Genomic DNA, 115,343 nt, shown 5'->3' on the forward strand with positions numbered 1-115,343 from the left:
TCTACTGGAGACTTATTTCGTTTCAACCTTAAAAATGAAACAGAATTAGGATCTCTTGTAAAATCTTACATGGATAATGGACAATTAGTTCCAGATGAGGTAACAACAAATATGTTGATTGATCATTTAGATAAAAATCCAAATTCAAACGGATATATTTTTGATGGATATCCTCGTACAACTTCTCAAGCAGAAGCTTTAGATAAGATCTTAGCAGATAAATACAAAGACGAAGTAACGATTACATTAGCATTAGTTGTTGATGATGAAATTTTAGTTCAACGTTTATTAGAACGCGGAAAAACTTCTGGTCGTGCTGATGATGTGGACGAAAAAATTATTCGTGATCGTATTACAGAATATTATCAAAAAACTGCAATTGTAGCAGAGCACTACAAAGCGCAAGGAAAATGGGTTGAGATTGATGGAGTAGGTTCTATTGAAGATATTACCGAAAAATTGAACGCAGCAATTGAAGAAGTTTTATAAGAACAAACTTTTATATTATAAAAAAAATCTCCTTTTTAAAATAAAAGGAGATTTTTTTTGTTTATTTTCCTTCAACCAAGCCTTTACAAATGTTTTTTACAACTGCAGGACCTTCATAAATAAAGCCTGTATAAACTTGTAACAAACTTGCACCAGCTTCCAGTTTTTCTTTCGCATCTTCGGCTGTATGAATTCCACCAACTCCAATGATAGGAAATGCTTTGTTCGATTTTTCAGAAAGATAACGAATCACTTCTGTCGAACGATCTTTCAATGGTTTTCCCGAAACTCCTCCATTTTCTTTTACAATAGTAGGATCAGATTTTAAACCTTCTCTCGAAATAGTTGTGTTTGTCGCAATCACTCCTGCAATTTTAGATTCTAATACAATATCTATAATATCGTCTAATTGCGAATCTGTTAAATCTGGTGCTATTTTTAGTAAAATTGGTTTCGATTTTTCGTTCTGATTATTGTATTGTTGCAAATAATTTAGAATGTACAATAATGGTTCTTTTTCTTGCAAATCTCGCAATCCAGGCGTGTTTGGAGAACTAACATTGACTACAAAATAATCTACATAATCAAACAATGCATTAAAACACTTGATATAATCATCAACAGCATCTTCATTTGGTGTTAGTTTATTTTTTCCAATATTTCCGCCAATAATATAATTTTCTCGATTTTTTAATTCTCTAATTTTTGAAACAGCAAAATCAACACCTTTGTTATTAAATCCCATTCGGTTGATAATCGCTTGATCTTCTACCAAACGAAACATACGTGGTGCATCATTTCCTGGTTGAGGTTTTGGTGTAACGGTTCCAATTTCTATAAAACCAAATCCGAAGTGGTTCAATTCTTCGATATATTCAGCATTTTTGTCAAAACCAGCAGCTAAACCAATAGGATTTTTGAATTTAATTCCAAAAACTTCTCGTTCTAAACTAGGATGATTATATTGATAGAATTTATCTAATAATTTTCCAACTCCAGGAAAAGAAACGTAGTTTTTTAGATTCCTAGTTACAAAATGATGAGCTTCCTCAGGTTGTAATTGAAATAAAATGTTTTTGAATTGTTTGTACATGTTGCAAAATTAGTGAATCCTATTAAGACAGAAAAGCAAGAATTGGAGTTAGAGAAATAATTTTTTAAGTCAAGAAAATTACGTCTTTTATTAATTATTTATTCAAAATAGATCATACAAGATTTTAATAAACAAATTAGAAATCGTACTTTTACTGACTAACTTAAAAGAAAAGAATTATGCAATCAAATTTCGTTGACTACGTAAAAATAAATTGTAGAGCCGGTCACGGCGGCGCGGGTTCAGCAAGTTTGCATCGCGAAAAATATATTGACAAAGGAGGACCAGATGGTGGTGATGGTGGACGTGGAGGAAATATTACACTTCGCGGAAACTCAAATCTTTGGACATTATTAGAATTTAGATTCAAAAAACATTTCCGTGCGCAAAATGGTGGGCGTGGAGGTAAATCTCGTTCTACAGGTGCAGATGGTGATGATATTATTTTGGAAGTTCCAATTGGAACAATTGCCAAAGATGAAGAAGGAAATACAATAGGTGAAATAACAGAATCTGGGCAAGAATTGATTATTGCAAAAGGAGGAAAAGGAGGTTTAGGAAACTGGCATTTTCGTTCTGCAACACGTCAAACGCCTCGTTATGCTCAACCTGGTTTAGATGGTGATGAACGTCAAGTTACATTAGAGCTTAAAATTCTAGCTGATGTTGGTTTAGTTGGTTTTCCAAATGCAGGAAAATCTACTTTATTAGCTGCTGTTTCTGCTGCTAAACCAAAAATTGCTGATTATGCGTTTACAACTTTAACGCCTAATTTAGGAATTGTAGAATATCGTAATCAGAAATCATTCATTATGGCAGATATTCCTGGAATTATAGAAGGAGCTGCTGAAGGAAAAGGACTTGGACATCGTTTCTTGCGTCATATTGAACGTAATTCAAACTTATTATTTTTAATTCCTGCCGATTCAGAAGATTATAAAAAAGAATATGAAATTCTGTTGAACGAATTGAAGAAATTTAATCCTGAATTATTAGATAAAGGAAGAGTTTTAGCTATTTCTAAATCGGATATGTTGGATGATGAATTGGAAGCTGAAATTAAAACTCAATTGCCAACTGATATCGATACAATATTTATTTCGTCTGTTTCTGGAAAAGGAATCAAAGAATTGAAAGATTTATTGTGGAAAAAATTACACGAATAACTAATTATTAAAGATAAAGACAAATGTTTGGAAATTTTGGAGACATTATGGGAATGATGGGAAAAATCAATTCTTTTAAAGATAAATTCTCTGATTTGAAAAATGAATTAGACAGCGAAGTTTTTACAACAACTTCTAACGATGGTAAAGTGAAAATTACAATGTCTAAATTAGCTACAGTAAAAGATATTGAACTTGCTGAAGGAATGGAGAAAGAAGAGATTGAAGATTTATTGGTGATGACGTTAAACAAAGCGTTGGAACAAGTAAAAAATGAAGCAATCGATAAAGCTAAGAAAACAGCTCAGGATAATTTACCAAATATCCCTGGAATGCCTTTCTAAAAGTGAATAACTAAAAAATATAAAACCCCTGAAAATTAATTTTTCAGGGGTTTATTTTTGATATAAATTATGGTTATTTGATGATTAATTTTGACGTATTTTCTCCTTCATTAGAAGAAACTTGTACAAAATAAACACCGCTAGTTAAGTTTGTGTTAATCTCTTTTTTGAAATTTCCTGTAGCATTTGTATTAGTTGAATATACGATTCGTCCGTTTATATCAATGACATTAATTTTAACTTGTCCTGTAATTTTCTGTTCGATTGTAAAAGTTCCATTTGATGGATTTGGATAAATTTTAGACTCGTTTTTTACTAAATCATTTGTTGCTAATAGTTCAGTTTCGAATTTCTTTACTGCTAAGAAAATATTGTCAATTGCTTCTATCATTATATAACCTTTTGTGACAGAAACTGCATCTTCAGGCATTTTGAAAGTAGCAGAACCATTATTATCCACGATTCCTAATTCTTTAAAAGATTTTCCTCCGTCCCATGAAATTGAAACTTTAACTTTTGTTGTATTTACTGGAGCAATATCTGTGTTGGCAACATCCCATGTTACTGTAAATTCATTTGTATTAATAACAAGTTTTTCTGGGGATGTAATAACAAAAGGTCCTACACTCGGAGTGGCAGTTACTTTTACTTGTGCATAATTATTTTGTGGTCCTTCTGGATTATAATCTCTTGCTGTAACTGTAAAATCATACTTTCTTGGAACAGACGTTAAAGATTCACCAACAATAGTACTATATATTTCATTTAATTTTGGTGGTTGTTCATCAAAAACATCTCGTGTTAATTTATTTTCAAGAATACTTTCAAATTTAGGAAAATAGCGATAAGTTTCTTTTACTGGTTGATAAGATCTAAAATTAGGACCAATTGTTTTATTCGTTCTCACTCTACTGTAAGAATTAGTTGTTGTATATGTTCCTGAATTGTTTTGTTCCCAATTTACTAGAATAGCATCATTTTCATCATCTGTTACCTTTGCATCTAGCTTGAATGCTGTTTCAACTGGAATGTAATATGTAGTTTCTTTTAATTCAATTTTAGGGGCTGTATTCAAAATTGGACGAGAAATTCCACAAGTTTTAGTACTTAAATTATCTTTAACTTGTCGAATGCTCGAATGCGCAAAGTAATCATCAGAATGCGCTTGTATATTATAATATGTAATACCAGCATATCCCATAATAGTCGATCCTCCTCCAGGCTCAACAAGAACACCTGAACTTTCGTATCTGTGAGAGAATGTATGATTTGCTCCTAGTTGATGTCCAATTTCGTGTGCAACATAATCTACATCAAAACTATCTCCTTTTGGTAAACCGTTTCCAGGAGAAGTAAAACCACTTCCTTTACCTAGAGGAAAATCAGTTTCACATATACAACCTATACAACCGGCATTTCCTCCACCGCCTTCGTGTCCAAATAAATGGCCTATATCATATTTATCTTCTCCAAAATTATCGCGTAAATTACGTTGTAATTCTACATTCCAAACAGAAGCATAATTAGGTGAAGTTCCATATATACTATCATTAGAAAGACCTTCTCTTGCAGGAGAATAAGGATCTGTTTTTGGATCTAAATAAACAAGTTTTTCAATATCATCAGCAAAAATGAAATTAACAGCCATATCTTTTTCGAAAATACCATTTACACGAGTCATCGTATTGTTCATGGCTTCAAGTGATTTTTCTAATGTGCCACCAAAAGTTTGACTATATTCTCCTGTAACAGATAAAGCTAAACGATATGTTCTGAATTTTTGATCATTATTCTTTGTTTCAATTCTTTCAGCAAGTTGATGATTTGCATGTTCTTCTGGAGTAGAGCAATTAAAATCATTTTTTGCATTTTTAGAATGTACTTCGAAAAATTTTCCATCGCTTGAATAAGTTTCTAAAAATTCAGATTTGTCATGTGCTCGAAAAATTGTCGAACTAATTCCCGAAGGTCCTGTACTAAAACGTAAATAAGCCGAAGGATCTTCTATACTTTTTCCTACATAAGAGCGCAAATTCGGATATTTTGCTTGGTCTTTTGCCGAAAAATTAGAAGCTTCCCAAACTTCAAAACGTTCAACAACTCCTTTATCATTAGGCATACTAATGATTGTACCAACTTGATTTGTATTACGAGAAGTTACATTTACTAATTTTTGATCTAATGTTTTGCGATCTAATTTGAAAATTTTTTGGTTTCTTTTATTCTGATATTCTGTTCTTGCAGTTGGATAAGCTTCAGATTCAGTAACTAGTGTCCAGTTTTGCGCAAATGAATAATTTGAAGAAAGTAAAAGAAATAAATAATATATATTTTTTTTCATCAATACGTTAATTTTGGGGCAAAACTATCCTAAAAATATTAACCATCAAAGGAAAATCGATAAATATTTTTAATTAATCTAAATAAAATAATAAATTTATTTCGATTTAATGAGAGTTGATTCTTTCTATTTTATCATATGAATTTTTAATAATAAATAAGCTAATAAAACACAAAACATGTTAAAAATAAATACAATAGCAGCAATTTTATTAACAATGATAAGTTGTGCTGTAAATCATAATAAACCGATAGAAAATGATTTGAAAACGGTTGAAATAACACGAATACAATCAACTAGAAAATATACAGAAAGTCAAATTATTGACTCAAAGAAAACATACATTATTCATAATTTTGATACAATAGTTAGAGAAACGAGAAAGGAAGATTGGAAGAAAATAAAAGAATTATTACATCCTATCAATTTATCGAAATTAGAAAATATTGTGGTTGATAAAAGTGCACAAACTCATCAATTTGATGGAGCTCCACTTGTTAATATTGTTGTAAAAGAAAACGAAATTAATTACTATTCTCCTAGTTATGATGCAGGAAGTGCACCAAAAGAAATTTATGAATTGGATGTATTTTTGAAATCGTTGTCAGAATGATTTTCTTCATTCAACGATTCAAAATATTCTGCTTTCAAACGTTCTTGTTCTTGATAAACTTCCCATAAACGTTCCTCTTGTGGATCATAATAATTTTCTTGATCCCATTTCGGAACTTCTTTTTGTGGTCCAATTTTTCTAAATAGATAAGCGAAAAAAGCGCCTGAAATAAATCCACTCAAATGCCCTTCCCAAGAAATAGAATTGCTACTTGTATCAGTTTTCAATTGTGGCAAAATTTCTTGTGGAACCATTCCCCAAATCATCCCACCATACAATAAAATAATGATTAATGAAATCGCCATTAACCCACGTTCTTTTCTAATAATTCCACTAAAAAATATAAATGAAGCTAATAAGTAAACGATTGAACTTGCTCCAATATGACAACTTACATAATCATCCAAAAAAGGTGGATTTCCAATCAACCAAAGAATTATTCCAGACAAAATCCAGCCAAAGAAAATAACATAATAAGCCAATCTATCGTACATTAATAAAGCGATAAAACTAAGAAATGCTAATGGAAATGTATTGCTAATAATATGTTTCCAACCCGAATGGAAAAGTGGTGAGAATAAAATTCCTTTTAATCCTACAAAAGTTCTTGGAATAACTCCGTAACAACTATCCAAACTATAACCATTTTGTTGGAATAAGAAGATAATCCACATTGGGATAAGTAATAATAAAGGAATTATAATGGTTTTCTTTGGGAAAGGATAACTCATAAAATTGGTTTCAGGATATCTTTCAATCTTTATTCCTTTCCAGAAATTCTGCCAATTTTGGTTAAATTAAGATCGATATCGTTTTATCAATTCCTTTGCAAGCAATTTCCAATCAGTCCATTTTATACCTAATTGATGATTCTGAACTGAAATTTTATGTTGATAATCTAAATGCTTAATGACTTCTTTATAAGCTTTTATCAAATTAAAATTCGGATCATAAATATGTGTTGCTTCAGAATTTGCTCCATTTATTTCGAGTATGACAAAATTTCCGTTCTGAAAATCTTCCAAACTTTTTGCTTTCAAATCAATTCGTCCATAAAAGAAACCATCTATTTTCTTAGCAATTTCATCAATCGTTTCTTCTAATTTTTTTGTTTTTAGCGAAGAACCATCCAAGAAAATTGTTCCACGACTATGATTGCCAATTGGTTCAACTAACAATTTTTCATTTTCCGATAGAATAGAATGCAATTGATTTTCATAACGTTTAAACAAATAATCTTTTCGATAAAAAGCTCTTAAATTTTGTTCGATTAATTCTTTCAAAGTTGATTTTCCATCTCCTGTAAAAGTCAAAAAATCTTTTGCTGTTATCGAAAGTATTTTGCCTTTGTTTTCTTTAGGTAAACGAACATAAAAAACACCAAATTCAAAATTGGATTGAATATATTCTTGTAAAATTAAATCTCGATTATTTTGCTCTAAATAAGTTTTCCAATCATTTTCATTGCGAATTAATTCTACTCCAAATCCTCGTTCACCAAAATTTGGTTTTGCTATAAAAGGAAACTCGAATGGAATTTTTTGAGAAGTAAATTCTTCAAAAAAAACAGTTTTTGGTTTATAATTTTCATCAATCTGATTGAGTAAATCGATCTTAGAATAATCAATAAAACCACCCCATTTCATTGTGGGATTTACAGAACAAAAATAAGCTGGAGCACCTGCTTGGAAGATTTTATAAATGTACCAAGGTGTTAATGGCGCATAAAATAACCAGAATGGCCAAAATTCGTATTGTGTCCATTTTGTTATTTTTGGATTCATTTCTCTTGATTTTGAAAAGCAATGGTTGAAGATGAAATTCCAAAATTTTGAGGAATTTTAATCGTAGGAAAATGAGTTTCTATTGCAATTTTAATCAATGCAAAATGATGGACGCTGTGATCAAAACAATACATTAATTCGCGATGATTTGTTGTGTTAATCGTAAAATTTTCGCCGTAATAATTTTGTTCAAGTTGAATAATTTTATCTAAATCTAAACGTTCAATTCGTGATTTTAGAAAATTCAAAGTATTCAAATTCTCAACAACAGAGTTTTCTAACAATTTATTTCGCTTTCTGCGATCATAACAAATAGAATGATTGTTCTGAGCTTCTAAAAAGCAAGTATAGAATTCAATAATATGTCGAAAATGTTGACCAATAGAAGCATCAGAAATAATTTCTAATTCTTTTTGAAAAGACGAATCGTCAAATTGCAAAAGAATTAATTTCATTTCATCAAAAGAATGCGCTATAGTTTTCTGAATACTCATATTTCTTTGCAAAGATAAATTTTTACATTTGAACTAAATCGAAAAATGAGATGTGTATAATCAGTTTTTACAAAAATGGAGATGAATTTGTGTTGACACACAACCGAGATGAAGAAATAAATCGTTCTTCTTCCAAAGAAATTGTGGAACAAAAACGTTTTAATAAAACTTATTTTTCTCCTGTAGATGAACGTGCAAATGGAACTTGGATTTTCTATTCGGAACAATATATAGCTTGTATTTTGAATGGAGGAATTGAAAAACCATTGCATTTGAAAGATAAATACAGAGAAAGCAGAGGAATTATTTTGTTAAATTTATTGAAGTATAACTCTGTAAATGAATTTGTTGATTCGGAAAATTTGTCAGAAATAGCTCCTTTTACAATTTTTGTATTTGAAAGACCAACTAAAAATGCTTACCTTTTGTTTTGGAACGAAAATGAACTGATTGTAAAAGATGTTTCGCAAGAAAAAATTGTAACGTGGTGTTCGTCTACTTTATACAATCCTGAAAGAAGAAATGAAATTAATGAAATTTTTAATGAAAATAATGATTTAAATCTCAGAAAAATTTTAGAACTTCACAATGATTTGAAAATGAAAAAAGGCGATTTATACGATTTTTTAGCAACAACATCAATCTCTCAAATTGTTATGAATTCTTTAAGAATTGATATGAAATATTGTCAGTTATTTTAAAATTAGTAGACAATAATTCGCTATTTTAGGGAATCATCAAATCATTTCAGACATAGGCATAATTTATGCTATAATCAATTGAATATTATTAAAGACAGCTTAAATAAAATGAACGATAATTTCTCACAACAAGTAAAAGACGTTATTTCTTACAGTAAGGAAGAAGCGTTGAGATTAGGGCACGACCAGATAGGAACGGAACACCTTCTGTTGGGGATTATTCGCGACGGTGAAGGGAAAGCCATTTCTGTCTTAGAAGCATTAAACGTCGATTTAGATGAAATGCGACAAAAAATAGAAAACCTAAACCCAGCAAAGGAAACTCCAGAAAATAATATAAAAAAATTGAGTTTGACAAAACAAGCTGAAAGAGCGTTGAAAACAACTTTCTTAGAAGCTAAATTGTTCAAAAGTCCTACTGTAAATACAATCCATTTATTATTATGTATTCTTCGTAATGAAAACGATCCAATTACAAAATTGATGAATAAATTGGATATTGATTATAATACAGTAAAAGAAGAATTCAAATTTCAATTTCAAGATGAAGAAATTCAATCTCCTCGTGCAGAAAATCCATCATTTGATGGAGGTGATTCTGACAATGATTTTGAACGAGCATCTACAAGTAAATCGACTTCAAAAAGTAAAACTCCTGTTTTAGATAATTTTGGACGCGATTTAACTGCTATTGCGCAAGAAGGAAAATTGGATCCTGTTGTTGGTCGAGAAAAAGAAATAGAACGTGTTTCTCAAATTCTTTCTCGACGTAAAAAGAACAATCCATTATTGATTGGAGAACCAGGAGTTGGTAAGTCTGCAATTGCAGAAGGTTTAGCATTACGAATTGTACAACGTAAAGTTTCTCGTGTATTATTCAACAAGCGTGTAGTTACTTTAGATTTAGCTTCATTAGTTGCTGGTACAAAATACCGTGGACAGTTTGAAGAACGTATGAAAGCAATCATGAATGAATTAGAGAAAAATGATGACATTATTCTTTTCATTGATGAATTACATACAATTGTTGGAGCAGGAGGAGCTACAGGTTCTTTAGATGCTTCGAACATGTTTAAACCTGCCTTGGCAAGAGGAGAACTGCAATGTATTGGTGCAACAACTTTGGATGAATACCGTCAATATATTGAGAAAGATGGAGCTTTGGTTCGTCGTTTTCAAAATGTAATGGTAGAACCAACTACACCAGAAGAAACATTACAGATTTTACATAATATAAAAGATAAATACGAAGCTCATCATAATGTAAATTATACAGATGAAGCATTGCAAGCTTGTGTTAATTTAACAACACGCTATATTACAGATCGTTTTTTACCAGATAAAGCAATTGACGCTTTAGATGAAGCAGGTTCTCGTGTGCATATCAAGAATATAAAAGTTCCGCAAGAAATTTTAGATCTTGAAGCAAAATTAGAAGAAGTTCGCGAAGAGAAAACGAAAGTTGTAAAATCTCAAAAATACGAAGAAGCTGCTCGTTTACGTGATTCAGAAAAGCAAATTGAAAGTGATTTGATTCGTGAACAAGCAAAATGGGTACAAGAATCGAAAGAAAATCGTGAAACCGTTACAGAAGAAAATGTAGCAGAAGTTGTTTCATTAATGTCTGGAGTTCCCGTACATCGTGTAGCAGAAAAAGAATTAAAAAAATTAGCTCAAATGAATGAGTTAATGAAAGGAAAAGTAATTGGTCAAGACGAAGCAGTTGCAAAAGTTGTGAAAGCAATTCAACGTAATCGTGCAGGATTAAAAGATCCTAACAAACCAATTGGTTCATTTATTTTCTTAGGAACAACAGGAGTTGGTAAAACACAATTAGCAAAAGTACTAGCCAAAGAAATTTTCGATTCTAACGATGCTTTAATCAGAATTGATATGTCTGAATATATGGAGAAATTTGCTGTTTCTCGATTAGTAGGAGCACCTCCGGGTTATGTTGGTTATGAAGAAGGTGGTCAATTGACAGAAGCCGTTCGTCGCAAACCATATGCAGTAATTTTGTTAGATGAGATTGAAAAAGCACATCCAGATGTATTCAATATCTTATTGCAAATTTTAGATGATGGACATGTAACAGATAGTTTAGGACGTAAAGTAGATTTCCGTAATACGATTATCATCTTGACATCTAATATTGGTACAAGACAATTGAAAGAATTTGGAGATGGTGTTGGATTTGGAACTTCAACAAAGAAAAATTCTGCTGATGAACGAGCAAAATCAACGATTGAAACTGCTCTGAAACGTGCTTTTGCACCAGAATTTTTAAATCGTATTGATGATATTATTTTCTTTAATTCTTTAACAAAAGAAGATATTATGAAAATTATCGATATTGAATTAGAAAGTTTAATTGAGCGTTTAACAGCTTTAAATTATCATATCGAATTAACTGAAGAAGCGAAGAATTTTATTGCGGATAAAGGATTTGATAAAGATTATGGAGCGCGCCCATTGAAAAGAGCAATTCAAAAATATATTGAAGATCCAATGGCAGAAGAAATCATTAATGCTGTAATTAGTGAAGGAGATCAATTGATTCTTGACTTAAATGACGCAAAAGATGGAGTTCAAATTTCTGTAAAAGGAAAAATTGAAGAAGAAAAATCAGAGTAATATCTAAGTTTCTATAATAGAAAGGCTTGAACATTTTTGTTTGAGCCTTTTTTATTTTGATAACTTTTACCGTACATTTGCGCTCAGCAAGCCACTTTGTCGCTTCAAATTTATTTGAAGAGGAAAGTCCGGGCTCCAAAGAGTAAGCATAGCGGGTAACGCCCGTCCGTCGAGAGGCGAGGACAAGTGCAACAGAAAGTATGTACAGTTCGGCTGTAGTGAAACCAGGTAAACTCTATGCGGAGCAATGCCATGTATACCAGCAGTTAAGAGCTACTCGTTCGTTGCTGGGGGGTAGGCAGATTGATATTTTAGGTAACTAAAATACTAGATAAATGACAAAGCATTTTAAATCTAAAATGACAGAACCCGGCTTATCGGCTTGCTTTTTTTATTTTTTAAAATAAAGACTAAATAATTCTGAAGTATTAGAACAATCGTTTTTCTTCAACATATTTCTTCGATGCGTATCAACTGTATGTTTACTCAGCTTCATGGCATCTGCTATATCTTGACTGGTATAACCTTTAATTAAAAATTCAATAATTTCTTTTTCTTTTTTTGTTAATTGAAGTGAAGAATTTAAATCTGGATTTAAAAGATTATTTAAACCATTTTTAATGTTATAAATGTGCATTTTAGGAACGCCACCAACTTTTAGTAAAGTAATATCAGTAGCGATACAAATAACACGGTTAGGAAGAAATTTTTTCCCTAATTCATAAAAGAAATGCTGAAGATGTATTTGATGAATACCACCATCGACATCAAGAACACGAAAATCATAAGTAAATTTATAGTTGGTTCTTTCTTCTGGAATAATTTCCATGCTGAAATTTGAAATCTTATTCTGAATATCAATTACATATTCCAAATCTTCTGGATGAACCATTTGAACACACAATTCAGCACTATATTCTTCTAATTTATAACCTAATATAGATTCTGCTTGTGAAGAAACATATTCAAAAGTACCTTTATTTGGATCAATAATATACATGAAATATTCTCCAATAGAAAGACTTCCGTAAACTTGTAAAAATTCATCAATTGTATTAAAATCATTATTATCTTCAGAATTAATTCTTTTTTCAGTATTTATACTCCAAAATTTTTTGACAGTACTCACATACTCTTCGAATGATTTCTGATCTTTTTCCTTCATGAATAGCGTTCTTTAATGGTGATAAATAATACTAGTTAATGAGTATTTTTTATTCGTGTAAGATACTGTAATTTTGCAAAATACCTATGAATTATTTAGCAATTTTGCTTCTCAACCAACCTAAATGATTTGAAATATCATTTCTATTTACTAAAAAGGAGCTTTAAAATAAGCTCCTTTTATTATTTTTTTTGATATTTTTTTAAAGTAAAGATTTCACTTTTTCAATAACAGCAGTTGAATCGATACCATATTTTTTCATTAAATCTGATGGTGTTCCAGATTCTCCGAATTGATCATTAACTGCAACAAAAGCTTGTCTTGTTGGTAATTTTTGTGCTAAAACTCTAGCAACAGATTCACCTAAACCACCTAAAATATTATGCTCTTCAGCGGTAACAATTTTACCTGTTTTCTTTACAGAGTTTAAAATGATCTCTTCGTCTAATGGTTTGATCGTATGAATGTTGATAACTTCACAAGAAATTCCTTCTTTTTCTAATTCTGCAGCAGCAACCAATGATTCCCAAACTAAGTGTCCTGTAGCAACAATTGTTACGTCAGAACCTTCGTGCATTAAAATTCCTTTTCCAATTTCGAATTTTTGATCAGCTGGTGTGAAAACAGGAACAGCAGGACGTCCGAAACGTAAGTAAACTGGTCCTTCGTATTCAGCAACAGCAATTGTAGCTGCTTTAGTTTGATTGTAATCACATGGATTTATAACAACCATTCCTGGCAACATTTTCATCAAACCAATATCTTCTAATGTTTGGTGAGTTGCACCATCTTCTCCTAATGTTAAACCAGCGTGCGAAGCAGCTATTTTTACATTTTTATTAGAATAAGCAATAGATTGACGAATTTGATCGTAAACACGTGCTGTAGAAAATTCTGCAAATGTACCTGTAAAAGGAATTTTGCCTCCGATTGTTAAACCAGCAGCAATTCCCATCATGTTTGCTTCTGCAATTCCTATTTGGAAAAAGCGTTCTGGATTTTCTTTAATAAATTGATCCATTTTTAATGAACCAATCAAGTCAGCACATAAAGCAACAACATTAGGATTTGTTCTTCCTAACTCTGTTAATCCGTCTCCGAATCCACTACGTGTATCTTTTTTTTCTGTGTATGTTAAGTCTATCATTATTTTTGTTTTTTGTATTCTTTTTTATATTTCTCTAACTCTGCTTTTTCATCAAATTGATAAATAAAATCATTTGGTGAAATATTAATTTCTTCGTTCTCGTCTTTGCTTTCGTTATTTTTTATCCAGTTTTCTAAAGTTTCGACATTTTCTAGAACAATATTTTGTCCAACTCGATATACTAAGCCTTTCAAATTTAGTTCAGAATTGATAAATGGAACAGTGTTGATTTTAGAATTTGTATCAATACAAATTTCTGTACCTTCATCTTTGTTGTTATCTTTTCTAAAAATAGTATATACTTCGCATTTCTGATTTAGAATCGTTTCTTTTTTAGCTGTTCTGTTCGCAAGATAATTATTCCCGATAATTGAATTCGTTAAACTTGGATTGTCGGTTATTAAGAACGCATTTCCTAATAAATCTTTTGTTCCGTCAAAATCAATTTTGAAAACCTTCGGATTTGCTTCTTCACTGTAAACCGAATACATATTATCGTTTAATTTTAATGAAGCAAAATTTCCCATTGGTGTTCGTGTAATCATCAAGTGAGCTTTGTGATCTTTTGTTGATAAAATATCCAGAAAATCTGAATAGAAATCGCTCTTGATACGATATTGTATCACGTTTTCAAATTTATACGATTGCATTTGAGCAAAAGAAAAACTTGTTAACATGATTAATATGAAACGGATAGATTTTTTCATAATCGATGTGTTTGACGATGATTAATCTAAAGAATTTAAGAAAGTTGTTAATTTATCTTTGTCTTCTTTTTTCAGTTTATCATATTTGTTGTTAATTTCTAAAACGCTTTTTCTCATCGCATTAATTGTTTCAGGCAAACCAACACTTCCGCTTTGATAGATGTATAAATCGCACACTTGACCTGTATAATTGTGAACTAAGTTTCCTAATTCTTTGTCTATAAAAGCTGGAATTTTAGTTTTTAAATCTTTACAATGTTCTGGAGCTATTTTCATGAAATCTTGCACTTCAGGATTATCGATTGCTAAATCAATTACATTAATGTCTGTTGTTTTATAAGTTGATGTATACGGATCATAAAAATCAGCCATTGAATAATCTGCTGCAACGGCAGAATCTACTGCGACAGCTGCTTCATCAATATCTGTTGATCCTTTTGTTAACTTAAACTTTTTTGCATCATCAAAATATGTTTTGAAAAGGTTATTTAATTCTTTTACTTCACTTTTGTCCGCTATTTTATTTTTTTTGAACTGTTTTATCAATTGGTTTGTAGAACCTTCTGCTGCTGATAAAGCTTTGTTACGATCAATATCAGGATTTCCATCATAATCGTTATCTGTGTAAACTAAGCCATAGTTTAGAGAAGCAATCGTTCCAAAAAGACTATTGACATTATCATTATCAGATGTTTGATAGGTATAATAATTGATAATAGGATCTTCGTAGCGATTGTCTGGTGTGTAAGCTTCAGTAGCATAAGTACTATCTACACCTGTCATTAGGTTTTCATATTCTTGCTTCTTTTTTGCTATTACATTTGTAAAGTTTTCGATTTCTTTCTTTTCATCAAACTTTACTTTTACGTTAGCATTGGATACTTTATCGATTGTAAAACCAATAAAATCTCCTGCATCAATACGCACCAAAAGACCTTTCAATTTACTTTTTGGAAACAAATGAGTCATGTTATCCAATTGATTTTTTTCATCAATACAAATTGTAGACTTTTTTATTTCCTCAAAAGCTTTCGATTCTATTTCATAATCATTACACTTATATCCATTAATTGTTTGTGTAGAGTTCATGTTTTTTATTGAAATAATCTCAGTAAAAAAATCATCATCATAAGGTAATAAGCTCTTTTCGTCAATACCTTCATAATAATATGGAATTTTAATCTTTAAATCATTTTCTAAAGAGTTTGCAAAGACATTGTAAAGTCTATTATTCAATGTTAAAAAAGATTCGTGATTGAAACTCTTTGTTACATCAGTTTGATAGAGATAACTATTTCCTTCAAAGGTTCCTAATATTGCTTCTTTTGAGAGATAATTAATAAAAAACATTTCTTCTTCTCCTGTTAAATAACCTTGAATTTCATCAGGCATACTAACTTTATAAGAGATTTTTTTATCAAAAGAATATGTTTTTTCTTGTCCAAAAGCTGTCAAAGAACAAAGCGTAAGTATAGAATAAAATAACGTTTTCATAGTATTTTGTGGTTAATGTTAATTTTTAGTAATCTGTTAACTCAGTTTCTGGGTTTTGCTCTAATGCTGCTGCTAATTGCTCATCGTTAGGTGCTTTTCCGTGCCAAGAGTGGCTTCCCATCATGTAATCTACTCCATTACCCATTTCTGTATGCAATAAGATAGAAACTGGTTTTCCGTTGCCTGTCAATGTTTTAGCTTTTTCTAAAATAGCAATAACTTTCTCTAAGTCGTTCCCGTTTTCTTCTTCTAAAACAATCCATCCGAAGGCTTCTAGCTTAGCTTTCAAATTTCCTAAAGGCATTACAACATCTGTATCACCATCTATTTGTCTACCGTTGTAATCAATAGTAGCAATTACATTGTCTACTTTTTTTCCTGCAGCATACATAAATGCTTCCCAAACTTGTCCTTCTTGTAATTCACCATCACCGTGTAATGTGTAAACTAGTTTGTCGTCATTGTTTAATTTTTTTGCTTGTGCAGCACCTAATGCAACAGATAATCCTTGACCTAATGAACCAGAAGCGATACGAATACCAGGTAAACCTTCGTGTGTTGTTGGGTGTCCTTGTAGACGAGAGTCTAACTTTCTGAATGTTGCCAACTCGCTTATAGGGAAAAATCCTGAGCGTGCCAATGTACTATAATAAACTGGAGAAATATGACCATTTGATAAGAAGAATAAGTCTTCTCCCTTTCCGTCCATAGAGAAATCCGTAGAGTATGTCATCACTTTACCGAATAATGCGGCAAAGAATTCTGCACATCCTAATGAACCACCAGGGTGACCACTATTTACGGCATGTACCATTCTCAAAATATCTCTCCTTGTTTGTTGTACTTGTGTGTGAAGTTCTTGAAGTGTCATTGTTTGTCTATAAAAATTTAAACAAAAATAATTCTTTTTTAATGGGCAAAAAAATGATAGATAAGAAATCACTACAAATAGGGAAGATAATCTATGGTTATTAAAATCCTCTGCGAGCTTTAATCAATAGGTTGTTTTATTTTTAGAGAAAGCTGCTTAGGTTTCATTAATCGAGAAGCTTCTCGTTGGTCGATAGCTGCGCAGGTTTCACCTAACGAGAAGCTAGGTTTTAGTCAACGAGAAGCTTCTCGTTTGTAATCTCTTCACTAGAAGTTTTTGTAAAGGTTGTTTGTAAAGAAAAAGGACGTGGTTATTACCACGTCCGTTAGTTGTTATTCTTCTACATGCCATTCGCCACGATGAGGTATTAAGGCGTCTCGTACTTGTATCATTTCAGACTCTGTTACAACCAAATATGCCACAGCATATTCTGGTTCTACCTCTACAAATTCGGAAATTGTAGATTGCAATTTCTCTTTTTCTGCGTATTGTTTCAGATGAATAGCATGGTGCTTTGCTGTTGGTATAGCGTCGGGACCATAGAAATCCCATATAAGTTTTAACTTCTTTTCCATTCTAAATTTTTTCAAATGAGGTCTTTATTCCTTTTATTAATGCTGAACTAAATCCTTGATGTTCCATTTCATTTAGTCCTGCTATTGTGCAACCTTTTGGTGTTGTTACTTTGTCTATTTCTTGTTCTGGGTGCAATCCATTTACAATCAAAAGTTCTGCTGCTCCTTTTACTGTTTGGGTTACAATTTTAGATGCCGTTTGTGCATCGAAACCTATCTCTATTCCGCCTTGTATCATGGCTCTTATAAAGCGTAAAACATAGGCTATTCCGCATGCACCAACAACGGTTGCAGCGTTCATTAATTCTTCGTTAATGACAACTGTTTCACCTATTGGGTTGAAAATTGTTTTTACTTCGTTAACCAATGTTTGGCTGCTTGTGTTTCCACAAATACATGTTATCGACTCTTCTACAGATGCTGCTGTGTTTGGCATTGCGCGGAAGATAGACATGTTTTCTGGTAATAATTTTTGGTATGTTTCTAATGAGATACCTGTTGCTACTGATATTACTAGTTTATCTGTATTGAAATCGTTTTTTAACTGCGTTAAAACTTCTTCTACTTTATATGGTTTTACACAAAGCAAGACGTAATCAGCTTCTGATACAGCAGCATGATTGTCGTTTGTTAACGTTACACCTTGTTTGCCAAGATGCTCTAGTTGTGCTAAATTATTGCGTGTTGCAATGATTTGTTTTGCTTCGAATGCGTTGTTTTTTAGAAGACCTTCTATAATAGAGATTCCTAGATTTCCTGCTCCAATAACTGCAATTTTCTTCATAAGTAGTATAGTGTTAGACTTTTTGATTTGTAATTTAATGAGAAATTTCTTTTTGTTTGTTCGAACTGACAAGCCATAATCCGATAAAGGTTAGTAAACCATTTAGAATAATAAGCTCTACACCAATTCTATAGTTGCTAAAGTTAATCACTATTTCGTTGATGATATAAGTAAGCACTGGCGCTAGTAAAGCGACTATAATAATTGAATATTTGATGTAAATGTTGCGTTTAGTTAAAATACCGAAAGCGAATAATCCTAATAATGGACCGTATGTATAGCCTGCAACCTCCATTACCAAATAGACGATAGATTTGTTATTGATTAGTTTGAAAACCATTATCAAGACAAAGAAAACGATTGTGAATATTAAGTGTACACGAATACGAATCTTTTTCTTCTCGTTTTCTGATTTCTCTTTGCGCTCGTTGAGGTTTAATAAATCGACGCAATAAGAACTTGTAATTGCTGTTAATGCTCCGTCGGCAGAAGGGAATAATGCAGAGATTAAACCAATGATAAAGATAATCGCGATAATCATCGGGAAATGATGTCCTAATAATGAAAGTGCTGGGAACATATCATCGCCCATAATATTTTGGCCTCCTTGTTCCATAAAGAAACCGTCGGCTGTATAAAAACCACCTTCGCTCATTGCATATAAGTAAAGTAATCCGCCTAAGAATAGGAAGGCTAAATTGACAATTAATAATGTTCCTGCAAAGGTTAACATGTTCTTTTTCGAATTTTTCAGGTTGTCAACAGAGATGTTTTTTTGCATCATTTCTTGGTCAAGCCCAGTCATTGCGATCGTGATAAACATTCCTCCTAAGATTGTTTTCAAGAAGTATGTTTTAGAATTTGGGTCGAGATTTATGAAATGTGTGTAGTTCTTGGCTTGCATTATATCATAAGCTTCACCAATAGACAAGTTAAGATGCGATAAGATAAACCATATACAAGCAATCAAACTAATAATCATAAATGATGTTTGCAAAGTATCTGTTACTACAATTGTTTTTACGCCACCCTCGAAAGTATATAATAATATCATCAATAATAAGACAAATGTTGTAACCCAAAACGGTACGCCCAAATTGTCTAATAGAAATATTTGTAACACATTTACTACTAAATATAAACGAGCTGTAGCTCCAATTCCTCTTGATATAATAAAGAAAACCGAACCTATTTTGTGAGCTTCGACATTGAAACGTTTTCCTAAATAAGTATAGATTGAAGTTAAGTTCATTCGGTAATAGAGTGGAAGCAACACGCCTGCAACAATGAAATAACCAAGGAAAAACCCTAGTACCATCATGTAATACTCGAATCCTCCATAAATATATTCGGAACCAGTTAATTTTCCTACTGTTCCAGGAACCGAAATAAAGGTAACCCCACTAAGGCTTGTACCAATCATTCCGAAAGCAACTAGCCACCATTTACTTTTTTTGTTTCCATTAAAGAAAGATTGGTTGTCCGAATTTCGACTGGTAAAGTAAGAGATGACTAAAAGTCCTACAAAGTATACGATAACACAAAGTAGTAAAATTGTTGAGTTCATAATTTATTAGTAAATAAGCCCAAATTTAATATTTTTGGTTTAATGATGATAGATTAATTTAAAGAAGATAAAATTGTAAATTTGTCGTCTCTAATTTTTTATAAGGAATGAATTATCCAAGCAAGGTTTTAGAACGAGCTGTAGAAGAAATGTCAAATCTACCAGGAATAGGAAAGAGAACAGCTTTACGACTTGTTTTACATATGTTGAATCGTCCAAAATCACAAACAACAGCATTGTCCGAAGCGCTTTCTCATTTAGTAGATGATGTAAAGTATTGCAAGCATTGTCATACCATTTCTGATGAAGAAATTTGTGACATATGCAATAATCCTTTGAGGGACGAAACTACAATTTGTGTTGTAGAAGATGTACGCGATGTAATGGCAATTGAGAATACAGGACAATTTAAAGGACAATATCACGTTTTAGGAGGAAAGATCTCTCCAATGGAAGGAATTGGGCCAGGGCAATTGAATATTCAAACTTTGGTAGATCGTGTTCAGAATGAGAATGTAAAAGAAATAATATTTGCTTTAAGTTCTACAATGGAAGGAGATACAACTGTTTTCTATTTGTATCGACAATTAAAGAATGTTGCGATTATCTTTTCTACCATTGCAAGAGGACTTGGAGTAGGAGATGAGTTGGAATATGCGGACGAAGCTACGCTTGTTCGTTCCATTCAGCATCGAATACCATATTCGGAAAATAAATTTTAAATGAAGTTATCTATAGTTATTGTCAATTATAATGCACCAAAACATTTAGAGCTTTGCCTTGATTCTTGTCAAGAAGCTTTAAAACATATTCATGGCGAAATAATTGTAATTGATAATAATTCATTAGAAGTTGATTTCACATTTCTAAAAGAAACTTTTCCGTCGGTAAAGTTTTTACTTCAAAAAGAAAACTTAGGTTTTTCAAAGGCGAATAATATTGGAGTAGAAGCTGCTTCGGGAGAATATGTTTTGATCCTTAATCCCGATACAATTATTCCAGAAAACATATTCGAATCTTTGATTGAATTTCATCAGTCCAAAGAAAAAATAGGTTTTGTAGGTGTTAGGATGATTAATGCAAATGGTCATTTTCATCCAGAATCGAAACGTAATATTCCAACAGCCAAGAATTCATTCTCTAAATTATATACGCGATTTAATCATTCGAGAAAAAATAATTATTACAAGTTAGAAGTTGGAGAATTTGAAACTGCACCTTGCGAAATCCTAGTTGGAGCTTTTATGTTTACAACAAAGAAAATCTATCAAGAGATTGGTGGTTTCGATCCACGATATTTTATGTACGGAGAAGATATCGATTTATCTTTTAGTGCAGAATTGGCTGGTTATACAAATTATTATAAAGGCGATGTAACAATATTACATTACAAAGGAGAAAGTACAAAGAAGGATATAAAATATTGTAAACATTTCTTCGAAGCAATGATGATTTTTTTAGAGAAATATTATCAAAAGAATTGGTTGTATTATCAACTTTTACGTTCAGGTATTTTGATCAAATATCTAATTCAATTATTTAAGTTTACAGTTTATCCTCGTAATAATAGCGTTAAAAAAGATGTAAACGTGGAAGATTTACTTTGGATAAATAAAGATTTTATGCTTGAATCCTTAACAAATAGGGAAATTGCAATAGATGCAAGTTTGTTTACTTATCAAGAAATATTATCTATTATTTCTGATCATAATTCGTTTTCACATTCATTTTATATTCGTCCTAAAAATAAAACATATCTAATAGGCGATAATAAGAATATTATAAACGTATAAGAATAAAAAAAAGCTGAATCTTAATGACCAGCTTTTACAGTATCTTTTTTCTCTACTTTCGTAGTTTCTGCTGTTTTAACAGAATCTTTTATTTCTTCGTGTTTCTCTTCAACAGCTTCTTCGTGCTTTTCGTGTGCTTCGTGAGCAGCTTCAGTTTTGTGGTGCATTTCTTCTGCAGTTGCAGGTTCATGAACTACAGGAAGAACTCCGTGATTCACACCTGGCTTAGAGTTACAAGAAGTAGCAAATGCCGCAATAGCTACTAAAAGAATTAATTTTTTCATGTCTTACAAATTTATTGTATGGTATATTATTATAATTGTTTTGACAAAATTAGTTAAAAACATTGAGTTCAACTAACTGATTTATTTCAATTGTGCAATTTTCTGAATTCCACCTTTTGTTTTATCTCCAACTTTTACATTGATTTCAGTATCAAGTGGTAAAAAGATATCTACACGAGATCCAAATTTGATAAATCCATATTCTTTTCCAGCAACAGCAGTATCGTTTTCTTTACTGTAACAAACAATTCTTCTTGCAACAGCGCCTGCTATTTGTCTAAAAAGAATTTTTGTATGCTCAGCATTTTCTACAACAACTGTTGTTCTTTCATTTAATTCTGACGATTTTGGATGAAATGCAACTAAAAATTTTCCTGGATGATATTTAGAATAAATAACTTTTCCATTTACAGGATAGCGTGTAACGTGTACATTTAGAGGAGTCATGAAAATAGATAATTGAATACATTTCTGATTCAAGAATTCGCTTTCATATACTTCTTCCAATACAACAACTTTTCCGTCTACAGGTGCAATAACACAGTTTTCAGACGAATCTGATTCTCTGATAGGATTTCTAAAAAACCAAACAATAAATCCGTAAAGAATCCATAATGGTAAGGCAAAGTAAAAACCATATACAGGAAAAAAATAATGTAATATTCCTGTAGCGATTGCAAATAAAATTAAGCAACCTATTAAAATTGCTGTTCCTTCTCTGTGAAGCTTCATAAAGTATATACTAGTAAATAATATAAATAAACAAATGGAACGACAAATATAAAACTATCTAGTCGATCTAAAAAACCACCATGACCAGGAATTAAATTACTACTGTCTTTTACATTAAAAAAACGTTTTAATTTAGATTCTGTTAAATCTCCTAAAGGTCCTAATGCAGCTACGATTAATCCAATAATCATCCAATTACCATGTAAGTTTTCTCCGAAATATTTTTGAATTAAAAAACCTGCTAATAAAGTAAAAATAATTCCTCCAAAAAATCCTTCCCACGTTTTTGCGCCCGAAATTTTAGGTGCTAATTTGTGTTTTCCGATTAAGTTTCCTGTTAAATAAGCAAAAGTATCGCTGCACCAAAGTAATAAGAAAACAAAGAATAATTCGTAATGCATTACTTTTTCACCTAAATGATAACCAAAACTTGGTAATGTTAGAGCAATTGCAAAAGGGGCGATAACATATGTTAAGCCTAAAGTTGCTTTACCAAAATCGTTCAACAATTCGTTGGTAGATTTGAAAATGGTATAAATGCTAAAAACAAATAAAACTGGAATGATGAAATATAAGCTTCTTAAATGAAAATAATAACGAGTATTGGTTTCGAAAGCTTCTAGGAATTCTTTTCCATAATATCCGAATACAACTAATGCAGCTAGAAGTGCACCTAGTTTATAAAGTTTATTTGTAAGATTTGTAATTTTAAAAAATTCGTACAAACAAAAAAGTCCAAAAACCATCATTAAAACAATTAACCCTTTTGGGTTTATCGTTGTTCCGAAAAATATAATAAGTGCATATATAAGTCCAGAGGAAGCTCTAATTGCTAAATTTTTCATAGCTAATCTTAATCTTCAACCAATAACAAATAAATATTCTTCGCGTTATCTACATTTGGAAATTTGTGCATATTTTTTCCTCGAATCGAAGTTATTTTAGATGGAAGGTTGTCTTTTTTTAATGTTCGTAATTTCTGTAAAGCCACGCTCACATTTTCTACTAATTGTGATGGGCGTGCATAGATAATAAAATTTGATGGAAAATCAGCAATATTTCTACCATAAGTTTGATGCGCAGACAACATAATACTTCCATCAAAAGCAATTAGAAATTCGCAACTAAGAAAACTAAGGGTATAACGAGATTCGCTAGGGTTTTCTACATAAGGAATATTGACAGAATTAAGAACTTGTTGTAAATGTGGATCAGGACAAATTAACTCAGTTACATTTTCGTAATTGATAATCTCTTTAAGGTTTTGAGAAGCTTCGTTTATATTATCACAAAACAAGAAATGCCCACCACCTACATTGAAGTTTGTAGCAAAAACTTCATCCATAGAGATTTTTTGGTCAGCGTAATTCGGATGAAACAAATCGATTTGATTGTCATCAGAATTATCTTCTGCCTTTTCAGTAGCTTTTTTAAGTAGGTTTTTAATTGCTTTCCACATGAAAACTCATAATTTTATATGAAATTATTCAATTACAGCCAAAGGTAATAATTTTTAACAATATAATGATAAGTTAAAAAAAAATCGTCCGAAATGGACGATTTTTATATTATTTTGAATGAATTTAATTAAATTAAATATCATTCCCAGATTCTGGTTGAATAACTTGTTCTGGGCCAGCATCTATTGCTTCTTCTTCTTTTTCTTCGATTTGATCTAGTTCGCTAATAAACTTTCTTGGTCCGAAAATTTCTTCTAAATCTTCTCTGAAAATCACTTCTTTCTCAATTAATTTTTGAGCTAAAATATCTAATTGTTCACGGTGTTCACGTAAAATATCTTTTGCTCTTTCATATTGAGCTTCGATCATTGTTTTTACCTCTTGATCAATTACCTGAGCAGTTTGTTCAGAATAAGGTTTACTGAAACCATATTCGTTTTGCCCAGATGAATCGTAATAAGAAATATTACCAACTTCTTTGTTTAATCCGTAAATACTTACCATCGCAGAAGCTTGTTTTGTTACTTTTTCCAAATCACTTAATGCACCTGTAGAAATATTATTGAATACAACTTCTTCAGCAGCACGACCTCCCATTGTCATACACATTTCGTCTAACAATTGTTCTGTCGTTGTAATTTGTCTTTCTTCTGGTAAATACCAAGCAGCGCCTAAAGAACGTCCACGAGGAACAATTGTTACTTTAACTAATGGTGCAGCGTGTTCTGTTAACCAACCGATTGTTGCGTGACCAGCTTCGTGGTAAGCAATACGTTTTTTCTCAGAAGGTTTTATAACTTTACTTTTCTTTTCTAATCCACCAATAATACGGTCAACAGCATCTAAAAAGTCTTGTTTTTCTACAACTTCTTTATTTTTACGAGCGGCAACCAAAGCTGCTTCGTTACAAACATTGAAAATATCTGCACCAGAAAAACCTGGCGTTTGTTTTGCTAAAAATTCGATTTCAACATCTTCACCTAATTTTAAAGGACGTAAGTGAACAGCAAAGATTTCTTTACGTTCGTTTAACTCAGGTAAATCAACGTTAATAATACGGTCAAAACGTCCTGGACGCATTAATGCTTTGTCTAAAACATCGGCACGGTTTGTTGCAGCAATTACAATTACATTGGATTCTGTACCGAAACCGTCCATTTCTGTTAATAATTGGTTTAACGTGTTTTCACGTTCGTCATTAGAACCTGTAAAGTTAGATTTTCCACGTGCACGACCAATTGCATCAATCTCATCAATAAAGATAATTGAAGGGGATTTTTCTTTTGCATTCTTGAATAAGTCACGTACACGAGATGCACCAACTCCTACAAACATTTCAACAAAATCAGAACCAGATAAAGAAAAGAAAGGAACTTTTGCTTCTCCTGCAACAGCTTTTGCTAATAATGTTTTACCTGTACCTGGAGGTCCTACTAATAAGGCACCTTTTGGTATACGTCCACCTAATTTTGTGAATTTTTCAGGTTGTTTTAAGAATTCAACAATTTCTTCAATTTCTTCTTTTGCACCTTCCAATCCAGCAACATCTTTGAAAGTTGTTTTGATGTGATCATCACCTTCAAATAATTTTGCTTTAGATTTTCCGACAGAGAATATTCCGCCTCCGCCTCCAGCAGATCCTCCAGCTCCCATTCTTCTGAATAATAAGAAGTAGATTAATCCGAAGAAAATAAGAGAAATGAAAAGATTCATAAATAATCCTCCAAAACCATTTGATACTAAAGTGTTAAGTTTTGCAGTTTTATTTGGACTTTTTTCCACATTTGCATAGAAATCTTTTTCAAAATTTCCAGCATCGGCTACATTAAATGTAAAATTAGGTGCTCTTTTACTAGAAAGAAAATTTAAAGATTCGTTTGTGTTTTTGAATTTTTTAAATTCTTCTGTATTTAAAGCATCATCAGTTAAATAAGCGCTAACTCTTCCATTTTCTTTTTCTAAATCAGCTTCTTTAACATATCCTTTTTCTACATAAGTAAGGAATGTTGTACGGTCGATATTTTTAGTCGTACCGCCTACGCCGCCAATATTATCAGAAAATAAAAGAAAGGCAATCAGTAATAATCCTATGATAGCATATATCCATGTAGGATTAAACCTCGAAGGTTTAAAATTATTTTTTTTCAATTTTTTTTGGTTTCAGTTATGATTAATATTCCATTTCGATACGCGTCTCTACAGCATCACCCCAAAGACTTTCTATATCGTAATATTCTCTGTATTCTTTTTGAAAAACATGAACAATAACATTTGTGTAGTCCAACAAAACCCATTGATTATTTTGTGTTCCTTCTACATGAAAAGGTCTTTCTGACATTTCTGTTTTTACAGTTCTTTCAATCGAACCAGCTAAAGCGCTAACTTGTGTATTTGAATTTCCTGTACAAATAACGAAGTATTGGCAAAATGCATTTTCAATTTCTCGTAAGTCTAAAATTGTAATTTCTTCTCCTTTAACATTTGTAATTCCATCAACAATGCTATCTAGCAAATCTTTTGTATATTGAGTATCTATCATCTTTTATTTTGTAATTCGCAAATTTAGTGAATCCTTATTAAAGTTTAAACTTTTTAAAATAACTTTAACCACTCTATAAAAGTAATAAAAAAAATGTATTTAATTAGTTTTGATTCTTTGCCTAGTACGAATGAGTTCTTGATGAATTTGTCCAAAAAAGATGCCAATAGTTGGACTGTCATACATGCTAAAAATCAAACAAAAGGAAAAGGTTATGCTGGAAATGAATGGAAAGTAGTTTCAGGAGAAAATTTAACCTTTAGTTTTTTGTTGAAAACAGATTATAGTTTTCAGGAATTAATTTATTTAAACGAATGGATTTCGAATGTTATTTGTCTATTTTTAAAACAATTTCATTCAAAATCTAACGTAAAATGGCCAAATGATATTATTTTAAATGATAAAAAGGTTTGCGGAATTTTAATTGAAAATTATCGTTCCAATGGAATAATGAATTCTGTAATTGGAATTGGAATTAACGTCAATCAAACTGATTTTAATCACTTGCCAAAAGCAACATCTATTCGAAAAGTAACTGACAAAGAATATGACATCGAGGAAATTTTGGCAGATTTAATGCATTTGTTTGAGGCAGAATTTTCAACTTTAGAACAAAAAAAGTTTAAAGAAATTCATCAAACTTATTTAGATAATCTGTTCAGAAAAGATAAAATATCTAACTTTAAACTTGATGGAATAGAAGTTGAAGGAATTATAAAAGATGTGAACGAAGCAGGAAATCTTTTGATTGAAATTAATCAAGAATTGAGAGAATTCAAACACAAAGAAATTGAACTTCTTTTTTAATCCTCAAGAAAAAGCTATTTTTGTTTTATGGAAGAATTTGTAGTTTTAGTTGATCAGGACGATCAAAAATTAGGATTGATGGAGAAACAACAAGCGCATGTAGCTGGATTGTTGCATCGCGCATTTTCCGTTTTTGTATTCAATTCGAAAGGTGAATTGTTGATTCAGCAAAGAGCTGCAAATAAATATCATTCTCCTACGTTGTGGACCAATACATGTTGTAGTCATCCGCGAGAAAACGAAACTTACGAAGAAGCTGCGCACAGACGTTTGCAAGAAGAAATGGGTTTTGATTGCGAGTTAGAATATAAATTCAATTTTATCTACAAAGCACATTTAGAAAATGATTTGATTGAACATGAATTAGATTATGTTTTTATCGGAACATTTAACGAAGATCCGAACTTGAATCCAGATGAAGTAATGGCTTCTCGTTGGGTAGATTTGGATGATTTGAAAAAAGATTTAGAAAAAAATCCTCAGGATTATACAGCTTGGTTCAAAATAATTTTTGAACATTATGTTTCGTATATCGAAGAATAAAAAATACAGAAAATGAAAGTTACGGTTAACAGAAAAGCACATTTTAACGCTGCGCACCGATTATATAACAAGAATTGGAGCGATGAACAAAATTTTGAAATTTTCGGAAAATGTTCTTACCCAAATTATCACGGACATAATTATGAAATTATCGTAGCTGTGAAAGGTGAAGTTGATCCAGCAACTGGTTTTGTGATGAATTTAGATGAATTACGAAAAATTATCGAGGTAGAAGTTGAAGATTATTTGGATCATAAAAATCTAAATATTGATATTGAAGAATTTAAAAATGTCAATCCAACTGCTGAGAATATTGTGATTTTGATTTGGAAAAAAATTAGAGCAAAATTAGCTGCTGAATTAGAATTGAAGGTAACTTTATACGAAACTCCACGCAATTTTGTAGAATATACAGGCGAATGAAATTAGGTGATCACATACCAACTTTTTCGTTAGAAGACAACAAAGGAAACTGGTTTAATTCGGACGAATTTTTGCACAAAAAATATTTTGTATTATTCTTCTATCCGATGGATTTTACACCAATGTGTACAAAAGAAGTTTGTCAATTTCGAGATGTAAATGCAGAATTTAATGCTTTAGATGCTGTAATTGTCGGAATTAATGGACAATCAACTTCTTCGCACGAAAGATTTTATACGAAACATCAACTCAATTTTCCGTTGCTTTCCGATAAAGGAGCGAAGTTGTCGAAATTATTAGGAATCAAAAAGAAATTTGGTTTAATCACACCGCGCGAAACATTTGTATTCAATAAACAAGGAAAATTAATCAAACACATTGTTTCTAATGTTGCCGAAACACACATAGAAGAAGCAGTGCAAGCAATAAAAAAAGACCAAGAAAATTAGTTTTCTTGGTCTTTTTGTTTGTATAATTTTTGTCGAATAAGAACTCGGTAAGTAAAAAAGATAACCGTTCCAATTGCCGAATAAACCAACATTGTTTGTACATCGCTTTTATCGAATAAATATTTAAGTCCAAACAACACGAAAAAGAAAATGATACTATAAATGATATTTTGTTTCATATGGTAAAAGTAGGGATAATTCCTATTTTGTTTTCGCTTTATTAATAGGATTCTCTGAAATAAATTAAAGTTTCAACTCTCCAATTCTAATTAATTTCTTAGAAGTTGCCAGTTGATTTGGATTTGTTCCAGGTTCATCTTGTGGAACTTCTTTTCCTTTTTTACGATAAAAATCAATCCAAAAATCATCAATCATTCCGGTTTCTTTGTTTTTGAAATTCATCGGAATTAGTTCGAAAATTTTGTCATCACGAAAAGCTCTTTCTACAAAATCGGAACAATATAATTCATCATCATTCAAAATATATAACCAATTATAAGGCTTTCCTAACATGGTTTTTGCTTTTGCAATTGCTTTCGGAATGGTTGATTGATATTCATTTTTAAGACGATAAATAACAATTTTATTATTATTTTCGGTTTGAGAAGTATAAAAATGATGAATTTCTTCTCGTTTCGATCCGCCTTTTGTAGAAGCATGTAAAACAAAAATAGAATCTGTAGTTTTTTCTATAAAACCAACATGATCAAAATTTGTTTGCTCTGATATTTTTGTAACTCGACTTATTGCGCCAGAAAGTTCTTCGGTTTCTGCGCCAACAAAAATTAAATCTCCATTTTGGATATTTTTCAATGAAATCTCTTGTTTTTCTTTTATTACTTTAGATTTTGTACAACTATTCATTGTCAAAGTAAATAGAAGTAAAAGGATAGGAAATAAAATGAATATTTTTTTCATTCGGAATGAATTATTACTTTTAATCTACGAATTAACCAAAAAGATGGATTTTAAAAAAATTTTAACCATATCAATTGTCATTTTATTGATTTTAGTTGGTGTTGCAATCATAATAGGTAGCAACAAAGATCGACGCGTTTTCTTTATTCAAAGCGTCGATAAACCAATTGAAAATGTTATTCATTCTCGTTTAGATACTGATTATTCATACGAAATTGTAAAAGTAAAAGGTAAAACAAATGATACAATTTTGGTTGTTCCTTGTGAAGGTTGTCAACCAGTAAAGCTGTCTGGTAAAATAAATGAAAAGTTTATGAACACCTTTGGTAAAGGAAAATCTGTTATGCGTTTCGAGCCATATAAGGCAACTACAGTTGATTTAAAAATTATTCATAAAATTAGATAATCTTCATCATTAAGAAATTTTTCTAAGAATTATTTCCTTATTTTTGGGAGAATTATAAACTTATCAAAGCAAACAAACATGAAAGTAACTGCATTAAACCAAAAGCACAAAGATTTAGGTGCGAAAATGGTTCCTTTTGCTGGATATGAAATGCCAGTACAATACGCAGGTGTTAACCAAGAACACTTTGCTGTACGCGAAAAAGTTGGTGTTTTTGACGTTTCTCACATGGGACAATTTTTTGTAAAAGGAGAAAAAGCAACAGACTTATTACAACACTTATTGACTAACGATGTAACGAAAGTTGCAATTGGTCAAGCTCAATATAACGCAATGCCAAACGAAAAAGGAGGAATTGTAGATGATTTAATCATTTATAAAATCTCTGATGATGAATGGATGGCAGTTGTTAATGCTTCTAACATTGAAAAAGATTGGGAATGGATGAACAAACACAATACGTTTGGAGCAGAATTAACAAACAAATCTGATGAAATGTCTTTATTGGCAATTCAAGGTCCAAAAGCAATCGAAGCAATGCAAGCATTGACAGATGTTAATTTAGCAGAAATTCCATTTTATCATTTTGTGATAGGGAAATTTGCAGGAATCGATAATGTAATCATTTCGGCAACAGGTTACACAGGTTCTGGAGGTTTTGAGATTTATTTCGCAAACGAACAAGCAGATGAAATGTGGGACAAAGTAATGGAAGCAGGAAAATCTTTTGATATAGAACCTTGTGGTTTGGCTGCTCGCGATACTTTGCGTTTAGAAAAAGGATATTGTTTGTATGGAAATGATATTAATGACGAAACAACTCCACTAGAAGCAGGATTAGGTTGGGTAACAAAATTAGATACAAACTTTATTTCTTCTGATATTTTGAAAGCTCAAAAAGAAGCTGGAGTAGAGAAGAAGCTAGTTGGTTTCAAAATGATTGAAAGAGGAATTCCTCGTCACGATTATAAAGTTGTAGACGATAACGAAAATACAATTGGTATTGTAACTTCAGGAACACAATCTCCAATTTTGAAACAAGGAATTGGTTTAGCTTATGTAAATACAGAATTTGCGAAAGTAGGAACGAAAATTAGAATTCAGATTCGTGATAAAAATATCTTAGCAGAAGTAGTAAAAACTCCTTTTGTTTAAATAATTATTTCTAGTATATGAAAAAGCTTCTGATAAATTCGGAAGCTTTTTTGATGAATTCATATTATTTGATATTTTTTTGACTAAAATATTTATATAAAGTTAAAAATGTTTTGAAATAAGTAAGGATTTAATAAAAATATTAATAATTGTTAAAAAAATACTAAATTAGGTTTGTTTTAATATGATAAATGTTATAGTTTTGAGTAAACAGTATTACTAATCAAGTATTATTAATTAACACTAATTATGATTTTAAGGCTTCTTTCCAGAAGCCTTTTTTGATTTTTTTACTTTTGAAATTTTCATTATTTCGTAATAATTGGATTTCATTCAAAGAGATTTAAATTTTAAAATAACATAAAAAAACTGCTTTATGAAAAATCATAAAGCAGTTTGTGTTTTTAAATATCGTCTGTGTACAAATCTATCATTGGACGAGGCGATTTTCGTTTAATTTGTGATAACCAATAAACAAAAATTCCGATTCCGTTTCCAAAAATAATGATTGTAATCCAAACTAAACGTTCATCACTTTTTATCAAATTTGGGTTCTTAAGCGCATGTACAATGAAATAGACAAAAGAGATAACTCCTGTGAAAAAACTCATCAATACCAAAAAGATAAAAATAATGAGGTTCCCTAATAACGCACTTAAAAGTGATTTAGAACTTCCTATATGGCCAAGTTGAGCATCGATTGTGCTAAACATTGAATAAAAAATTCCAAAATAACTCAATAAGCCAAGTATAAATAAAGTGAGTGGAACAATAGCCAAAATAGCTTGTAATTTTGGATTGTTCAAAAGAGATGTTAAATCTCTGTCAATTAATAGATTTTTCATCATTCGAAAAATAATCTTTTATTTTTTTTGCTTTAGATTTTCCTATACAATCGGTTAATTCTAACAAAGATGCATTTTTTATTCGTTCAACCGATTTAAATTTTGTTAATAATTCTTTAATTGTTTGCGGGCCGATTCCTTCAATTTCTTCTAAAGCTGATTTATATGCATTTTTACTTCGACGATTTCGATGACGCGTAATTCCAAATCGGTGAGATTCATCACGAACATGTTGAAGAACTTTTAAGGTTTCAGAATTTTTATCCAAGTATAAAGGATAAGGATCATCAGGATAATAAATTTCTTCTAACCGTTTTGCAATCCCAATCACAGAAACTTTTCCGCGTAAGCCTAAACGATCAATTGATTTTAAAGCTGAGCTTAATTGTCCTTTTCCACCATCAATCAATATCAATTGAGGCAAAGGTTCACCTTCTGCTAAAACTCTCGAATAACGTCTTTCTATCACTTCTTCCATTGTTGCAAAATCGTTTGGACCTTCAACAGTTTTGACATTGAATATACGATAATCTTTTTTGCTTGGTTTTCCATTTTTGAACACAACACAAGCCGAAACTGGATTTGTTCCTTGAATATTCGAGTTGTCAAAACCTTCTATATGTCGTGGTTCTTTGGGCAAACGCAAATCAACTTTCATCTGATTCATAATTCGATTTGTATGACGATCAGGATCAACAATTTTTGTTTGCTTGAGTTGTTCTAAACGATAAATTCGAGTGTTTTTTAGAGATAAATCGACAATATGTTTTTTATCTCCAATTTTAGGAACTGTAATTTTTCGATTCGGAATTTCTAGACTTAATTCAAACGGAACATAAATTTCTCTCGAATTTAGATTAAATCTTTCCGAGAAAACAATAATTGCGCGTTCTAATAAATCGGCATCCGTTTCGTCCAATTTCTTTTTCCATTCTTCTGTATGTGATTGTATGATTGCTCCGTGATATATTTTCATGAAATTAACGTAGGCATATTCTTCATCCGAAGTAATCGAAAAAACATCAACATTGGTAATTGTTGGCGAAACAATTGTTGATCTGGCTTGATAATTCTGTAGGGCTTCAATTTTTTCTTTAATTATTTGCGCTTTTTCAAATTTTAAATCAGATGCATATTTCGACATTTTATCGACTAAATATTGTTTCGCTTCGTTAAATTCTCCTTTGATAATATTGCGAATCGCCGAAATCTGCTCGTTATATTCTTCTTCTGTTTGATAGCCTTCGCAAGGACCAAGACAATTGCCGATATGATATTCTAAACAAACTTTGAATTTATGATTTTCAATATTTTTTTCGCTTAAATCATACGAACAATTTCTAAGTTGATATAATTCTTTTATCAAACCTAATAAAACTTTCATCGATTTTCCGTTAGAATATGGTCCAAAATATTCAGAACCATCTTTTACTACATTTCGAGTCGAAAAAATACGAGGAAATCGTTCATTTTTAATGCAAATCCAAGGATAAGTTTTGTCGTCTCTTAAAAGAATATTGTATCTCGGTTGATGTTCTTTAATTAAATTATTTTCTAATAACAGCGCATCGTATTCAGAGTTTACGTTTATCGTTTCGATATTGTTAATATTACTTACCAAAACACGCAAACGTTTAGAATCGTGTTGTTTATTGAAATAAGAAGTTACACGACGTTTCAGGTTTTTTGCTTTACCAATATATAGCAAATCTCCTTTTTTGTTATAATACTGATAAACACCAGGCGTTTCGGGTAAACTCGCTAATTTTAATTTTACATTTTCATTCATCAAAATACCTCTACAACATTTACTTTTTGCTGTTCATCATCAATATAAATCAAAATTTTTGATTGAATATGATAACCTAAATTTTTAAAAAATTCGGCATATCTATTTACTTGAAAATGATGATCTAAATCTGGTTGACCAGTTTTGTAATCTATAATCGAACAATTATTTTTTGTATCAATTACAACACGATCGGCTCTGAAAATTTGCCCATTTTCATCAATAAAATCGCGTTCATTCAAAATAGTTAAACCTTCAGCAAAATATGGAACTAATTTAGCATCTTGTAATAAATTTTGCAAGGTTTTTTGTAGATGTTCTACATTTTCGGTAGAAATTGTTCCTCGCTGTTTTTCACTTTCAATGATTTTTGGTAAATCTTTTTGCGTTATAATTTGAGATAAAATGTTGTGAACTGTATTTCCGAATTCAGTGAATTTTAATTTTTCTTGTGCTTTTTCCGAATTTGTATTTATCACTAAACGCGTATTCCAATCGGAAGAATAAATTTTTAATTCAGCTGAAGAATTCTCTAGTATTTTAGGTTTTGAAATTCTTTTTGGTGTTCCTTTCAAGACAATTTCATCCTCAGAAAAACCTTTACTGAAAACAAATTCATGCAAATAATTTGCAATATTTTTTGATTGAGAAGATTCTTTTGGTTTTTGGGAAATCATATACAATTGTTCTTTAGCACGCGTTGTTGCAACATAAAGTGTATTAATTTCATCCAATTGAACAAGATTTTCTTCTTCGTTAATTTTCGATTTTATTGCTTCATTTTTGATGGATTTTAATTCATTGTTAATTCCAACATAAAATGTATCGAATGGATTTTCTTCATCTTTTTGTAAAGGAATCCAAATTTTAGAATTCTTACTTTGCCAATCTAAAAAAGGTAAAATAACAACAGGAAATTCCAATCCTTTCGATTTATGAATCGTCATAATCTGAATTGCATCAACACCTTTTGGCGTTTTGATACTTGCTTTATCTTTGATAGTTGACCAAAATTCAAGAAAAGAATTTAGATCTGATTCATTTTTTGATGAATATTCTAAAATAACATCAAAAAAACTTAAAATATAAGCTGGCGAACGTTCTTGTAAATCTAAAGTTCGGATTGCTTTTTCTGTAAAATCGTATAAAGAAAGATTTTGATCTTGAATAAATTCTAAATCAATTCCAAGTGATTTGGTTAATTTTATGAACTTTGGTAAATCTCCTTTTAGAGCTTTTTCAACAGTGATGGTTAAATCATCTGTTTTGAATAATTCTAATTCGTAAGCAACCATTAAAAAACGAATTTTAGATTGTTCGTCTTGCGGATTTGATGTGATTTTGAATAAATATTCGATTAATTGAATTTCGAATGAATTTTTTAATAATAAAGCTTCGTTCGAAATAACAACTAGATTATTTTCGGTCAAATATTTTGCTAATAAAATCCCTTGTGCATTACTACGAACCAAAATAGCAATATCGTTTAAAGAGAAACCATTTTCTCGGCAATCTTCAATTGTTTTCAGCACGAGTTCCAAATTTTGTTCTTTAAATAAATCTTTTGATCGTCCTTCTTGTTCGATAAAATTTATTTTGACAAAACCATCTTTTTGATGATTGGTTAATTGTTTATTTCCAATTTCATATAAATACTGAAAACTAGGTAAATTAAGTTTTGGAGCAATAAATGAATACAATTCATTGTTAAATTGAATGATATTTTCGTGGCTTCGCCAATTTTTTTCTAATTCTTCAACTTTAATATTTTCTTCTTCCTTTCGGTCGATCAAATCTATCATTTGAGCAGGATTTCCTCCACGCCAACGATAAATAGATTGTTTTGCATCGCCAACCAACATAATTGTATCAGATTGTGCGCGCGCATTTTCAACTAATGGATTTAGATTATTCCATTGTAAAGTAGAAGTATCTTGAAATTCATCAATAAAATAATGGTTGTAACGTGAACCAATTCGCTCGTAAATAAAGTTGGCTGGTTGTTGTTGCAGATTTTTACTGATAATGGTATTAAATTCATTTATCAATAAAACATTTGAATCTTTTTTAATCGAATCTAATGATTTTTCAACTTCATTAATCAACGAAATTGATGAAATATTTTTTTGAATTGATGTTAATAAAAGCAAGTGATCATTGATATTTGCTGCTTTTTCGAACAAATCTTTTATCGCAGGAAAAAGAGATTCGGCAGTTGCGTCTTTCACTTTCGAAAGATAACCACCTTCTAAAATATCTTTTGTATTAGCATCTGTAGGTAAAATCAATCCAAAACCATCAAAGTTTTTCAATTTTGTGAAAAAAGCTCCAATTCCTCTACTTTTCCCAGGTAATTCATTGATTGAAATTCCATTATTTGCAAGCAATTCGAAAAATTCATTTCCAATTGTAATCAATCCATCTTTCAATGTTTTTATATCATTGAAAATAACTTTTCGATAACGAATAAATTCGTCTAACGAAATATTTTTCAATTTTTCTAAATCTTGTAAATGACGATCATTAGAAATGTCAGAAGTGTCAGAAGAAAGTGTTTTGCGAATATCCCACGATTTATTTTCGTCCATATTATCCAACGCAATTTTAATCATTGTTTGCGTTAGCTTTTCGTCTTCTCCAATTTTAGAATACAATAAATCAACCGATTCATTAATGATTTCGTTGGTATTCATTTCGACATCAAAATTCATGGATAAGCCCAAATCTTGCGCAAAAGATTTCATTAATCGAAGATTGAATTTATCAATTGTAGAAATTGAGAATTTTGAATAATTATGAAGAATAGCAATCAAAATATTGTATGCTTTCGTCTTGATTATTTCTGGTTTCAAATTCAATTCCGAAGCTAATTCGAGAATGTAAGGATCTTCTTTTGGTTTCGGATTTTTAGCAATTTCTTCTAAGGTTTCGATGATACGCTCTTTCATTTCACCGGCAGCTTTGTTGGTAAATGTAATGGCTAAAATATGCTCGAAATGATAATCACTTTCATTCGTTAATAATAACGAAAGAAATTCTTTTACCAAAGTGTAGGTTTTACCTGCTCCAGCTGAAGCATTGTAAATTTTGAAATCGCCTGCTTGTAACAAATTCTGAATTTTTAGGAAAGTTAAACAATCTTCTCAAAAATAGAAAATCAGAATGCCAAAACATGACGTATAAAAAAGGAAGCCCAATCGAGCTTCCTTTGAAATGTATAGAAAAAGTATAATCTTTTTAATTAGAAAATATATTTTACTCCAATTTTTACACCTCCTAATACTCCTGAATTCAATCCAAAATTAAAATCATTTGTTGCATCGCCGTCCTTAGGCTTTATAGCATTCCAAGAAGCAAGTCCGAAAGAAGTTTCTATTGACCAGTTAGATGATAAAAAGTAATCTAAACCTGGAGCGATTTCGATTCCATATCCTGTATATTTAATATCTGTTTCATAACCTACAGTTTCATAAGTATTTTTACCAAATAAAAGAGGAACTGAAGCTTGTCCGAAAATGAATAATTTATCGTTTACTCCCCAATATTTTCTAACTAAAGGTTGAACAATAAATTTATTTCCTTTTGTTGTAACTGTTGAACTTGTGTCATCTTTGCTTCCTACATATCCAATAGCTCCTCCTACAGCAACACTTGGAGAAATGAAATGACCTACTGCTGGTAAAATACTGTAATTTTGTGTGTCTCCATCATTAGAAGTTCCGTATCCTGCTTGTCCCATTAAGAACCATTTACCTTTTAGACCTTCATTTTCTTGAGCATTTGCATTTGTGAAAGCAAATACTGTAGCAACTAGTAAAACTATTTTTTTCATATCTATTATAATTAAATTATTTTGTAAATATAAAGGAGTATTGTGTATTTTATAAAATGATTAAAATCAGATAATTGAGTGTTTTTTTTATTTAAAAATGTATAAATTATGGGGTATCAATGAATTATTGAATAAGTCTTATTGAAAGTATGAACCTAATTTTGATTCAATTAAAATTATAGATTAATATATGTTTTAAATTATGGATTATGATTTCTTTAATTCTTTTTTTTATTGTATAGAATTATAAAAAAAAGGAAGCCCGAACGAGTTTCCTTTTTTGAAAATGCTATAACTACTATAAAATTTTTATTATTTCTTAATTTCTTTTTTTAGTTCCTTTTGCCTTTTTTCAATTTTTTTTAGCATTTGTTTAGTATTTTTTTCTTGTAATTCAAGTTCTTTCTTTTTCTCTTCAAGATATTTACTCATTTCTTTAGGATCTTCAGAATAAAATGTTTTTACAGTAAAAGTACCTAATTTTTGTATTTCTGGATTTTTAGGATCAACTTTAAATTTCATTACTTCTCTTACTGAATGTGGTTCTACTGTAATTGCCCACGGATTTTTAGTTTGTTTTTCTATTTCTGTATTATCAATTCCTTTATTTTTTGAATAACTTAGACTATAACCATTATCCATTCTTTTTGATTTTAATTGATTTTCTAAATAAACTCTATCAATTTCAGAAGTCGAAATTTTATGCTTAACTCCATTTTGGTCTGTATAAAGTGAAACATTATTTTTGAATTCAATATTGTTTTTTAATGTTGGCATTTCAGCTTGCGTTATTTTCTTATCAATTTTCGGAATATCATTCTCCGAGTTAAAAATTTTGATAACACTTGAATCTTTTTTGATAACTTCTATAAAACCTTCTTTTTTTCTCACAAAAACTTTGTCAATTTCTTTTGGATCAATTTTTTGTAAAATTTTTCCATCCGTTCCATACAAAATGGTTGGAACCATACTTTTTTTCATGACAATATCTTTGATTTTGATCGAATCATTCAAAATAATATCTCCAGCATCGTTCAAAGTGATTTTATTTTGTGGATTATTTTTCAAAATATTTTTTAATTCCTCTTTTGTAACAACTTTTTCTATTGGTGAAGTTGTTTTGGTTTGCTTTGTTTTAAGAAGAGAATCTTGTATATTATCTGCTTGACTAAATATTTCTTCAGCTTGCGATTGAACAGGTTTTTCTAATGCTTGTTCTATTTTTTGAGCTTTTTTCTCAACTTCTTGTGCAAAAGATTTTTGGCTAAATAATACAAAAGCACTCAACATAAAAGGTAACGATGCAAAAGATAAGATTTTTGCTTTTCGTTTCGAAGTATTTTTTGTCATCATAATTAAGCGTTTTTTGGTTAAAATAAAATTGAAATTACTTGCTACCATTGATGGATTTTGTGTAGCGATACAATCTAAAATTTGATGTTGATATGTTTTTAAATCAGAATTTCTTTTCAAAACGTATTCATCAGCTAAAAATTCATGATTTAATTTGATTGATTTTTTATAGAAATAAATGAAAGGATTGAACCAAAATAGAATTTGAAAAACTTCTATTAAAAGAATGTCAATGCTATGTTTTTGAATGCAATGTGCTTTTTCGTGATTAATTAAGTTCTGATGTAAGTTTTGTAATTGTTTTTTGGGAATAAAAATATATTTCCAAAAACTATAAGGTTGGTTTGCTTCTAAATCGAGAATGTATGTGATTCTATGATCACTAATTTTTTCTTCAGTTTTTATTTTAAACATCAGTTCGTATAGATTATACACAAATCTTATAAGAAGCAGAAGTGAAATTATGATATAACTGAACATTAAAATATCTCCGAAATTAATTCTTTTTTGGGTTTGAAATAATTCGGGATTTTGCATCAAGAAAGCTAAGAGTTCTGGCGAAATATTAGTTTCATTGGCTGTAATTGGCAAATCGATTTTGTACAATGGTGCAATCAAAGAAAATATCAATGAAAAAAGTAGATAAAATCGGTTGATTTTATACATGCTTTCGCGTTCTAGAAAAAGTTTATAAAAAGAATATAAAAATCCAGAACAAAGTATAAATTTTATAAAAAAAGCAATCATAGGCTATTTCTTTTTACGATCTATTTCATTATCGATTATATCGCGTAATTTTTCCAATTCTTCGACAGACATATTGTTAGATTTCGCAAAAAATGATGCAAATTGAGAAGTTGAATTATTAAAGAAATTTGAAATCATTCCTTTTACTTCTTTCGAAAAATAATCATCTTTTTTTACCAAAGCGAAATATCTGCGCGAATTTCCCATTTGTTCGTAATCAATATATCCTTTGTCATGCATTCTTTTTAATAAAGTAGAAATTGTCGTATTTGCAGGTTTTGGATCGTCGTAAGAATCTATAATATCTTTTGCAAAAACTTGTTTTCCGCTCCAAATGACTTCCATTACTTCTTCTTCTCTTCTTGATAATTTTGCTTTCATATCTACAATTATATTTTCTGTTACTACAAATATAGAATATAATTTAAATTTAGAAAGTTGTTTTACAAATATTTAACAATCAGATACAAAAAAAGGAGCAAAAAGCTCCTTCAATATTTTATGTGTGATGATAATTACATTTCTGTCAATTTGTAAGCGACACCAATGCTAAAGTAAGTATTGGTAATTTTGTAGTTATCATTCATTCCTTGTGGAAAAACATTATTAATGTTTGATAATCCTTTTGTAAAACGAGCATTGATTTCCAATTCATCAGTGATTTTGTATCCAGCACCGAAGTTTAGGCCGAAATCAAATGTTTTGAAGTTATCTGTAACTTTTACTTTCGTATCTGTTTTTCCTTCTTCAATTTTTGCTTTTGCAGAAACTAAAAATCCTAATTGTGGACCAAATTCAACATTTAAACCATCCATAATCTCATAACGACCCATCAAAGGAATATTAATATTGTGAGTTACGATTTTGGCTTTAGAATTATCAGTTGTTTTTAATCCAGCACCTTGTTTTGAATATAAAAGTTCTGGTTGAAAACTAATTTGATCAGTGATTTTGTAATTGGCATAACCACCAACATAATAATCTGTTCTGAATTTTGTTTGATCATCATATAATTTTCTAGAATCACCAGATAAAGTTGGGAAGTTAAGTCCTCCTTTACTCCTAAATCAATTTGCGCGTTTGCTGCACTTAATCCACCAAAAAGTGCTATTCCTAAGATTAGTTTCTTCATTTTTTTATTACTTGAGTCTGAGTTATTTTGTATTTAATTCAAAAGTAAAGTTTTATTCATAGATAAGATTGATTTGTTTTGAAAAAATCAATAATGCTTTCGATTCACAATTTTTATGCCTTTTTTGTTAAAAAGTGATAAAATCATCAGAATTTATAGTATTTGATTCAAATAATCTAAAATTATTTTGGTTGCATTTGGAGAATTTTGAACGAAATCTCCTGCTTTTTTACCACTTTCTTTTCTGAACTTTTCGTCATTCATCAAACGATTCATGATTTCATTAAAATTGTTTTGATTAGAAATTGAAAATCCTCCGCCAATCTCAATTAAATCAACAGCTTCTTGAAATTTCTTGTATTTAGGTCCAAAAACCACAGGGTTTCCAAATGTTACAGCTTCTAATGTATTATGAATCCCAGCGCCAAAACCTCCGCCAATATACGTAATATCTGCATAGACATAGACTTTTGATAAAATTCCGATTGTATTTAGAATGAAAACTTTCGAATCATTTAGCATTTGATTATTCGTTTTTTCTAAATCTGAATATTTAATTGCTTTTTGATTAATTTTAGTTAGAAAAGAATTGATTTCTGCTTCATTCAAATTATGCGGAGCAAAAAGAATTTTCCAATTCTCATTTAGTTTTTGATTGATTAATTCAACAAATAATTCTTCGTCCTTTGGCCAAGAACTTCCGACAACAATTAGTTTAGAATCAGCTTTGAAATGATCCATAAAATTTAACTGATTATCTTGATGAATAATTTGTTTTACACGATCAAAACGAGTATCGCCTGCAATTGTGCTTTGCGAAATATGTATGTTATCTAATAAATCTTTTGATTGTTGATTTTGTACAAAAAAATGATTGATTAAGTTTAATTTTTTAGCAAACCAGTTATTTCCATTATTCTTAAAAAAGTTTTGACTTTCTCTAAAGATTGCTGAAACTACAATTGTAGGAATGTTGTGCTGATGCAAAGCTGTAATTAAATTGAACCAATATTCGTATTTCACCAAAATTAAAATTTCTGGATGAAGAACTTTTATTAATTTTTCAGCATTTGATTTTGTGTCCAAAGGCAAATAAAAAATTAAATCTGCACCTTGATAATTTTTTCTGATTTCATAGCCCGAAGGAGAAAAGAAAGAAACGGCTATTTTGTGTGTTGGATATTTTTCTTTCAATGCTTCAATTACAGGTCGACCTTGTTCAAACTCGCCTAGAGATGAACAATGTATCCACAAAACTTTATCCGTGTTAGAGATTTTAGAAGCTATTTTTTCTTCCCAATTTTTTCTTCCATCTACCCAAAGTTTTGCTTTTTTATTAAAATTTGAGGCCAATTTTAGCGCCATTCCGTACGCCTTAATCGATGTGTTATAAAATCCTTGCACAATGTTGCAAAGTTAAAAATTTAGAATTAGCTTTTTTTGTACATTTGTTGTAATAATAACAACTTTTTTAAGTTGTAGATTTTGAAAGATTCATTAAGATATGAAAAAAATACAAATGGTTGACTTACAAAGTCAATATCAAAAAATAAAAGGTGACGTTGATGCAGCAATTATGAATGTGTTAGATTCTGCTGCTTTCATTAATGGTCCTGAAGTGAAACAATTTGAAACAGAATTACAAGAGTATCTTAACGTAAAACATGTTATTCCTTGTGGAAATGGAACAGATGCTTTGCAAATTGCTTTAATGTCTTTAGGTTTAGAGCCAGGAGATGAGGTCATCACAGCCGATTTTACATTTGCAGCTACAGTTGAAGTAATTGATTTATTAAAATTAAATTCTGTATTAGTTGATGTTGATTATGATACTTTTACAATTGACACAGAAAAGTTAAAAGCTGCAATTACACCAAAAACGAAAGCGATTATTCCAGTCCATTTATTCGGACAATGTGCGAATATGGATGAGGTTATGACAATCGCAAAAGAACATAATTTATATGTTATAGAAGATACTGCACAAGCTATTGGAGCTGATTACAAAGGACAAAAAGCTGGAACAATTGGACATATTGGTTGTACATCTTTCTTTCCTTCTAAAAACTTAGGTTGTTATGGTGATGGTGGTGCAATTTTTACAAATGATGATGATATTGCACATCGTTTACGTGGAATTGTAAATCACGGAATGTATAAGCGTTATTATCATGACGAAGTAGGAGTTAATTCTCGTTTAGATTCTGTTCAAGCAGCGGTTTTACGTCGAAAATTACCATTGTTAAATGATTATAACGCGGCTCGTAATAAAGCGGCGGCATATTATACAGAAGCTTTTAAAGATATTGATGCTTTGTTAACTCCAACAAAAGGAGAAGATACTACGCATGTTTTTCATCAATATACATTACGTGTTACAAATGGAAAACGTAACGAATTGCAAGCTTTCTTAACAGAAAAAGAAATTCCTGCAATGATTTATTATCCAGTTCCTTTACGTAAACAAGTAGCGTATGATAATGGACATTATAACGATGCAGATTTCCCAAATACAAATAAACTGGTAGAAGAAGTTATATCTTTACCAATGCATACAGAATTAGATGAAGAGCAATTGGCTTATATTACATCAGCTGTACGTGAATTTTTTGGAAAATAATTTATCATAGAAATAACCTAAAAAGCTTCTGATTTGTTTCAGAAGCTTTTTTTATTTTACTAAATTTGAAATCACTATAAAAACTAAAAATTAAAATGAGTAAAATATTAGTAACTGGCGGTTTGGGCTACATTGGCTCACATACAGTTGTTGCTCTACAAAAAGCAGGTTATGAAGTTGTAATTATAGACGATTTATCGAATACAGAAATTGGTGTCTTAGATCGTATTACTTCTATTACAAATATAAAACCCACTTATTTTGAAATTGATTTAAAAAATCAAGAAAAAGTAAATGAATTTTTTAAGACAAATAAAATAGATGGAATTATCAATTTTGCAGCTCACAAAGCAGTGGGGGAATCTGTCGAAAAACCATTAATGTATTATCGTAATAATCTTTTAGGTTTAATCAATCTTTTAGATGCAATGAAAGATTTTGATGCAGATAACATTATTTTTAGTTCTTCTTGTACAGTTTATGGACAAGCAGACAAAATGCCAATTGATGAACAAACACCTTTAAAGAAACCAGAATCTCCATATGGAAAAACTAAACAAATGGGAGAGGAAATTTTAGAAGATTTTTCATCTGCTTTTGATAAAAATGTGATTTGTTTACGTTATTTCAATCCAGTAGGAGCACATCCAACAGCTAGAATAGGAGAATTACCAAAAGGAATTCCAAATAATTTAATTCCATATGTTACACAAACAGCGGCTGGAATTAGAGAAGCTCTATCAGTTTGGGGTGATGATTATCCAACACGTGACGGAACTGCCATTCGCGATTATATTGATGTAAATGATTTGGCTGATGCGCATGTAAAAGCAGTAACAAGATTAATCGAGAAAAAAAATAAAAAGAAATTAGAGTTTTTTAATCTTGGTACAGGAACTGGATCTACAGTATTGGAAATTGTAAATGCATTTGAGCAAGCCAATGATCTAAAATTAAATTATCAAATAAAAGAACGTCGAGCAGGAGATATTGTCGAAGCGTATGCAGATAATTCATTCGCAGAAAAAGAATTAGGCTGGAAACCAGAAATTCAATTAGCAGAAAGTATGCGTACAGCTTGGGAATGGCAAAAAAGTTTAGAAAAATAAAATCATGATTCAGTTACCAACAGCAGGTTTATTAGTTATTAAGAATAATAAATTGCTTTTGACATTTAGTAAAAATAAAAAAGCATGGTATTTACCTGGAGGAAAAATTGACCAAGATGAAAATTCAAAATCTGCTTTGATTCGAGAAATAAAAGAAGAATTAAATGTGGATTTAGAAGAAAATAAATTAAATTTTTTCTGTCATATAACAGCTGAAGCTTATGGAGAACAAAATCTTTTAATGGAACAAGATTGCTTTTTATATGATTTGAAAGAAGGTATAAAACCATCAAACGAAATTGAAGCTGCAAATTATTTTAGTTACGAAGAATATTTGCAAGAAGAAATTCAAGTAATTGGAGTAGTCAAAGTTTATGAAGAACTCAAGAAAAATCAATTAATTCATTAAATAAAAAAAGTCCAATAATTCTATTATTGGACTTTTTAAATATCGATTATTTTAATTTTTTCAAGATGTATTTCTCTTTCAAGTTTCCACTGATTTCTTTTCCTTGTTGATCCAAAACTTTCAATCTATTTTCCTCAACTTTCAAAACTAATGGACTTACATTCGAGTTTAAATGTAAAATATTTCCAGAAGCATCCCATTTATAAAAACCTTCGTCTTGATAAACCGTTTCTTTTCCTAAATATTCTTGCTCAATAAAAAAGTTTCCATCTTTTTTCAATTCAACAATATATTTTATTCCTTCGCAATCAGCGCAAGGCAAAGTTCCTTCGTATTTTCCAACCCAATCCAACGAATTCATAGAATTATGTTCCTTTTTTACAGCTTCTGTAATTTCTTTAGAAGCATCTGTATTTTTTTGTTCTTGTTGAACACCTTTTGATTGACAAGAAAATATAATAAATGAGGCGAAAACACTCGCGAAAATAGATTTTTTCATAAATTAATTTTATGATTTTTTTAACAACAAATTTAGTACCAAATTACGACTATATTTGTTTAACTTTCAATTAAAATTTGATAAAATGTTTCATTCAAAAAAAATACAAACTCCTCTTGGAGAAATGCTTGCAATAAAGACAGAAAAAGGACTTTGTATGTTAGAGTTTTTTGATGGAAAATCAACCGAAAAACAACTCAAAGAAATAGAAAATTTGGGTGAAATTTTGGAAAAAGAAGATGATGAAATTCTAAATCGTCTAGAAATTGAATTAAATAATTATTTCGCAGGAAATTTAAAAGAATTTACAATTCCATTGGATTTGATTGGAACAGATTTTCAGAAAAAAGTTTGGAAAGAATTAATTAAAATTCCATTCGGAGAAACAAGATCGTACAAAGAACAATCAATCGCTGTTGGAGATGTTTTAGCAATAAGAGCTGTAGCAAATGCAAATGGGAAAAATAAAATTGCAATTGTAATTCCTTGTCATCGAGTTATTGGTTCTAATGGTTCTTTAACAGGATATGCTGGAGGAAAAAAACGAAAACAATATTTATTAGAATTAGAATCGAAGCAATTAAATTTATTTTAAAATAAAAATCCCGAAAAGTATCGGGATTTTTTATTGAATTATTTTTTCTTCAAAATATATTTTTCAGCAAGAGAACCTGTAATTTCTTTTCCTTCCTGATCTAAAGAGAATATTTGGTTTTCGCCAACTTTGTAATTGTAAATACCATTATCTTTGGTTGAGATTTTAATAGATCCACCATCTTTAGTCCATTCAAAAGTCCCTTTGTCTTCTAATTTTAAATTTTTGTTTAAATATTCTTGAGATAAAGTATACGTTTCATCTTTATTGATAGTTAAAGTTGTTTTTATTCCTTCGCAATCAGCACAAGGTAAAACACCTTCATAGGTACCAACCCAATCTACAGATGTTTTAGAATTATGTTCGTCAATATTAGTAGTTAAACTATCTTTAGGAACATTTACTGTAGAAGAATCAACTATTATTTCTTCTGTATTGTTAATGCTTTGTTCTTTTTTAGATTCACAGCTAAAGATGATTAAACTAGTGAAAGAGATTGCCATTATTAATTTTTTCATTGAGTTAGGTTTTTTAATTTATTTAATGATTTATGTACGCTCCAAAATCAAATAGTATTCCAATAAATGTTAATAATTGTTTTTTTAGCTTTTTTTTGAAAATTTAATCTACTGTTCTGAATATAAAATCTTCCAAAAAATCTTTGTAAATTAGCCAATCAGAAAAGTAATGTATGAGTGTTGAGCTATTACCAGATGGAAGAGTAAAAAAACCTGAATGGTTACGTGTTAAGTTACCAACAGGAAAGAAACATCGAGAATTAAGAGGTTTAGTTGATAAATATAAATTGAATACCATTTGTCAAAGTGGTAGTTGTCCAAATATGGGTGAATGTTGGGGAGAAGGTACTGCAACATTTATGATTTTGGGGAATGTTTGTACACGTTCTTGTGGTTTTTGTGGGGTGAAAACTGGCCGTCCAGAGCAAGTAGATTGGGCAGAACCAGAAAAAGTTGCACGTTCAATAAAATTAATGAAGATTAAACATGCGGTTTTAACTTCTGTTGACCGTGATGATTTAAAAGATATGGGCTCTATTATTTGGGCAGAAACAATACATGCTGTTCGTAGAATAAGTCCTGGTACAACAATGGAAACATTAATTCCAGATTTTCAAGGAGTAGAAAAACATATCGATCGTTTAGTAGAAGCTGCACCAGAAGTACTTTCTCATAATATGGAAACTGTTCGTCGTTTAACTCGCGAAGTTCGTATTCAGGCGAAATATGATCGTTCTTTGGAAGTTTTACGTTACGCGAAAGAAGCTGGTCAACGTAGAACAAAAACAGGAATTATGCTTGGATTAGGAGAATTTGAAGATGAGGTTTTTGAAACAATTCAAGAAGTTGCTGATGCAAAAGTAGATGTTATTACAATTGGACAATATTTACAACCAACAAAAAAACATTTGCCTTTACAAGAATTCATTACGCCAGAACAATTTAAGAAATACGAAGATTTTGCTCGAGGATTAGGTTTCCGTCATGTAGAATCAGGACCATTGGTTCGTTCTTCTTATCATGCGGAAAAACATATTTTATAATTTAGATTATTCAATCATAATATTTTAAAAAGAGATACAACTTAGTTGTGTCTCTTTTTTTGTTATATTTAAAATCAAATCAATCTAATATGAAAAAACTAATTGCACTAATTATCTTAATTTCAAGTTTTGCAAATGCACAATTTTATGAAGTTGAATACGAAACTCAAATAAAAACAAAATACAACGAAAAAGGCTTAGAAATTTATAAAGAGATCAAAGATCCTGAAGTTAAAAAAGAAAATATTGATCAAAATGAAAACCCAAAAGCTTTAGACTTTAAATTTATTTTTAATAACGGAGAAGCCAATTCTATCGAATTGCCAAAAGTGCAAAATGCTCAAGGACAAATTATTTCTATCAAGAAAACTGCGCCATATATGTATTTTGGAACAACTTATTTTAATATTTATAAACAAGAAACATTAATGCAACAAGATGTTTATGGTAAAAAATATATTGTTTATGATAAAATAAATGATTTGGATTGGAAGATTACAAACGAATCAAAAGAAATTCTTGGCTACAGAGCACAAAAAGCAACAGCAAATTTTGATAATAGAATTTTTGTAGCTTGGTTTATTCCTGAATTAAAAACAGATTTGATGTTGATTAATTTCAAAAGTCCTGGCGGTTTAGTTCTTGATCTTGAAATTACTTACGAAGATGAAATGGGAAAATATTTTGGAATTTATAAAGCAAATTCAATTAAAGAAAAATCGAAGTATAAATTTATTATTCCAACAAAAGGGAGCAAAGTATCGTTGAGTGAATTAGACAAAATTTGGGAGGATTTTGATCATAAAAGAGATGAAGCAAACAATCAAGGAGTTGATAAATAAAAAACCTAAAATATGAAAAACCTAATTGCACTAATCATCTTAATTTCAAGTTTTGCAAATGCACAATTTTATGAAATAACATACGAAACTCATGTTCAGACTTATTATAATGAAAAAGGAATCAAAGTTTGGGAAGAATGGGTTGATAGTCCAAATGAATTACAAACTATAATAGAACTGAATAGTAATCCTCCAAAGGAACAATTCAAATTTATTTACAATGAGATTTCAAGCAAAATGGTTAATCAGCCAAGAATTTCGAATAGCCAAACAGTTGAAAATATTAAAGTAAAAAAGTTACCATATAATATCAATGGAGATTTGATAAGTAATTATCAAAACAATCAATTTATGTATGAAATGGATGTTCATGGTAAAAAATATTTAGTCAAAGATGATTTGATAGAAATTGATTTAGTAGATACAGGAAACAAGAAAAAAATAATAGGATTTGACACTTATGAAGCTATAGGAAAGAAAGATGATATAGACATAATAATTTGGTATACAAAAGATATTCCTTATTTATACACGCCAGATATCTATTTTACTAAAAAAGGGTTTGTGCTAGAATTGCATTACAAAATGAAAAATGACGAAAGTGAAATGATAAATTCTTGGCTAGCGATAAGTAAAAAAGAATTGAAAAAATCGCCTAAGATAATTTTTCCTACAAAAGGTGAACAAATAAAAAATAATCAGGTAGATAAGATTTGGGATGAAGCTAATGAAGTTTTTAATAAAACGTATGACGAAGGAGTTGATAAATAAAAAACTAAAATATGAAAAAACTAATTGCACTAATCATCTTAATTTCAAGTTTTGCAAATGCACAATTTTATGAAGTTGAATACGAAGCTCAAGTAAAAACAAAATACAACGAAAAAGGATTAAAATGGTTTGAAGAAAATGTTGATAATCCTACAGAAAGAAGGGAAGTAATAGAAGCAAACGAAAATCCATCGAAAGAGTATTATTTGTTTAAATTTAATGATAATGAAGCAAATATTTCTCATGTCAAAAAAGTGAATAATTCACAAGGCGCAATAGCGCGTTTTATTTTTACACCAGAAAATTTAGGCAATAATAATTTATATTACGATTATAAAAATAAATCAATATTAGATCAACGAGATTTATATGGACGAAAATTTATCATAAAAAAACAATTCATCAATTTAGATTTTGTTGATACAAACGAAACAAAAACTATTTTAGGTTATAAGGCACAACAAGCTATTGCAAAAGATGGAAATTTACAAGTAATTGTTTGGTACACAAAAGATATTAATTATAATTATTCGCCAGATTTTTATTTAGGAGTAAATGGATTTGTATTGAGAGAAGAATTAATTAAAAATTTAGAAAATAGACAAGTTATTACAGTAATAGAAGCGATAAATATAAAACCATTGAAAAAAGTTCAAATTACAATTCCTAAAAAAGGAGATTTCGTTACAGATCAAGAATTTGATAGGATCATGAAAGAAACAAATCGAAAAAGAGATGAATTATATGAACAATCTCAAGGAAGTACTATTGATAAAAAATAAATAAAACGCTAAAACTTGCTTAACTTTAAGCAAGTTTTTTTGTGTATGAAAATTAAAGCAACATTACTTACAATTGGCGATGAAATTCTTATCGGACAAATTGTAGATACAAATTCGGCATTTATTGCTAAACAATTGAATTCTATCGGAATTGAAGTTGAAGAAATTATTTCGGTTCAAGATGAAATGAAACATATCATCGAAGCATTTGAACGAGGAATTGCTAAATCAACTATTGTTATCGTAACAGGAGGTTTAGGACCAACGAAAGACGATAAAACAAAAGCTGCTTTGTGTCAATTCCTGAATTGTGAATTAATTCTAGAACCTAAAATATTAGAAAATATTATTCAATTATTTCAAGTAAGAGGTTACACAAAAGAACTGAATAGTTTGAATCAAGATCAAGCATTAATTCCTGAAAAATCTACTTTTATTCAAAATAAATATGGAACAGCGCCTTGCCTTTGGACTTCTATAAATGATAAACTAATTATTAATCTGCCAGGCGTTCCTTTTGAAATGAAAGGTTTAATGCGAGATGAAATTATTCCGAGTTTACAACAAAAATATCAATCAGAAATTATTGTTCATCGTGATATTTTGATAAGCGGAATTCCAGAAAGTGATTTGGCTATTTTGATTGAAGATTGGGAAAATAATTTACCTCAACATATTCATTTGGCTTATTTACCGAATAGAACTTCTATTGATTTGCGATTCTCAGCATTTGGAACAAATAAGGAATTTTTGCAAGACGAAATTCAATATCAAATTAATCAATTCAAACTAATTGCTGGAGATTACTTGATTTCCGAAAATTCTGGAAGCGCACAACAAGTTTTGGGTGATATTCTAAAAGAAAAGGGATTGACAATTTCGACTGCAGAAAGTTGTACAGGAGGAAATATAGCTTCTCTGATAACTTCTATTTCAGGCAGCTCGGCTTATTATTTCGGGACAATTGTTTCCTATGATACTTCTGTAAAAGTAAAGATGTTGAACGTTAATCAAAACGATATTGATAAATTTTCTGTTGTTTCGGAACAAGTTGTAGAACAAATGGCAAAAGGAGTTCGAAATCAATTAAACACAACTATTAGTATTGCTACAACTGGAGTAGCAGGACCAAATAAAGGTGAAGATGGAAAAGAAATAGGAACGGTTTGGGTTTCGATTACAAATGGAAATTCTACATTGAATAAAAAGTATTTTTATCCATATCTAGATCGAGAAGATTTTATCAAGATTGTTTCCAATAATGCGCTCAATTTAGCTATTCAATTTGTGAAAGAGAAGTATAATTAAATTTTAATGCTAAAAATGACTGTATATAAATCGTCAATTTATCATAATATAGAATTGAGAATTATTGGTTATGACGAACCTAATAATGGAAGGGAATTACATATTGCTGATATTTTTATTGATGGTATAAAATGTAGCGATCAATACTTCAAAAATAAATGGAATAGGCTTAATTTTAATTTGGAAAAATTTAAGTTTGAATCAAGAGATGGAAAATATGTATTTATTCCAGCCGAAGGTTACAGTTTTATTATAAACTGTGATGATTTGTCAACGATCTATTCTGATTTCAAAGGGGTATCGACAATCAATTTTATACAGAATACATTCTTAGATGATAAATTACAAATATTCTATATGGATGAAATTGTAGAAATTAGTTTAAAATAAAATTTATAATATATATATAGTCTATTAAATTAATAGAGTTTATATTTGTCGCAAATTTTGTGTCAAATGTTAAAAAAGATTACAAGCAATACCTTATTTAGATTGCTTTTAGGTGTGATTGCCGGATTGGTTTTAGGAAATTATCTAAACGAAAGTACAATTCAAGTTGTTTTATCCTTAAAATATTTTACGGGACAATTAATTTTCTTCTTAGTTCCATTAATTGTAATTGGTTTTATAGTTTCATCAATCACAAAACTAAGCGAAGGTTCATCTAAAATAGTAGGTTTTTCGTTGTTAATAGCTTATTTATCTTCGATAGGTGCAGGTTTATTTTCGATGATTGCAGGTTATCAAATCATTCCAAATTTATCTATTCCAACTTCTGTCGATTCGTTGCGAGAAGTTCCAAAACTATTATTTCAATTGGATATTCCGCCAATTTTTTCTGTAATGACAGCATTAGTTATTTCATTGATGTTGGGAATGGGAATTCTGATTACGAAGGCAAAAGAATTAGAAAAGATTTTTGATCAGTTCAAAGATATTGTCATTCTTTTAGTCAACAAAGTTTTGATTCCGATTTTACCTTTTTTCATTGCTGCAAACTTTGCAATTTTGAGTTACGAAGGTTCTATTGAAAAGCAATTGCCAGTTTTCTTGAAAGTAATTCTTATTGTTATTGTAGGACATTTTATTTGGATGACATTAATGTATACAATTGCAGGTTTTTATCATAAAACAAATCCGTTTAAACTTTTAAAACATTATCCGCCAGTTTATTTAACAGCTGTTGGGACAATGTCTTCTGCAGCATCTTTAGGAATTGCGGTGAAAGCAGTAGATGACAGTAAAGTGATAAAACCATCGATTTCGAATTTTACAATTCCATTTTTCTCAAATACACATTTATGTGGATCAGTTTTAACTGAAGTTTTCTTTGTAATGACTGTTTCGCAAGTGTTATATGGTCATATTCCTGATATAGGAACAATGGTTACTTTTGTTCTGCTTTTAGGAATTTTTGCTGTTGGTGCGCCAGGCGTTCCAGGTGGAACTGTTGTAGCTTCCTTAGGATTAATCACAAATGTTCTAGGATTTGATGAAACAGGAATTGCTCTTATTCTAACTATTTTTGCTTTACAAGACAGTTTTGGAACCGCTTGTAATATTACAACAGATGGAGCTTTGAGTATGATTGTAGATAAATATGCAGAAAAGAAATAGGGTTTATTCTCAATATAAAAACAAAAAAAAATCACTTCTAAATGAAGTGATTTTTTTATGAACTATTTTCTTCTTCCTCGATGAGGATTCTTTGGTTTAGTATCTTTTTTGGGTTTAAAACCTGTATTATTTTTCTTGAAATTATTTTGATTATTTGTATCAGGTAATTTATAAAACTCCTTTGGTGTTTTTATCACTGTTACATAATTGCCAATTAATTTCTCAATATTTGCTAAATCACCTCTTTCATCAGCAGCACATAAAGAGATAGCTTTTCCTTCGCGTCCAGCTCGTCCAGTTCGTCCAATACGATGTACATACGTTTCGGGAACATTTGGTAATTCGTAATTAATCACATAAGGCAATTGATCAATATCGATTCCACGAGCAGCAATATCAGTCGCAATTAAAACTTTTAATTTCTCTTCCTTAAAATTAGTTAAAGCACGTTGTCTAGCGTTTTGAGATTTATCACCATGAATTGCCGCAGCAGGAATTCCAGCTTTTTCCAGATGTCTTACTAAACGATTTGCACCATGTTTTGTACGTGTAAAAATCAAGGTACGATCTTCTGGATGTTCGTTTAAAATGCTTACCAAAAGTTTTACTTTCATGTCTTTGTCTACATGATAAACAAATTGCTCAACTGTTTCCGCCGTTGAAGAAACAGGAGTAACGCTGACTTCTTTAGGTCGATGTAAAACTGAATGAGAAAATTTTCGAATGTTTTTTGGCATTGTTGCCGAAAAGAAAAGAGATTGTCTTTCTTTTGGAATGATTTCTAAAATCTTTTTAATTTCATGAACAAATCCCATGTCCAACATACGATCTGCTTCATCTAAAACAAAAATCTCTATTTGATTGATTTTTAAATGTCCTTGCCCGATTAAATCTAACAAACGTCCTGGTGTTGCAATTAAAATATCAACTCCATTTTTTATAGCTCCAATTTGTGGATTTTGATTAACTCCTCCAAAAATAGCCAAATGGTTTAATGGTAAATATTTACCATATAATTTAAAACTTTCATTGATTTGAATAGCTAATTCGCGTGTTGGTGTTAAAATTAAAGTTCTAATTTTTTTTCCTTTACTCGGAGAATTTGTTAAGTTTTGAAGAATAGGAATTGCGAAAGATGCTGTTTTTCCTGTTCCAGTTTGTGCGCAACCAATAATATCATTTCCTTCTAAAACTAAAGGAATAGATTGTTCTTGAATTTCGGTTGGTTCTGTATATCCAGCCTCATCAATAGCTTTTAAAATTGGTTCAATTATATTTAATTCTGAAAAATTCATTGATTAAAATAGTGTGAGTTTATATTAGAAATAGATAAGCACTTCCATCGAAGTGCTTTATAATTAATGATTAAAATAAATCTATTCCATTTCTTTTGCGTTGCGATCAATTTTTTCTTCAGGTTCTGTTGCATGAACAGAGTTTGCTGAATAATTTCTCCAACGTTCTAAAATATTTAACATATCTGCTGGCATTGGAGATTCGAAATACATACGTTCTCCTGTTGTAGGATGATCAAAACCTAATGTGCGAGCATGTAATGCTTGGCGTGGACAAGCGGCAAAACAATTATCAACAAACTGTTTGTATTTGTTGAATGTTGTTCCTTTCAAAATGCGATCTCCTCCGTATCTAGCATCATTAAATAATGGATGTCCCAAATGCTTAAAATGTGCACGGATTTGATGTGTACGTCCTGTTTCTAGTTTACATTCGACCAATGTAACATAAGAAAAATTCTCCATTACTTTATAATGTGTTACGGCGTGTTTACCTTGCGAACCATCTTCGAAAACCGCCATTTGCATACGATCTTTTAAATGTCGACCAACATGTCCAGTAATTGTTCCTTCTTGTTCAGCTAAAACTCCCCAAACCAAAGCATTGTACAAACGATCTGTTGTGTGAGCTGCAAATTGTTCAGCTAAACTTGTCATTGCAACTTCTGTTTTTGCAATAACCAAAAGTCCACTTGTATCTTTGTCAATACGATGTACCAAACCAGGACGTTCCATTTGATCTGACATTGATGGTAAATTATCAAAATGAAACTTTAGCGCATTTACCAAAGTTCCTGTATAATTTCCATGTCCAGGATGTACAACCATTCCAGGTTCTTTATCTATAACGACAACTTGATCGTCTTCGTAAATAATTTTGATTGGAATATCTTCTGCTATAACTTCATTCTCGCGAGGAGGAGTTTCTAGCATTATTTGAATAAAATCGCCAGGCTTTACTTTATAGTTAGATTTTACAGATTCATTGTTTACTAAAATGTTTCCGTTATCTGCTGCTTGTTGAATTTTATTTCTTGTCGCGTTCTCAATTCTAACCATTAAGAACTTATCTATACGCAATAACGATTGACCTTTGTCAACCGTTATTGAAAAATGTTCGTATAATTTATTTCCGTCTTCCTCTTGTAAGAAATCTTCTAAATCTTCTGCCATTTATTTTCTTTCTATTCTATAATAATCTCTTCTGCAGCTTTAGGCGCTTCTGTAGGTTTTGGCTGCTCTGTTGCCGGATTATTTTGTTGTTGCTGTTGTTGCATATCTCTGATCTGCTGTTCAGCTTTTTGTGTTATAATATCTCTGTATTGAGAACCGCTAATTGTATCTTCACCAAAGTTTTTGTACTGAATATCCAATTCTTTTAACTGTGTTCTAATTTTTTCACGAGGTTCTGTTGATAACCAAATATCAATTGGTTGCCCCTGATCATAAGTATCTGTAGCAAATGGGAATTGGTAAACAACTCTTGCATTGATTGTATCTTGAGAAGCGCCAATAAATTTGATTTGACCAATTTCAAAGAAATTATCTTTAATTGATTTTTTAGCATCTGTAAGTGTTAAATTAATCAAATTTGGCATTCTAACTCCAGATAACATTCCACGTCCTAAAACTAAATCAACTGTTGCAAAACGAGGTAATTGTTCTCCTGCTTTTACAATTCTTCCGTTATATAATATTTTAAGAACAGCATCTTTTGCTAAATCTGGTTCGTAAATAATTTTTCCAATTTTAAGCCCAGAAATTTCTAATTGTGTAAAAGCCAAACGTTTTGATTTTCCAACTAAATCAGGTAATTCAACTGGACGATATGTTTTTGGATTTGATTTAATAAAAATACGACGACCTTCTTTTACTTGTGATTCTGCCGTTGGGTAGAAATCCATAATTGCAAAAGGTCTTGTATTTGGATCAAAACGAGAACTATCTACTTCGTATGTCAAACCAAGTTCCTCTAACTTAGCTGTAGCTTCCTTAATGTTCATTTTAGATAAATCGGGAACCAAAACAGATTCATTATGATTTGTATATGAATCTAACCAAACGTTAAAAATAAAATGGTAAAGCCCAAATGATAGCGCTATTACTATAGCTACATTAAGAAAAACTTGAATGATTGATTTTACTCCTTTCATTGAAATGATAAATTGTCGCACAAATATAGTTTAAAAATAATATTTATGATTGATGTCAAAGTTCTATATTTGAATAAATTTTAAATTAAACATGTTAAGAGTAGCAGTTGTAGCAGGTGGATATACGGATGAAAGCGTGATTTCGTTGAAAAGTTGCGAGTTAATTTACTCAAGTCTTAATCCAGAAAAGTACGACAGAACAAGGGTACGTATCTTAAAAGAAGGTTGGTTTGCTGAAATTGAAGGCGAAAAATACCCAATTAATAAAGGTGATTTTTCTTTCGAAAAAAATGGAGAAAAAATTACGTTCGATGTCGTTTTTAATACAATTCATGGTACGCCAGGTGAAGATGGTTATTTGCAAGCGTATTTTGAAATGATTGGAATGCCTTATAATGGTTGTCCTTTTTATCAATCTGCCTTAACATTTAATAAAAAAGATTGTATTGCAGTATTGAGTAAATATGGAATTCCGCATGCAAAATCAATTTATATAAATCAAGGCGATAAATATTCTGAAAAAGAAATTATCAATCAAGTTGGTTTACCTTGTTTTGTGAAACCAAATCGTTCTGGATCTAGTTTAGGAATTTCGAAAGTTTTTAAAGAAGAAGAATTTGAAGTTGCAATGCAAAAAGCTTTTCTTGAAGACAAAGAAGTTTTAATCGAATCTTTCTTAGATGGAACTGAAGTTTCTGTTGGTGTATTAAATTATAAAGGAGAAACAATGGTATTAGGAATTACAGAAATTGTTTCTCATACAGAATTTTTCGATTATGATGCAAAATATAATGGTTTATCTGACGAAATTACGCCAGCTCGTTTAACACCAGAAGTTGAAGTAAGAGTACGAGAAGTAGCAGAAAAAGCATATAAATGCATTGATATGACAGGTTTCTCTCGTTCCGAATATATAATTGTAAATGGAGAACCTCATTTTATAGAAATGAATACTTTACCAGGATTTTCTCCGGCAAGTATTTTCCCTCAGCAAGCTGCCTATGCAGGAATTGCTTTAGAGGATTTAATGGATAGTGAAATAGAATTAGCTTTAAATAGACCTTCACCATGGATAGGAGAGTAGCAGTTTTTCCAGGTTCATTTGATCCTATTACAATTGGACATTTAGATATCATTGAACGTGCAGTTCCGTTATTTGACAAAATTATTGTTGCAATTGGAACTAATTCTTCAAAGAATTATATGTTTTCATTAGAACAACGTATGGAGTTTATTAAAGCTTCTGTCGCGAAATTCGAAAATGTAGAAGTAATGTGTTATGAAGGATTGACAGTTGATTTTTGTGATGAGGTAAATGCACAATTCATTTTACGCGGACTTCGCAATCCAGCGGATTTTGAATTTGAGAAAGCAATTGCTCATACCAATCGAGCAATAACTAATCATAATATAGAAACGATCTTTTTATTAACATCTTCTGGTAAAGCTTATATAAGTTCAAGCATTGTCAGAGATGTAATGCGAAATGGAGGAAAATATGAAATTTTAGTCCCAGATGTTGTGAGGATTTAAGTTAATTTAATAAAATAAAAAAAAGAACATTATATATAATGTTCTTTTTTTTATAAATCTAAACTCAATTGATCTGGTAGTAATTTAAATGACATTCTATGATATGGAGTTGCACCATATTCTTTTATTGCCAATCGATGTGCTTTAGTTGGATATCCTTTGTTTTTTTTCCAATCATACATAGGAAATTCAAGGTGAATTTTTTCCATATATTCATCACGATAAGTTTTAGCTAAGATAGATGCAGCAGCAATATTCATATATTTTGAATCACCTTTAACAATACATTCGTGCGGAACATCATTATATTTATTGAAACGATTACCGTCAACAAGAATCATATCTTTCTGACAATTTAATTGATCAATTGCTCGGTGCATTGCTAAAAAGCTTGCATTAAGGATATTGATTTCATCAATCTCATTTGGCCAAACAATTCCAACAGCCCAATACTTAGCATTTTCTTCTATAAATAATCTTAGTGAATTTCGTTTCTTTTCAGATAACTGCTTTGAATCATTAATTATATCATTTTCAAAATCATCTCCCAAAATAACAGCTGCTGCGACAACAGGTCCACTTAAACAACCTCTTCCAGCTTCATCACAACCTATTTCATGTTCGAAGTTTGTTAATACTTTTTCCAATGTTAAATTTTTTTCAAAAATATAAACTTTTCCGTTAATCACGATGACAAGAACTTTTATTGAATATAATACTATAATATAGTTCTGAAAATTATTATTGATAAACGTAGAGGTCTAAAAATAAGATTTTCCTGTTACATTCTGATTAAAATCATATGCGAATCAATTGTTGTTATTTCTTGATATGATAAAAGTTTGTGTTTTTTTTTGATTTTTTAACAAAATACTAAAACTTTTGTAAAAAAAAGTTTTGTAAATGTTATAGAAATCTTAAGTTTATGATAGTTTTAAAAATGTTTTAACAAATGAGGAGAAATTTAAAAAACTTGTTTGTATTAGGAGGTCTTCTTTTAGGAGCTTCTTTGTACGCGCAAGAAAAGACTGTTACAGGGACAGTGACAGATCCAGAAGGTTTTCCAGTTGCTGATGCTGTTGTAAAAACAACATCAGGTAAAGAGGCTTATACTGATGAAAATGGAGTTTTTAGTATTGAGGCTAAACAAGGGGATTTAGTAACAGTAGAAGCTGTAGGATTGCCAACTCAAACTTTTGCAGTTGGAACAGGTTCTAATTATAATGTTACACTTAAGCCTTCTGAAACAGTTGAGTTAGAAGGGGCTGTTGTAACAGCTTTAGGAATTAAAAGAGATAAAAAATCTTTAGGCTTTGCTTCTCAGGAAGTTAAAGCTGATGAATTAATGGAAGGGACTACAAATACTGGTAATGTAGCTTCATTACTTTCAGGTAAAGTTTCTGGATTAAATGTAACGACTTCTTCGAACTTTGGAGGGTCGTCCAATTTAGTTATCCGTGGTATTAAATCTTTAAGTGGTAGTAATCCCTTAATTGTGATTGATGGTTCTCCTGTTAATAATAGTGGAACAAGTTTAGGAAATGTAGATTATGGAAATGCATTGTCTGATATTAATCAGGAGGATATTTTGTCTATCAATGTATTAAAAGGTGCTGCTGCTTCTGCTCTATATGGAGAGAGAGGATTAAATGGTGTAATTGTAATTACAACTAAAAATGGAAAAGGTAAAGATGATGGATCTTGGGGAATTACTTTTTCTACAGCAACACAAGTAGGTTCTATTGATAAATCAACATTTCCAAAGTACCAAAATAAATATGGTGCGGGATATGATATGTCATTTTATCAAGAAGATCCAATTAATGGATATGATGTAGTGAATTTTTCTGAAGACGCTTCTTGGGGACCTGCATTTGATAAAAATAAATTAGTTTATCAATGGGATGCATATGATCCAAGTTCTCCTAATTTTGGGAAAGCAACACCTTGGGTTGCAGCCAAAAACGGACCGATTACATATTTTCAAACGCCTGTGACTTACACGAATAGTATTAATTTACAAAAGGGTGATGCTACGAAGAATTTCAACTTTTCATATAATAATATGTATTCTGATGGAATTTTACCAAATTCTAATTTAAATAAGAACACATTTTCTGTAAAAACTAATTATGATTTAACAGAAAATCTACATGCTACTGTATACTCGACTTTGACTCTTCAACGTACTAGGGGTCGTAATACTACAGGTTATTCCGACAATACTATGTCTGGTTTTAGACAGTGGTGGCAAACGAATGTTGATTTAAAAGCACAAGAAAATGCTTATTTTAATAATAGGGATAAAGAAGCTTTATATAGTTATGGTAATGTTTCTTGGAATAGAAAATCTTCATCTCAAGGTTCTGCAGCTTATTGGAATAATCCATATTTCCAAGCTTATGAGAATTACTCAACTGATGATAGATTTAGAAGCTTTAGTTATGCTCAATTAACATTTGATATTGACAAACATTTAAATGTAACAGGGAAATTATCTTATGATCAGTCTAATTTAGCAATTGATAATAGATTGGCTAAAGGTTCATTGGCTCAAACATTTGGTATATCAGGTAAAGATGTTGATTCTGGTTATTCTAAAAGAAATATTACTAGAACTGAAACTAATTATGATGTAATGTTAAATTATAAATATGACATTACTGCAGATATTAATGTGAGTGGAGTTTTAGGTGCTAATGTTAGAAGAAATCATTATGATTCAATGTATTCTTCTACTGAAGGTGGTTTAGTTGTACCCAAAATATATTCATTAGAAAATTCTAAAAATCCTATTTTAGAGCCAGTAGAAACAGTTTGGACAACCCAAACAAATAGTGCGTATGCAACAGCATCTTTTGATTTTTATAAAATATTTTATTTAGATGCTACATGGCGTATTGATAATAGTTCTACTTTACCAAAATCAAATAATACATATAATTATCCTTCAATCACAGGAGCATTAATTTTATCTGAAATAATTAAACAACCTTGGTTGAATTTTTGGAAAGTTAGAGGTAATTATGCAGAAGTTGGAGGAACAGCAGATCCTTATTTAACAAATTACTATTATAGATCAGCAGGTTTATTTAATGTTAATAATGAATATGTTCGTATCTACGAATCACAAACAACAAAACCAAATGAAAATTTAAAATCTCAACGAGCGAAAGAATTTGAAGTAGGTACAGAAGCAAGTTTATTTGGAAATAGATTGACAGTTGATTTTGCATACTATAAAACAAAAACAATTGATCAAATTCTTTCTTTACCTGTATCATCTTCATCAAAATATAAATATACTAATATTAATGCTGGTCGTATTGATAACTGGGGTTATGAAGTTCAATTAGGGGTAGTTCCAGTTCGTACAAATAATTTTTCTTGGAATATTGATTTTAACTGGGGGTTAAATCGTAATAAAGTAATTGAATTGGCTGACGGTGTAGATAACTTCCTTTTAGGTTCTTATCAAGGAGGTGTTTCTTTGAATGGTCGTGTAGGAGAAGCATGGGGAACTTTAGTAGGATCTGATTATGTTTATTTAAACGGAGAAAAGGTTATTGATCCAGTAACAGGACAATATCTTACACAAAGTAACCAAATAATTGGAAATGCTGTAGCTGATTGGACAGGAGGTGTAAGAAACTCATTTAAATATAAAAACCTTTCATTTTCATTCTTGATCGATGTACGTCATGGAGGAGATGTTTTCTCTACTGATATGTACTATGGTTTAGCAACAGGATTATATAAGGAAACTGCAGAAGGAAATATTCGTGAAAATGGATTTATTAGAGATGGTGTAAATCCTGATGGGACAAAAAATACAACTCCTATTCAAGACCCTTCAGCTTTTGGAAATATAGATGGTTATTTAGCTAAACCTAATAAAGCTTTCATTTATGATGGATCTTATATTAAATTGAGAGAAGCGAGTATTGGATATAGTTTACCAGAAAAAGTATTAAGAAATACATTTATTAGAGAGGCTAAATTTTCATTAGTAGGTAGAAATTTATGGATTATCCAGAAAAATTTACCTTATGCAGATCCTGAATCTATGGTTGGAAGTGGAATAGCTTCATATGGTTGGTCTATTGGATCATTGCCTACAACAAGAGAGATCGGCTTAAATGTAACATTTAAATTCTAAAAAAAAAATTATGAAAAAATTAATATTCAAAATAAGCTTAGTTTCTTTATTTACACTTGGTATTGCCCCAATTTTAACATCTTGTGTTGATGAAGAATTAAATGTAGATTCTAAGCATCCATCTACCCTGCCATCTGAAAATTTTTTAGCAACAGGGATATATCAATTTTCTTATTATTCTACAACACCAAGTGTTAATTATAATAATTATGTTTTCTTTGTTCAAAATTTATCTGAAACAACATATTTTGATGAATCAAGATATAATTTAGTAACAAGAAATCAGCCTCGAAATCATTATGATAGAATGTATGTTTATACATTAGGTAATATTAGAAATGCAAAAAAAACTTTATTAAAAGAAGGTTTCACTGATGCAGAAGTTTCTAGTAAATTTGCCACGTTAGAAATTTTCGAAATTTTAACATGGGAGAATATTGTTAATACTTTTGGTAATGTTCCATATTCTGAAGCTTTACAAGGCGATGATGAAAACCCAAATTATACAGCTAAATATGATGATGCTAAAACAATTTATATTGATTTAATTAAACGTATAGATACTGTTATAGCTTCGATAGATACTACGGTTAAAGGATATGCTTCTGGAGATGTAATTTACCAAGGGGATATGATAAAGTGGATACAAACAGCTAATGCAATTAAATTAAGATTAGGTTTAAATTTAGCAGATACAGATCCTGCTTTAGCTAAATCTACAATAGAAAGTGCTGTAAGTTCTGGTGTTTATTCTGATTCTAGTAATAATTTTACTTTTAAATATGATTCAGGAATATTTACAAACCCTTTTTTCGATAATTTTGTTGCGTCAGGAAGGGATGACTTTATCGCTTCTAATACAATAATTGATCTTATGAATAATAAAGAAGATCCACGCCGTGATGTATGGTTTACTAAAGTAGATGGTGAATACATAGGAGGTATATTTGGTCAAAAGAATCCTTTTGCAAGATATTCTCATTTAAGTGAAGAGTTTTTCTTAGCTAAGAATGTTCCTTCTGCAATAATATCTTATACAGAAATTGCATTTATGCTAGCTGAAGCAGCACAACGTGGATATAATGTTGGAGGTTCAGCTTCAGATTATTATAATAAAGCAATTACATCTTCTTTTCTGGAAAGTGGAATTGCTGATAAAGCTGATGCATACATTGCAAAGCATCCTTATGATGCTTCAAACTGGAAGAAATCAATAGGAGTACAGGCTTATATAGCTTTATATACGAAAGCGTATGCAACTTGGAATTTCACAAGACGTTTAGATTATCCTATTTTAAATAATCCATCTAATTCATTAACTGAAACAATCCCATTTAGAATGCCTTATTCTGATCAAGAATATTTATTGAATAAAACGAATGTTGAAGCAGCTGCTACAGCAATCGGAGGAGATAATGTTTCTACTAAACTATTTTGGGATAAATACTAATTATTCTTAAAATATATTTTATAACCACCTCTTTTGAGGTGGTTTTTTTATAGCTAAAATTTTAGATATAAAAAAGCAGGCTAATTATGGCCTGCTTCCAATTTTATAATAATCACCTTTATTAATTCGAATAATTTGGGGCTTCCTTCGTGATTACAACATCATGAGGATGTGATTCATTTAGTCCAGCACCTGTAATACGTACAAATTTTCCGTTTTCAATTAAATCTTGAATTGTAGGGGTTCCGCAGTATCCCATTCCTGCACGTAATCCACCACATAATTGATAAATAACTTCAGCAATAGAACCTTTGTGTGGAACGCGACCTTCAATTCCTTCTGGAACTAATTTCTTTGCATCAGCTTGGAAATAACGATCTTTAGAACCACGTTTCATTGCAGCTAAAGAACCCATGCCTTGATAAGCTTTGAATTTACGTCCTTGGAAAATAATTTCTTCTCCTGGAGCTTCATCAGTTCCGGCAAATAAACTTCCTAACATTACTAAGTTAGCTCCAGCAGCAACTGCTTTTACAATATCACCTGATAATTTGATTCCACCATCTCCAATGATTGAAACATTTCTTGTTTTTGCATAAGAATAAACATCATGTATAGCAGAAAGTTGAGGTACACCAACACCAGCTACAACACGAGTTGTACAGATAGAACCTGGTCCAACACCAACTTTTAATGCATTTGCTCCAGCATCAATCAAAGCTTTTGCAGCTTCTGCTGTTACAATATTTCCACCTACAATATCTAATTCAGGGAAAGCATTTCTAACTTCAGCAACTTTGCTGATAACTCCAGCAGAATGTCCATGAGCAGAATCTAATGCTACAATATCAACACCTTTGTTAACCAAAGCTTGCACACGGTCCAAGGTATCAGCACCAACCCCAACTCCAGCACCAACACGTAGACGACCTTTAGAGTCTTTACATGCGTGTGGGAATTCAGTTAAATTATCGATATCCTTTATTGTGATTAATCCAATTAATTTATTGTTTTCATCAACTATTGGAAGTTTTTCGATACGGTAACGAGAAAGAATTTCTTTCGCTTTCTTAAGATCAGTATCAATATCAGAAGTTACGATATTTTCTTTTGTCATAACATCTTCTATCAATTGATCAAAGTTTTCTTGATAACGAATATCACGATTTGTAATAATTCCTACCAATGTTCTGTCTTCTTCGATAACTGGTAAACCAGAGATTTTATATTTCTCCATTAAGTTTACAGCATCTTGCAGTGTATGATGACGAGATAAAGTAATTGGATCAGAAATCATTCCGTTTTCAGAACGTTTTACCATATCAATTTCATTCGCTTGTTCCTCAATTGTCATATTTTTATGAACAAAAGATAAACCTCCTTCACGTGCTAATGCAATTGCTAATCTTGCTTCGGATACAGTATCCATCGCAGCAGAAACTATTGGAATGTTAAGTGTAATATTGTCTGTGAATCTTGTTTTTAGAGATACTTGGTTCGGTAAAATCTCTGAGTAGGCTGGTACTAATAACACATCGTCAAAAGTGAAGCCCGTTTGTAGAATTTTGTCTGATAAAGGCATTGCTTTTTGCATTGCAAATTTAGATGAAAAAACTTTACAATCAAAATTATTTGCTAAAATATGGTTGGATTATAAAGTATTTGATGTTTTTTTAATATGAAAATGAAATCTTTAGAATGGTTGAAATTAATTTTAAAAATTGGTTATAATCAGTGATGTTTATATGAAGTTCTAATCAGAATTTAATCATTTCAATTCTAAGCTATATCATTTTTTTATCTTATTTTCGCAAGATAGTTTATTAAACAAAATGGATATAAATTTCAAAAAGTGGAACAACATCTTGGGTGTTGCGATGTTCTTGATTGCTACAATATTATATTTAGCATCAATGGAACGTTACCTGAGTTTGTGGGATTGTGGTGAGTATATTGTATCATCAGCAAAATTAGGGATAACGCATGCGCCAGGAGCAGCTTTGTTTCAAATTATGGGAGCAGTTTGGTCAGGTTTAGCATTTGGAGACGGTAGCAAATATGCAATTTTAATTAACAGTACTTCTGCGCTATATAGTGCAGGGACTATTATGTTATTGTTTTGGACAATTACATATTTTGTTCGAAAAATGTTTGCAAAAACACAAGATCCAATCAATGTTGATGCAATTGAGATGAATACTTCTCAAAAAATTATAGCATTAGGAAGTGGATTAGTAGGGTCTGCAGTTTTTATGTTTAGTGATACCTTTTGGTTTTCAGCAGTAGAAGGGGAAGTATATGCAATGGCATCTTTCTTTACAGCATTATTATTTTGGTTGATTACTAGATGGGATCAAGTAGCTGATACGCCGCGAGGAAACAAATGGTTAGTTGTTATTTCTTTGGTTATTGGTTTATCAATCGGAGTTCACCTAATGGCAATGCTAGCAATACCTGCGGTTTGTTTTGTTTATTATGCGCGTAAATATAGATTTACAATCAAAAGTTTCTTAATAGCAAATGTAATTACATTGTTTATTTTAGCTTTTGTATTCAAAATAATTTTCCCAGTTGTAATGACTTTCTTTGGTAGAACAGAGATTTACGTTGTTAATAATTTGGGAATGCCGTTCAATTCAGGAACAATTATCGCAGCGATTATTCTAATTGCTGTTTTCTATTTTGCGATTAAATTAACACAGAAATATGGTTCAGCTTTATTGAATACTATTTCTTGGTGTGTAATTTTTATGTTGATAGGTTTCTCATGTTGGTTAGTAATTCCGATTCGTGCCAATGCAAATCCTCATATGAACTTGAATGATCCTGATACAGCTTTAGGTGTATTAGATTATTTTAATCGTGAACAATACGGATCTTGGCCAGTTATGTATGGACCAGTTTTTACAGCTCATATAGCGAATGATGGATTAAAACGAGATACAAATGGAGCTCCTGAAAGTACAGTTCGTAGTTCTGAATATATTAAAGACAAAAGAACAGGAAAATATTTAAAAGTTTCAGATCGTTTAGATTATAAATACGAAGATAAATATGTAAAGTTCTTTCCAAAAATGTTTAGTCCAGATCCAAGTGTGATGGAAAATTATGCAGCAGTTTATGCTTTTCCAAAGTTTTCTCTAAATGCTAAATATGCCGGAGATAAAGAAGCGCAAGAAATGTATGCTCAATTAGTTGAAAAACGTCAGAATAAACAATTAAAAGTTGCAGAACTTAAGAAATATGGTGAAATTTTAGACATAGAACCACCGACTTTTGGTGAACAATTTAATTATTTTATCGATTATCAAATAAACTATATGTTTATCCGTTACTTTATGTGGAATTTCTCTGGTCGTCAAAACGATTTAGAAGGTAATTTTGAAATAACGAAAGGAAACTGGATTTCAGGAATTCCATTTATTGACAATCCACGTTTAGGAGATCAATCAAAATTGCCAGACGAATATAAAAATGATGGAACAAATGTTTACTTTATGTTACCATTAATTTTAGGTCTAATCGGTTTATTTACGCAATTAAACAGAAACTTCGTCAATTGGTGGTCATTGTTATCATTATTCATTTTAACAAGTATCGGAATCATTTTTTATACATCAGTAAAACCGTTCGAGCCACGTGAACGTGATTATGCATTAGTAAGTTGTTTTTATGCATTTTCTATTTGGGTTGGTTTAGGCGTGCAAGGCGTTTATTTATTGATTCAGAAATTAATGAAAAAAGAACTTAAACCTTCTTTCGCAGTTGCAACAACAGTGATATTAGCTGGAATTCCAATTTTAATGGGAGCTCAAAACTGGGATGATCATGATCGTTCAGAACGTTCTGTAGCTTATTCATTAGCTTATAATTATTTAAATCCGCTCGATAAGAATGCCATTCTATTTGTATATGGAGACAATGATACTTATCCACTTTGGGGCTTACAAGAAACAGAAAATTTCCGTGATGATGTAAAAATTGCGAATTTAACATTAGCCGCTTCGCCTTGGAATTTAGAACAATTGTTGCGTAGAACATACAACGCAGCTCCTCTTCCAAGCGATTTGAAACCGAAAGATTATCAATCTGGAACTAATGATCAAATTTTTGTGGTAGGAGGTTCTATAAAAAATATTTTTGATCAATTAAATAGTTTCATCAAACCGGAATCTAATCAAACATTAGAAACATTAAGTCAGTTGCCAATTGAACAAGTTGGTCAATATTTAGTTGATCCAGAAATTGATCCTAATCAAGTGATGACAGTTTACAAAAACTTGAAACCATTACAAAAATATTTAACAACTGACAGCATGACAGCTAAAGAAGCGATGGATTTTATTTTAAATAATAAATCTCCAGAGAAACAAGCTTTAGCAGATTACTTTGGTTACCCAATTGGGCAAGCAAATTATTTGCCTGTATCTAAAATTGTAGTTCCTGTAAATAAAGCAAATGCTTTGAAATACGGAATTGTAAGTGCAAAAGATGCTGACAAAATGTTAGATTCAATTACAATTAATATTAAGTCATCAAGTTTATTCAAAAACAATTTATTATTGTTATCAATGATGGCAAAATACAATTGGGATCGTCCTATTTATTTCAGTGGAGGAGGAATTTCTGATCCAGAAAATACATTCTATATGAATGACTATTTATTGAATGCAGGAATGAGCTACAAATTAGTACCTATTTATACACAATTCGGAAAAGGAGGAGTTATTGGCGCTTCAGATAATGATATGTTATTAAGAACGTTTAATTCATATAAATGGTCTGGTTACAATAATCCTGATGCATCTTTCAGCTTAACAGAGCGTAATTATACATCTTCATACAGAAATACAGCAGTTCGTTTAGCAGATGATTTATTGAAAGCAGGACGCAAAAAAGAAGCAATCCAAGTTTTAGATAAAGTGATGTTAGAAATTCCTGCCTTAGCTAAATACGATATTGGTTATGGAGTGAGTAGAATTGCTGGAATTTATTTAAAAGCAGGCGAGGATAAAAAAGCACAAGATTTGTTTGCACATGTTCGTAAAGAAGCGAATGCTAAAATTGCTTTCTTCGAATCTCTACCTTCAGGAAAAGGGTATTCAATTGGTTCAGATTTAGCAGCAGCTAAAAATGACTTAATGATGTCAATTTATAACGAAGCTTCTGCCTTGGGAGAAAGAGGAGATAAAGAAAAAGCATTAAAAGTTTTCGAATCTGCTTACAATCCAGTTTTAAAGAAATTTGAAAATTTATATAAAGAAGTTATTGCAGATGGTAAAGTAGATGCGGCAGATCAAGCGAAAATAATGAACCAGTTCAATTATTTAGATGAAATGATTGGTGTAGCAGCAGAAATTGATACCAATTATGCGAAGCAACAACAGAACATTTTATATAAAATGGTCGGACAATAAGTCAAATGATTAAAAATAAAAAAGCTCCAAAATTAATTTTGGAGCTTTTTTATTTTATAATATTTTGAATATTAAGTAATTGTTAATTTTTGCATTATTTATCAGTTTTCAAAAGTTAAGTTTGGCACACAAATTGAAATTAAACAAATAAGTTTAACAAAATTGTAAATATTTTAAAATATCATAAATATGAAAAAAGTATTATTAACAGCAGCTTTCGCAGTTGCAGGAATGGTAGGAGTTTCGGCTCAAACATCTGGAGTAGAAGGATCAGTGCATGTAGGGATTCCAGTAGGATCAGCTTCAGATATTTCTTCTTTCAACCTTGGAGTAGATTTAGCTTACTTACATCCAATCTCTAATAACTTTAAATTAGGAGCAAAAGTTGGTTATGATCATTTTATTGGAAAAGATTTTGATTACTATAATGTATTTGGACAAAAATATACACAAAAATCAGAAGATTTTGGATTTATTCCTTTAGCTGCAACCGCTAAATATGAATTCAACAATAATTTATTTATTGGTGGTGATTTAGGTTATGCCTTTGCAACTAAAAATGGTATGGATGGTGGTTTATTTTGGCAACCAAAATTCGGATATTCAGGAGCGAACTTTGATGTTTATGCAGGATACAAAGGAATTGCTACGGATAATAAGAAATTAAATGGTGAAAAATTCAATTCTGATGCTGTATCTTTAGGATTTACTTACAAATTCTAATAGTAACGAAACTTATAATTGATAAAGCCATATCTTTCGATATGGCTTTACTTATTTTTCACGAATCTATATAGGGTAAAAGCGTAATTATTAACTGATTAATTATTAGTATTTTATTTGGTGTATATCGTTTAGATTTTTTTTTAACATTTTTTGGCATAAGACTTGAAATTATGTATGCACAATAATTAGAACTATAAAATTTAAAAAGATGAAAAAATTATTTTTTATTGCTGCTACAATGTTAGGTGTTGTTAGTTTGAGCGCACAAGAAAAAACAACATCGTCACAATTTGGTATTAAATCAAGCGCTAATATGTCTTCATTTAATGGAAAAGATGTGCATAATAATGATTATAAAGTTGGTTTTGGCGCAGGTATTTATGGCCACTTTCCTCTTGCAGATAGATTCGCTGTTCAAACAGAGGTTAATTTTACTAGAATAGGAGGTAAAGCTAAAGATGAAGTAACTGAAGTTGGAAATGTAACTACAAAAGCTAAAAACAATAGAACTTTAGATTATATTCAAGTTCCTGTAATGTTTAAATATTATCCAGGAGGAAGCCGTTTCAATATTGAAGCTGGTCCACAGTTTGGATATAATGTTTATGCAAGTAAAAAGGAAGAGGTAAGTGTATATGCTAATAATACCGTTTATACAAAATCAGAAAAATTTGATATAAAAGATGATGTTAAAGACTTCGATTTTGGTGTTAACTTTGGTTTAGGTTACAACCTAACAGATAATATTAATGTAGGAGCAAGATATTACATGGGATTAACTAGAATTACAGAGAATACTGACAATGGAAAAGAATTAGGAAAAGATATTAAAAACCATTCATTCTCTTTCGGTGTAGGATATTCATTCTAATCTAATTGAAAATATTTATAAAAAAAAGGATTCTATGTATATTAGAATCCTTTTTTTATTTGAATGAATATATTATTTAATCTTTCAAAGCTATTTTTTTGATTGATTGTGTCAAAATTATCTTATTAATTATAAAGAGAATAATCACAATTAATAATCCAAATCCTGCTATTTCCCAAAGATGCGAGCTTTCGGTTGTCATGAATTTTCCAACTTTCTCTCGGATATTATTTAAAACGAAATAAACTAACGGAATCGAAACAAGATAACTAATTAGCATAAAAATAATCGAAAATTTAAGATAAGGACGAGCCAATTGATTGATATTATAACCAATCAAAAATAAATCTTTTGTCTTATGTTTATTCTTTTCAATCATCAATTGAAAATTAATAATCATTAACCAAATTGCAGCAAAAACAATGATTAAACCAATGAATAAAACCAATGAAAAGGCTAATTTTAGATAATAAGTTAGCTCATTATTTTTTAATTCATCTTTATTAATATCATAATTTTGTTGTTCAAAATAGCTAGAAGCATTTTCATCACTTTGCGATTTAGTTTCAACAACAATTCGAGAAGGTGCTATATTTTTTTCTGTTGAATATGTTTTGTTTGCCCATTCTAAGAAGTTTTCAGGAACTAAAATTGTATTGATTTTAGTTGTAAAATCCACAATTCGTGCTTGATATACTTTCTGATTTCCTTCTTTTCCTAAAATCAATTGAAAAGGAATTTTAGTGAATAATCCTTCCGAAACTTGTGGTAAACCTTGACTTGTTGCAAAACCAAAATTGTATAAATTCAAATAACTTTTCGGGATAATAATCGGAATAAAATCTTCTCCTTCTTGCCATTTCCAATCCGATTCTTTTACATCAATAAAATCTTTCGGAACAGATTCGAAAAATAAATCGGTTGAAAATCCTCTAATTCCAGCAATTCCGCCAACTTGTAATTTAACTGGAAATTGGCTGCTTTTGAATGTTCCAACTTTTGCTACAAAATTCTGAGATTTCAATTCATTAATTTCATCTTCGCTAAAACTTGGTTTTTCACCTGTTAATGTTTGTAAAGAAGATATTTTTTTGTTCAAAACGACATAATTAGCTTTCCAAATAGAACTATCTTCTCCGAAATTTTTGGCATAATCACAATAAATTGTTCCAACTAAAATTAGAATAAAAAAACCAATAATAGAGAAGAAACAAAAGCTTGTAATTCGCAATAAACTAAGGTTTTTACGAACTAATTTTTCGATTAATGTATTAGAGTTGAATGACATTTGCAAGGCGTTTATCGTGAATTTGGTGTAAGCTAGTGAAAATAATTCCAGCTTTGTTTTTTGTAGTTTCTTCGGTAATCAAATCAATTAAAATTTGTTGATTTACTTCATCTAAATGGCTAAAAGGTTCATCTAAAAGTAAAAAATCAAATGGTTGACAAAGCGCTCGGATAACTGCAATTCGCTGACGTTGACCATATGAAAGATGAATCGCTTTTTGATGTAAATGATTTTTTAAACCAACTTTCTCAATCCATTCAATAATTTGATTTTCGGATTGATGTTGCGTTAAAACATTTTTTAATTGAATATTTTCCATTAAAGTCAATTCTTCAAACAAATGTAAACCTTGAAAAACATAGGCAATTTTTTCTCGTCTAATTTTTGTCCAATCGTTTAAAGAATAAGTTTTAATATCTTGTCCATCAAACAAAACTTTTCCTTCATAATCTTTTCTATCACCGTACAAAATATTAATCAAAGTTGATTTTCCAACACCAGAATGTGCGACAATTTGATAAATATTTCCACTTGAAAAAGTATATTCATTTTTCCAAATTTCAGATTGTTCGAATCCAAATTCTTTCAAAGGATAGGGAACAAGTTGACTGATTTTAATTTCCATTTTGTTGTGTAGCTTGATTGAAAAATAATGAATAAGCTTGATCTAAAAGCAAGAAAATTAATTCTAAACTGTTTTTATCCGTTTTTTTCATGTGTATTTTACCTGTTTTTGTATATTCATTCGAAACGCGATAATCAATGTAATCAAAGTTGGATAAAACGGTTTGCATTTCTTTTGTATTTCCGAATGGAATTTGTTGATAAATGTAATTTTGAACTTCTTTTGGATATTGTTCAAAATTTAAATTAACATAGCTAAACATAGGATTCGAAGCATTTGTCGCATATTTTGATGTTACAAAATTTGAAGAACTAACCATATCATTCAAATACTGATTCATGGTTGATTGATTATTTGTTATGTACATCAAATTGTTTCTATACGTCATATAGATCTTCATGTTAGTCGAAATTGGTAACATGTAATAAGGACCAATTTTCCGAATGTTTTCTTGATGATTTTTGATAAATTCATTGAAGAAAAGATCGTTGTTCATTTTTCCTGCCAAAATAAATTGTGGATAAACAACTTGTTTTATAAATGCTTCTTTTTTTCCGAAAAAGTCATTTGGATTAAAAGCTCTTCCAATTTCAAAATCGTACACGCTAAACAATGCTTCACCTTCAAAACTTTGTTCTAATTTATTCAAATCAATTTCATATTGTTCTAAAAAAGAACTCAATAGATTTTGATCTTCGAACATATAACGTGTATTTTTAGGATAAATTCCAAGCCCAATATTCATATAACTTTGTGCAGGAAAATACTTAAAAAAATCAGTATTGATTCTAGATTTCCACATCGGATGTTTTTGTAATTCGACTTTTGTAATCGCATCTGGATGAAATTTTTGCGTAAAACTGATTCCGTCCGAAGTAAAGGATATAAAATTAACCCAAGAACTTTTTGTGAAATCAAGATTTTTTGTTTCAGATTTCTCATGTTTTGAGAGGTTATTTAAGAAATTCCCTGTGTACCAAATATTGATATCTTGTGAGTTTTTAACAAAATCGCCAAAACTGTTATTTTCTTTAGCAAGCGAATGTTTATCATTGATTATCTTTGTAAAATAATCTTCAATTGACTTTTCACCAACACCAAATTCAGAAACAATCAATAAAAATTGAGATTTATTCCAAGCCATGAATGGTTTATTGTTTCCAGAAATTGTCGTAAAACCTTCTTTCTTTTCGAACGTAATATCTTTTTTGTACAAACTTTTGTAAATGGTTGACAAATGCTTTTCAAATTGATCTTTGTCGCGCATATTTGTAATTAGTGCAACCATATTTTTCTCCTTCATCTTTTGTCCAAAAAGGTAAATAGGACTAATAATATCAATACCAGCAGAAGTTGGATTGTTTTTTACATCGTTTAACAATTTTTCGAAAGCAGGATCTTGATTTTTGAATTCCCTTTCAGCAAATTGATAAAATTTATATTGTTCCAATTTTTGAAAATTACCTTTTTCTGCAATTGATTTTGGATTAATCAAAGCCACAAAATCAGCGTCTGTTGGAATTAAAACGGTGTAATCTTCATTTTTTGAACAACTTGCAAAAAGGAAAATTAAAAATAGAATTGAATAATATTTGATGTTTTTTTTCATTTAAAAAATACCTTAAGAATTGTTGTTAATTGTTTGGTTAATGCTGAATTAAATCCGAAAACTTCTGATTTTTATTCAAGAATCGTCAAATCTGTAATAATGTGATAAATTTAAGGAATTATTAATATGATTTTCGTTTCTATAACGATAAAAGTATGTAAAAATTTATTATATTCGCACTCCTTGATTTAGAAGAAATAAGAAAGAATTCGATGGCAAAAAAGTTTAGAGAATATAAGCACTTAGACTTGGTACAAGTCTCAAAAGAAACGTTAGAAGATTGGAAACTAAATAATGTTTTCGAAAAGAGTATTTCTACGCGCGATGGAAATCCATCTTTTGTGTTCTATGAAGGTCCACCTTCTGCAAACGGAAAGCCAGGAATTCATCATGTTTTAGCTCGTTCTATTAAAGATATATTTTGTCGTTTCCAAACATTGAAAGGAAAACAAGTTTTACGTAAAGCAGGTTGGGATACACATGGTTTACCTGTAGAATTGGGAACTGAGAAAGAATTAGGAATCACAAAAGAAGATATTGGAACTAAAATTTCAATTGAAGAATATAACGAAGCTTGTAAACGTACAGTAATGCGTTACACAGATTTGTGGAATGATTTGACTGAAAAAATGGGTTATTGGGTAGATATGGAAGATCCATATATTACTTATAAACCAAAATATATGGAATCTGTTTGGTGGTTATTAAAACAAATTTATGACAAAAACTTGTTGTACAAAGGTTATACAATCCAACCATATTCACCAAAAGCTGGTACAGGTTTATCTTCGCACGAATTAAATCAGCCAGGAACTTATCAGGATGTAACAGATACAACAATTGTAGCTCAATTTAAAGTAAAGAAAGATTCAACAGATTTATTCAATAATTTTGATGGAGATGTTTATCTCTTAGCTTGGACAACAACTCCTTGGACATTGCCATCAAATACGGCTTTAACAGTAGGTCCGAATATTGATTATGTTGTGGTTGAAACCTTCAATCAATATACATTCGAACCTATTCGTGTAATTTTAGGAAAACCATTAGTTTCAAAACAATTTGGAAAACCTTATTTTTTAGCTGAAACAGAAGAAGATTTCAAAGTTTATGCAGCAGGAAATAAAACAATTCCATACAGAATTGTTGGTGAATACAAAGGTTCTGATTTAGTAGGAACACGTTATGAGCAACTTTTACCATGGGCATTACCATACGAAAATGCTGAGCATGCTTTTCAAGTAATTCCTGGAGATTTCGTAACAACAGAAGATGGTACAGGTATTGTACATACAGCGCCTACTTTTGGTGCAGATGATGCACGTGTAGCAAAAGATGCAGGAGTTCCTCCTATGTTAGTATTAGACAATCATGGAAATCCTGTTCCATTAGTAGATTTACAAGGTCGTTTCGTTGCCGATTTACCTGAAGGTTACGGAGGTAAATATGTGAAAAATGAATATTACGATGACGGAACAGCTCCTGAGAAATCAGTTGATGTAGAAATCGCAATTTTATTAAAAGAGCAAAACAAAGCTTTCAAAGTTGAAAAATATAAACACAGTTACCCACATTGTTGGAGAACTGACAAACCAATTTTATATTATCCATTAGATTCTTGGTTTATCAAAGTTACGGATGTAAAAGACCGTATGGTAGAACTAAATAAAGAAATTAACTGGAAACCAAAAGCGACTGGAGAAGGACGTTTCGGTAATTGGTTAGAAAATGCAAATGATTGGAATTTATCTCGTTCTCGTTATTGGGGAATTCCATTGCCAATTTGGAGAACTGAAGAAGGTGACGAAGAATTAATCATTGGTTCTGTAGAAGAATTGGTAGCAGAAATAGAAAAATCAATTGCAGCTGGTATTCAAAAATCTAATCCTTTCCAAAATTTCGAAGTTGGAAATATGTCGGAAGAAAACTATGATTTAATCGACTTACACAAAAATGTAGTAGATGAAATTACATTAGTTTCTGCTTCTGGAAAACCAATGAAGCGTGAAGCTGATTTGATTGATGTTTGGTTTGATTCTGGAGCAATGCCTTATGCACAAGTTCACTATCCTTTCGAAAATAAAGAATTGATTGATAATGGAACAATGTATCCAGCAGACTTTATTGCAGAAGGTGTAGATCAAACACGTGGTTGGTTCTATACATTACATGCAATTGGAACATTAGTTTTTGATTCTAAAGCATACAAAAATGTAATGTCAAACGGATTGGTATTAGACAAAAATGGTCAAAAAATGTCAAAACGTTTGGGGAATGCTGTAGATCCTTTTGAGACTTTAGCAACTTATGGTCCTGATGCAACGCGTTGGTACATGATTGCAAATGCACAACCTTGGGAAAACTTAAAATTTGATATTGCTGGAGTAGATGAAGTTCGTCGTAAATTCTTCGGAACATTATACAATACATATTCATTCTTCGCTTTATATGCGAATGTAGATGGATTTACATTTGCAGAAGAAGAAATTCCTGTAAGCGAAAGAGCAGAGTTAGATCAATGGATTATTTCTGAGTTGAATACATTAACTAAAAAAGTTGATGCATTCTTATCAGAATATGAACCAACAAAAGCAGCTCGTGCAATTCAAGAATTTGTGATTGACAATTTATCAAACTGGCACGTTCGTCTATCACGAAGACGTTTTTGGCGAGGAGATTACTCAAAAGATAAAATTGCTGCATATCAAACATTGTACACAGTTTTAGAAACTATTTCTATTCTAGGTTCGCCAATTGCACCATTTTTCATGGATCGTTTATACAAAGATTTAAACGCTGCAACTGGTAGAAATACATCAGAATCTGTGCATTTAGCAGATTTTCCAATTGTAGACGAATCATTGATAAAACCAGAATTAGAAGAACAAACACATTTAGCGCAAACAGCAACAAGTATGATTTTATCACTTCGTAAATTAAGTGATAATAAAGTACGTCAACCATTACAAAAAGTAATGATTCCTGTGTTAAATGATACGATGAAAGCTAATTTAGAAGCTGTATCAGAATTATTGAAACAAGAAGTTAACGTTAAAGAAATTCAATTGTTAACAAACGAAGAAGCATCAAGCCTTTTGGTAAAATCTATTAAACCTAATTTCAAGGTTTTAGGTCCAAAATATGGAAAAGAAATGAAGGCTATTTCGGCTGCTACAGCAGAGTTGACGAATGAAGAAATTGTTAAATTAGAGCAATCAGGTCAAATAGATTTGCTAATTGACAGCAAAACATTAACTTTAGATTTAGAAGATTTTGAAATTGCTACAAAAGACATCCCTGGATGGACTGTAGCATCGAATTCTACTTTGACAGTAGCGCTTGATTTACAATTGACTAAAGAGTTGATTGATGAAGGTGTAGCTAGAGAATTAGTAAACAGAATTCAAAATCTAAGAAAAGAAACTGGATTAGAAGTAACCGACAAAATTATACTTAACTTAAAAAATGATGAATTAATCGTAAGTGCAGTTGAGCAAAACAAAGATTACATTTGCTCTGAAACATTAGCAGAAGATCTTGTGTTACAAGACGAAGTAGCAAATGGAACAGAGGTTGAAATTAATGGATTGATCACGCAAATTGCGATTGCTAAATTGTAAGCGTATGGCAACAACAGATGAAAAAGTAAGGTACTCTGACGCAGAGTTGGAAGAGTTCAGAACAATAATTCAAGATAAATTAGATCAAGCGATAAAAGATTACGAATTATTAAAAGAAGCTTATACAAACGATAGTAATAATGGTACTGATGATACATCACCAACGTTCAAAGCGTTTGAAGAAGGTTCTGAAACGATGTCGAAAGAACAAAATGCACAATTGGCAGCACGTCAAGATAAATTTATTCGTGACCTAAAAAATGCATTGTTACGTATTTCGAACAAAACATACGGTATTTGCCGTGTAACAGGAAAATTAATTAACAAAGATCGTTTGAAATTAGTTCCGCATGCAACATTAAGCATCGAGGCTAAAAATATGCAACGTTAATCAAGTATTTTGAAAAAAGTAGTACTCATTACCATTTTGGTTTTAATCATCGACCAAATCTCAAAATTTTACGTCAAAACACACTTTTTTTTAGGTGAAGATGTAGATGTATTGGGATGGTTTAAAATAGCATTTGTAGAAAATCCTGGAATGGCATATGGAATGCATTTCGGAGGCGAAACAGGTAAAATTGTTTTATCACTTCTACGAATCGCTTTAATCGGAATGATTATCTACTATATTAATGCATGGTCGAAGAAACTAAAAAATAATTTCTTTATCATTCCTATTGCACTTGTTTTAGCAGGTGCGATAGGTAATGTGATTGATGGAATTTTTTATGGCGTTATTTTCGATAAAGGAACTACTTACAATGAAATGTTTCAGGATTGGGTAGGCTATCATGGTCTTGCAGAAGCAAACTTTGCTGGTTATTCTAGCTGGTTTACAGGTTGTGTAGTAGATATGCTGTATTTCCCAATTGTGGAATTTGATTGGCCTTCTTGGATTCCAATTATAGGCGGACAACATTATAAGTTCTTTCAGCCTGTGTTTAATATCGCAGATTCGGCTATTTTTATTGGAGGACTAACGTTGTTTCTTTTCCGTAAAAAAGCCTTTACAACCGAGAATGGTGTAAGATTAAGATTTTAAAAAGATAATCCTTCAGTTCAAACACTGAGGGATTTTTTTACTATATTTATTTGAACAAGAATTGATTTTTATGAATAGTTGGTTTAATCTTTTAACTGAAAGTTGTGACAAGAATGATTTGTCTGAATATGTCACGATCTATCATATCAAAAGTTGTTCTTATGATAAGAGCTTTATAGGTAAAAGTATTTCTTTAAACGATATAATTTTAACAATAAATAAAGGTTTTATTGATGTATAAAATGATATTTTAGAAATATATATTGCGGTAAAAAAAAATAATGTAAGTGATTTAATTGTGGTATATAATCCTTTCGAATTATTTGAAAATTCCTATGTTTATAAAGTAATTTCTAATATTAATGAAGAATTGAGGAATGAATTTATTATTAATTCGTTACAAATAAAATAATAAAGAATAAAACTTTTTTAATCTAAGTAGAGACTGTTTGGTTAAGAAAAATGCTTGTTTTATTTTTTTTTATAGAATGAAAAGTTATTCATAATAAAAAACTCCTTTCAAGAAATTGAAAGGAGTTTTGTTGTGGTCCCTACTGGATTCGAACCAGTGACCCCCTGCTTGTAAGGCAGGTGCTCTGAACCAACTGAGCTAAGAGACCTTATTTAGAATTTTATTAAAAAGACTTTCTAATGTCTTTGTGTGGTCCCTACTGGATTCGAACCAGTGACCCCCTGCTTGTAAGGCAGGTGCTCTGAACCAACTGAGCTAAGAGACCTTGTTTAGAATTTTATTAAAAAGACTTTCTAGTGTCTTTGTGTGGTCCCTACTGGATTCGAACCAGTGACCCCCTGCTTGTAAGGCAGGTGCTCTGAACCAACTGAGCTAAGAGACCTTATTTAGAATTTTATTAAAAAGACTTTCTACTGTCTTTATGTGGTCCCTACTGGATTCGAACCAGTGACCCCCTGCTTGTAAGGCAGGTGCTCTGAACCAACTGAGCTAAGAGACCTATTTAGAATTTTATTAAAAAGACTTTCTATTGTCTTTGTGTGGTCCCTACTGGATTCGAACCAGTGACCCCCTGCTTGTAAGGCAGGTGCTCTGAACCAACTGAGCTAAGAGACCTTCGTAATTGGATTGCAAATATAGGGCTGTTTTTGAATAATCCAAATAGTTAAAATAAAAAAAATTAAATAAAATTTAATGTTAAGACTTAACTCTTTTCATTTCAAAGAAATAATTTTCTAGATTTTAAAAAGAAATTTTAGTCTTTTTCTTTTTCTCTTCAATTTTAACTCCTTTAAATAGGTAAATAATTCCAATAAATGAGATAGAAATAGTAATGATAGAGAAAATAAATGCAGCACTTGTTGCTAAAGTTTCATCAAAATTGAATCGATGTGCAGCGTACATAAACACGGCTTCTCTAATTCCAAATCCACTAAATGAAATTATAGATAAAATTCCTGATACTAAAAAGATCAATAAATAAATACTGAAATTCTCTGGATGAATATTTAATCCTTCTAAAACGAAATAAAGCATTCCTACTTGTATTAATTGTAAAACGATAGAATAAATCATCGAATTGTAAAAAGTTCGTTTGTGGATAGGAAAAATAATTCCTAAAATGAATGGAACAGCTATAAAACCAATCAAAGAAAGGATTAACGATCCATATTGTATCCAAGGATAATCAGTAAGGTTTGAAAAAAAAATTAAAAATATAATAATCAGTAACATGGCACAAAGTCCAATAATTTTGTCAAGAAAAACGGCTTGAGATATTTCTTTCAGACTAATTGTATAGTTTTTCTTCAAAATATATACTTTGTATGCATCGCCACCAATTCCTCCAGGAACAAAAGTGTTATAAAACATTCCTAAAAAATATAAACGAGCATTTGATTTGTAAGATAAATCAAGGTTTATATCTCGAAAATAATAATCTAATCGAAAAACAGACAATGCTTGCGAAAGAACATAAAGTACAACAGCTATAAAAATATAAGCCCAATTGGCATTTTTATAATGACTGAAAATATCAAAAATATGCAACTTAACAAAGAAGATATAATAGATTAATACAATACTAATCGTCAATTTAATTCCTGTTACGATATATTTTTTAGTTTTTGGATTCAATTGAAATCTTTTGATAATTAAGACGCAAATTTAGAGAATCTTCCATTAAACATTCAAAAAATTATTTAACAACTAATATTTGTTCGATATTATGTAGTTTTGTGATTAAATTAATCGAATCATGCAATCAAAAGTTATTGTAATTACAGGATCTTCTTCAGGTGTAGGATTGACTTTGGCAAATTATTTTCACGATAAAGGACATCAAGTTTACGGCTTATCAAGAACAGCTAAAGGACAAGAAAAATTTAAACATATAGCGACAGATGTTTCGGATAAAGAGAATGTAAAACGTAGTTTTCAGCAGATTTTTTTGGAAACGAATAATAGGATTGATGTTTTGATTAACAATGCTGGAATTGGAATGTTAGGAGCTGTAGAAGATGCTTCGAAAGCTGATATCGAAAAATTATTGAATGTCAATGTATATGGCCCAATTTATACAATGCAAGAGGTTTTGCCTACAATGCGCGAACAAAAAAGTGGTTATATACTAAATGTTTCGTCCATTGCAAGTAATAATGGTTTACCTTTTAGAGGATATTATTCGGCTTCTAAAGCTATGATTGATCGTTTGATAGAATCTGCTCGTTTGGAAAATCGACATACAGGAATCGAAATTTCAACCTTAAATTTTGGTGATATCAAAACAAATATAGCAGAAAGTCGCGTGCAAACTTTTGTATCAAAATTCTATAAAAAGAAATATGATGCAATGGTAAAAGATATCGATCATGAAGTGCAAGATGGAACACCAACAGAAAAATTGATTCCGATTATTGAAAATATTTTAGCTCAGAAGAATCTAAAACCACATTATTATATTGGAAAATCGATGCAAAAATTTTCTGTAACGTTAAAAAATATTTTACCTCAAAAAACATTCGAAAATATTATTGCAAAATATTCAAAATTAGATTAATAGATGAAAGAAGTTATTTGGAATTTCAAATCTTTTGAAGATTTATCTCCAAAAGAGCTATATAAAATAGTTCAATTACGCAATGAAGTTTTTGTAATCGAGCAAGATTGCATTTATCAAGATTGCGATGATAAAGATTTGGTTTGTGGACATCTTTGGGCAACAATTGGCGATGATGTTGCTGCTTATTCTCGAATTGTTCCAAAAGGAATTTCGTATGAAAATGAACCTTCGATTGGGCGCGTAATTTCGAATCAAAAATTTCGTCGTTATGGATTAGGAAAACAATTGATGAAAAATTCAATTCAGGTTATCGAAAATAGATTTAAAACAACTGAAATAAGAATTTCGGCTCAAGCTTATTTGAAAGAATTTTATTCATCTTTTGGTTTCGAGCAAGTTTCAGAAGAATATTTAGAAGATAATATTCCACATATCGAAATGTTGAGAAAATGAAATTCTTAAAATACTTTTTCATTGCGCTATTTGCAACTTTTATTGCATTGGTTTTGGTTGATGTTTATTATTCAAATCAACTCAAAAAAATAGCATTGTTTAGTGGAGAAGTACAAGAATGGAACGAAATAGAAGAAGGAAAAACGAATGTAGAATTAGCTATTTTTGGTTCTTCACGAGCTTTTATTCAAATTAATCCGAATATTTTAGAACAAGATTTAAAATTGAAAACGCATAATTTTGGGCTGAATGGAAGTAAATTCAAAATGCAATTGTATCGTTTCAATTTGTATTTGAATCATAATCCGAAACCAAAAATTGTTGTTTGGAATTTGGACACATTTTCATTTTCGCATATTGATGAAGTTTTTCAACCGAATCAATATACGCCGTTTATGCTGTGGAATTTTAAATTATTTGAAGCGTTAAAAGAATATAAAGATACGAAGTTGATCGATTTTGTTTTGCCACTTTATCGTTACAGAGATCAAACCTATTGGAAAGATCAAATAGCAAGAGCGAAAAGAGAAAAGCTACATAAAGATGGACTTTTTCGTGATGATGGTTTCAAATCATATAATCGAAAATGGAATGTTGATTGGGAAAAGATGAAAAAGAAAAATTCGGATTTTGATTTTTCAGATTATGCTTTGTTAGAAGAATTAATTGCAAAATGTAAGCAAGAAGATATTCAACTAATTTTTACAATTGCGCCCGAATTTTATAAAGGTCAAGATTATATGTTGAATAGGGAAGAAGTGATTAAGCGTTATCAAACAACATTGCAAAAACATAATCTTTTGTTATTAGATTATTCAAACGATTCGATAAGTTTTAATCAAAAATATTTCTACAATACAACACACATGAATAATAAAGGAGCAGATGTTTTTTCAAAAGAATTAGCAAAAGATTTGGCTAAAATAGTCAACTGATTGTTGTTGTTTTTTTATCAAGAACTTATTCGTAAATTTGTGTTCAATCAAAAAAGTATAAATGACAAATTTTGTATCCATATATAGAAATAACAACCAATTGTGGTTGTTTTTGTCATTGGCTTATTTACACGATGATACTTTTTTAAGAAGCTCAAAAGAGTTTATAAATTAATCCCTGTTAAAATCCGAGACAGGGAACTTCCAATTATTTAGCAAAATATTTATTACTGTAAAAATTGTTTAGCATTAAATGATACTTTTCGTATGGATTAGTGTTTGGATTTTTAGTAAACTATTTTTAACAGAATAATTTCATTAAAAAAGATCAAAAAAAAATGTCAACAAATATTATTTTAACAACAGGAACTTACGATTTAATTAAAGATCATATTAGAAGAAAGAAAGTAAACAAAGAGCAAGAAGAGATTTTAACAAACGAATTGAAACATGCTCAACAAGTTTTAAGAAAGGATTTAGCTGATGATATTGTTTCTATTGGTAAAAAAGTGAAAGTAAAGAATCACGAATCTAATCAAGAAGAATCGTACAATTTTGTAGGGCCAAATTTTGCTAAGCCGAAGAAAAATAAACATTCTATTTTGAGTGATGTAGGAATTGCAATTGTTGGTTACAAAGTTGGAGATACAATAAATTGGCCAAGCGATTTGGGAGAAATAAAATATGAAATTTTGAGCGTTGAGAATGCTTAATATAAAATGAAAACCGTAGTAAATACTACGGTTTTTTTATTCTTTTTTGTGTTAAATAAACGCCTGATAAAATCATTCCGAATCCAAGTAAATGAATCCACATAATTTTTTCGCCAACCAAAAATCCCCAAAAAACAGAAATTATAGGCATTATATAGGTAACCATTGAGGCGAACATAGAACCAGTAGATTGAATTAATTTGTAAAATAATATCATTGCTAAAGCAGTTCCCAAAAGCCCCAAAATAGCTACAAAACCTAAACTTTTTAATTGTTGTTCTGTTCCTTCGAAAATGTTAAAAAATCCTGAAGTAACTAAAACCAAAAGTGAAGGTAATAACCAAATTGTAAACAAAGCTGAAGATAATTGGAAAGAAGGAACATCGTTTAAATAGCGCGTTATGATTAAACTGTTTAAACCATAAAGTGCGGTTCCTAAAACAATTAATAAACAATGCGCTAAGCTATTTTCACCAGAAAAACCATCTCCGCCAATTAATAAAACAGCGCCTATAAATCCAATTATAGCGCCTAAAACTTGATTTTTAGTTCCTTTGATATTGAAAAATAATGCGCCAAAAAGCAAAACAAATAAAGGAACTAAGGAATCTAAAATTCCTGCCATTGAACTCGAAACGTGAGTTTGTGCTATTGGGAATAAAAACATTGGGATAAAATTTCCACAGAAACCAGCCAATGCAACATATTTCAATTTATTTTTCGGAATTTTGAATAAGCTAGGAATTCCCCAAATAGCTAAAATTCCTCCAGCAATTGTTAATCGTAATGCTCCTACTTGATATGGCGTGTAAGCGACCAATCCTTGTTTGATGAGAATAAATGAGCTTCCCCAAGTTAGCGCCAAAACGCCAAGGATGATCCAATGTTTTAGTTCGATTTTCATTTTCTAAATTTGCGCAAAGATGCGAAAGTTGAAAGATTTTACAAACACAAAATTATTTGCAAAAACAATCTTTTGTATGATCGTTCACCATTCCTGTTGCTTGCATATGTGCATAAATAGTAGTTGAACCAAAGAATTTGAAACCGCGCTTTTTCAAATCTTTTGCAATTTGATCCGAAATTTCTGTTGTTGCAGGAACTTCTTTTATGGAATTCCAATTATTGATAATCGGTTTGTTGTCAACATATTTCCAAATAAAATTGGAAAAAGAACCAAATTCTTTCTGAATTTCGATAAACAATTTTGCATTATTAATTGCGGCCGAAATTTTTCCTCGATGACGAATAATTCCTTCATTTTGTACCAATTCATCAATTTTGGCTTCATCAAATTTGGCTACTTTTTCAACATCAAAATCTGCAAATGCTTTTCTGAAATTTTCTCGTTTTTTAAGAATTGTAAACCAACTTAATCCTGCTTGAAAAGATTCGAGAATCAGAAATTCGAATAAAATTTTATCATCTTTTACAGGTTTTCCCCATTCGTTATCGTGATAATCAATATAATCTTGGTCTTTATTTACCCAAGCGCAACGTGTTTTTTCCATTGTTTTTTTTATAATTTTTGTAAATCATCAATACATTCTTCAAGTCCTTTTATCCAATCAGGATTTATGGTTTTTATATTTTTTGATTCATTGAGTTCTTGTTGTAAAATAGGAATGAAATCTTTGTTTTCTGTTTCTAAAATAGCTTCAAATAACAAAGAACCGAAATCATCTTTTATAATTTCTTGTTTAATAACTTCGATAATTCGATTATCTTTTCTTTTAGCTAAACCAATTATAGCTTCCATTCTTGTCTCTTGGTGGTTGTCATTTATACGATTCCATAAGGCTTCTCTAATAGATTCGTTATCAAAATCAACTTGACCGATATAAAAAGTAGCCCAACTTCTTATGTGGTTTGCTTTATCTTTGGAGAATTTAATTAATACATCAATAGCTTTTTCATTTTCTATAAATCCAAGCGCGTTTACAATTCCTTGTTTGATTAAATCAGTATTTGAATTTTGAAAAGAACAGATTTTATTAATTTGTTTTTTGTTTAATGCTTTCTCATTAAAACTGATTCCTGAAAGTATAGAAAATAGAACATTTTCATTTGTCTCAGAATTTAATAATTCAAAATAAATTTTTAGAGTTTCTTGTCGGAAAGGTCTTTTGCCTTTGCCTAATTGAGCTAAAATGTCAATCCCAATAATTTTCTTTTTTTGGTCGTTTGAATTAATAAGTTCAACACATTTTTCAAATAAATCTTGACTTGGTCGACTTCTTAAAATTCGAATTGTTTCCTAGCGAGATTTATCAGTTTTGTAGTTTATTGATCGAGAAATAAGTTTTTCGTCACTCCAATTTAGTTTACTCATGATGATAAATTTTTATAAGCTTCTTCAACCGAATAAACGGGGATTTGACAAGTATAATTTTCGCAAATATGAATGGATGTTTTATTTTCGATGAATCGATTTTGAGTGATTTCTAAATTCTTGGTTTTTGAAGCAACAAAAATTGCATTCGGAACATAAAATTGTTGAATTTGTTTCGAGAATTCTAATGCATTTTCTCCAACAATTACAATTTCCTTGAACGGATAACTGAAGTTTAAATACAATTGAATCCAATTTGCAAAACCAGTTGGATAATCGTGAATTTTTTCATCGATATTGGTTAGCATTTGCTTTGCTTGCTCGATGTATTTTTCTTGATTGAGAATTTTACCTAATTTGAATAAATTATTTGCCATCACAGAATTGGAAGATGAAATAACATTGTCATAAATTTCAAATGTTTCGTTAACCAAAGGTGTGTCGTAATGCGATTTGTACGCAAACATTTTATTCTTGTGATTATAAAATTGATTAAAAACTTCTTCTGTTAAAGTTTGAGCAGTTTCTAAATAATGTATTTCTGAAGTTACTTCATAAAGTTTGATTAAGGCTTCAATCATTAATGCATAATCGTCTAGAAATCCTGGAATTGTTGTTTGGTTATCTTTATAATTTCTGAACAAAATTTCTCCATTCCATTGATTTTCTAAAATAAAATTGGTTGCGTTTTTAGCTAAATCAAGATATTCATCATTTTCGAAAGTAAGATAAGCATCGCACAAACCTTTTATGGTTAGCGCATTCCAAGAAGTTAATACTTTTTCGTCGCGATGCGGTTTTATACGTTGTTCACGAATTGGAAGAAGCATTTTTTTCCATTCAGTAACTTTAGTATGAAGTTCTTCTATTGTAATATGATGTTTTGTAGCAAAATCTTCATTGTCTGTTAATCGCATTAAAATCATATTTCCATGTTCCCATTCTCCAAATTGATTAACATTATAATATTGCTGAAATAACTCAAAATCATCTTTCAGAATTGTTTGTAATTCCTCAGATTTCCAAACATAATATTTTCCTTCTTCACCTTCGGAATCAGCATCAATAGCAGAATAAAAAACATTTTCTGGAGAAAGTATTTCATCTTTTAACCAATTAATTGTTTCCTCAACAATTGTTTTGTATTCCTCTTCACCAAAAACTTTACAAGCATTAGAATATAGAGAAAGCAATTGTCCGTTATCGTAAAGCATTTTTTCAAAATGAGGAACTTTCCAATATGAATCTACCGAATATCGAGCAAAACCACCTTTTAGTTGATCGTAAGTCCCACCAAAAGCCATTCGATCTAATGTGATTTTGGTTTGAATCAAACAGTTTTCATTTTTTGTTTGTGAACCATAACGCAAAATTGTTTCCCAAGCATTTGGTAACATAAATTTTGGTGCACGATTAAAACCTCCCCATTCATCATCGAATTGTTGTTGCCAAAATTCAAACGTTTCATCAATTTTATCTTTTGAAAAATTTGAAGAAGATTTCAATTCGATTGTTTCCATTTTAGTCAAACCATCAGCAAGTGAATTTACATATTCCATTGTTTTGGTTGGATTGTGATGATACAAATGATGAATATTTTCTAACAATTCGATCCACTGAGCTTTTGGGAAATAAGTTCCGCCATAAAATGGTCGACCATCTGGTAAGGCAAAAACATTTAACGGCCATCCGCCAGATTGATGTATCAATTGAGAAACATTCATATACAAAGCATCTAAATCAGGGCGTTCTTCACGATCAATTTTAATGCAAACAAAATAATCGTTCATTATTTTTGCGACTTCATGATCTTCAAACGATTGATGTTCCATCACGTGGCACCAGTGACATGCAGAATATCCAATAGAAATTAATAGAGGTTTATCGACTTCTTTTGCATACTTTAAAACATCATCACTCCAACTTTGCCACCACACAGGATTATTTTCATGTTGTTTTAGATATGGGCTTGTTGCTGATTTTAGATTATTTTGTTGAAAATTCATGATTCTTATTTGGAAATTTAAAGTTCGTACAAATTTTGTGGATGAAAAATTATATTTTCGAGAAAAATTAATTTAAATGAACGTTTACGAGTATATTTCTATAGGAGCATATATGGCTTTGATGATTGGGATTGGAATTTATTCTTACAGGAAATCAACAAGTAATTCCGAAGATTTCTTAATTGGAGGAAGAAAAATGGGAGCAGCTGTTACAGCGCTTTCTGCAGGAGCCGCAGATATGAGTGGTTGGCTGTTGATGGGAGTTCCAGGAGCTATGTATTTTACAGGATTGTCGAGTGCATGGATAGCAATTGGCTTAACGACAGGGTGTTTTCTTAACTATATTTTTGTAGCACCTCGTTTACGTATTTACACAGAAATTGCTCAAAATTCAATTACTCTGCCCGTTTTTTTTGAAAATCGTTTTAAAGATAAATCTCGTTTATTGCGAATTGTTTCTTCTATATTAATCTTAGTATTTTTTACCTTATATACATCTGCAGGAATGGTTTCTGGAGGAAAGTTATTCGAATCTGCTTTTGGATTAGATTATATGACTGGACTTTGGATGACAAGTTTAGTCGTTGTGCTGTATACTTTCTTAGGAGGTTTCTTAGCTGTAAGTTTAACAGATTTTGTACAAGGAACTATTATGGTTTTAGCCTTAGTAATTGTTCCGATTGTAGCTATAACTGAAATTGGTGGAGTAGGAGAAACGTTCTCTTTGATTAATGATAAAGGGGATAAATATTTAGATTTATTTAAAGGCACAACAACTATCAGTATTTTATCTTTAATGGCATGGGGATTAGGTTATTGTGGACAACCACATATTTTAGTTCGATTTATGGCAATTGGTAACCCAAAGGATTTAGCAAAAGCAAGAAACATTGGGATTACTTGGATGATTTTTACAGTTGGAGGAGCTTTGTTAGTAGGATTAGTAGGAATTGCATATTTAATGAAATATGATCATGGTACAATGTTAACATTTGATAATTCTAAAACAGAAGCAGAAACAATATTCATTTATTTTTCTCGTGTTTTGTTTCATCCATTAGTAGGAGGATTCTTATTATCAGCAATTTTAGCTGCAGTAATGAGTACTATTTCTTCTCAATTATTAGTAACATCAAGTTCATTAACAGAAGATATCTACAAAGCATTTTTAAATAAAAAAGCAACATCAAAACAATTGTTAACAGCAAGTCGTTTATCGGTTTTAATTGTCGCAGTTATTGCTGTTCTATTATCTTTAACGCCAAAAGATTCTATCTTAAACTTAGTCGGGAATGCTTGGGCTGGTTTCGGATCTGCTTTTGGACCAGTGATTCTTTTCTCACTTTTCTGGAAAAAAACTTCTTGGCAAGGTGCATTAGCAGGTATGCTAGCAGGAGGAATTGTTGTATTAGCTTGGGTTTATGCAAACCATGATTATAAAGATTGGTACGAAATGATTCCAGGATTTATTTCTTCGGTTGTCGCTATTTATGTAGTTTCTTTATTAACTCAAAAACCGAATCAAGAGATTGATAAAGAGTTTGATGAAATGAAATCAATTTTGAAAGATAATTAGCATTGTATTATAGGAATATCAATAAAATATAAAAATTAGGTAGACATTTGTCTACCTTTTTTATTGATGAAAATATGAATTTAATATTAGAATGTTAAAACTTTAAACTTCAACAATTGTTGATAAGTTTCACTTGTAGAGAATATGGTCAAAAGGGAGATTTGTTTGTATATTTGTAAAGTTTGATTAAAAAAATAGTCAAATACTAAATCAATTTATACGAAAAGATGAACGATATTATCCAATTACTGCCAGATCACGTAGCCAATCAAATAGCTGCAGGAGAAGTTGTACAACGACCAGCTTCTGTGATAAAAGAGTTAATTGAAAATGCGGTGGATTCTGGTGCAACTTCTATTCAAATTATCGTAAAAGATGCAGGAAGAAGTTTAATTCAAGTAATTGATAATGGTTCGGGAATGAGTGTGACAGATGTTCGAATGGCTTTTGAACGTCACGCAACTTCTAAAATTAGAACAACAGAGGATATTTATAATATCCATACAAAAGGTTTTCGTGGAGAAGCCTTGGCTTCTATTGCTGCGGTGGCACAAGTAGAAACCAAAACGAGAAGAGAACAAGATGAGATAGGTTCGCAATTGGTGATAGAAGGTGGAGAAGTTCGCAATCAAGATCCTGTGGTTTGTTCAGTAGGAACATCTATTTCGGTTAAAAATCTTTTCTATAATGTACCAGCTCGTCGTAATTTCTTAAAATCAAATCAAGTCGAGTTTCGTCATATTCAAGATGAATTTCAACGTGTTTCGATGGCGCACGAAAATATTAGTTTCTTTTTACATCACAATGATGCTGAAGTTTATCATTTGAAAGCAGGAAATTTAAAGCAACGTATTGCTCAAATTTTTGGAAAAAAACTAAGCTCTCAAATTATTTCAGTTGAAGAAGATACAGAAATTGTAAAAATAAAAGGTTTTGTAGGAAAGCCAGATGCCGCTAAAAAGTCTCGCGGAGAACAATTTTTCTTTGTAAACAACAGATTTATCAGAAGTGGATATTTACACAATGCAATTGTAGATGCTTTCGAGAGTTTGTTGCCTGCGGGGTATAATCCATCTTATTTTTTGTATTTAGAAATAGATCCATCTAAAATTGATATCAATATTCATCCAACAAAAACTGAAATAAAGTTTGAAGATGAAGCCTTGATTTTTACAATTCTTAGAGCTGCAATAAAACATGCTTTAGGACAGTTTAATGTAATTCCTTCGTTAGATTTTGAACAGGATCCGAACTGGGCTTTCATTCCTTCTGCAACAGAAGATACAGAAATTAAAATGCCAGAGATTAGCGTTGATTCTAGTTTCAATCCTTTCGAACATCAACAAACAAGATCTCCAAAACCATCTGATATTCGAGCGAATATGGATTTTTATAAAGATGCTGTTGAGTTGGAAATCGAGAATAATCATGCTCATCAATTGTTTGAATCTGAAGATTTTCAAGATAGTTTTGAAGTCATTCAATGGATGAATCAATATTTGGTTGTTGAATATCGTGGCGAATTGTTAATCATTGATCAGCATAGAGCCCATCAAAAAATATTATTCGAAAAGTTTATTCATTCAAATAACGGAAGTGCTTTGGTACAACAAATGCTTTTCCCAATCGAATTAGAGCTTTCTCCAAACGATCGCCAAAAATTAATTAACGTAGAACATCAATTGTTAAGTTTTGGTTTTGATATTTCGTTGGAAGAAGAAATTATTCAAATCAATGCAATTCCTGTAGATGTACAACAAGAAGATGTTGTTTCGATATTTATGGATTTTATAGAAGAGTTAGAATACCAAGAATCAATTGAATTAGATAATACTTTTGCGAAAATATTAGCAAAAAATGCAGCCGTTAAGAAAGGAATTTCATTAAAAGCGGAGCAAATGCAAACTTTGGTAGAAGAATTGCTAAGATTACCAAATCCAAATTATACGCCGTATGGACGTCCAATTTTTGTACAAATGAATACGGCAGATATCAAAAAAACATTACAATAAAAGATGAGACAATCTATACCACCAGTTACCAAGAATTTACTTATTATTAATGGTTTATTCTTTTTTGCTACGTTTGTTTTTATGCAGACTAGGCAAATCGATTTGAGAGTGATTTTAGGTGCTTTTTATCCGGAATCTCCCAACTTCAAATTTTGGCAAATTTTGACGCATATGTTTATGCACGCAGATTTCTCGCATATATTGTTTAATATGTTTGCCTTGTGGATGTTTGGTTCTGTTGTTGAGCAAACTTTTGGTCCAAAGAAATTTTTGACAATGTATTTATTAGCTGGTTTAGGTGGTTTTATATTGTTTAATGCAGTTAATTATTTTCAGATAGAGCAGTTAAAAGAAGCTATTCAAGCACAAGGAATAGGTTTAATTCAAATTTATGAAGCTGCAAAATTGAGTGCGGAAGGAACTTATCATCCTAATTCAATTATTTTAAGTAATCAAGCAGCATCAGAACTTTTAGTTAATTATATAACGCCAATGGTTGGTGCTTCTGGAGCGATTTATGGATTATTATTGGCTTTTGCAGTATTGTATCCGAACGAAAAATTAATGTTAATCTTTTTCCCTGTTCCTGTAAAAGCGAAATATTTTATTCCAGTAATGGTTTTAATCGAATTTTATTTAGGTTACCAAAACATAGGAAATGTGGCGCATTTTGCTCATTTGGGAGGAGGTTTAATCGGTTTCTTATTAGCAAGATATTGGAAAAAGAATTTATATAGACGAAATTAAAGAATGGCAAATAACATCTTAGACGATTTAAAATTAAAATATTCATCAGGAAATAGCGCAACAAAACTAATTTATATAAATGTTGTGGTATTTTTTACCTTATTAATTATTGATTTTGTTTTACGTACAATAGCAAATTCAATTTTTACAACAACAGGTTTGTTTGCATTATCTTCATTTAACGATTTGTTGTTGCAACCATGGCAAATCCTGACCTATTCTTGGTTACATGGAAATCTTTTCCATTTGATAATGAATATGGTTTTGCTATATTTTGTAGGACAAATGTTTTTACAACAATTTCAGAATAGGAATTTAGTCACATTCTATATTTTTGGAGGAATTGCGGGTGGAATTTTCTTTTTATTGTTTCAGAATGTTTTCAGTTATTCACACCTGTTAGTTGGTGCTTCGGCAGCGATTTATGCAATCTTTTTCGCAATGATTTCGTATAATCCCAAAATGCCAGTTCGTTTGTTATTAATTCCAACTTCATTTCCATTGTTGTATGTTGGTTATGTATTTATTGCGTTCGATGTTTATAACATTATAGCAGATCAAAATGCAGGCGGTAGCATTTCTCATTTAGGAGGAGCTATTTTTGGTTATCTTTACATGAAACAATTTGAAAAAGGAAATGATTTCTTAGGTAAATTTATTTTCAAAGTAGAAACATTATTTACTAAAAAAGAGAAATCAACTTTCAAAACATATAAAAATAATTCTTCAACTTCTTCGCGATCAAATATACCGAAAAATGATTACGATTTTAATCATCAAAAAGTTGAAAAACAAAAGAAAATTGACGTAATTTTAGATAAGATTTCTCGTTCTGGTTACGAGAGTTTGTCCAAAGAAGAAAAAGACTTTCTATTTAGAGAAGGTAGATAAAATGAGTATCATCAGTAAGTTTAAACTAAATTATTTCAATCGTTTAGTACTAACAATCAATATTGTGTTTTTGTTGGTAGCTTATTGTGTGTACTTAAATAAAATTTTCACGCCTACAGAAATTCCATATTTTAACTTTATTTCTATAGGATTTCCTATCTTATTTACATTTGGAGCGCTATTTTTAGTGTATTGGTTATTTGTAAGTTGGCGGCACTTTTTATTAGTTTTAATTCTTTCTGCCGGATTATTTTATCCAATTTATCTTTCATATCCTATTGTGCAATTCAATAAAGTGCAAGATCAAAAAGCAGATTTATCAATCTTAACTTATAACACACATGGCTTTAAAGACGAAGGAACAAAAGAACTTCTGATTAAGAATAAAGCTGATATTATGATGCTTCAAGAAGCGTATGAAGGCCAACAAAAAAGTTTGAAAAATAAAGAATTCAAAAATTATTATTCTGAATTTTATGGTTTATTAACTATTTATAGTAAATATCCGATTATTCAAACTAAAAAAATAACGCCCGATGATAATGAAGATTTAAATGGATTAGCAGCTTATGCTGATATCGATTTAGGTAATGACACGATTCGTGTGATAAATGTTTATCTCGAACCGATGTATATTGATAAAGCATTGGTGAAAGATATTATTCAATCTGATGATTCAAGAACTGCTGAAATTTCTAGTCGAAAAGTTGAATTAAAATTGGTTCAAGGAATGCAAAAACACCAAAAACAATTGGAAGCAATTATTCCTTATATCACATCTTCTCGTCATCCAGTTATTTTAGGAACAGATCTTAATTCGACACCTGTTTCATATGAATATGAAAAATTAAAAAAATATCTTCAGGATTCTTATATTGAAGTAGGAAAGGGAAATGCGACAACTTTTCATGGATTTAAATTTCCGATTAGAATTGATTATTTATTTCATTCTAAATCATTTAAACCTATTGAAGCACATGTTATTCGAAAAAAATTCTCTGATCATTATCCAGTAGTTGTAAAATATAAAATTTCAGAATAAATTTTTCCTATATTTATTCTATAATCAATCAAAATGAACCAGAAAGAAAGCTTTATTCAAGAGATACAAAATCGTTATTCCTATAAAAACGATAAAATAATTTTAGGCAAAGCCAAGTTAAATGGCGAAATTGTAGAAGAAGCTGAGATTTCAGTTGCCTTAAAAACAATGAACCGACATGGGTTGATTGGTGGGGCAACAGGGACCGGTAAAACAAAATCTTTGCAGATTATTGCAGAACAGCTTTCTTTGAAAGGTGTTCCAACATTATTGATGGATATCAAAGGAGATTTATCGGGAATTGGAGCTGCTGCAAATCCGGACGATAAAAATGCACAAGAAAGAATGGAAGCGCTTGATTTGCCTTTTGATCCGCAAGCCTCTCCTGTCGAATTTTTATCTATTTCTGATGAGCCTGGTGCAAGACTTCGTGCAACAGTAAGTGATTTTGGACCAATTCTATTCAGTAAAATTTTACAACTGAATGAAACACAAGAAAGTATTATTTCAATTATATTCAAATATTGTCAAGATCGTAATTTACCTTTAATTGATTTGGAGGATATTCGTCGAGTTTTGCAATATGTAACAGATTCTGACGAAGGAAAATCTGAATTAAATTCTAATTACGGAACAATTTCACCTGCTTCTTTAGGAGCTATTTTACGTAAAATTGTTGCATTGGAACAGCAAGGTGCAACGAAATTTTTTGGAGAACCAAGTTTTGATGTTCAGGATTTATTGAAAACAAAAGATGGAAAAGGCGTTGTAAATATTATTCGTTTGATTGATATTCAAAATCAACCTAATTTATTTTCAACTTTCATGTTGAGTTTATTGAATAAAATTTATTCTCAATTTCCAGAATCTGGGGATTCAGATAAACCAAAATTGGTTATTTTTATTGATGAAGCTCATTTGATTTTTAAAGAAGCTACAAAAGCTTTATTGGACCAAATCGAGACAATGGTTAAATTAATCCGCTCAAAAGGGGTTGGATTGTATTTTGTAACACAAGTACCTGGAGATGTTCCAGATGCAGTTTTGAGCCAATTAGGTCTTAAAGTTCAACATGCATTAAGAGGTTTTACTGCAAAAGATCGCAAAGAAATTAAAAAAGCGATAGAAAATTATCCAACTACAACTTATTATAAAGCCGACGAAGTTATTACTCAATTAGGAATTGGTGAAGCTTTTGTGACAGCTTTAGACGAAAAAGGAATTCCAACTCCTTTGGCATACACTTATATGCGTGCGCCAAATTCGAGAATGGATGTTTTGACACCAAATGAAATTGATACCATTATTTCAAATTCAGCTTTAGTAACAAAATATGCAACAAACATTGATCGTGAATCAGCGAATGAAATTTTATCACAAAAATTAGAACAACAAAAAAATATAGAAAAACCCACGACAAAAACAACTTCAACAAAGAAAACTCCGAAAGAAAAAACTTGGAGCGATAATCCTGTTGTTCGTGATGTAAGCCGTACTGCAACTCGAAAATTAATGGATTTTGGAATGAAAATGTTAACTAATTTTTTAAAAGGAAAAAAATAAGCAGGTGTACGCGATTTTAGATATAGAAGCGACTGGCGGAAAAGTAGGAGAAGAGTCAATCATCGAGATTGCGGTGTATAAATATGATGGTAAAGAAATTATTGATCAATTTATATCATTAGTTAATCCAGAAAAAAAGATTGATCAATTTGTACAAAGATTAACGCATATTTCTGATAAAATGGTGCTTACTGCACCCAAATTTCATGAAATTGCAAAACGTATTGTTGAAATTACAGATGATTGTATTTTGGTTGGACATAATGTAATGTTTGATTACAGAATGTTAAAACAAGAATTTGATCGTTTGGGCTATAATTACGAGAAAGAATGGATTGATACATTTGAATACAGCGAAAAGTTAATTCCTGGATTGCCATCATATTCTTTAGGAAAGCTATGTGAATCACTTGGTATTTTAGTCACAGACAGACATAGAGCTTCTGGTGACGCACTCGCTACAATTTCATTATTCAAATTACTTTTGGATAAAGATTCAGAGAAAATAATTACGAAGAAAACAGGTTTAAAACAACCCAAAAAGGCACATTCTAAATATCAAAAACTTCTTGAAGGTTTGCCGAATTCAATAGGTGTTTATTATTTATATAATAGTAGAAAGCAACTTATTTATATTAGTCGAAGCAATAATATAGCACAATCGATTAATCAAATTTTTACATCGAAAACTTTAAAGGCTAATAAGCTGAAACGTTATACACGTTCAATAAAATTCGAAGAAACAGGAAGTGGTTTTCTTGCAGCAATTAAAGAAAATAACGAGGTTTTGAATAATAAACCAATGTATAACGTAAAGTTGGTCGAAAATAAAATTTATCCTTTTGGCTTATATTATTTGGAATCTAAGCGTGGTTATTCAAGATTAGAGATTGGTAAAATAAGAAAAGTACAACCTCTTTTGAAATTCAAAACAAAAGAACGTGCTAAAGAGGTTTTAGAAAAAATTATTAATGATTATAATCTTTGTCAACAAGTAAATGCTGGAATTAAATCTGATGATTCGTGCTTTCAGTACAAAGTGAACAAATGTAATGGAGCTTGTATAAAAGAAGAGCCTAGAGAAGTTTACAATAAAAGAATCCAAGATTTTATTGAAACAACAGAATATCCATCTCAAACTTTTTTGATTATTGATAAAGGAAGAAAAGGGATTGAAAAATCTTTTTATTTAGTTGAGAATGGAGAGTTTAAAGGATATGGTTATTATGAATATCATCATCAAATCAAAACTTTAGATAAAATTCATAATATCTTAATTCCAATTCAAGAAACAGATGAAATTAAAAATATGTTGAAATATTTTTTATATAAAGTTTCTTCAAATCCTAATCAAATAGTCATTCTTGAATAATTATTTCGAATAAAATTAATATAGAAGAAAATATAAAACAATAAAAAAGCTCAGTTAATATTAACTGAGCTTTTTTGTATGATTATTAAATTTAGACTATTTAATTTCTTTGAAAATTACTCGTCTATTTTCTAAGTTTTTCCATGCAGGACAGTTTGTAACAGGGTTACATTCAGCCCATTTTAAATCAGATTTACCTTTTCCAATAGAAGATAATTTTGTAACATCTACTCCTTTATTAGCTAAGTAACGAACTACTGAAGCAGCACGTCTTTCAGATAATTTTTGGTTGTAATCTGCACCTCCAGCTGCATCTGTATGACCTTCTACTATAAATTTAAAATCAGGGTTAGCCAATAAAACTTCAGCAGCATGATTTAATTTTTCGTATGATTGTTCTCTAATACGATCAGAGTCATAATCAAATTCAATACCTTCTAAATATGCATTAATTGTTGTAGCAACATCTTCTCCAGAAATTCTTATAACTTTCTCTGGACATCCTCCATTTGTTGGTGGACCAGGAATTGTAGGGCATTTATCCTCACTATCTGGAACTCCATCTCCATCAGAGTCTAAAGAACATCCTGAACCGTCAACACGAATTCCTTCAGGAGTACCAGGACATTTATCCCATTGATCACAAACTCCATCTCTATCTTCATCAATACACTCAAAAGGAGTTTGTTCGATAACAGGTCTCAAGTGGATAGGAGATACCCATTGTAATGCATCTTTATGCTTACCTATTTTATAGTGTACACCTAAAGATAGAGTAATCATATTATCATCACGACCAGGATTTGCGTCAGCAGCAGTCCAATAACCAGGTTCAGGATTTCCAGAACCGTCAAATTGTTCATCACCAGTCATTATGTACATAGCTCGTAACTCCAAATCAAAACGATCATTTAATTTATGGCGTAAACCAGCACCAACTTGAGAATAGAACGATCTAACACCTAATTTTTGATTAGTAACTAAATCATAATTCGTTCCTGAGCCATAGAAATGTTGTCTATATGCTTTGTAACCTATGAATCCTGCACCAGCATATAGGTGAAATGCCCATTTAAATTCAGTTTTATTATCAACTCTTCTCAATAGATTAGAAGCATTAATATCTACCATTCCAGATATACCGTGATACTCAGTTCTTCCATGAGCTTTCCCACTATAAGCATTACCCCACTTAGTATTGTCATATATGGTACCTTTTTGTCTCGTTTTTCCTAATTGATATTGTAGACTCAAGCCAAAAGCATGCGTAATTTGTTTATTTACTTGAAACTGAAGGTCGTATCCGGGCGAAAAATATCCGCCACCCCACCAAGAGGAAAGATCGGTATTCTGTAATAAACTACCACCTCCAAAAACAGAAATAGACCAATCATTGAATTCTTTCTTACTGTTATTGAACGGTTTTTCATCATACTTGGTTTGAGCAGATACACAAGCAGCAGCTCCCAAGATTAATAAAGATATAAGTTTTTTCATAGGTTAGAAATTATTATTATAACTAATATAAAGCATAACTAAATATTTTACAAAACTAATGATTTAATAATTAATATCTTAAAAAAAAGATAAACTTTTGATAAAATCTCTAGAAAAGTTCTGATGATGTGGAATTTTTAACTTGTTAGAGTCAATAAAAAGATTGTTAAAGAATAATATATCAATATCGATTAATCTATCAACATATAATTCATTTCCTTTTGGTTGAGTATATGTTCGTCCCATATTTACTTCAATTTCTTTTACTTTTTTTAAAAGTTCAAAAGGAGAAAATGAAGTTAAGATTTCAACCTTTTGATTTAAGAATAAATGATTAGTCGTAAACCCTTCAGCTTGATTTTCTAAAATATTTGATTCTTTTTTTATTTCCCCAATATCCTTATTAATAAGGTTTTTAGCAATTTCTAGATTATTTTTTTTGTCTCCTAAGTTTGTTCCTAGTAACAAAATGACTTTATTTTGCGACATATAAGGCAAAAGTAATAATAAATTAAAAATGAAAAACTTTTTCGGGAGAGTATTCTCAACAATTATAGGAAATTTATTAACGATTAGTGTATTTGTAATCATACTTATCGTTTTAATATTTGTTTCAGCATTATCTGCTCCAACAAAAAGTGTAAAAGAAGGTTCTGTTTTAGAGATTTCGCTCGAAGATCCTATTATGGAAAGTGATATGGATCGTTCAATTTCTATTTTTAATATGTCAGAAAATTCAAATATTTTCTTACAAGATATTCTTCATTCTATAGAAGAAGCAAAGAATGATGACAAAATCAAAGGAATTAGTTTAAAACTTGATAAGTTTTCTGGAGGAGCAACACAAGCCACAGATATTCGTAATGCATTAGAAGATTTTAAAAAATCAGGAAAATTTATTTACGCTTATTCTAATTCGGGAAGTCAATTATCTTATTATATAAGCAGTATTTCAGATAAAATTTATCAAAATCCTTTGGGAGGAACTTTATTACAAGGATTAAGTTCTAACATTATGTTTTTCAAAAATGCGGGAGATAAATATGGTATCGATTTCCAAGTAATTCGTCATGGACAATTCAAAAGTGCTGTAGAACCTTATATGAGAACAAACATGTCAGAAGAAAATCGTTTACAATTATCAGAATTGTTGAATGATGTTTGGGGAAATGTCTCTAATTCGATTACAAAATCACGTAAAATTTCTCCAGAAGAATTCAATTTGGTTACAGATAGTTTATATGCATTTATTCCAGAATTAGGAAAAGAGAAAAAAATATATGATGTTTTAGCACAAGAAAATGAATATCAAAAAATGTTATTCCAAAAACTTGGTTTAAAAGAAGAAAAATCAAAAAGTGAATTCGAAATTCTTGAAAAACATACTATAAAAATTGAAGATTATTTCGATACATTATCTGATAAATCAGAAAAAGATAAAATTGCAGTTTTATATGCTTCTGGAACAATTACAGAAGGCGATGGTTTTGATGGAATTCAATCCAAAACTTATGTAGATGCTATTCGTAAAATTAGCCAAAACGATAAAATAAAAGCGTTGGTTTTACGTGTTAATTCTCCTGGAGGAAGTGCAAATGCATCAGAAGAAATTTTATATGAATTAATGCAATTAAAAACAAAAATGCCAATTGTCGTATCTTTTGGTGATGTAGCAGCTTCTGGTGGATATTATATTGCGCAAGCTTCGGACAAAATTTACGCTCAGCCAAATACAATTACCGGATCAATTGGTGTTTTTGGAATGATTCCTAACGCACAAAAATTATTGAATAATATAGGATTAGATTTTGATGAAGTAAAAACAAATGCTAATGCAGATCAGTTGAAATCATTAACGACTCCATTATCACCAACAGCCAAAAATACAATGCAAAAATCAATTGTATTGATTTATGGTAAATTTGTGAATCATGTTGCGACGAATAGAAAATTAACTTATGAACAAGTTGATAAAATAGGAGAAGGACGAGTTTGGTCTGGAACTCGTGCAAAAAAAAATGGTTTGATAGATGATTTCGGAAGTTTAGATACAGCGATTAAAGAAGCTGCTAAATTGGCTAAAATCGAAAAATATTCAACAGAAAATTATCCAAAAAGAAAAGATTCTTTCGAAGAATTTATAGAGAATCTTCAAGGAAAAAATACAGAAGCAGCAATTGCAAAAGAATTAGGTTCTGATGGAATTAGAATCTATAAAGAAATAAAGTTGATGAACGAACAAAAAGGTGTTCAAGTTAGGTTACCTTACAATATTCAAATTCAATAAAAATCATAAAAAAGGGTTAAAAATATTTTAACCCTTTTTTATTGTTAAAATCTTACTATTTTAGTAAAAATTTTTAGATGATTAAAAAATTAAATTCTCTTTTATAATCATCTAAATTTATTATACTTTTGTACATTCATTTTTAATAATACTGAGACATAATCAACGATGGGATTATTTGATTTTTTCACGCAAGAAATTGCGATTGACTTGGGGACTGCTAATACTTTAATTATACATAATAATAAAGTCGTAGTAGATAGTCCATCTATCGTCGCTATACATAGAAGAACAAATAAAGTTATTGCTGTTGGAGAACAAGCAAAACACATGCAAGGTAAAACGCATGACGATATAAAAACAATTCGTCCTTTAAAAGACGGCGTAATTGCAGATTTTGAAGCTTCAGAATTTATGTTGACAGAGTTCATCAAGAAAATTCCTGGAATTCAAGGTAAATTATTTTCACCTTCACTTCGTATGGTGATTTGTATTCCATCTGGAATTACAGAAGTTGAAAAACGTGCTGTAAAAGATTCTTGTGCTCGCGTTAACGCAAAAGATGTTCGTCTTATTTACGAACCAATGGCTGCCGCGATAGGAGTTGGAATTGATATTACACAGCCTAAAGGTAACATGATTATTGATATAGGTGGTGGAACAACAGAAATTGCTGTTGTTGCTTTAGGCGGAATTGTTTGTGATAAATCTGTAAAAATTGCAGGAGATGTCTTTACAAATGATATTGCATATTATTTAAGAACGCATCACAATTTATATATTGGAGAAAGAACCGCTGAGCGTGTTAAAATTGAAGTAGGAGCTGCTGTAGAAGAATTAGAGCATGCACCAGAAGATATGCCAGTACAAGGACGTGATTTGATAACAGGAAAGCCAAAAGAAATTACTGTAAATTACAGAGAAATTGCGCGTGCTTTAGATAAATCAATTTTAAGAATAGAAGATGGTGTGATGGAAACTTTATCTCAAACTCCTCCAGAATTAGCAGCAGATATCTACAATACAGGTATCTATATGGCTGGTGGTGGAGCTATGTTGAGAGGTTTAGATCAACGTATTTCTAAAAAAACAGGTTTACCAGTATTCTTAGCAGATGATCCTTTACGTGCAGTTGTTCGTGGAACAGGTATTGCACTTAAAAATATTGATAAATTCACTTTCTTAATGAAATAGAAGAGTAAAGAGCAATGCAATATATTCTGAATGCGATTAGAAGAAATGGAATGCTATTAATTTTTGTCTTTTTAGAGTTAATTGCGTTGTTTCTTGTCTTTAAGAAAAATATTTACCACGAAACTATTCTTGCCTCTGCAAGTACATCATTTACAGGTTATGTTGATGATAAAATTGCGAAGGTGACAAACTTTATTAATTTACCTAGTACGAATAAAGATTTGATGGATGAAAATGCCTTTTTGCGTGAGCAATTGGTGCATTTAGGTATTAAAGATGCTAAGACTAAAAAGTTTTACAAATCTGATACCTTAGGTTATCATCAAAGTTATTCTTTTGTTCCTACAGAGATCGTAAATAATTCTATTATCAAAACGCAAAACCTTTTGACAATTGATAAAGGAACCAATGACGGAATAGAAAAAGGAGACGGAATCATTACAAATAATGGTGTAATTGGTATTGTAACTTTTGCAGGGAAAAACTATTCTCGTGCAATTTCATTGTTAAACAAGGATATTAATATTAATGCACGTATAAAAGGAAATCAGTATTTCGGAACAGTAAAATGGGATGGAAAAGATCCGCGTTATGTGCAATTATATGAAATTCCAAAATATATCGAAGTGAAAAAAGGAGACATTATCGAAACGGATGGTAAATCTCCAGTCTTTCCAGAAGGTATTATCATTGGTAAAGTTGTAAGCAAAGGAGTTGATGAAACAGGTGAATTGAAAATTCAAGTGAGATTGAAACAAGACTTTGCTAATTTAGCCCAAGCTTATGTGGTAACAAACCTTAACAAAGTAGAAATTCAACAAGTAGAGAAATCAGATACAATAACAAGTCCACAGAATGTTCAATAAAGACTTTTTAATCAATCTTATCAAGATTATCATTTTAGCTTTACTACAAGTTTTTGTGTTCAATCACATCAATTTTCTAGGAAGCTATCAGCCATATATCTATATTGTATTTGTGTTATTTTATCCACCTTCTCAAAATAAATACGCATTATTAATCTTATCATTTATGTTAGGATTGATGATCGATATTTTTGAATATACAGGAGGAATTCATGCTTTTGCATTAACACTTATCGCATTTATTAGAAATCCAATTATTAAACTTTTAGCTGGAAAACAAGACTATGAAATGGAATTTTTCTCTTTCAATACGTTGAGTATTGCACAATGGTTATTCTATTTTGTTATCCTAATTCTTGTACATCATATTATCTTATTACTTCTTGAGAATTTTAAACCATCAGGAATTGGACCTTTAATGTTGAAAGGATTAATCAATTCGGGAATAACTTTTGTGTTTGTCTTTATTTATAAAATTTTATTTAAAAATAAAGTCGGAGTATGAAAAAGTTGATGATTGTTTATGCACTCATCCTATTTATAGTTTTTCTATTTATAGGACGTTTGGCGTATTTGCAATTATTTACAGATCGATATACATTAAATGCATTTAATACTTCGATCAAACAAGAAATTATCTATCCAAATCGTGGAGATATTCTCGATCGAAATGGAAAATTATTAGTGAGTAATACTTATTCTTACGAGTTAGATGTCATTCCAGGGAAGTTAATCGACAGTTATGGAGAATATATGAGCGGTTTTGATAAACCTAAATTCTCTAAAATGATTGGAATTTCTACGCAAAAATTTGATTCTATTTTAGATAAAATTGTAACGGCAAAAGATTATAAAAAATTATCTCCATATCCCTTTTTAAAAAATATTTCGCGCGAAAACTTTGCACGAATGCAAGAACAATTGTATTTGTATCCTGCGTTTAGTATTATTAAACGTCCTGAGCGTAAATACATGGTAAATTCTGCCGGAAATATATTGGGCTATATAAACGAAGCTAATCAAGCATACATCAAAACAGATTCTACTTATTATCAACCAGGAGATTTGGTTGGTATTGCCGGAGTTGAGAAATCGTATGAAAAAGATTTGAGAGGTGTAAAAGGTGTTAAAAACTGGATTGTAGACCGAACAATGAATGTTGTAGGTCCATATAAAAACGGAGATTACGATAGACCTGTTAAAAGTGGAAAAACTGTTCATCTTACAATCGATTATCGTTTACAAGAATTGGCAGAACAAATGCTTCAGAATAAACGTGGAGCTATTGTCGCTCTTGATCCTAATAATGGTGAAATTTTAGCTTTAGCCTCTGCACCAACGATTAATCCATCGGATTATTTAAATTCAAAATTAAGAAATGCATTAATCAACGATTCTATTTCTCGTCCAACTTTTGATAGAGCTTTGCAAGGAACTTATCCTCCTGGTTCTACATTTAAGATGGTTACAGCTTTAGCTGGATTGCAAATGGGAACGATGACAGAACAAACAACTTATGTTTGTAAACATGGTTTTCGTTATGGACGTATGCATATCGGTTGTCACTGTGGAATGTATTATGCTCCACAAGGTTTAGAACGAGCGATAGGAAAATCATGTAACAACTTTTTCTCAGAAGCTTATCGTGATATTGTTCGTAAAGATCCGAATGATTACAGTGTCGGAATCAATGAATGGGCTTCAATTATGAATAGTTTCGGTTTAGGAAAATTCATGGGAACAGATTTACCTGTCGGGAGTAAAGGTCTTATTCCAACTGCTGAATTTTATGATAATCGTTTTGGAGAAGGTGTTTGGAATCCTTATCGTATTATTTTTAATGGTATGGGACAAGGAGATATTAATACGACACCACTTCAAATGGCCAATTATACAGCGATTATTGCTAATAAAGGATTTTTCTATACACCACATATTGTACATAGTATTGATGGAAAACCGTTGACAGATTCTACTTATATGGTGAAAAAAAATACGTTGGTAGATCCAAAACATTTTGACATCATACATCGTGGAATGCGTAATGTATTTACAATGGGAACAGCACGTAGTTTTGATACAAGTTCTTTTGTTCAACTAGGTAAAACAGGTACTTCTCAAAATTCTCATGGACAGGATCACTCATTATTTGTATTGTTTGCACCAGCAGATAAACCTAAGATTGCAATAGCAGCTATTGTAGAAAATGGTTCTTGGGGGACAACTTATGCTGGTCCAATGGCAAGTTTGATTGCTGAATTATATGTAACAGATACTATAAAACGTCCTGCATTAGTTCAGCGCATGAAAAACGGTAATCTACAAGGAGAATATCGCCGTCAATGGATCGATTATTTGAAAAGAAAAGGATTATACGTAGAACCTAAAAAGGATACAATCGGAAACAAAATAGATAGTTTAAAATTAAAAAAAGATTCTACAAAACTAAAACATGAGCCAAAACAGATTACTAAAAGGAATTGATTGGACAGTATTGATCCTGGGATTTCTAATAGTGACTTTCGGGATTATGAATGTGTATAGTGTCAATCCAGATTTAGGTGTAAAACAGCTAATTTGGTTTGGACTTGGAATGGTTATGATTTTAGCTTTGGTGATTGTTAGTGGAAATAATCGTAATTTTTTTGAGATTTATAGTCCTGTTTTTTACATTATTTCGCTCCTCTTACTCGTCGGTGTTTTGATTGTTGGTAAAGAAATTAATGGAGCAAAAGCATGGTATAGATTTGGTCCGCTGAGTTTGCAACCAGCAGAGTTTGCAAAGATTGGAACGGCTTTATTAATTGCCAATTTTATTAATCATTCTAATGCTAATCTTAAAGATTTAGGTTTTGTTGGGAAGATATTAGTAATTATTGCAATACCAGTAGTTTTAATTCTTTTACAACCCGATTTAGGTTCAGTAATTATCTTTTGTTCATTAAGCATAGCCTTATATCGAGAAGGTCTTAATCCATGGATAATTCTCGCTCCAATTATCTTATTAATCATTTTCTTAATCTCGATTGTACAAATCCCTTTTTACGTTTTATTAATTTTAGGATTTCTAATTCTGACGATTGCATTATTAATATTAGCATTCAATTATAATCAGAATGTTGTTGATGCAATGCATGGTGTTTTAATTGGCTTATCAATTTTCTTTTTATTATTAATTGTTGTTTGTTTTTTGGTTGAAGATTTATCAGAAACAACGCGTGAATCATTTGGACATCTATTTCCAATGCGTTCATTATTCTTTTCGGAACCAATATTTTTCAACACGACATTTTTTGGATTAATAGGATTTTTTATTTCAATTATTCCAGTATTAATTTTAAAATTAACAGAACAGAAAGAAATTAATAGTTCACCGTTCAAAACACAAACTGGTTTATCGGCAAATGTGTTAAACTTTAGTATTATTGCATCTATTGTTTTACTACTTTTTGCAAGTATAGTTAGTTTTATTTCGCCTATTATTTTCGAAAAATTACCAAAACATCAGAAGGAGCGTGTTATGGTTTTATATGAAGGTGAGGCAAAATATCGCGATACGTCAGGTTATAATTTATTGTATGCAAAAACAGCAATAGGTTCTGGGGAATTATATGGAAAAGGATATAACCAAGGAACAATCAAAAAAGGACGATTTGTGCCTGAACAACAAACGGATTATATTTTTACGACTGTAGGAGAGGAATGGGGCTTTGTAGGAAGTACAGCTTTAGTGATTGTCTATGCAGTTTTCGTAGGACGATTATTTTACTTAGCAGAGCATCAAAAAAATAGATTTGCTCGCTTTTATGGATATTCTGTCGCTTCGATCTTATTCTTCCATTTCTTTATTAATATTGCAATGGTAATTGGTCTTTTTCCGACAGTTGGTATTCCACTGCCTTTCTTTAGTTATGGAGGTAGTTCCTTGTGGGGATTCACAATTCTAATTGGGATTTTCCTTATTATTCATTACAAAAATAATCAAGGACTTATTTAGAAATAAGTTAATAAAATAAAAAAGCTACATTGAAAATCAATGTAGCTTTTTCTCTATTATTTCGTTGAATCTAATTCAGAAATATGATTAATTCTTTTTATCAGCTTATTATCTTTATCCACTAATATTAGAGTAGGAGTAGACTCTATTGCGTATTCAGCTGCAATTGGAGAATCCCATCTCAAAAGATCAGTGTAATTGTACCAAGGTAATTCTTTTGTAGCATTGTTAAAAGCTGTTTGATCGAAGTCTAAAGAAATAGCAACAATTTCTCCTCCTTTTGATTTAAAGTTTTTGTAAAACTCTTTAATGTGAGGAATTTCTTGTTGACAAGCTGGACACCAAGAAGCCCAAAAGACAATCAATTTTTGATTCGCTTTGATGTCGTACAACGATTTTTTTCCATTTACAGGTTGTGGAAAAGTAATATTTTGCACTTTACTTCCTACTTGCATAGAATTACTTTGTCCAACTTTCTTTTTCAATTGTTCTGTAACGTTAGAAGTTAAACCTTTTACTTCATTCACATATTTCTTGTGGAAATTTGCATATTCTTTTTCAGGAACAAAGTTCAGGATTGATGTCAATACGTTTTGACCTCTAGTAGTTTTAAGATCTGTTTTAGCTAAAATTTCGTCAGTAGCAGCGATTAAATTTCCTTCTATGTCTTGATTTCCTGCCGTTGCTAATTTTCCATTTATGTAAGCAAATACTAAATCATTAAACATTCCTGATTGTTCTAATCGTATGTCATCTTTTACAAGATGATTCACAATATTGTTTAACGTTTCCGGATCTTTATTTGTTTGCGCTTTTTGTTTTAAATCATTCAATTCATTAATATAAGTAATTAATGATGAAAAATTTTCGTTGTGTTTCAATTCATTAATACGTTTATCTTCTTTTACCATTGCTGTGTAAAACTCATCAGTTGGTTTATAGATTTGCATTAAATAAGGGAAAACTTGATTTTGAATTTCATTTAAAGGCTGAAAGGCTAAAATTTTATTGTATTCTTTTTGCGTATTTCCTTCTAATATTTCAAGTTTTGAAGACATTTCTTGTCCACTTACCGTTTTGAATTTTAGATTTTTGTTATCAGTTAATAACGAAAGATTCTCTCCAGTTGGTAAATCAATACGTACAAAACCATTGTATGCTTTTGGAATTTTAACAGAAAAATTACCATTGTTATCAGTTATTGCATTATTGATTAATTTCATTTCTGAATTCTCGAAAATTTTAACCAAAACAGGTTTGTTTGCATAATTTTCTATTTGACCAGAAACATTAAATTGTCCAAATACTGAACTTCCTAAAATAACAAGAGGAAGTATAAATTTATTTTTCATAGTTTGTTTGATATAAAAAAACCTCAATCAAAAGATTGAGGTTTAAAATTATGAATTTATTTTTTAATTAATTGTCTTTGTCTATAAGAAATTATTCCGGCAATTGTTACTGCTGTAATTACTAATATAGATGCATAATCATCAATAGGAGTTTTTCTACCAGTACCATCTCCAAGTCCTTCTCCTCCACCACCGCCGCATTCACTAGGATCTACCCATGGTGGACAATCGTCAGCTAATGCATAATTTGTAGAAAACAAAAGAAACAGCATAAAAAAACTTAGTCTTAAATATTTTTTCATAGTTAGGTTTTTATTTGTTAATGGTTTTTTTAGTAACTGTTTTACCGTCTTTGTATACAATTTTAACAACATATACGTTAGGCACATTAGTTAAATTTAATTTGTAATCTGTACTTGTCGAAATATTTGTTTTGTTAAATAATTGACGACCTGTTAAATCATAAATTATAATATCAGCTGTTGTATTTGTCTGTTCAAACTTTACAAATTGATCATTATTAGATTTATATAAATAAGTTGAGTTTAATTTACTTAAATCATTTGTTCCTAATGTTTTTGGAAGCTCATTCCAGTAGAATTCAAAACGATCATTTACTTTATTATCAGCTGTAAAACTTATTTCAGTTGTCTCATCAATTTCAATAGACTTACCTGTAACTTTATCAAGTAAATAATATTTTCCTAAATTTAATTTATTTACTTTATTAAGAATAGAGTATTCGTATAAGTTTAAATTTAGACGATATGTTTTTCCCTGTTCTAATTTATTAAATCCAACTCTTAATGGTTTTCCAATATAATCTTCATTGTTAAAAGAGTTTGAAGTAGTTTGTGCATTCGATAGTACATTTCCATTAGTATCTTCTTCATAGAAAAATACTGGATTATCTACAACATTTGCATTTGTAGTAGCGCCTGTTTTCATGAAATTAGCATTTAATAAATATGCTGCACTTCCTTGAATTGTATTATCTTTAGTTAAATATAATTCTAATTGAGTAAAATCAAAATCTGTAACTAAGCCTTTAGCTTTTAACTCTTCATTATTTAATAATTCAGGTTTTACTTGAGTAGAAAAACTTGAACGCTCAAAAGTACCTGATGGTAGCCCGTCATTGTTAGTTACATTACTAAAATCGTATGAAAATGTTTTGTTTGCATCAGTTAATTTTAAGTTTGCACTAACAATTTCATTATTTGAAATACTTTCAGATGGATTCATACCTCCTGGATATGAAATGTAAAAAGTTTCATAAGGTTTTACTAATAAAGCTTCCCAACTACCAGTCCAAAAATAAGTGTTATTAGTTGTATTTTTGCTTAAATAAGCATTAAATAATGTTGATGGACCTCCAGTACTTGTATTACCATTTTCACTATTCCAAGTTATTTTGAAACCATTTGAGACTTTGAAAACTTTAAATCTTATAGCATTGTCATAAACTTCAGTAGGGTTTAATGTTCCTCCTTTTGTGTTGAAGGTAATCCATGATTCACCTTTTTTTACATTTGATAAATCTAAATTAGATGTATACGGGTTTCCAAATCGATGAAGATTTTTACCATAATCTAAAAAACCATCATTTTTAGTTGTTTGGTTACCTAAATAAGTATCGTATATTTGATTATAATTATTAACCTCATTTTTCCAAGCACCGTATTTTTTTCCTGAAAAATCTTTGCCTTTAGCCCATCCAGATTTTATGTTCGAAATATTGTAAGTTTCATTACTTGGTACTCCTGAAAAACCGATTTTAGATGCATTCCCTAAAGCATTTAAGGCATTATAAATATTGGTATTTGGTCTTAGATTTAATAAATAACTTTTGTAAGGTTCTATTGTATAATTATTATCAACAGCATCATATTCTGTTTCTGCGATGTCCCATACTAATAAAGACTGAGCATATCTTTCATCTTTACAATTAACATTTACAGCACAATCTCCCTTAAAGATATCATTTGACAAAGAATTGATTACATCTTTTGCTTTAATATTTTTAAAAGGTAATGCTATAACATATTCGTTATTTTGTAATTGATCTGGCTTTACTCTTTCCATTACAACTTTACCATCAACAGATGTTGTAGCATTATCAGCAATAATTAACTGGCCGTAATGTTTGCTATCTTCTCCTACAGCGTATCTATTAACAAAGTTTTTTCCAGTCTCATTAATATTTTTAAATCCTCCTTTTATTTGGATATTTCCTTCGTTAATTATTTTCTCAGTTGTTGCACTTTTTGAGTCTGTGTCAACATTAACATTCCCTCCATTATAGAATAAAGTATTTGTGTTTACTTTAACCACAACAGCATCTTTTATATATGTATCTTGAGCATTTACACTATATATCGCACCTAGTACGAATAAAGTAAGTAGATTCTTTTTCATAAATTTATGTTATTTTGGTAGGTTTTTAAAATTAAAGAATAATTTCATTGCAAATATAAAAACTTTTATTAAAAAGTTACTATACAATTAATTATATTATAACTTTTTCGGGTAAATCTTTAATATTGTACATCAAATCAGTAAAAATTTCTTCCGTAACTGCTCTTAATCCACGAGCTCCTAACCCTAGTTCATTGGCACGGTCTACAATTTTATTAAGGGTTTCGTCCGTCACTACAAGCTCTTTTCCGTCTAATTCAAAAAGCTTTGTATATTGTTTTATAAGAGAGTTTTTTGGTTCTGTCAAAATAGCTCTCATTGCTTCTTTGTCTAATGCTTTAAGATAAGTAATAATTGGTAAACGTCCAATTAATTCAGGAATGATTCCAAAGTTTTTTAAATCTTGAGCATTTACTTCGTCTAAAAGATTTTCTATTTCTTTGTGGTCTTCGTTCTTAAAACCAATAACATGTTTTTTCAAACGATCTGCAATATGTTTTTCTATTCCAGAAAAAGCACCACCAGCAACAAATAAAATGTCTTTTGTATTTACTTCTATAAATTTCTGATCTGGATGTTTACGTCCTCCTTTCGGTGGAACATTTACAACAGTTCCTTCTAAAATTTTAAGTAAAGCTTGTTGAACTCCTTCTCCCGAAACATCTCTCGTTATAGAAGGATTATCACTCTTGCGTGCAATTTTATCAATCTCATCAACAAAAACGATACCCTTTTCGGCAAGTTCAACATTATAATCGGCTGCTTGTAAAAGACGAGTTAAAATACTTTCCACATCTTCTCCCACATATCCAGCTTCTGTAAGAACTGTAGCATCTACAATAGCAAATGGAACATTTAATAATTTAGCAATTGTTTTTGCTAATAAAGTTTTCCCACTTCCTGTTTCTCCTACTAAAATAACGTTAGATTTGTCAATCTCAACATCATTATCTTTATCTAATAAAATTCTTTTATAGTGATTATAGACTGCAACAGATAATATTTTTTTAGCTTGATCTTGACCAATAACATAGTCATCCAAAAATTCTTTAATTTCTTTTGGTGATTTTAACGTTAACGGTTTTATTAAATCGTTACTTCCGTTAAATTTAGATTCTTCTAAAACAATACCGTGAGCTTGTTCAATACAATTATCACAAATATTACCGTCGATTCCAGACACTAAAATATTTACTTCGTTTCTGCTTTTTCCGCAAAAAGAGCATTTATTTTCTTCCAATTTTTTTCAAATTAAGTTGCAAAGGTACTTATTTTCTTTAAGATAGAAAATATTTGGTTGTTAATTTTCTATATTTGGCTTTAAACTAAATAAGACTTTTTTGTCTGCTTTTTATCTTTATTGTTATTTTTAATTCTAATGTTTTGTAGTTTATAAATTTTATAAAATTAAAGTTTAATGAATGTCAGAAAGATAGAATTGATAAACATAAAAAAATAAAAATATGGATTCAAATTATCTTTTCTAAAATAGATTTAATCTAAATTTTATTTTTTCTAGAAAAAAGATAAGTAGAAGAAGAGTTTCATCAAGAAAATGAAAGTAATCTTTTATTGATTAAGTTTTTTTATTTGTTTAAAAAGAGGGTTTTTGAGAAGTTAAATAACAAAAAAGGATATTCATATGAATATCCTTTTTTATTGTTATTGAATTTGAAATTATTTACGAGGTAATAAAACTTCGTCAATCATTCCGTATTCTTTTGCTTCTTGAGATGTCATCCAGTAATCTCGTTCACCATCTTTTTCAATTTGTTCGAAAGTTTGACCTGAATGAGTTGCAAGAATATCATATAATTCTTTTTTCAATTTCAAGATTTCCTTCAATGTAATTTCCATATCAGTTGCTTGTCCTTGAGCACCTCCTAAAGGTTGGTGAATCATTACGCGTGAATGTTTAAGCGCTGAACGTTTTCCTTCTGCACCTGCACATAATAAAACTGCTCCCATAGAAGCTGCCATTCCTGTACAAATTGTTGCAACGTCTGGTTTTACTAACTGCATAGTATCGTAAATCCCTAATCCAGCATAAACACCACCACCTGGCGAGTTTACATAAATTTGAATGTCTTTTGTAGCATCAACACTTTCTAAGAACAATAATTGCGCTTGAATAATATTCGCAATTTGATCATCGATTCCTGTTCCTAAAAAGATGATTCTATCCATCATTAATCGAGAGAAAACGTCCATTTGTGCAACGTTCAATTTTCTTTCTTCAACGATGTAAGGCGTTGTATTTTGAATATAACTCTCCATATGTAAAGAGCTAATTCCTTTGTCTAACAACGCATATTTTTTAAATTCTTCTCCTACGTTTTTCATTATTAAATTTAGATTTTAAATGAAAGGTATAAAGAATTTTTTAGAAGTGATTAAGCTTCTGCTAATTCTTTATTTTTTTCAGTAATAATGTCAACAAACTCGTCAAATGTTACTTCTTTTTCATTCAATTTTACATTGTTTTTGAAAATGTCTAACATTTTGTCTGTAAACACTTGGTATGATAAACGGTTGTATTCTTCTTGATTTTGTAAAGCAGACATTGCAATTTGTTGTAATGTTTCTTCTGGAATAGAATTTTGACCGTACATTTTTAATTGATCTTTGATTGCAGCAAAAGCAGCTTCTTTTACTTCTTCAGCATTTACTTCTACATTGTTTGCTTCAGCAATTTTAGCTTCGATTAATTGGTAACGTAAACCTTTGTCCATTTTAGCCAATTCTTCTTTAGCTTGCTCTTCAGAAGTTACATTTTCGTTAGAAGTGATTAACCATTTAGTTAAAAATTCTGTTGGTAAATCAAATTGAACTGTATCTAATAATTTTGATACAACATCATTGATAATTTGTTTGTCAGATTCTTTGTTGTACATGTTTTCTGACTCTTCTTTGATTTTGTTACGGAAAGCTTCTTCTGAATCTACAGCTCCTTCTCCATAAACTTTATCAAATAATTCTTGATTAACTTCTGCTTTTTCTGCTTTGTTAATTTCTTTGATTGTGTATGTAACGTTTGTTCCTTCTTCAGAAACTTCTGTATTCAATTGTTGTGCAGCTTCTTCAGCTGTGTCAAAAATATCATTAGAATTTACTTCTACAACATCACCTACTTTTTTCCCGATAAATGCAGAAGCATCTTTCAATTCTTCTAAACGGATAAATGTTGGTTTAGCTTCTTGTCCTTCTACAGCAGCTTCTACTTTCAATACAGCTTCTGCTTCTGCTTCAGCTAAAGATTTTAATGATCCAAAACGAGCAGCGAAGTTGTCTACGTATTTTTGAATTTCTTCGTCCGTAACTTTTACTTTGTAGCTTTCAACTTCAACTTTAGATAAATCAACATCAAATTCTGGAGCTAATCCTAATTCGAAATCAAATGATAATTGATCTGCATTCCAATCAATATCTTTGATAACTGGAACTGGATTTCCTAAAATTGATAATTTTTCAGTGTTGATATATTCAGATACACTTTTTTGTAAAAGTTCGTTAACTGTATCAAAAATAACAGCTTGTTCGTATTGTTTTTTTACGAAGCTCATAGGAACTTGTCCTTTACGGAAACCTTTGATGTTAGCTGTTTTTCTGTATTGATTTAATACGTCAACTACTTTTTCTTGATAATCTGCCTTGTCAACAGTAACAGTTAATACTGCATTTAATTTGTCTGTTGTATTTTTAGTAATATTCATCTACCTTAAATTTGGAGTGCAAATGTATAAATTATTAATGATTTTTAATAGTAAAAAGTAATATTACAATCAATTCATTCACTATAAATTAACAATTAGAATAGAATCTTCTCAAATAGTTGAGAATTTGATTTTAGATCTAATGATGAAAATGATTGTGTATTATTTTTGGGTTTGTTGTTTTCAACAATTAAGCCATTTGGTTATGAATGACATTATGACATAATAAAAAATGCTAAAACATATGTTTTAGCATTTTTTATAG

At 30.5% G+C, this 115,343-nt stretch carries 104 protein-coding genes, 5 tRNA genes, 1 other RNA gene and 1 pseudogene (1 of these 111 cut by a window edge); 53 read left to right on the forward strand and 58 right to left on the reverse strand.

Annotated features, from left to right (window positions below):
- On the forward strand, window positions 1-489 hold the 3' portion of the coding sequence (locus tag ACMHJW_RS05535; RefSeq protein WP_413532420.1) for an adenylate kinase. It extends 90 nt beyond the left edge of the window; 489 of the gene's 579 nt are visible here — the last part of the coding sequence; the start codon falls outside the window, past its left edge; its stop codon occupies window positions 487-489.
- Window positions 490-550: 61 nt separating this feature from the next.
- Here the strand turns inward: ACMHJW_RS05535 and ACMHJW_RS05540 are convergent, their stop codons facing one another.
- On the reverse strand, window positions 551-1,582 hold the full coding sequence (locus ACMHJW_RS05540) for a quinone-dependent dihydroorotate dehydrogenase (RefSeq protein ID WP_413532421.1): 1,032 nt from the start codon (window positions 1,580-1,582) through the stop codon (window positions 551-553).
- Between the two features lie 179 nt (window positions 1,583-1,761).
- Here ACMHJW_RS05540 and obgE point away from each other — a divergent pair, with 179 nt between their 5' ends.
- Complete coding sequence (obgE, locus tag ACMHJW_RS05545; RefSeq protein ID WP_413532422.1) at window positions 1,762-2,748, forward strand: GTPase ObgE; 987 nt, start codon at window positions 1,762-1,764, stop codon at window positions 2,746-2,748.
- Window positions 2,749-2,771: 23 nt separating this feature from the next.
- A complete protein-coding gene (locus ACMHJW_RS05550) occupies window positions 2,772-3,092 on the forward strand; it encodes a YbaB/EbfC family nucleoid-associated protein (protein ID WP_413532423.1) in 321 nt (106 codons plus the stop codon).
- Window positions 3,093-3,165: 73 nt separating this feature from the next.
- Here ACMHJW_RS05550 and ACMHJW_RS05555 read toward each other — a convergent pair whose 3' ends face one another.
- On the reverse strand, window positions 3,166-5,433 hold the full coding sequence (locus tag ACMHJW_RS05555) for a zinc-dependent metalloprotease (protein ID WP_413532424.1): 2,268 nt from the start codon (window positions 5,431-5,433) through the stop codon (window positions 3,166-3,168).
- Between the two features lie 178 nt (window positions 5,434-5,611).
- Between ACMHJW_RS05555 and ACMHJW_RS05560 the strand changes: the two genes are divergently transcribed.
- Window positions 5,612-6,046 (forward strand): hypothetical protein, encoded by a 435-nt coding sequence (locus tag ACMHJW_RS05560; protein ID WP_413532425.1) that lies wholly within the window; start codon window positions 5,612-5,614, stop codon window positions 6,044-6,046.
- Here ACMHJW_RS05560 and ACMHJW_RS05565 read toward each other — a convergent pair.
- The 3 genes from ACMHJW_RS05565 to ACMHJW_RS05575 form a co-directional block, all read right to left on the reverse strand.
- Window positions 6,007-6,777, reverse strand: a complete 771-nt coding sequence (locus tag ACMHJW_RS05565; protein ID WP_413532426.1) for a rhomboid family intramembrane serine protease — start codon at window positions 6,775-6,777, stop codon at window positions 6,007-6,009. The genes ACMHJW_RS05560 and ACMHJW_RS05565 overlap by 40 nt on opposite strands.
- Before the next feature lie 66 nt (window positions 6,778-6,843).
- Window positions 6,844-7,830, reverse strand: coding sequence for a D-alanine--D-alanine ligase (locus tag ACMHJW_RS05570; RefSeq protein WP_413532427.1), 987 nt, complete (start codon window positions 7,828-7,830; stop codon window positions 6,844-6,846).
- Entirely contained in the window at window positions 7,827-8,324 is a 498-nt protein-coding gene (locus tag ACMHJW_RS05575) for a hypothetical protein (protein ID WP_413532428.1), read from the reverse strand. The genes ACMHJW_RS05570 and ACMHJW_RS05575 overlap by 4 nt, the downstream gene beginning before the upstream one ends.
- 50 nt (window positions 8,325-8,374) lie before the next feature.
- Here ACMHJW_RS05575 and ACMHJW_RS05580 point away from each other — a divergent pair, with 50 nt between their 5' ends.
- The 3 genes from ACMHJW_RS05580 (at window position 8,375) to rnpB (ending at window position 12,052) form a co-directional block, all read left to right on the forward strand.
- The gene (locus tag ACMHJW_RS05580; RefSeq protein ID WP_413532429.1) at window positions 8,375-9,025 is read left to right on the forward strand and encodes an NRDE family protein; all 651 of its coding nucleotides are present in this window, start codon (window positions 8,375-8,377) and stop codon (window positions 9,023-9,025) included.
- Window positions 9,026-9,133: 108 nt separating this feature from the next.
- Complete coding sequence (locus tag ACMHJW_RS05585; protein ID WP_413532430.1) at window positions 9,134-11,659, forward strand: ATP-dependent Clp protease ATP-binding subunit; 2,526 nt, start codon at window positions 9,134-9,136, stop codon at window positions 11,657-11,659.
- An 83-nt stretch (window positions 11,660-11,742) separates the two neighbouring features.
- Window positions 11,743-12,052, forward strand: an RNA gene (gene rnpB / locus ACMHJW_RS05590) — RNase P RNA component class A.
- Here rnpB and ACMHJW_RS05595 read toward each other — a convergent pair.
- The 8 genes from ACMHJW_RS05595 to ACMHJW_RS05630 all read right to left on the reverse strand — a co-directional run bounded on the left by ACMHJW_RS05595 (window position 12,051) and on the right by ACMHJW_RS05630 (window position 19,969).
- Entirely contained in the window at window positions 12,051-12,824 is a 774-nt protein-coding gene (locus tag ACMHJW_RS05595; protein ID WP_413532431.1) for a LuxR C-terminal-related transcriptional regulator, read from the reverse strand. The two genes, rnpB and ACMHJW_RS05595, sit on opposite strands and share 2 nt — an antisense overlap.
- 202 nt (window positions 12,825-13,026) lie before the next feature.
- Window positions 13,027-13,968, reverse strand: a complete 942-nt coding sequence (locus tag ACMHJW_RS05600) for a transketolase family protein (protein ID WP_413532583.1) — start codon at window positions 13,966-13,968, stop codon at window positions 13,027-13,029.
- A gap of 2 nt (window positions 13,969-13,970) precedes the next feature.
- Window positions 13,971-14,678, reverse strand: coding sequence for a hypothetical protein (locus ACMHJW_RS05605; protein ID WP_413532432.1), 708 nt, complete (start codon window positions 14,676-14,678; stop codon window positions 13,971-13,973).
- A gap of 21 nt (window positions 14,679-14,699) precedes the next feature.
- A complete protein-coding gene (locus tag ACMHJW_RS05610; RefSeq protein WP_413532433.1) occupies window positions 14,700-16,172 on the reverse strand; it encodes a hypothetical protein in 1,473 nt (490 codons plus the stop codon).
- Between the two features lie 25 nt (window positions 16,173-16,197).
- Window positions 16,198-17,043: a transketolase gene (locus ACMHJW_RS05615; protein WP_413532434.1), complete on the reverse strand. Its 846-nt coding sequence runs from the start codon at window positions 17,041-17,043 to the stop codon at window positions 16,198-16,200.
- A gap of 332 nt (window positions 17,044-17,375) precedes the next feature.
- Window positions 17,376-17,618: a hypothetical protein gene (locus ACMHJW_RS05620; protein WP_413532435.1), complete on the reverse strand. Its 243-nt coding sequence runs from the start codon at window positions 17,616-17,618 to the stop codon at window positions 17,376-17,378.
- Between the two features lies 1 nt (window position 17,619).
- Window positions 17,620-18,402: a pyrroline-5-carboxylate reductase gene (proC, locus tag ACMHJW_RS05625; protein WP_413532436.1), complete on the reverse strand. Its 783-nt coding sequence runs from the start codon at window positions 18,400-18,402 to the stop codon at window positions 17,620-17,622.
- A 34-nt stretch (window positions 18,403-18,436) separates the two neighbouring features.
- Window positions 18,437-19,969: a sodium:solute symporter gene (locus ACMHJW_RS05630; RefSeq protein WP_413532437.1), complete on the reverse strand. Its 1,533-nt coding sequence runs from the start codon at window positions 19,967-19,969 to the stop codon at window positions 18,437-18,439.
- Between the two features lie 107 nt (window positions 19,970-20,076).
- Between ACMHJW_RS05630 and recR the strand changes: the two genes are divergently transcribed.
- Both recR and ACMHJW_RS05640 read left to right on the forward strand, forming a co-directional pair.
- Window positions 20,077-20,691: a recombination mediator RecR gene (recR, locus tag ACMHJW_RS05635; protein ID WP_413532438.1), complete on the forward strand. Its 615-nt coding sequence runs from the start codon at window positions 20,077-20,079 to the stop codon at window positions 20,689-20,691.
- The gene (locus ACMHJW_RS05640; RefSeq protein ID WP_413532439.1) at window positions 20,692-21,762 is read left to right on the forward strand and encodes a glycosyltransferase family 2 protein; all 1,071 of its coding nucleotides are present in this window, start codon (window positions 20,692-20,694) and stop codon (window positions 21,760-21,762) included.
- A gap of 20 nt (window positions 21,763-21,782) precedes the next feature.
- Here the strand turns inward: ACMHJW_RS05640 and ACMHJW_RS05645 are convergent, their stop codons facing one another.
- From ACMHJW_RS05645 to rsfS, 6 genes are all read right to left on the reverse strand, one after another.
- Window positions 21,783-22,046 carry a hypothetical protein gene (locus tag ACMHJW_RS05645; protein WP_413532440.1) on the reverse strand — a complete coding sequence of 88 codons (264 nt, stop codon included), beginning with the start codon at window positions 22,044-22,046 and terminating at the stop codon, window positions 21,783-21,785.
- Between the two features lie 81 nt (window positions 22,047-22,127).
- Window positions 22,128-22,778 carry a phosphatidylserine decarboxylase family protein gene (locus ACMHJW_RS05650; RefSeq protein ID WP_413532441.1) on the reverse strand — a complete coding sequence of 217 codons (651 nt, stop codon included), beginning with the start codon at window positions 22,776-22,778 and terminating at the stop codon, window positions 22,128-22,130.
- Window positions 22,775-23,623: a phosphatidate cytidylyltransferase gene (locus ACMHJW_RS05655; protein ID WP_413532442.1), complete on the reverse strand. Its 849-nt coding sequence runs from the start codon at window positions 23,621-23,623 to the stop codon at window positions 22,775-22,777. The genes ACMHJW_RS05650 and ACMHJW_RS05655 overlap by 4 nt, the downstream gene beginning before the upstream one ends.
- An 8-nt stretch (window positions 23,624-23,631) precedes the next feature.
- Window positions 23,632-24,237 carry a hypothetical protein gene (locus ACMHJW_RS05660; RefSeq protein ID WP_413532443.1) on the reverse strand — a complete coding sequence of 202 codons (606 nt, stop codon included), beginning with the start codon at window positions 24,235-24,237 and terminating at the stop codon, window positions 23,632-23,634.
- 133 nt (window positions 24,238-24,370) lie between these two features.
- The gene (ftsH, locus tag ACMHJW_RS05665; protein ID WP_413532444.1) at window positions 24,371-26,386 is read right to left on the reverse strand and encodes an ATP-dependent zinc metalloprotease FtsH; all 2,016 of its coding nucleotides are present in this window, start codon (window positions 26,384-26,386) and stop codon (window positions 24,371-24,373) included.
- A 22-nt stretch (window positions 26,387-26,408) separates the two neighbouring features.
- Window positions 26,409-26,777, reverse strand: a complete 369-nt coding sequence (gene rsfS, locus ACMHJW_RS05670) for a ribosome silencing factor (protein ID WP_413532445.1) — start codon at window positions 26,775-26,777, stop codon at window positions 26,409-26,411.
- Between the two features lie 93 nt (window positions 26,778-26,870).
- Here rsfS and ACMHJW_RS05675 point away from each other — a divergent pair, with 93 nt between their 5' ends.
- The 4 genes from ACMHJW_RS05675 to ACMHJW_RS05690 are packed head-to-tail and all read left to right on the forward strand — an operon-like array spanning window position 26,871 to window position 28,999.
- Window positions 26,871-27,584, forward strand: a complete 714-nt coding sequence (locus ACMHJW_RS05675) for a biotin--[acetyl-CoA-carboxylase] ligase (protein WP_413532446.1) — start codon at window positions 26,871-26,873, stop codon at window positions 27,582-27,584.
- 27 nt (window positions 27,585-27,611) lie between these two features.
- Entirely contained in the window at window positions 27,612-28,127 is a 516-nt protein-coding gene (gene idi, locus ACMHJW_RS05680) for an isopentenyl-diphosphate Delta-isomerase (RefSeq protein WP_413532447.1), read from the forward strand.
- A gap of 12 nt (window positions 28,128-28,139) precedes the next feature.
- Window positions 28,140-28,550 carry a 6-pyruvoyl trahydropterin synthase family protein gene (locus tag ACMHJW_RS05685; protein WP_413532448.1) on the forward strand — a complete coding sequence of 137 codons (411 nt, stop codon included), beginning with the start codon at window positions 28,140-28,142 and terminating at the stop codon, window positions 28,548-28,550.
- Complete coding sequence (locus ACMHJW_RS05690; RefSeq protein WP_413532449.1) at window positions 28,547-28,999, forward strand: peroxiredoxin; 453 nt, start codon at window positions 28,547-28,549, stop codon at window positions 28,997-28,999. Before ACMHJW_RS05685 ends, ACMHJW_RS05690 begins: the two co-directional genes overlap by 4 nt.
- On the opposite strand, the gene ACMHJW_RS05695 is transcribed toward ACMHJW_RS05690, so the two are convergent.
- Both ACMHJW_RS05695 and ACMHJW_RS05700 read right to left on the reverse strand, forming a co-directional pair.
- Window positions 28,996-29,178, reverse strand: a complete 183-nt coding sequence (locus tag ACMHJW_RS05695; protein ID WP_413532450.1) for a hypothetical protein — start codon at window positions 29,176-29,178, stop codon at window positions 28,996-28,998. The genes ACMHJW_RS05690 and ACMHJW_RS05695 overlap by 4 nt on opposite strands.
- Window positions 29,179-29,242: 64 nt before the next feature.
- Window positions 29,243-29,917, reverse strand: coding sequence for a YiiX/YebB-like N1pC/P60 family cysteine hydrolase (locus ACMHJW_RS05700; protein WP_413532451.1), 675 nt, complete (start codon window positions 29,915-29,917; stop codon window positions 29,243-29,245).
- A 43-nt stretch (window positions 29,918-29,960) separates the two neighbouring features.
- On the opposite strand from ACMHJW_RS05700, the gene ACMHJW_RS05705 reads away from it, so the two are divergent.
- Both ACMHJW_RS05705 and gcvT read left to right on the forward strand, forming a co-directional pair.
- Window positions 29,961-30,323, forward strand: a complete 363-nt coding sequence (locus ACMHJW_RS05705) for a hypothetical protein (RefSeq protein WP_413532452.1) — start codon at window positions 29,961-29,963, stop codon at window positions 30,321-30,323.
- A 78-nt stretch (window positions 30,324-30,401) separates the two neighbouring features.
- On the forward strand, window positions 30,402-31,478 hold the full coding sequence (gene gcvT, locus ACMHJW_RS05710; protein WP_413532453.1) for a glycine cleavage system aminomethyltransferase GcvT: 1,077 nt from the start codon (window positions 30,402-30,404) through the stop codon (window positions 31,476-31,478).
- A 404-nt stretch (window positions 31,479-31,882) separates the two neighbouring features.
- On the opposite strand, the gene ACMHJW_RS05715 is transcribed toward gcvT, so the two are convergent.
- From ACMHJW_RS05715 to ACMHJW_RS05755, 9 genes and pseudogenes are all read right to left on the reverse strand, one after another.
- Window positions 31,883-32,323, reverse strand: a complete 441-nt coding sequence (locus ACMHJW_RS05715; protein ID WP_413532454.1) for a hypothetical protein — start codon at window positions 32,321-32,323, stop codon at window positions 31,883-31,885.
- The gene (uvrC, locus tag ACMHJW_RS05720) at window positions 32,304-34,112 is read right to left on the reverse strand and encodes an excinuclease ABC subunit UvrC (protein ID WP_413532455.1); all 1,809 of its coding nucleotides are present in this window, start codon (window positions 34,110-34,112) and stop codon (window positions 32,304-32,306) included. The genes ACMHJW_RS05715 and uvrC overlap by 20 nt, the downstream gene beginning before the upstream one ends.
- Window positions 34,112-37,222, reverse strand: coding sequence for a UvrD-helicase domain-containing protein (locus ACMHJW_RS05725; RefSeq protein WP_413532456.1), 3,111 nt, complete (start codon window positions 37,220-37,222; stop codon window positions 34,112-34,114). Before ACMHJW_RS05725 ends, uvrC begins: the two co-directional genes overlap by 1 nt.
- Window positions 37,223-37,353: 131 nt before the next feature.
- The gene (locus ACMHJW_RS05730) at window positions 37,354-37,944 is read right to left on the reverse strand and encodes an outer membrane beta-barrel protein (RefSeq protein WP_413532457.1); all 591 of its coding nucleotides are present in this window, start codon (window positions 37,942-37,944) and stop codon (window positions 37,354-37,356) included.
- A 312-nt stretch (window positions 37,945-38,256) separates the two neighbouring features.
- On the reverse strand, window positions 38,257-39,963 hold the full coding sequence (locus tag ACMHJW_RS05735) for a M56 family metallopeptidase (RefSeq protein ID WP_413532458.1): 1,707 nt from the start codon (window positions 39,961-39,963) through the stop codon (window positions 38,257-38,259).
- Between the two features lie 84 nt (window positions 39,964-40,047).
- The gene (locus ACMHJW_RS05740; protein ID WP_413532459.1) at window positions 40,048-40,425 is read right to left on the reverse strand and encodes a BlaI/MecI/CopY family transcriptional regulator; all 378 of its coding nucleotides are present in this window, start codon (window positions 40,423-40,425) and stop codon (window positions 40,048-40,050) included.
- A 134-nt stretch (window positions 40,426-40,559) separates the two neighbouring features.
- Window positions 40,560-41,042 (reverse strand): annotated as a pseudogene (locus ACMHJW_RS05745) (porin family protein); the annotation flags it as partial.
- A complete protein-coding gene (locus ACMHJW_RS05750) occupies window positions 40,934-41,176 on the reverse strand; it encodes a hypothetical protein (protein WP_413532460.1) in 243 nt (80 codons plus the stop codon). The gene ACMHJW_RS05750 and the pseudogene ACMHJW_RS05745, both read right to left, overlap by 109 nt.
- Window positions 41,177-41,329: 153 nt before the next feature.
- Window positions 41,330-42,580, reverse strand: coding sequence for a 3-deoxy-D-manno-octulosonic acid transferase (locus ACMHJW_RS05755; RefSeq protein WP_413532461.1), 1,251 nt, complete (start codon window positions 42,578-42,580; stop codon window positions 41,330-41,332).
- A gap of 100 nt (window positions 42,581-42,680) precedes the next feature.
- Here ACMHJW_RS05755 and ACMHJW_RS05760 point away from each other — a divergent pair, with 100 nt between their 5' ends.
- The 3 genes from ACMHJW_RS05760 (at window position 42,681) to ACMHJW_RS05770 (ending at window position 45,314) form a co-directional block, all read left to right on the forward strand.
- A complete protein-coding gene (locus ACMHJW_RS05760; RefSeq protein WP_413532462.1) occupies window positions 42,681-43,796 on the forward strand; it encodes a DegT/DnrJ/EryC1/StrS family aminotransferase in 1,116 nt (371 codons plus the stop codon).
- Between the two features lie 95 nt (window positions 43,797-43,891).
- Window positions 43,892-44,905: a UDP-glucose 4-epimerase GalE gene (galE, locus tag ACMHJW_RS05765; RefSeq protein WP_413532463.1), complete on the forward strand. Its 1,014-nt coding sequence runs from the start codon at window positions 43,892-43,894 to the stop codon at window positions 44,903-44,905.
- Between the two features lie 4 nt (window positions 44,906-44,909).
- Window positions 44,910-45,314, forward strand: a complete 405-nt coding sequence (locus tag ACMHJW_RS05770; RefSeq protein WP_413532464.1) for an NUDIX hydrolase — start codon at window positions 44,910-44,912, stop codon at window positions 45,312-45,314.
- A gap of 46 nt (window positions 45,315-45,360) precedes the next feature.
- On the opposite strand, the gene ACMHJW_RS05775 is transcribed toward ACMHJW_RS05770, so the two are convergent.
- Entirely contained in the window at window positions 45,361-45,813 is a 453-nt protein-coding gene (locus ACMHJW_RS05775; RefSeq protein WP_413532465.1) for a copper resistance protein NlpE, read from the reverse strand.
- An 85-nt stretch (window positions 45,814-45,898) separates the two neighbouring features.
- On the opposite strand from ACMHJW_RS05775, the gene ACMHJW_RS05780 reads away from it, so the two are divergent.
- Complete coding sequence (locus ACMHJW_RS05780; RefSeq protein ID WP_413532466.1) at window positions 45,899-46,408, forward strand: methylated-DNA--[protein]-cysteine S-methyltransferase; 510 nt, start codon at window positions 45,899-45,901, stop codon at window positions 46,406-46,408.
- Between the two features lie 38 nt (window positions 46,409-46,446).
- Here the strand turns inward: ACMHJW_RS05780 and ACMHJW_RS05785 are convergent, their stop codons facing one another.
- Complete coding sequence (locus tag ACMHJW_RS05785; RefSeq protein ID WP_413532467.1) at window positions 46,447-46,926, reverse strand: copper resistance protein NlpE; 480 nt, start codon at window positions 46,924-46,926, stop codon at window positions 46,447-46,449.
- A 173-nt stretch (window positions 46,927-47,099) separates the two neighbouring features.
- Here ACMHJW_RS05785 and lipA point away from each other — a divergent pair, with 173 nt between their 5' ends.
- The 7 genes from lipA (at window position 47,100) to ACMHJW_RS05820 (ending at window position 53,289) form a co-directional block, all read left to right on the forward strand.
- Window positions 47,100-47,969 (forward strand): lipoyl synthase, encoded by an 870-nt coding sequence (gene lipA / locus ACMHJW_RS05790; RefSeq protein ID WP_413532468.1) that lies wholly within the window; start codon window positions 47,100-47,102, stop codon window positions 47,967-47,969.
- 89 nt (window positions 47,970-48,058) lie between these two features.
- Window positions 48,059-48,811 (forward strand): GLPGLI family protein, encoded by a 753-nt coding sequence (locus ACMHJW_RS05795; protein ID WP_413532469.1) that lies wholly within the window; start codon window positions 48,059-48,061, stop codon window positions 48,809-48,811.
- Window positions 48,812-48,823: 12 nt separating this feature from the next.
- Window positions 48,824-49,582 (forward strand): GLPGLI family protein, encoded by a 759-nt coding sequence (locus tag ACMHJW_RS05800; protein ID WP_413532470.1) that lies wholly within the window; start codon window positions 48,824-48,826, stop codon window positions 49,580-49,582.
- Window positions 49,583-49,593: 11 nt separating this feature from the next.
- A complete protein-coding gene (locus ACMHJW_RS05805) occupies window positions 49,594-50,364 on the forward strand; it encodes a GLPGLI family protein (RefSeq protein WP_413532471.1) in 771 nt (256 codons plus the stop codon).
- A gap of 45 nt (window positions 50,365-50,409) precedes the next feature.
- Window positions 50,410-51,672 (forward strand): CinA family nicotinamide mononucleotide deamidase-related protein, encoded by a 1,263-nt coding sequence (locus ACMHJW_RS05810; RefSeq protein WP_413532472.1) that lies wholly within the window; start codon window positions 50,410-50,412, stop codon window positions 51,670-51,672.
- A gap of 15 nt (window positions 51,673-51,687) precedes the next feature.
- On the forward strand, window positions 51,688-52,062 hold the full coding sequence (locus tag ACMHJW_RS05815; RefSeq protein WP_413532473.1) for a hypothetical protein: 375 nt from the start codon (window positions 51,688-51,690) through the stop codon (window positions 52,060-52,062).
- 66 nt (window positions 52,063-52,128) lie between these two features.
- On the forward strand, window positions 52,129-53,289 hold the full coding sequence (locus ACMHJW_RS05820) for a dicarboxylate/amino acid:cation symporter (protein ID WP_413532474.1): 1,161 nt from the start codon (window positions 52,129-52,131) through the stop codon (window positions 53,287-53,289).
- Between the two features lie 62 nt (window positions 53,290-53,351).
- Here ACMHJW_RS05820 and ACMHJW_RS05825 read toward each other — a convergent pair whose 3' ends face one another.
- The 3 genes from ACMHJW_RS05825 to ACMHJW_RS05835 all read right to left on the reverse strand — a co-directional run bounded on the left by ACMHJW_RS05825 (window position 53,352) and on the right by ACMHJW_RS05835 (window position 56,758).
- Window positions 53,352-54,584, reverse strand: coding sequence for a DEAD/DEAH box helicase (locus tag ACMHJW_RS05825; RefSeq protein WP_413532475.1), 1,233 nt, complete (start codon window positions 54,582-54,584; stop codon window positions 53,352-53,354).
- 81 nt (window positions 54,585-54,665) lie between these two features.
- Window positions 54,666-55,757, reverse strand: a complete 1,092-nt coding sequence (locus tag ACMHJW_RS05830) for an RluA family pseudouridine synthase (protein ID WP_413532476.1) — start codon at window positions 55,755-55,757, stop codon at window positions 54,666-54,668.
- A gap of 11 nt (window positions 55,758-55,768) precedes the next feature.
- A complete protein-coding gene (locus tag ACMHJW_RS05835) occupies window positions 55,769-56,758 on the reverse strand; it encodes a PASTA domain-containing protein (RefSeq protein ID WP_413532477.1) in 990 nt (329 codons plus the stop codon).
- A 70-nt stretch (window positions 56,759-56,828) separates the two neighbouring features.
- On the opposite strand from ACMHJW_RS05835, the gene ACMHJW_RS05840 reads away from it, so the two are divergent.
- Window positions 56,829-57,821 (forward strand): D-alanine--D-alanine ligase, encoded by a 993-nt coding sequence (locus ACMHJW_RS05840; RefSeq protein ID WP_413532478.1) that lies wholly within the window; start codon window positions 56,829-56,831, stop codon window positions 57,819-57,821.
- On the forward strand, window positions 57,806-58,270 hold the full coding sequence (gene coaD / locus ACMHJW_RS05845) for a pantetheine-phosphate adenylyltransferase (protein ID WP_413532479.1): 465 nt from the start codon (window positions 57,806-57,808) through the stop codon (window positions 58,268-58,270). The genes ACMHJW_RS05840 and coaD overlap by 16 nt, the downstream gene beginning before the upstream one ends.
- Before the next feature lie 50 nt (window positions 58,271-58,320).
- Here the strand turns inward: coaD and ACMHJW_RS05850 are convergent, their stop codons facing one another.
- Complete coding sequence (locus ACMHJW_RS05850; protein WP_413532480.1) at window positions 58,321-58,917, reverse strand: ribonuclease HII; 597 nt, start codon at window positions 58,915-58,917, stop codon at window positions 58,321-58,323.
- 305 nt (window positions 58,918-59,222) lie between these two features.
- On the opposite strand from ACMHJW_RS05850, the gene ACMHJW_RS05855 reads away from it, so the two are divergent.
- Together ACMHJW_RS05855 and ACMHJW_RS05860 are read left to right on the forward strand one after the other, a co-directional pair.
- Window positions 59,223-62,429: a SusC/RagA family TonB-linked outer membrane protein gene (locus ACMHJW_RS05855; protein ID WP_413532481.1), complete on the forward strand. Its 3,207-nt coding sequence runs from the start codon at window positions 59,223-59,225 to the stop codon at window positions 62,427-62,429.
- Window positions 62,430-62,439: 10 nt separating this feature from the next.
- Complete coding sequence (locus ACMHJW_RS05860) at window positions 62,440-63,879, forward strand: SusD/RagB family nutrient-binding outer membrane lipoprotein (RefSeq protein WP_413532482.1); 1,440 nt, start codon at window positions 62,440-62,442, stop codon at window positions 63,877-63,879.
- 121 nt (window positions 63,880-64,000) lie between these two features.
- On the opposite strand, the gene guaB is transcribed toward ACMHJW_RS05860, so the two are convergent.
- On the reverse strand, window positions 64,001-65,461 hold the full coding sequence (gene guaB / locus ACMHJW_RS05865; RefSeq protein ID WP_413532584.1) for an IMP dehydrogenase: 1,461 nt from the start codon (window positions 65,459-65,461) through the stop codon (window positions 64,001-64,003).
- A 250-nt stretch (window positions 65,462-65,711) separates the two neighbouring features.
- On the opposite strand from guaB, the gene ACMHJW_RS05870 reads away from it, so the two are divergent.
- The 3 genes from ACMHJW_RS05870 to ACMHJW_RS05880 all read left to right on the forward strand — a co-directional run bounded on the left by ACMHJW_RS05870 (window position 65,712) and on the right by ACMHJW_RS05880 (window position 70,893).
- Window positions 65,712-69,296, forward strand: a complete 3,585-nt coding sequence (locus tag ACMHJW_RS05870) for a protein O-mannosyl-transferase family (protein WP_413532483.1) — start codon at window positions 65,712-65,714, stop codon at window positions 69,294-69,296.
- A gap of 189 nt (window positions 69,297-69,485) precedes the next feature.
- Complete coding sequence (locus tag ACMHJW_RS05875) at window positions 69,486-70,019, forward strand: hypothetical protein (protein ID WP_413532484.1); 534 nt, start codon at window positions 69,486-69,488, stop codon at window positions 70,017-70,019.
- Window positions 70,020-70,230: 211 nt separating this feature from the next.
- On the forward strand, window positions 70,231-70,893 hold the full coding sequence (locus tag ACMHJW_RS05880) for a porin family protein (protein ID WP_413532485.1): 663 nt from the start codon (window positions 70,231-70,233) through the stop codon (window positions 70,891-70,893).
- A gap of 76 nt (window positions 70,894-70,969) precedes the next feature.
- On the opposite strand, the gene ACMHJW_RS05885 is transcribed toward ACMHJW_RS05880, so the two are convergent.
- From ACMHJW_RS05885 to ACMHJW_RS05895, 3 genes are read right to left on the reverse strand one after another with little or no spacing between them, the layout of a single operon-like run.
- Window positions 70,970-72,181 (reverse strand): ABC transporter permease, encoded by a 1,212-nt coding sequence (locus ACMHJW_RS05885; RefSeq protein ID WP_413532486.1) that lies wholly within the window; start codon window positions 72,179-72,181, stop codon window positions 70,970-70,972.
- Window positions 72,165-72,806 carry an ATP-binding cassette domain-containing protein gene (locus tag ACMHJW_RS05890; RefSeq protein ID WP_413532487.1) on the reverse strand — a complete coding sequence of 214 codons (642 nt, stop codon included), beginning with the start codon at window positions 72,804-72,806 and terminating at the stop codon, window positions 72,165-72,167. The genes ACMHJW_RS05885 and ACMHJW_RS05890 overlap by 17 nt, the downstream gene beginning before the upstream one ends.
- Window positions 72,796-74,415, reverse strand: a complete 1,620-nt coding sequence (locus ACMHJW_RS05895; protein ID WP_413532488.1) for a DUF4836 family protein — start codon at window positions 74,413-74,415, stop codon at window positions 72,796-72,798. Before ACMHJW_RS05895 ends, ACMHJW_RS05890 begins: the two co-directional genes overlap by 11 nt.
- Before the next feature lie 212 nt (window positions 74,416-74,627).
- On the opposite strand from ACMHJW_RS05895, the gene ileS reads away from it, so the two are divergent.
- The 3 genes from ileS to ACMHJW_RS05910 are packed head-to-tail and all read left to right on the forward strand — an operon-like array spanning window position 74,628 to window position 79,080.
- On the forward strand, window positions 74,628-78,035 hold the full coding sequence (ileS, locus tag ACMHJW_RS05900; protein ID WP_413532489.1) for an isoleucine--tRNA ligase: 3,408 nt from the start codon (window positions 74,628-74,630) through the stop codon (window positions 78,033-78,035).
- Window positions 78,036-78,039: 4 nt separating this feature from the next.
- Entirely contained in the window at window positions 78,040-78,426 is a 387-nt protein-coding gene (locus ACMHJW_RS05905; protein ID WP_413532490.1) for a TraR/DksA family transcriptional regulator, read from the forward strand.
- Between the two features lie 9 nt (window positions 78,427-78,435).
- On the forward strand, window positions 78,436-79,080 hold the full coding sequence (locus ACMHJW_RS05910; protein ID WP_413532491.1) for a lipoprotein signal peptidase: 645 nt from the start codon (window positions 78,436-78,438) through the stop codon (window positions 79,078-79,080).
- Window positions 79,081-79,625: 545 nt separating this feature from the next.
- Here ACMHJW_RS05910 and ACMHJW_RS05915 read toward each other — a convergent pair.
- From ACMHJW_RS05915 to ACMHJW_RS05940, 6 genes are all read right to left on the reverse strand, one after another.
- A tRNA-Val gene (locus ACMHJW_RS05915) sits at window positions 79,626-79,700 on the reverse strand.
- Between the two features lie 42 nt (window positions 79,701-79,742).
- A tRNA-Val gene (locus ACMHJW_RS05920) sits at window positions 79,743-79,817 on the reverse strand.
- Window positions 79,818-79,859: 42 nt separating this feature from the next.
- Window positions 79,860-79,934 (reverse strand) — tRNA-Val (locus ACMHJW_RS05925).
- Between the two features lie 42 nt (window positions 79,935-79,976).
- Window positions 79,977-80,051: transfer RNA gene (locus tag ACMHJW_RS05930), tRNA-Val, on the reverse strand.
- 41 nt (window positions 80,052-80,092) lie between these two features.
- Window positions 80,093-80,167: transfer RNA gene (locus tag ACMHJW_RS05935), tRNA-Val, on the reverse strand.
- 126 nt (window positions 80,168-80,293) lie between these two features.
- Window positions 80,294-81,187: a lysylphosphatidylglycerol synthase transmembrane domain-containing protein gene (locus ACMHJW_RS05940; RefSeq protein ID WP_413532492.1), complete on the reverse strand. Its 894-nt coding sequence runs from the start codon at window positions 81,185-81,187 to the stop codon at window positions 80,294-80,296.
- Window positions 81,188-81,308: 121 nt separating this feature from the next.
- Here ACMHJW_RS05940 and ACMHJW_RS05945 point away from each other — a divergent pair, with 121 nt between their 5' ends.
- From ACMHJW_RS05945 to ACMHJW_RS05960, 4 genes are all read left to right on the forward strand, one after another.
- Window positions 81,309-82,109, forward strand: a complete 801-nt coding sequence (locus tag ACMHJW_RS05945) for an SDR family NAD(P)-dependent oxidoreductase (protein ID WP_413532493.1) — start codon at window positions 81,309-81,311, stop codon at window positions 82,107-82,109.
- 3 nt (window positions 82,110-82,112) lie between these two features.
- Window positions 82,113-82,565 carry a GNAT family N-acetyltransferase gene (locus ACMHJW_RS05950; RefSeq protein ID WP_413532494.1) on the forward strand — a complete coding sequence of 151 codons (453 nt, stop codon included), beginning with the start codon at window positions 82,113-82,115 and terminating at the stop codon, window positions 82,563-82,565.
- The gene (locus ACMHJW_RS05955; RefSeq protein ID WP_413532495.1) at window positions 82,562-83,500 is read left to right on the forward strand and encodes a hypothetical protein; all 939 of its coding nucleotides are present in this window, start codon (window positions 82,562-82,564) and stop codon (window positions 83,498-83,500) included. The genes ACMHJW_RS05950 and ACMHJW_RS05955 overlap by 4 nt, the downstream gene beginning before the upstream one ends.
- Window positions 83,501-83,838: 338 nt before the next feature.
- Window positions 83,839-84,213 carry a GreA/GreB family elongation factor gene (locus ACMHJW_RS05960; protein ID WP_413532496.1) on the forward strand — a complete coding sequence of 125 codons (375 nt, stop codon included), beginning with the start codon at window positions 83,839-83,841 and terminating at the stop codon, window positions 84,211-84,213.
- 25 nt (window positions 84,214-84,238) lie between these two features.
- Here ACMHJW_RS05960 and ACMHJW_RS05965 read toward each other — a convergent pair whose 3' ends face one another.
- The 4 genes from ACMHJW_RS05965 to ACMHJW_RS05980 all read right to left on the reverse strand — a co-directional run bounded on the left by ACMHJW_RS05965 (window position 84,239) and on the right by ACMHJW_RS05980 (window position 88,551).
- Window positions 84,239-85,117 (reverse strand): DMT family transporter, encoded by an 879-nt coding sequence (locus tag ACMHJW_RS05965; RefSeq protein WP_413532497.1) that lies wholly within the window; start codon window positions 85,115-85,117, stop codon window positions 84,239-84,241.
- Between the two features lie 52 nt (window positions 85,118-85,169).
- Window positions 85,170-85,724, reverse strand: a complete 555-nt coding sequence (locus ACMHJW_RS05970) for a DNA-3-methyladenine glycosylase I (protein ID WP_413532498.1) — start codon at window positions 85,722-85,724, stop codon at window positions 85,170-85,172.
- A gap of 8 nt (window positions 85,725-85,732) precedes the next feature.
- Window positions 85,733-85,972, reverse strand: a complete 240-nt coding sequence (locus ACMHJW_RS05975) for a hypothetical protein (protein ID WP_413532499.1) — start codon at window positions 85,970-85,972, stop codon at window positions 85,733-85,735.
- Window positions 85,973-86,541: 569 nt separating this feature from the next.
- Complete coding sequence (locus ACMHJW_RS05980; RefSeq protein WP_413532500.1) at window positions 86,542-88,551, reverse strand: thioredoxin domain-containing protein; 2,010 nt, start codon at window positions 88,549-88,551, stop codon at window positions 86,542-86,544.
- 76 nt (window positions 88,552-88,627) lie between these two features.
- On the opposite strand from ACMHJW_RS05980, the gene putP reads away from it, so the two are divergent.
- The 7 genes from putP to ACMHJW_RS06015 all read left to right on the forward strand — a co-directional run bounded on the left by putP (window position 88,628) and on the right by ACMHJW_RS06015 (window position 97,754).
- The gene (gene putP / locus ACMHJW_RS05985; RefSeq protein WP_413532501.1) at window positions 88,628-90,127 is read left to right on the forward strand and encodes a sodium/proline symporter PutP; all 1,500 of its coding nucleotides are present in this window, start codon (window positions 88,628-88,630) and stop codon (window positions 90,125-90,127) included.
- Between the two features lie 227 nt (window positions 90,128-90,354).
- On the forward strand, window positions 90,355-92,139 hold the full coding sequence (gene mutL, locus ACMHJW_RS05990) for a DNA mismatch repair endonuclease MutL (RefSeq protein ID WP_413532502.1): 1,785 nt from the start codon (window positions 90,355-90,357) through the stop codon (window positions 92,137-92,139).
- Window positions 92,140-92,142: 3 nt separating this feature from the next.
- Window positions 92,143-92,886, forward strand: a complete 744-nt coding sequence (locus tag ACMHJW_RS05995; protein ID WP_413532503.1) for a rhomboid family intramembrane serine protease — start codon at window positions 92,143-92,145, stop codon at window positions 92,884-92,886.
- A 3-nt stretch (window positions 92,887-92,889) separates the two neighbouring features.
- Entirely contained in the window at window positions 92,890-93,777 is an 888-nt protein-coding gene (locus ACMHJW_RS06000) for a rhomboid family intramembrane serine protease (protein WP_413532504.1), read from the forward strand.
- A gap of 1 nt (window position 93,778) precedes the next feature.
- On the forward strand, window positions 93,779-94,819 hold the full coding sequence (locus tag ACMHJW_RS06005; protein WP_413532505.1) for an endonuclease/exonuclease/phosphatase family protein: 1,041 nt from the start codon (window positions 93,779-93,781) through the stop codon (window positions 94,817-94,819).
- A gap of 33 nt (window positions 94,820-94,852) precedes the next feature.
- Window positions 94,853-96,382, forward strand: coding sequence for a helicase HerA-like domain-containing protein (locus ACMHJW_RS06010; protein WP_413532506.1), 1,530 nt, complete (start codon window positions 94,853-94,855; stop codon window positions 96,380-96,382).
- A 4-nt stretch (window positions 96,383-96,386) separates the two neighbouring features.
- Window positions 96,387-97,754, forward strand: coding sequence for an exonuclease domain-containing protein (locus ACMHJW_RS06015; protein WP_413532507.1), 1,368 nt, complete (start codon window positions 96,387-96,389; stop codon window positions 97,752-97,754).
- A gap of 96 nt (window positions 97,755-97,850) precedes the next feature.
- Here the strand turns inward: ACMHJW_RS06015 and ACMHJW_RS06020 are convergent, their stop codons facing one another.
- Window positions 97,851-99,251 (reverse strand): OmpA family protein, encoded by a 1,401-nt coding sequence (locus tag ACMHJW_RS06020; RefSeq protein WP_413532508.1) that lies wholly within the window; start codon window positions 99,249-99,251, stop codon window positions 97,851-97,853.
- 78 nt (window positions 99,252-99,329) lie between these two features.
- The gene (folK, locus tag ACMHJW_RS06025) at window positions 99,330-99,719 is read right to left on the reverse strand and encodes a 2-amino-4-hydroxy-6-hydroxymethyldihydropteridine diphosphokinase (protein ID WP_413532509.1); all 390 of its coding nucleotides are present in this window, start codon (window positions 99,717-99,719) and stop codon (window positions 99,330-99,332) included.
- 49 nt (window positions 99,720-99,768) lie between these two features.
- Between folK and sppA the strand changes: the two genes are divergently transcribed.
- From sppA to rodA, 6 genes are all read left to right on the forward strand, one after another.
- Window positions 99,769-101,538 (forward strand): signal peptide peptidase SppA, encoded by a 1,770-nt coding sequence (gene sppA / locus ACMHJW_RS06030; RefSeq protein WP_413532510.1) that lies wholly within the window; start codon window positions 99,769-99,771, stop codon window positions 101,536-101,538.
- A 168-nt stretch (window positions 101,539-101,706) separates the two neighbouring features.
- Window positions 101,707-102,732 (forward strand): rod shape-determining protein, encoded by a 1,026-nt coding sequence (locus ACMHJW_RS06035; RefSeq protein ID WP_019975837.1) that lies wholly within the window; start codon window positions 101,707-101,709, stop codon window positions 102,730-102,732.
- 14 nt (window positions 102,733-102,746) lie between these two features.
- A complete protein-coding gene (mreC, locus tag ACMHJW_RS06040) occupies window positions 102,747-103,598 on the forward strand; it encodes a rod shape-determining protein MreC (protein WP_413532511.1) in 852 nt (283 codons plus the stop codon).
- Window positions 103,588-104,103, forward strand: coding sequence for a rod shape-determining protein MreD (mreD, locus tag ACMHJW_RS06045; protein ID WP_413532512.1), 516 nt, complete (start codon window positions 103,588-103,590; stop codon window positions 104,101-104,103). Before mreC ends, mreD begins: the two co-directional genes overlap by 11 nt.
- The gene (locus ACMHJW_RS06050) at window positions 104,100-106,082 is read left to right on the forward strand and encodes a peptidoglycan D,D-transpeptidase FtsI family protein (protein ID WP_413532513.1); all 1,983 of its coding nucleotides are present in this window, start codon (window positions 104,100-104,102) and stop codon (window positions 106,080-106,082) included. Before mreD ends, ACMHJW_RS06050 begins: the two co-directional genes overlap by 4 nt.
- Entirely contained in the window at window positions 106,051-107,595 is a 1,545-nt protein-coding gene (gene rodA / locus ACMHJW_RS06055) for a rod shape-determining protein RodA (protein ID WP_413532514.1), read from the forward strand. The genes ACMHJW_RS06050 and rodA overlap by 32 nt, the downstream gene beginning before the upstream one ends.
- 56 nt (window positions 107,596-107,651) lie before the next feature.
- On the opposite strand, the gene ACMHJW_RS06060 is transcribed toward rodA, so the two are convergent.
- The 6 genes from ACMHJW_RS06060 to tig form a co-directional block, all read right to left on the reverse strand.
- Window positions 107,652-108,947: a TlpA family protein disulfide reductase gene (locus ACMHJW_RS06060; RefSeq protein WP_413532515.1), complete on the reverse strand. Its 1,296-nt coding sequence runs from the start codon at window positions 108,945-108,947 to the stop codon at window positions 107,652-107,654.
- Between the two features lie 56 nt (window positions 108,948-109,003).
- Complete coding sequence (locus tag ACMHJW_RS06065) at window positions 109,004-109,219, reverse strand: hypothetical protein (protein WP_413532516.1); 216 nt, start codon at window positions 109,217-109,219, stop codon at window positions 109,004-109,006.
- Window positions 109,220-109,259: 40 nt separating this feature from the next.
- On the reverse strand, window positions 109,260-111,365 hold the full coding sequence (locus ACMHJW_RS06070) for a hypothetical protein (protein ID WP_413532517.1): 2,106 nt from the start codon (window positions 111,363-111,365) through the stop codon (window positions 109,260-109,262).
- Window positions 111,366-111,456: 91 nt separating this feature from the next.
- Complete coding sequence (clpX, locus tag ACMHJW_RS06075; protein WP_413532518.1) at window positions 111,457-112,605, reverse strand: ATP-dependent Clp protease ATP-binding subunit ClpX; 1,149 nt, start codon at window positions 112,603-112,605, stop codon at window positions 111,457-111,459.
- 437 nt (window positions 112,606-113,042) lie between these two features.
- Window positions 113,043-113,708, reverse strand: coding sequence for an ATP-dependent Clp endopeptidase proteolytic subunit ClpP (gene clpP, locus ACMHJW_RS06080; RefSeq protein WP_413532519.1), 666 nt, complete (start codon window positions 113,706-113,708; stop codon window positions 113,043-113,045).
- Between the two features lie 50 nt (window positions 113,709-113,758).
- Window positions 113,759-115,078 carry a trigger factor gene (gene tig / locus ACMHJW_RS06085; RefSeq protein ID WP_413532520.1) on the reverse strand — a complete coding sequence of 440 codons (1,320 nt, stop codon included), beginning with the start codon at window positions 115,076-115,078 and terminating at the stop codon, window positions 113,759-113,761.
- Between the last annotated feature and the right edge of the window lie 265 nt (window positions 115,079-115,343).

The sequence above is a fragment of the Empedobacter brevis genome, assembly GCF_965118635.1.
In the GTDB taxonomy this organism is placed as follows: domain Bacteria; phylum Bacteroidota; class Bacteroidia; order Flavobacteriales; family Weeksellaceae; genus Empedobacter; species Empedobacter brevis_A.

Bases quoted from the DNA above. Each gene is read 5' to 3' on its own strand.
- ACMHJW_RS05540 (WP_413532421.1), bottom strand. From the start codon at position 1,582: ATGTACAAACAATTCAAAAACATTTTATTTCAATTACAACCTGAGGAA.
- obgE (WP_413532422.1), top strand. From the start codon at position 1,762: ATGCAATCAAATTTCGTTGACTACGTAAAAATAAATTGTAGAGCCGGT.
- ACMHJW_RS05550 (WP_413532423.1), top strand. From the start codon at position 2,772: ATGTTTGGAAATTTTGGAGACATTATGGGAATGATGGGAAAAATCAAT.
- ACMHJW_RS05555 (WP_413532424.1), bottom strand. From the start codon at position 5,433: ATGAAAAAAAATATATATTATTTATTTCTTTTACTTTCTTCAAATTAT.
- ACMHJW_RS05560 (WP_413532425.1), top strand. From the start codon at position 5,612: ATGTTAAAAATAAATACAATAGCAGCAATTTTATTAACAATGATAAGT.
- ACMHJW_RS05565 (WP_413532426.1), bottom strand. From the start codon at position 6,777: ATGAGTTATCCTTTCCCAAAGAAAACCATTATAATTCCTTTATTATTA.
- ACMHJW_RS05570 (WP_413532427.1), bottom strand. From the start codon at position 7,830: ATGAATCCAAAAATAACAAAATGGACACAATACGAATTTTGGCCATTC.
- ACMHJW_RS05575 (WP_413532428.1), bottom strand. From the start codon at position 8,324: ATGAGTATTCAGAAAACTATAGCGCATTCTTTTGATGAAATGAAATTA.
- ACMHJW_RS05580 (WP_413532429.1), top strand. From the start codon at position 8,375: ATGTGTATAATCAGTTTTTACAAAAATGGAGATGAATTTGTGTTGACA.
- ACMHJW_RS05585 (WP_413532430.1), top strand. From the start codon at position 9,134: ATGAACGATAATTTCTCACAACAAGTAAAAGACGTTATTTCTTACAGT.
- ACMHJW_RS05595 (WP_413532431.1), bottom strand. From the start codon at position 12,824: ATGAAGGAAAAAGATCAGAAATCATTCGAAGAGTATGTGAGTACTGTC.
- ACMHJW_RS05605 (WP_413532432.1), bottom strand. From the start codon at position 14,678: ATGAAAAAATCTATCCGTTTCATATTAATCATGTTAACAAGTTTTTCT.
- ACMHJW_RS05610 (WP_413532433.1), bottom strand. From the start codon at position 16,172: ATGAAAACGTTATTTTATTCTATACTTACGCTTTGTTCTTTGACAGCT.
- ACMHJW_RS05615 (WP_413532434.1), bottom strand. From the start codon at position 17,043: ATGACACTTCAAGAACTTCACACACAAGTACAACAAACAAGGAGAGAT.
- ACMHJW_RS05620 (WP_413532435.1), bottom strand. From the start codon at position 17,618: ATGGAAAAGAAGTTAAAACTTATATGGGATTTCTATGGTCCCGACGCT.
- proC (WP_413532436.1), bottom strand. From the start codon at position 18,402: ATGAAGAAAATTGCAGTTATTGGAGCAGGAAATCTAGGAATCTCTATT.
- ACMHJW_RS05630 (WP_413532437.1), bottom strand. From the start codon at position 19,969: ATGAACTCAACAATTTTACTACTTTGTGTTATCGTATACTTTGTAGGA.
- recR (WP_413532438.1), top strand. From the start codon at position 20,077: ATGAATTATCCAAGCAAGGTTTTAGAACGAGCTGTAGAAGAAATGTCA.
- ACMHJW_RS05640 (WP_413532439.1), top strand. From the start codon at position 20,692: ATGAAGTTATCTATAGTTATTGTCAATTATAATGCACCAAAACATTTA.
- ACMHJW_RS05645 (WP_413532440.1), bottom strand. From the start codon at position 22,046: ATGAAAAAATTAATTCTTTTAGTAGCTATTGCGGCATTTGCTACTTCT.
- ACMHJW_RS05650 (WP_413532441.1), bottom strand. From the start codon at position 22,778: ATGAAGCTTCACAGAGAAGGAACAGCAATTTTAATAGGTTGCTTAATT.
- ACMHJW_RS05655 (WP_413532442.1), bottom strand. From the start codon at position 23,623: ATGAAAAATTTAGCAATTAGAGCTTCCTCTGGACTTATATATGCACTT.
- ACMHJW_RS05660 (WP_413532443.1), bottom strand. From the start codon at position 24,237: ATGTGGAAAGCAATTAAAAACCTACTTAAAAAAGCTACTGAAAAGGCA.
- rsfS (WP_413532445.1), bottom strand. From the start codon at position 26,777: ATGATAGATACTCAATATACAAAAGATTTGCTAGATAGCATTGTTGAT.
- ACMHJW_RS05675 (WP_413532446.1), top strand. From the start codon at position 26,871: ATGTATTTAATTAGTTTTGATTCTTTGCCTAGTACGAATGAGTTCTTG.
- idi (WP_413532447.1), top strand. From the start codon at position 27,612: ATGGAAGAATTTGTAGTTTTAGTTGATCAGGACGATCAAAAATTAGGA.
- ACMHJW_RS05685 (WP_413532448.1), top strand. From the start codon at position 28,140: ATGAAAGTTACGGTTAACAGAAAAGCACATTTTAACGCTGCGCACCGA.
- ACMHJW_RS05690 (WP_413532449.1), top strand. From the start codon at position 28,547: ATGAAATTAGGTGATCACATACCAACTTTTTCGTTAGAAGACAACAAA.
- ACMHJW_RS05695 (WP_413532450.1), bottom strand. From the start codon at position 29,178: ATGAAACAAAATATCATTTATAGTATCATTTTCTTTTTCGTGTTGTTT.
- ACMHJW_RS05700 (WP_413532451.1), bottom strand. From the start codon at position 29,917: ATGAAAAAAATATTCATTTTATTTCCTATCCTTTTACTTCTATTTACT.
- ACMHJW_RS05705 (WP_413532452.1), top strand. From the start codon at position 29,961: ATGGATTTTAAAAAAATTTTAACCATATCAATTGTCATTTTATTGATT.
- gcvT (WP_413532453.1), top strand. From the start codon at position 30,402: ATGAAAGTAACTGCATTAAACCAAAAGCACAAAGATTTAGGTGCGAAA.
- ACMHJW_RS05715 (WP_413532454.1), bottom strand. From the start codon at position 32,323: ATGAAAAATCTATTAATTGACAGAGATTTAACATCTCTTTTGAACAAT.
- uvrC (WP_413532455.1), bottom strand. From the start codon at position 34,112: ATGAATGAAAATGTAAAATTAAAATTAGCGAGTTTACCCGAAACGCCT.
- ACMHJW_RS05730 (WP_413532457.1), bottom strand. From the start codon at position 37,944: ATGAAAAAAATAGTTTTACTAGTTGCTACAGTATTTGCTTTCACAAAT.
- ACMHJW_RS05735 (WP_413532458.1), bottom strand. From the start codon at position 39,963: ATGTATAAAATCAACCGATTTTATCTACTTTTTTCATTGATATTTTCT.
- ACMHJW_RS05740 (WP_413532459.1), bottom strand. From the start codon at position 40,425: ATGAAAGCAAAATTATCAAGAAGAGAAGAAGAAGTAATGGAAGTCATT.
- ACMHJW_RS05750 (WP_413532460.1), bottom strand. From the start codon at position 41,176: ATGAAGAAACTAATCTTAGGAATAGCACTTTTTGGTGGATTAAGTGCA.
- ACMHJW_RS05760 (WP_413532462.1), top strand. From the start codon at position 42,681: ATGAAAAAAATACAAATGGTTGACTTACAAAGTCAATATCAAAAAATA.
- galE (WP_413532463.1), top strand. From the start codon at position 43,892: ATGAGTAAAATATTAGTAACTGGCGGTTTGGGCTACATTGGCTCACAT.
- ACMHJW_RS05770 (WP_413532464.1), top strand. From the start codon at position 44,910: ATGATTCAGTTACCAACAGCAGGTTTATTAGTTATTAAGAATAATAAA.
- ACMHJW_RS05775 (WP_413532465.1), bottom strand. From the start codon at position 45,813: ATGAAAAAATCTATTTTCGCGAGTGTTTTCGCCTCATTTATTATATTT.
- ACMHJW_RS05780 (WP_413532466.1), top strand. From the start codon at position 45,899: ATGTTTCATTCAAAAAAAATACAAACTCCTCTTGGAGAAATGCTTGCA.
- ACMHJW_RS05785 (WP_413532467.1), bottom strand. From the start codon at position 46,926: ATGAAAAAATTAATAATGGCAATCTCTTTCACTAGTTTAATCATCTTT.
- lipA (WP_413532468.1), top strand. From the start codon at position 47,100: ATGAGTGTTGAGCTATTACCAGATGGAAGAGTAAAAAAACCTGAATGG.
- ACMHJW_RS05795 (WP_413532469.1), top strand. From the start codon at position 48,059: ATGAAAAAACTAATTGCACTAATTATCTTAATTTCAAGTTTTGCAAAT.
- ACMHJW_RS05800 (WP_413532470.1), top strand. From the start codon at position 48,824: ATGAAAAACCTAATTGCACTAATCATCTTAATTTCAAGTTTTGCAAAT.
- ACMHJW_RS05805 (WP_413532471.1), top strand. From the start codon at position 49,594: ATGAAAAAACTAATTGCACTAATCATCTTAATTTCAAGTTTTGCAAAT.
- ACMHJW_RS05810 (WP_413532472.1), top strand. From the start codon at position 50,410: ATGAAAATTAAAGCAACATTACTTACAATTGGCGATGAAATTCTTATC.
- ACMHJW_RS05815 (WP_413532473.1), top strand. From the start codon at position 51,688: ATGACTGTATATAAATCGTCAATTTATCATAATATAGAATTGAGAATT.
- ACMHJW_RS05820 (WP_413532474.1), top strand. From the start codon at position 52,129: ATGTTAAAAAAGATTACAAGCAATACCTTATTTAGATTGCTTTTAGGT.
- ACMHJW_RS05825 (WP_413532475.1), bottom strand. From the start codon at position 54,584: ATGAATTTTTCAGAATTAAATATAATTGAACCAATTTTAAAAGCTATT.
- ACMHJW_RS05830 (WP_413532476.1), bottom strand. From the start codon at position 55,757: ATGGCAGAAGATTTAGAAGATTTCTTACAAGAGGAAGACGGAAATAAA.
- ACMHJW_RS05840 (WP_413532478.1), top strand. From the start codon at position 56,829: ATGTTAAGAGTAGCAGTTGTAGCAGGTGGATATACGGATGAAAGCGTG.
- coaD (WP_413532479.1), top strand. From the start codon at position 57,806: ATGGATAGGAGAGTAGCAGTTTTTCCAGGTTCATTTGATCCTATTACA.
- ACMHJW_RS05855 (WP_413532481.1), top strand. From the start codon at position 59,223: ATGAGGAGAAATTTAAAAAACTTGTTTGTATTAGGAGGTCTTCTTTTA.
- ACMHJW_RS05860 (WP_413532482.1), top strand. From the start codon at position 62,440: ATGAAAAAATTAATATTCAAAATAAGCTTAGTTTCTTTATTTACACTT.
- guaB (WP_413532584.1), bottom strand. From the start codon at position 65,461: ATGCCTTTATCAGACAAAATTCTACAAACGGGCTTCACTTTTGACGAT.
- ACMHJW_RS05870 (WP_413532483.1), top strand. From the start codon at position 65,712: ATGGATATAAATTTCAAAAAGTGGAACAACATCTTGGGTGTTGCGATG.
- ACMHJW_RS05875 (WP_413532484.1), top strand. From the start codon at position 69,486: ATGAAAAAAGTATTATTAACAGCAGCTTTCGCAGTTGCAGGAATGGTA.
- ACMHJW_RS05880 (WP_413532485.1), top strand. From the start codon at position 70,231: ATGAAAAAATTATTTTTTATTGCTGCTACAATGTTAGGTGTTGTTAGT.
- ACMHJW_RS05885 (WP_413532486.1), bottom strand. From the start codon at position 72,181: ATGTCATTCAACTCTAATACATTAATCGAAAAATTAGTTCGTAAAAAC.
- ACMHJW_RS05890 (WP_413532487.1), bottom strand. From the start codon at position 72,806: ATGGAAATTAAAATCAGTCAACTTGTTCCCTATCCTTTGAAAGAATTT.
- ACMHJW_RS05895 (WP_413532488.1), bottom strand. From the start codon at position 74,415: ATGAAAAAAAACATCAAATATTATTCAATTCTATTTTTAATTTTCCTT.
- ileS (WP_413532489.1), top strand. From the start codon at position 74,628: ATGGCAAAAAAGTTTAGAGAATATAAGCACTTAGACTTGGTACAAGTC.
- ACMHJW_RS05905 (WP_413532490.1), top strand. From the start codon at position 78,040: ATGGCAACAACAGATGAAAAAGTAAGGTACTCTGACGCAGAGTTGGAA.
- ACMHJW_RS05945 (WP_413532493.1), top strand. From the start codon at position 81,309: ATGCAATCAAAAGTTATTGTAATTACAGGATCTTCTTCAGGTGTAGGA.
- ACMHJW_RS05950 (WP_413532494.1), top strand. From the start codon at position 82,113: ATGAAAGAAGTTATTTGGAATTTCAAATCTTTTGAAGATTTATCTCCA.
- ACMHJW_RS05955 (WP_413532495.1), top strand. From the start codon at position 82,562: ATGAAATTCTTAAAATACTTTTTCATTGCGCTATTTGCAACTTTTATT.
- ACMHJW_RS05960 (WP_413532496.1), top strand. From the start codon at position 83,839: ATGTCAACAAATATTATTTTAACAACAGGAACTTACGATTTAATTAAA.
- ACMHJW_RS05965 (WP_413532497.1), bottom strand. From the start codon at position 85,117: ATGAAAATCGAACTAAAACATTGGATCATCCTTGGCGTTTTGGCGCTA.
- ACMHJW_RS05970 (WP_413532498.1), bottom strand. From the start codon at position 85,724: ATGGAAAAAACACGTTGCGCTTGGGTAAATAAAGACCAAGATTATATT.
- ACMHJW_RS05975 (WP_413532499.1), bottom strand. From the start codon at position 85,972: ATGGAAGCTATAATTGGTTTAGCTAAAAGAAAAGATAATCGAATTATC.
- ACMHJW_RS05980 (WP_413532500.1), bottom strand. From the start codon at position 88,551: ATGAATTTTCAACAAAATAATCTAAAATCAGCAACAAGCCCATATCTA.
- putP (WP_413532501.1), top strand. From the start codon at position 88,628: ATGAACGTTTACGAGTATATTTCTATAGGAGCATATATGGCTTTGATG.
- mutL (WP_413532502.1), top strand. From the start codon at position 90,355: ATGAACGATATTATCCAATTACTGCCAGATCACGTAGCCAATCAAATA.
- ACMHJW_RS05995 (WP_413532503.1), top strand. From the start codon at position 92,143: ATGAGACAATCTATACCACCAGTTACCAAGAATTTACTTATTATTAAT.
- ACMHJW_RS06000 (WP_413532504.1), top strand. From the start codon at position 92,890: ATGGCAAATAACATCTTAGACGATTTAAAATTAAAATATTCATCAGGA.
- ACMHJW_RS06005 (WP_413532505.1), top strand. From the start codon at position 93,779: ATGAGTATCATCAGTAAGTTTAAACTAAATTATTTCAATCGTTTAGTA.
- ACMHJW_RS06010 (WP_413532506.1), top strand. From the start codon at position 94,853: ATGAACCAGAAAGAAAGCTTTATTCAAGAGATACAAAATCGTTATTCC.
- ACMHJW_RS06020 (WP_413532508.1), bottom strand. From the start codon at position 99,251: ATGAAAAAACTTATATCTTTATTAATCTTGGGAGCTGCTGCTTGTGTA.
- sppA (WP_413532510.1), top strand. From the start codon at position 99,769: ATGAAAAACTTTTTCGGGAGAGTATTCTCAACAATTATAGGAAATTTA.
- ACMHJW_RS06035 (WP_019975837.1), top strand. From the start codon at position 101,707: ATGGGATTATTTGATTTTTTCACGCAAGAAATTGCGATTGACTTGGGG.
- mreC (WP_413532511.1), top strand. From the start codon at position 102,747: ATGCAATATATTCTGAATGCGATTAGAAGAAATGGAATGCTATTAATT.
- mreD (WP_413532512.1), top strand. From the start codon at position 103,588: ATGTTCAATAAAGACTTTTTAATCAATCTTATCAAGATTATCATTTTA.
- ACMHJW_RS06050 (WP_413532513.1), top strand. From the start codon at position 104,100: ATGAAAAAGTTGATGATTGTTTATGCACTCATCCTATTTATAGTTTTT.
- rodA (WP_413532514.1), top strand. From the start codon at position 106,051: ATGAGCCAAAACAGATTACTAAAAGGAATTGATTGGACAGTATTGATC.
- ACMHJW_RS06060 (WP_413532515.1), bottom strand. From the start codon at position 108,947: ATGAAAAATAAATTTATACTTCCTCTTGTTATTTTAGGAAGTTCAGTA.
- ACMHJW_RS06065 (WP_413532516.1), bottom strand. From the start codon at position 109,219: ATGCTGTTTCTTTTGTTTTCTACAAATTATGCATTAGCTGACGATTGT.
- ACMHJW_RS06070 (WP_413532517.1), bottom strand. From the start codon at position 111,365: ATGAAAAAGAATCTACTTACTTTATTCGTACTAGGTGCGATATATAGT.
- clpP (WP_413532519.1), bottom strand. From the start codon at position 113,708: ATGAAAAACGTAGGAGAAGAATTTAAAAAATATGCGTTGTTAGACAAA.
- tig (WP_413532520.1), bottom strand. From the start codon at position 115,078: ATGAATATTACTAAAAATACAACAGACAAATTAAATGCAGTATTAACT.